The organism is Paenibacillus piscarius, assembly GCF_022234545.1.
GTDB lineage: Bacteria > Bacillota > Bacilli > Paenibacillales > Paenibacillaceae > Paenibacillus_AQ > Paenibacillus_AQ piscarius.
Map to the genome: position 1 here is coordinate 523,933 of NZ_JAIEUI010000001.1, position 115,343 is coordinate 639,275.

General features: G+C 55.1%; 111 protein-coding genes and 1 pseudogene (1 of these 112 running past the window's edge). 92 read left to right on the top strand and 20 right to left on the bottom strand.

The genetic code is table 11. From position 1 onward, the window contains the following. The 24 genes from K1558_RS02350 to K1558_RS02465 all read left to right on the top strand — a co-directional run. Positions 1-842: the 3' portion of a major capsid protein gene (locus tag K1558_RS02350; protein WP_238649755.1), read on the top strand. The gene continues 301 nt to the left of window position 1, outside the view; 842 of the gene's 1,143 nt are visible here — the last part of the coding sequence; its start codon lies off the left edge, out of view; the stop codon is at positions 840-842. 13 nt (positions 843-855) lie between these two features. Continuing rightward, the gene (locus K1558_RS02355; RefSeq protein WP_238649756.1) at positions 856-1,200 is read left to right on the top strand and encodes a hypothetical protein; all 345 of its coding nucleotides are present in this window, start codon (positions 856-858) and stop codon (positions 1,198-1,200) included. Continuing rightward, complete coding sequence (locus K1558_RS02360; RefSeq protein ID WP_238649757.1) at positions 1,187-1,501, top strand: hypothetical protein; 315 nt, start codon at positions 1,187-1,189, stop codon at positions 1,499-1,501. Before K1558_RS02355 ends, K1558_RS02360 begins: the two co-directional genes overlap by 14 nt. Further along, positions 1,498-2,067, top strand: coding sequence for a phage tail protein (locus K1558_RS02365; protein ID WP_238649758.1), 570 nt, complete (start codon positions 1,498-1,500; stop codon positions 2,065-2,067). The genes K1558_RS02360 and K1558_RS02365 overlap by 4 nt, the downstream gene beginning before the upstream one ends. After that, positions 2,064-2,498 (top strand): hypothetical protein, encoded by a 435-nt coding sequence (locus tag K1558_RS02370; RefSeq protein WP_238649759.1) that lies wholly within the window; start codon positions 2,064-2,066, stop codon positions 2,496-2,498. Before K1558_RS02365 ends, K1558_RS02370 begins: the two co-directional genes overlap by 4 nt. Continuing rightward, the gene (locus K1558_RS02375) at positions 2,495-2,848 is read left to right on the top strand and encodes a hypothetical protein (RefSeq protein WP_238649760.1); all 354 of its coding nucleotides are present in this window, start codon (positions 2,495-2,497) and stop codon (positions 2,846-2,848) included. Before K1558_RS02370 ends, K1558_RS02375 begins: the two co-directional genes overlap by 4 nt. Further along, positions 2,838-4,283 (top strand): phage tail sheath family protein, encoded by a 1,446-nt coding sequence (locus K1558_RS02380; protein ID WP_238649761.1) that lies wholly within the window; start codon positions 2,838-2,840, stop codon positions 4,281-4,283. Before K1558_RS02375 ends, K1558_RS02380 begins: the two co-directional genes overlap by 11 nt. Before the next feature lie 12 nt (positions 4,284-4,295). Further along, positions 4,296-4,814, top strand: a complete 519-nt coding sequence (locus K1558_RS02385; RefSeq protein ID WP_238649762.1) for a phage major tail tube protein — start codon at positions 4,296-4,298, stop codon at positions 4,812-4,814. 42 nt (positions 4,815-4,856) lie between these two features. Next, positions 4,857-5,168 carry a phage tail assembly protein gene (locus K1558_RS02390; protein WP_238649763.1) on the top strand — a complete coding sequence of 104 codons (312 nt, stop codon included), beginning with the start codon at positions 4,857-4,859 and terminating at the stop codon, positions 5,166-5,168. Positions 5,169-5,313: 145 nt separating this feature from the next. Beyond that, positions 5,314-8,238, top strand: coding sequence for a phage tail tape measure protein (locus tag K1558_RS02395; RefSeq protein WP_238649764.1), 2,925 nt, complete (start codon positions 5,314-5,316; stop codon positions 8,236-8,238). Further along, the gene (locus K1558_RS02400; protein WP_274528331.1) at positions 8,235-8,441 is read left to right on the top strand and encodes a tail protein X; all 207 of its coding nucleotides are present in this window, start codon (positions 8,235-8,237) and stop codon (positions 8,439-8,441) included. The genes K1558_RS02395 and K1558_RS02400 overlap by 4 nt, the downstream gene beginning before the upstream one ends. 11 nt (positions 8,442-8,452) lie before the next feature. Continuing rightward, the gene (locus tag K1558_RS02405) at positions 8,453-9,472 is read left to right on the top strand and encodes a phage late control D family protein (RefSeq protein WP_238650007.1); all 1,020 of its coding nucleotides are present in this window, start codon (positions 8,453-8,455) and stop codon (positions 9,470-9,472) included. 1 nt (position 9,473) lies between these two features. Next, positions 9,474-9,860, top strand: coding sequence for a phage baseplate assembly protein V (locus tag K1558_RS02410; protein WP_238649765.1), 387 nt, complete (start codon positions 9,474-9,476; stop codon positions 9,858-9,860). A 4-nt stretch (positions 9,861-9,864) separates the two neighbouring features. After that, positions 9,865-10,284, top strand: a complete 420-nt coding sequence (locus K1558_RS02415; RefSeq protein ID WP_238649766.1) for a phage tail protein — start codon at positions 9,865-9,867, stop codon at positions 10,282-10,284. Next, positions 10,281-10,616: a lysozyme gene (locus K1558_RS02420; protein WP_238649767.1), complete on the top strand. Its 336-nt coding sequence runs from the start codon at positions 10,281-10,283 to the stop codon at positions 10,614-10,616. Before K1558_RS02415 ends, K1558_RS02420 begins: the two co-directional genes overlap by 4 nt. Continuing rightward, the gene (locus K1558_RS02425) at positions 10,617-11,744 is read left to right on the top strand and encodes a baseplate assembly protein (RefSeq protein ID WP_238649768.1); all 1,128 of its coding nucleotides are present in this window, start codon (positions 10,617-10,619) and stop codon (positions 11,742-11,744) included. Beyond that, positions 11,737-12,288 (top strand): phage tail protein I, encoded by a 552-nt coding sequence (locus tag K1558_RS02430; protein ID WP_238649769.1) that lies wholly within the window; start codon positions 11,737-11,739, stop codon positions 12,286-12,288. Before K1558_RS02425 ends, K1558_RS02430 begins: the two co-directional genes overlap by 8 nt. A gap of 13 nt (positions 12,289-12,301) precedes the next feature. Further along, positions 12,302-17,353: a phage tail-collar fiber domain-containing protein gene (locus K1558_RS02435; protein ID WP_238649770.1), complete on the top strand. Its 5,052-nt coding sequence runs from the start codon at positions 12,302-12,304 to the stop codon at positions 17,351-17,353. Positions 17,354-17,369: 16 nt separating this feature from the next. Then, positions 17,370-17,933, top strand: a complete 564-nt coding sequence (locus K1558_RS02440; RefSeq protein WP_238649771.1) for a hypothetical protein — start codon at positions 17,370-17,372, stop codon at positions 17,931-17,933. After that, entirely contained in the window at positions 17,926-18,030 is a 105-nt protein-coding gene (locus K1558_RS02445) for a CD1375 family protein (protein ID WP_238649772.1), read from the top strand. The genes K1558_RS02440 and K1558_RS02445 overlap by 8 nt, the downstream gene beginning before the upstream one ends. Positions 18,031-18,127: 97 nt before the next feature. Beyond that, positions 18,128-18,412, top strand: coding sequence for a hypothetical protein (locus tag K1558_RS02450; RefSeq protein ID WP_238649773.1), 285 nt, complete (start codon positions 18,128-18,130; stop codon positions 18,410-18,412). Between the two features lie 15 nt (positions 18,413-18,427). Further along, positions 18,428-18,694 carry a phage holin family protein gene (locus K1558_RS02455; protein ID WP_238649774.1) on the top strand — a complete coding sequence of 89 codons (267 nt, stop codon included), beginning with the start codon at positions 18,428-18,430 and terminating at the stop codon, positions 18,692-18,694. Continuing rightward, complete coding sequence (locus tag K1558_RS02460) at positions 18,694-19,389, top strand: M15 family metallopeptidase (RefSeq protein WP_238649775.1); 696 nt, start codon at positions 18,694-18,696, stop codon at positions 19,387-19,389. The genes K1558_RS02455 and K1558_RS02460 overlap by 1 nt, the downstream gene beginning before the upstream one ends. Before the next feature lie 112 nt (positions 19,390-19,501). After that, positions 19,502-20,038, top strand: coding sequence for a hypothetical protein (locus tag K1558_RS02465; protein WP_238649776.1), 537 nt, complete (start codon positions 19,502-19,504; stop codon positions 20,036-20,038). A 128-nt stretch (positions 20,039-20,166) separates the two neighbouring features. Here the strand turns inward: K1558_RS02465 and K1558_RS02470 are convergent, their stop codons facing one another. From K1558_RS02470 to rpsD, 3 genes are all read right to left on the bottom strand, one after another. Next, positions 20,167-20,550, bottom strand: coding sequence for a type II toxin-antitoxin system HicB family antitoxin (locus K1558_RS02470; protein ID WP_238649777.1), 384 nt, complete (start codon positions 20,548-20,550; stop codon positions 20,167-20,169). Between the two features lie 80 nt (positions 20,551-20,630). Then, on the bottom strand, positions 20,631-20,825 hold the full coding sequence (locus K1558_RS02475; RefSeq protein ID WP_238649778.1) for a type II toxin-antitoxin system HicA family toxin: 195 nt from the start codon (positions 20,823-20,825) through the stop codon (positions 20,631-20,633). A gap of 339 nt (positions 20,826-21,164) precedes the next feature. Beyond that, a complete protein-coding gene (rpsD, locus tag K1558_RS02480; RefSeq protein ID WP_238649779.1) occupies positions 21,165-21,764 on the bottom strand; it encodes a 30S ribosomal protein S4 in 600 nt (199 codons plus the stop codon). 381 nt (positions 21,765-22,145) lie between these two features. On the opposite strand from rpsD, the gene K1558_RS02485 reads away from it, so the two are divergent. The 5 genes from K1558_RS02485 (at position 22,146) to K1558_RS02505 (ending at position 27,198) form a co-directional block, all read left to right on the top strand. Further along, positions 22,146-24,152, top strand: a complete 2,007-nt coding sequence (locus tag K1558_RS02485; protein WP_238649780.1) for a sensor domain-containing diguanylate cyclase — start codon at positions 22,146-22,148, stop codon at positions 24,150-24,152. Between the two features lie 108 nt (positions 24,153-24,260). Beyond that, positions 24,261-25,118: a hypothetical protein gene (locus K1558_RS02490; RefSeq protein ID WP_238649781.1), complete on the top strand. Its 858-nt coding sequence runs from the start codon at positions 24,261-24,263 to the stop codon at positions 25,116-25,118. 106 nt (positions 25,119-25,224) lie between these two features. Continuing rightward, positions 25,225-26,340, top strand: a complete 1,116-nt coding sequence (locus tag K1558_RS02495; RefSeq protein WP_238649782.1) for an aminopeptidase — start codon at positions 25,225-25,227, stop codon at positions 26,338-26,340. 133 nt (positions 26,341-26,473) lie between these two features. Further along, the gene (locus K1558_RS02500; protein ID WP_238649783.1) at positions 26,474-26,716 is read left to right on the top strand and encodes an HPr family phosphocarrier protein; all 243 of its coding nucleotides are present in this window, start codon (positions 26,474-26,476) and stop codon (positions 26,714-26,716) included. Positions 26,717-26,895: 179 nt separating this feature from the next. Next, positions 26,896-27,198: an Fpa/YlaN family protein gene (locus tag K1558_RS02505; RefSeq protein WP_238649784.1), complete on the top strand. Its 303-nt coding sequence runs from the start codon at positions 26,896-26,898 to the stop codon at positions 27,196-27,198. Between the two features lie 86 nt (positions 27,199-27,284). Here the strand turns inward: K1558_RS02505 and cax are convergent, their stop codons facing one another. After that, positions 27,285-28,355: a calcium/proton exchanger gene (gene cax, locus K1558_RS02510; protein WP_238649785.1), complete on the bottom strand. Its 1,071-nt coding sequence runs from the start codon at positions 28,353-28,355 to the stop codon at positions 27,285-27,287. A 155-nt stretch (positions 28,356-28,510) separates the two neighbouring features. On the opposite strand from cax, the gene K1558_RS02515 reads away from it, so the two are divergent. Beyond that, positions 28,511-28,876: an Asp23/Gls24 family envelope stress response protein gene (locus K1558_RS02515; protein WP_238649786.1), complete on the top strand. Its 366-nt coding sequence runs from the start codon at positions 28,511-28,513 to the stop codon at positions 28,874-28,876. An 82-nt stretch (positions 28,877-28,958) separates the two neighbouring features. Here the strand turns inward: K1558_RS02515 and ftsW are convergent, their stop codons facing one another. Further along, positions 28,959-30,206 (bottom strand): putative lipid II flippase FtsW, encoded by a 1,248-nt coding sequence (ftsW, locus tag K1558_RS02520; protein WP_238649787.1) that lies wholly within the window; start codon positions 30,204-30,206, stop codon positions 28,959-28,961. A gap of 5 nt (positions 30,207-30,211) precedes the next feature. Then, positions 30,212-30,559 (bottom strand): YugN family protein, encoded by a 348-nt coding sequence (locus K1558_RS02525; protein ID WP_238649788.1) that lies wholly within the window; start codon positions 30,557-30,559, stop codon positions 30,212-30,214. A gap of 240 nt (positions 30,560-30,799) precedes the next feature. On the opposite strand from K1558_RS02525, the gene K1558_RS02530 reads away from it, so the two are divergent. The 13 genes and pseudogenes from K1558_RS02530 (at position 30,800) to K1558_RS02590 (ending at position 43,757) form a co-directional block, all read left to right on the top strand. Next, positions 30,800-31,981 carry an amidohydrolase gene (locus K1558_RS02530; RefSeq protein WP_420800397.1) on the top strand — a complete coding sequence of 394 codons (1,182 nt, stop codon included), beginning with the start codon at positions 30,800-30,802 and terminating at the stop codon, positions 31,979-31,981. A 77-nt stretch (positions 31,982-32,058) separates the two neighbouring features. Further along, positions 32,059-32,226, top strand: a complete 168-nt coding sequence (locus K1558_RS02535; RefSeq protein ID WP_238649790.1) for a CBS domain-containing protein — start codon at positions 32,059-32,061, stop codon at positions 32,224-32,226. Positions 32,227-32,603: 377 nt separating this feature from the next. After that, the gene (locus tag K1558_RS02540; RefSeq protein WP_238649791.1) at positions 32,604-34,313 is read left to right on the top strand and encodes a DNA repair helicase XPB; all 1,710 of its coding nucleotides are present in this window, start codon (positions 32,604-32,606) and stop codon (positions 34,311-34,313) included. Then, on the top strand, positions 34,304-36,280 hold the full coding sequence (locus K1558_RS02545) for a helicase-associated domain-containing protein (RefSeq protein ID WP_238649792.1): 1,977 nt from the start codon (positions 34,304-34,306) through the stop codon (positions 36,278-36,280). The genes K1558_RS02540 and K1558_RS02545 overlap by 10 nt, the downstream gene beginning before the upstream one ends. Positions 36,281-36,325: 45 nt before the next feature. Continuing rightward, positions 36,326-36,763, top strand: coding sequence for a YlbF/YmcA family competence regulator (locus K1558_RS02550; protein ID WP_238649793.1), 438 nt, complete (start codon positions 36,326-36,328; stop codon positions 36,761-36,763). Between the two features lie 44 nt (positions 36,764-36,807). Then, complete coding sequence (locus K1558_RS02555) at positions 36,808-37,071, top strand: YlbG family protein (RefSeq protein WP_238649794.1); 264 nt, start codon at positions 36,808-36,810, stop codon at positions 37,069-37,071. Positions 37,072-37,161: 90 nt separating this feature from the next. Continuing rightward, positions 37,162-37,659, top strand: a complete 498-nt coding sequence (locus K1558_RS02560; RefSeq protein ID WP_238649795.1) for a MarR family transcriptional regulator — start codon at positions 37,162-37,164, stop codon at positions 37,657-37,659. Positions 37,660-38,109: 450 nt separating this feature from the next. Next, positions 38,110-39,309: pseudogene (locus K1558_RS02565) on the top strand (MFS transporter); the annotation flags it as partial. A 131-nt stretch (positions 39,310-39,440) separates the two neighbouring features. Next, positions 39,441-40,349 carry an EAL domain-containing protein gene (locus K1558_RS02570; RefSeq protein ID WP_238649796.1) on the top strand — a complete coding sequence of 303 codons (909 nt, stop codon included), beginning with the start codon at positions 39,441-39,443 and terminating at the stop codon, positions 40,347-40,349. Then, positions 40,330-41,298, top strand: a complete 969-nt coding sequence (locus K1558_RS02575; protein WP_238649797.1) for a diguanylate cyclase — start codon at positions 40,330-40,332, stop codon at positions 41,296-41,298. Before K1558_RS02570 ends, K1558_RS02575 begins: the two co-directional genes overlap by 20 nt. A 117-nt stretch (positions 41,299-41,415) precedes the next feature. Next, on the top strand, positions 41,416-41,856 hold the full coding sequence (locus tag K1558_RS02580; protein WP_238649798.1) for a hypothetical protein: 441 nt from the start codon (positions 41,416-41,418) through the stop codon (positions 41,854-41,856). A gap of 78 nt (positions 41,857-41,934) precedes the next feature. Beyond that, a complete protein-coding gene (locus K1558_RS02585; protein ID WP_238649799.1) occupies positions 41,935-42,852 on the top strand; it encodes a LysR family transcriptional regulator in 918 nt (305 codons plus the stop codon). After that, positions 42,849-43,757 (top strand): PHP domain-containing protein, encoded by a 909-nt coding sequence (locus K1558_RS02590; protein WP_274528332.1) that lies wholly within the window; start codon positions 42,849-42,851, stop codon positions 43,755-43,757. Before K1558_RS02585 ends, K1558_RS02590 begins: the two co-directional genes overlap by 4 nt. A gap of 473 nt (positions 43,758-44,230) precedes the next feature. Here K1558_RS02590 and K1558_RS02595 read toward each other — a convergent pair whose 3' ends face one another. Continuing rightward, the gene (locus K1558_RS02595) at positions 44,231-46,117 is read right to left on the bottom strand and encodes an Rqc2 family fibronectin-binding protein (RefSeq protein WP_238649800.1); all 1,887 of its coding nucleotides are present in this window, start codon (positions 46,115-46,117) and stop codon (positions 44,231-44,233) included. A gap of 192 nt (positions 46,118-46,309) precedes the next feature. Between K1558_RS02595 and K1558_RS02600 the strand changes: the two genes are divergently transcribed. The 5 genes from K1558_RS02600 to K1558_RS02620 all read left to right on the top strand — a co-directional run bounded on the left by K1558_RS02600 (position 46,310) and on the right by K1558_RS02620 (position 54,253). Next, positions 46,310-49,120, top strand: coding sequence for a calcium-translocating P-type ATPase, SERCA-type (locus tag K1558_RS02600; RefSeq protein WP_238649801.1), 2,811 nt, complete (start codon positions 46,310-46,312; stop codon positions 49,118-49,120). 112 nt (positions 49,121-49,232) lie between these two features. Further along, the gene (gene dapF / locus K1558_RS02605; RefSeq protein WP_238649802.1) at positions 49,233-50,069 is read left to right on the top strand and encodes a diaminopimelate epimerase; all 837 of its coding nucleotides are present in this window, start codon (positions 49,233-49,235) and stop codon (positions 50,067-50,069) included. 196 nt (positions 50,070-50,265) lie between these two features. After that, positions 50,266-51,936 (top strand): spore germination protein, encoded by a 1,671-nt coding sequence (locus K1558_RS02610; protein WP_238649803.1) that lies wholly within the window; start codon positions 50,266-50,268, stop codon positions 51,934-51,936. Continuing rightward, positions 51,926-53,122: a Ger(x)C family spore germination protein gene (locus K1558_RS02615; protein ID WP_238649804.1), complete on the top strand. Its 1,197-nt coding sequence runs from the start codon at positions 51,926-51,928 to the stop codon at positions 53,120-53,122. The genes K1558_RS02610 and K1558_RS02615 overlap by 11 nt, the downstream gene beginning before the upstream one ends. A gap of 30 nt (positions 53,123-53,152) precedes the next feature. Continuing rightward, positions 53,153-54,253, top strand: a complete 1,101-nt coding sequence (locus K1558_RS02620; protein ID WP_238649805.1) for a GerAB/ArcD/ProY family transporter — start codon at positions 53,153-53,155, stop codon at positions 54,251-54,253. Here K1558_RS02620 and K1558_RS02625 read toward each other — a convergent pair. Beyond that, entirely contained in the window at positions 54,226-54,483 is a 258-nt protein-coding gene (locus tag K1558_RS02625; RefSeq protein ID WP_238649806.1) for a hypothetical protein, read from the bottom strand. The genes K1558_RS02620 and K1558_RS02625 overlap by 28 nt on opposite strands. Positions 54,484-54,599: 116 nt before the next feature. Between K1558_RS02625 and K1558_RS02630 the strand changes: the two genes are divergently transcribed. The 16 genes from K1558_RS02630 (at position 54,600) to spoVM (ending at position 71,766) form a co-directional block, all read left to right on the top strand. After that, a complete protein-coding gene (locus K1558_RS02630) occupies positions 54,600-56,477 on the top strand; it encodes a bifunctional homocysteine S-methyltransferase/methylenetetrahydrofolate reductase (RefSeq protein ID WP_238649807.1) in 1,878 nt (625 codons plus the stop codon). A 35-nt stretch (positions 56,478-56,512) separates the two neighbouring features. After that, positions 56,513-57,409 carry a YicC/YloC family endoribonuclease gene (locus tag K1558_RS02635; RefSeq protein ID WP_238649808.1) on the top strand — a complete coding sequence of 299 codons (897 nt, stop codon included), beginning with the start codon at positions 56,513-56,515 and terminating at the stop codon, positions 57,407-57,409. Between the two features lie 51 nt (positions 57,410-57,460). Continuing rightward, positions 57,461-57,721: an extracellular matrix/biofilm regulator RemA gene (gene remA, locus K1558_RS02640; RefSeq protein WP_006209218.1), complete on the top strand. Its 261-nt coding sequence runs from the start codon at positions 57,461-57,463 to the stop codon at positions 57,719-57,721. Positions 57,722-57,739: 18 nt separating this feature from the next. After that, complete coding sequence (gmk, locus tag K1558_RS02645; protein ID WP_238649809.1) at positions 57,740-58,309, top strand: guanylate kinase; 570 nt, start codon at positions 57,740-57,742, stop codon at positions 58,307-58,309. Between the two features lie 54 nt (positions 58,310-58,363). After that, positions 58,364-58,564, top strand: a complete 201-nt coding sequence (gene rpoZ / locus K1558_RS02650) for a DNA-directed RNA polymerase subunit omega (RefSeq protein ID WP_238649810.1) — start codon at positions 58,364-58,366, stop codon at positions 58,562-58,564. 226 nt (positions 58,565-58,790) lie between these two features. Beyond that, on the top strand, positions 58,791-60,023 hold the full coding sequence (gene coaBC, locus K1558_RS02655) for a bifunctional phosphopantothenoylcysteine decarboxylase/phosphopantothenate--cysteine ligase CoaBC (protein ID WP_238649811.1): 1,233 nt from the start codon (positions 58,791-58,793) through the stop codon (positions 60,021-60,023). Further along, complete coding sequence (priA, locus tag K1558_RS02660; protein ID WP_238649812.1) at positions 60,023-62,554, top strand: primosomal protein N'; 2,532 nt, start codon at positions 60,023-60,025, stop codon at positions 62,552-62,554. The genes coaBC and priA overlap by 1 nt, the downstream gene beginning before the upstream one ends. Positions 62,555-62,627: 73 nt before the next feature. Next, complete coding sequence (def, locus tag K1558_RS02665; RefSeq protein WP_238649813.1) at positions 62,628-63,113, top strand: peptide deformylase; 486 nt, start codon at positions 62,628-62,630, stop codon at positions 63,111-63,113. Positions 63,114-63,118: 5 nt separating this feature from the next. Continuing rightward, complete coding sequence (fmt, locus tag K1558_RS02670) at positions 63,119-64,060, top strand: methionyl-tRNA formyltransferase (protein WP_238649814.1); 942 nt, start codon at positions 63,119-63,121, stop codon at positions 64,058-64,060. 131 nt (positions 64,061-64,191) lie between these two features. After that, positions 64,192-65,550 (top strand): 16S rRNA (cytosine(967)-C(5))-methyltransferase RsmB, encoded by a 1,359-nt coding sequence (gene rsmB / locus K1558_RS02675; RefSeq protein WP_238650009.1) that lies wholly within the window; start codon positions 64,192-64,194, stop codon positions 65,548-65,550. A 159-nt stretch (positions 65,551-65,709) separates the two neighbouring features. After that, complete coding sequence (gene rlmN / locus K1558_RS02680) at positions 65,710-66,750, top strand: dual-specificity RNA methyltransferase RlmN (RefSeq protein ID WP_238649815.1); 1,041 nt, start codon at positions 65,710-65,712, stop codon at positions 66,748-66,750. A 6-nt stretch (positions 66,751-66,756) separates the two neighbouring features. Next, positions 66,757-67,533: a Stp1/IreP family PP2C-type Ser/Thr phosphatase gene (locus tag K1558_RS02685; protein ID WP_238649816.1), complete on the top strand. Its 777-nt coding sequence runs from the start codon at positions 66,757-66,759 to the stop codon at positions 67,531-67,533. Next, the gene (gene pknB, locus K1558_RS02690; protein WP_238649817.1) at positions 67,530-69,794 is read left to right on the top strand and encodes a Stk1 family PASTA domain-containing Ser/Thr kinase; all 2,265 of its coding nucleotides are present in this window, start codon (positions 67,530-67,532) and stop codon (positions 69,792-69,794) included. Before K1558_RS02685 ends, pknB begins: the two co-directional genes overlap by 4 nt. Before the next feature lie 127 nt (positions 69,795-69,921). Then, a complete protein-coding gene (gene rsgA / locus K1558_RS02695; RefSeq protein WP_238649818.1) occupies positions 69,922-70,827 on the top strand; it encodes a ribosome small subunit-dependent GTPase A in 906 nt (301 codons plus the stop codon). Between the two features lie 5 nt (positions 70,828-70,832). Beyond that, the gene (rpe, locus tag K1558_RS02700; RefSeq protein WP_238649819.1) at positions 70,833-71,501 is read left to right on the top strand and encodes a ribulose-phosphate 3-epimerase; all 669 of its coding nucleotides are present in this window, start codon (positions 70,833-70,835) and stop codon (positions 71,499-71,501) included. A gap of 184 nt (positions 71,502-71,685) precedes the next feature. Beyond that, the gene (gene spoVM / locus K1558_RS02705; RefSeq protein WP_006675261.1) at positions 71,686-71,766 is read left to right on the top strand and encodes a stage V sporulation protein SpoVM; all 81 of its coding nucleotides are present in this window, start codon (positions 71,686-71,688) and stop codon (positions 71,764-71,766) included. Between the two features lie 74 nt (positions 71,767-71,840). On the opposite strand, the gene rpmB is transcribed toward spoVM, so the two are convergent. Then, on the bottom strand, positions 71,841-72,029 hold the full coding sequence (gene rpmB, locus K1558_RS02710) for a 50S ribosomal protein L28 (RefSeq protein WP_019911441.1): 189 nt from the start codon (positions 72,027-72,029) through the stop codon (positions 71,841-71,843). A gap of 191 nt (positions 72,030-72,220) precedes the next feature. On the opposite strand from rpmB, the gene K1558_RS02715 reads away from it, so the two are divergent. The 4 genes from K1558_RS02715 (at position 72,221) to K1558_RS02730 (ending at position 77,347) form a co-directional block, all read left to right on the top strand. Further along, positions 72,221-74,005 carry a DAK2 domain-containing protein gene (locus K1558_RS02715; RefSeq protein WP_238649820.1) on the top strand — a complete coding sequence of 595 codons (1,785 nt, stop codon included), beginning with the start codon at positions 72,221-72,223 and terminating at the stop codon, positions 74,003-74,005. A gap of 60 nt (positions 74,006-74,065) precedes the next feature. Further along, entirely contained in the window at positions 74,066-74,926 is an 861-nt protein-coding gene (locus tag K1558_RS02720; RefSeq protein WP_238649821.1) for a DegV family protein, read from the top strand. Positions 74,927-74,940: 14 nt separating this feature from the next. After that, complete coding sequence (gene recG / locus K1558_RS02725) at positions 74,941-76,992, top strand: ATP-dependent DNA helicase RecG (protein WP_238649822.1); 2,052 nt, start codon at positions 74,941-74,943, stop codon at positions 76,990-76,992. A 67-nt stretch (positions 76,993-77,059) separates the two neighbouring features. Beyond that, complete coding sequence (locus K1558_RS02730; RefSeq protein ID WP_238649823.1) at positions 77,060-77,347, top strand: stage VI sporulation protein F; 288 nt, start codon at positions 77,060-77,062, stop codon at positions 77,345-77,347. Between the two features lie 97 nt (positions 77,348-77,444). Here the strand turns inward: K1558_RS02730 and K1558_RS02735 are convergent, their stop codons facing one another. Next, positions 77,445-78,317 carry a YitT family protein gene (locus tag K1558_RS02735; RefSeq protein WP_238649824.1) on the bottom strand — a complete coding sequence of 291 codons (873 nt, stop codon included), beginning with the start codon at positions 78,315-78,317 and terminating at the stop codon, positions 77,445-77,447. Between the two features lie 217 nt (positions 78,318-78,534). Between K1558_RS02735 and K1558_RS02740 the strand changes: the two genes are divergently transcribed. Beyond that, positions 78,535-78,930 carry a DUF2500 domain-containing protein gene (locus K1558_RS02740; protein WP_238649825.1) on the top strand — a complete coding sequence of 132 codons (396 nt, stop codon included), beginning with the start codon at positions 78,535-78,537 and terminating at the stop codon, positions 78,928-78,930. A 140-nt stretch (positions 78,931-79,070) separates the two neighbouring features. Here the strand turns inward: K1558_RS02740 and K1558_RS02745 are convergent, their stop codons facing one another. Beyond that, positions 79,071-80,012 carry a C40 family peptidase gene (locus tag K1558_RS02745; RefSeq protein ID WP_238649826.1) on the bottom strand — a complete coding sequence of 314 codons (942 nt, stop codon included), beginning with the start codon at positions 80,010-80,012 and terminating at the stop codon, positions 79,071-79,073. 325 nt (positions 80,013-80,337) lie between these two features. Here K1558_RS02745 and K1558_RS02750 point away from each other — a divergent pair, with 325 nt between their 5' ends. The 7 genes from K1558_RS02750 to K1558_RS02780 all read left to right on the top strand — a co-directional run bounded on the left by K1558_RS02750 (position 80,338) and on the right by K1558_RS02780 (position 88,374). Next, entirely contained in the window at positions 80,338-81,414 is a 1,077-nt protein-coding gene (locus K1558_RS02750; protein WP_238649827.1) for an ABC transporter substrate-binding protein, read from the top strand. Between the two features lie 68 nt (positions 81,415-81,482). Then, the gene (locus K1558_RS02755; protein ID WP_238649828.1) at positions 81,483-82,409 is read left to right on the top strand and encodes an ABC transporter permease; all 927 of its coding nucleotides are present in this window, start codon (positions 81,483-81,485) and stop codon (positions 82,407-82,409) included. Then, on the top strand, positions 82,396-83,190 hold the full coding sequence (locus K1558_RS02760) for an ABC transporter ATP-binding protein (protein WP_238649829.1): 795 nt from the start codon (positions 82,396-82,398) through the stop codon (positions 83,188-83,190). The genes K1558_RS02755 and K1558_RS02760 overlap by 14 nt, the downstream gene beginning before the upstream one ends. A 191-nt stretch (positions 83,191-83,381) precedes the next feature. Beyond that, positions 83,382-84,173 carry an SDR family oxidoreductase gene (locus tag K1558_RS02765; protein WP_238649830.1) on the top strand — a complete coding sequence of 264 codons (792 nt, stop codon included), beginning with the start codon at positions 83,382-83,384 and terminating at the stop codon, positions 84,171-84,173. A 237-nt stretch (positions 84,174-84,410) separates the two neighbouring features. Further along, complete coding sequence (locus K1558_RS02770) at positions 84,411-85,133, top strand: MgtC/SapB family protein (protein ID WP_238650010.1); 723 nt, start codon at positions 84,411-84,413, stop codon at positions 85,131-85,133. Positions 85,134-85,215: 82 nt separating this feature from the next. Beyond that, positions 85,216-86,208: an aldose 1-epimerase gene (locus K1558_RS02775; protein WP_238650011.1), complete on the top strand. Its 993-nt coding sequence runs from the start codon at positions 85,216-85,218 to the stop codon at positions 86,206-86,208. Positions 86,209-86,562: 354 nt separating this feature from the next. After that, a complete protein-coding gene (locus tag K1558_RS02780) occupies positions 86,563-88,374 on the top strand; it encodes an LTA synthase family protein (protein WP_238649831.1) in 1,812 nt (603 codons plus the stop codon). Positions 88,375-88,419: 45 nt separating this feature from the next. On the opposite strand, the gene K1558_RS02785 is transcribed toward K1558_RS02780, so the two are convergent. The 4 genes from K1558_RS02785 to K1558_RS02800 form a co-directional block, all read right to left on the bottom strand. Next, on the bottom strand, positions 88,420-89,415 hold the full coding sequence (locus K1558_RS02785; protein WP_238649832.1) for a hypothetical protein: 996 nt from the start codon (positions 89,413-89,415) through the stop codon (positions 88,420-88,422). Further along, positions 89,412-90,419, bottom strand: coding sequence for a BtrH N-terminal domain-containing protein (locus tag K1558_RS02790; RefSeq protein WP_238649833.1), 1,008 nt, complete (start codon positions 90,417-90,419; stop codon positions 89,412-89,414). The genes K1558_RS02785 and K1558_RS02790 overlap by 4 nt, the downstream gene beginning before the upstream one ends. Continuing rightward, positions 90,416-91,327 carry a helix-turn-helix transcriptional regulator gene (locus K1558_RS02795; RefSeq protein WP_238649834.1) on the bottom strand — a complete coding sequence of 304 codons (912 nt, stop codon included), beginning with the start codon at positions 91,325-91,327 and terminating at the stop codon, positions 90,416-90,418. Before K1558_RS02795 ends, K1558_RS02790 begins: the two co-directional genes overlap by 4 nt. 137 nt (positions 91,328-91,464) lie before the next feature. Next, on the bottom strand, positions 91,465-91,653 hold the full coding sequence (locus tag K1558_RS02800) for a hypothetical protein (protein ID WP_238649835.1): 189 nt from the start codon (positions 91,651-91,653) through the stop codon (positions 91,465-91,467). A 227-nt stretch (positions 91,654-91,880) separates the two neighbouring features. Between K1558_RS02800 and K1558_RS02805 the strand changes: the two genes are divergently transcribed. From K1558_RS02805 to K1558_RS02860, 12 genes are all read left to right on the top strand, one after another. Then, on the top strand, positions 91,881-92,894 hold the full coding sequence (locus tag K1558_RS02805) for a substrate-binding domain-containing protein (protein ID WP_238649836.1): 1,014 nt from the start codon (positions 91,881-91,883) through the stop codon (positions 92,892-92,894). A gap of 33 nt (positions 92,895-92,927) precedes the next feature. After that, positions 92,928-94,805: a cache domain-containing sensor histidine kinase gene (locus K1558_RS02810; protein WP_238649837.1), complete on the top strand. Its 1,878-nt coding sequence runs from the start codon at positions 92,928-92,930 to the stop codon at positions 94,803-94,805. 2 nt (positions 94,806-94,807) lie between these two features. Next, positions 94,808-96,043: a response regulator gene (locus tag K1558_RS02815; protein WP_238649838.1), complete on the top strand. Its 1,236-nt coding sequence runs from the start codon at positions 94,808-94,810 to the stop codon at positions 96,041-96,043. A 526-nt stretch (positions 96,044-96,569) separates the two neighbouring features. Beyond that, the gene (gene chvE / locus K1558_RS02820) at positions 96,570-97,670 is read left to right on the top strand and encodes a multiple monosaccharide ABC transporter substrate-binding protein (RefSeq protein ID WP_274528334.1); all 1,101 of its coding nucleotides are present in this window, start codon (positions 96,570-96,572) and stop codon (positions 97,668-97,670) included. 100 nt (positions 97,671-97,770) lie between these two features. Beyond that, entirely contained in the window at positions 97,771-99,300 is a 1,530-nt protein-coding gene (mmsA, locus tag K1558_RS02825; protein ID WP_238650013.1) for a multiple monosaccharide ABC transporter ATP-binding protein, read from the top strand. Between the two features lie 6 nt (positions 99,301-99,306). After that, positions 99,307-100,470 (top strand): multiple monosaccharide ABC transporter permease, encoded by a 1,164-nt coding sequence (mmsB, locus tag K1558_RS02830; RefSeq protein WP_238649839.1) that lies wholly within the window; start codon positions 99,307-99,309, stop codon positions 100,468-100,470. Positions 100,471-100,896: 426 nt separating this feature from the next. After that, positions 100,897-101,565, top strand: coding sequence for a TraX family protein (locus tag K1558_RS02835; protein WP_238649840.1), 669 nt, complete (start codon positions 100,897-100,899; stop codon positions 101,563-101,565). A 92-nt stretch (positions 101,566-101,657) separates the two neighbouring features. Further along, on the top strand, positions 101,658-103,166 hold the full coding sequence (locus K1558_RS02840; RefSeq protein ID WP_238649841.1) for a copper amine oxidase N-terminal domain-containing protein: 1,509 nt from the start codon (positions 101,658-101,660) through the stop codon (positions 103,164-103,166). A 296-nt stretch (positions 103,167-103,462) separates the two neighbouring features. Further along, positions 103,463-103,822, top strand: coding sequence for a BlaI/MecI/CopY family transcriptional regulator (locus K1558_RS02845; RefSeq protein WP_238649842.1), 360 nt, complete (start codon positions 103,463-103,465; stop codon positions 103,820-103,822). Next, on the top strand, positions 103,822-105,273 hold the full coding sequence (locus tag K1558_RS02850) for a M56 family metallopeptidase (RefSeq protein WP_238650014.1): 1,452 nt from the start codon (positions 103,822-103,824) through the stop codon (positions 105,271-105,273). The genes K1558_RS02845 and K1558_RS02850 overlap by 1 nt, the downstream gene beginning before the upstream one ends. A gap of 116 nt (positions 105,274-105,389) precedes the next feature. Beyond that, a complete protein-coding gene (locus tag K1558_RS02855) occupies positions 105,390-106,607 on the top strand; it encodes a chromate transporter (RefSeq protein ID WP_238649843.1) in 1,218 nt (405 codons plus the stop codon). 181 nt (positions 106,608-106,788) lie between these two features. Continuing rightward, a complete protein-coding gene (locus K1558_RS02860; RefSeq protein ID WP_238649844.1) occupies positions 106,789-107,772 on the top strand; it encodes a phosphotransferase family protein in 984 nt (327 codons plus the stop codon). Positions 107,773-107,839: 67 nt separating this feature from the next. On the opposite strand, the gene K1558_RS02865 is transcribed toward K1558_RS02860, so the two are convergent. Then, complete coding sequence (locus tag K1558_RS02865; RefSeq protein WP_238649845.1) at positions 107,840-109,243, bottom strand: metallophosphoesterase; 1,404 nt, start codon at positions 109,241-109,243, stop codon at positions 107,840-107,842. A gap of 278 nt (positions 109,244-109,521) precedes the next feature. Between K1558_RS02865 and K1558_RS02870 the strand changes: the two genes are divergently transcribed. Further along, positions 109,522-110,121, top strand: coding sequence for a nitroreductase family protein (locus tag K1558_RS02870; protein WP_238649846.1), 600 nt, complete (start codon positions 109,522-109,524; stop codon positions 110,119-110,121). Positions 110,122-110,208: 87 nt separating this feature from the next. Beyond that, positions 110,209-110,403: a DUF2188 domain-containing protein gene (locus K1558_RS02875; protein WP_238650015.1), complete on the top strand. Its 195-nt coding sequence runs from the start codon at positions 110,209-110,211 to the stop codon at positions 110,401-110,403. 90 nt (positions 110,404-110,493) lie between these two features. Here the strand turns inward: K1558_RS02875 and K1558_RS02880 are convergent, their stop codons facing one another. Both K1558_RS02880 and K1558_RS02885 read right to left on the bottom strand, forming a co-directional pair. Beyond that, the gene (locus tag K1558_RS02880; RefSeq protein ID WP_238649847.1) at positions 110,494-111,675 is read right to left on the bottom strand and encodes a foldase protein PrsA; all 1,182 of its coding nucleotides are present in this window, start codon (positions 111,673-111,675) and stop codon (positions 110,494-110,496) included. Between the two features lie 250 nt (positions 111,676-111,925). Further along, positions 111,926-112,309, bottom strand: a complete 384-nt coding sequence (locus K1558_RS02885) for a LytTR family transcriptional regulator DNA-binding domain-containing protein (protein ID WP_238649848.1) — start codon at positions 112,307-112,309, stop codon at positions 111,926-111,928. A 130-nt stretch (positions 112,310-112,439) separates the two neighbouring features. Here K1558_RS02885 and K1558_RS02890 point away from each other — a divergent pair, with 130 nt between their 5' ends. Continuing rightward, complete coding sequence (locus tag K1558_RS02890) at positions 112,440-113,546, top strand: lactonase family protein (RefSeq protein ID WP_238649849.1); 1,107 nt, start codon at positions 112,440-112,442, stop codon at positions 113,544-113,546. A gap of 127 nt (positions 113,547-113,673) precedes the next feature. Here K1558_RS02890 and hfq read toward each other — a convergent pair whose 3' ends face one another. After that, on the bottom strand, positions 113,674-113,895 hold the full coding sequence (hfq, locus tag K1558_RS02895; protein ID WP_238649850.1) for an RNA chaperone Hfq: 222 nt from the start codon (positions 113,893-113,895) through the stop codon (positions 113,674-113,676). A gap of 111 nt (positions 113,896-114,006) precedes the next feature. On the opposite strand from hfq, the gene K1558_RS02900 reads away from it, so the two are divergent. Beyond that, entirely contained in the window at positions 114,007-114,654 is a 648-nt protein-coding gene (locus tag K1558_RS02900; protein WP_238649851.1) for a phosphatase PAP2 family protein, read from the top strand. Between the two features lie 140 nt (positions 114,655-114,794). Here the strand turns inward: K1558_RS02900 and K1558_RS02905 are convergent, their stop codons facing one another. Further along, positions 114,795-115,301 (bottom strand): hypothetical protein, encoded by a 507-nt coding sequence (locus K1558_RS02905; protein WP_238649852.1) that lies wholly within the window; start codon positions 115,299-115,301, stop codon positions 114,795-114,797. Between the last annotated feature and the right edge of the window lie 42 nt (positions 115,302-115,343).

Genomic DNA, 115,343 nt, shown 5'->3' on the forward strand with positions numbered 1-115,343 from the left:
TTTACACGCCTCCATTCATTAACCTCTCTCGTCCATATGATGTGGATTTACTGCAACAACGTACAGTTGGTGAGAGCGTGTTTGGGGGATTGACTCCTGAAGAGCGGGCGCTGATTATGATGCAGAACGATTATAACGAGCTGGAAGATATGGCCGTTCGCCGCGAGGAAATCATGATCGGGCAGTTGATGCAAACCGGAGTTGTAACGGTTTCAGGTTACGTGGATGATACCGCAACTAAGGTGCGGGAAGATACAATTGATTTTGGTTTTGACAACACGATTAATCTAACGGGAACGAGTCGCTGGAATCAATCGACTTCCAAAAAATACTCAGACCTTTCGGATGGCGTCGAAATTGTCCGGCAAGCTGGATGGAATCCAGAGGTGGCTGTATTAGGCCGTGGTGCAGCACGTAACTTGCTGGATGATTCCGTCTTCATGGATAAGTACATGGATCTGAGATATGCTCAGTTCGGTTCATTTAATCCGCAGCTGAACCTTCAAAACGGTAACGGATATGCATACATCGGCCGTTTGACAGAGCTGGGTATTGACTTGTACACGTATTCCGCATGGTATTATGACGAAACGGCTGGTATCCTCAAGCCTTACATTGAGGCGGACAAGGTTGTCATTGGTGCTCGCGACCTGGGCGAAATGCTATATGGCGCAATTACAATCATTCCTGAGGAGTCGATTAACTTTGTCACAGTGGAAGCACCGCGCGTATCCAAAGTGACGGTCAACCGTGACACAGATACCAAATCACTTGTGCTGAAGTCCAGACCATTACCGAAAGCCTTCGATATTGATTCCTGGGCTGTAATTAATACCATCTAAGGAGGCGGACTTATTGAAGTATCAAGTGAATAAAGGGTTTATCAAACATGAAGGGGTCCTGCATCCAAGGGGCTCCTTTTTTGATGCCGATCCTTCAGAAGTAGCACATCTATCCAGTCAAGATATAGCCCTTGTGGATGGCTCCTTTGTAGCGGATCAGATGTTAAATAAGGATCTGCTCAGAAGCGGGTATGAGCTGCAGGAACTACCTACCGTTGAGGATTTCGGCAAGATGAAAGCGGCAAAGCAGAAAGAGTTCTTACTTGAATTGGGAATTGAGCCGGATTCTAACGAAGAGCAGCGTCTGCAACAGTATTCTGATTACTATGATCAGGCGGAAACCGATGAAGACGTTTAAGGAATATCTTGCGTCTGATCGAAACACCTTTCTTAATCCAGAGGAGTATGGCGATTTATTCAAGATCAACGGAACTGTTATGACGGCTGTTCTGGATCAGACGGCGGATACCGAACATCCTTGGGCGGCAGAGGAAGGGGTATCCATGATATCGCACACGCTCTATGTGAGTCTTGCGGAATTCGGTGAAGAACCGAAGCAGGATGAAATGATCTTCATTAATGATCGCCGGTATCGCATAGCTCGGGTGGACGCTAACATGGGCATGCTGTCACTCGGCCTGGAGGCGTACGTCACATGACGGACCTCCGCGCCGAAGCAAGGGGCATCAAAGAGGCCATCCGGCGGCTTGGGAGACTGGAACCGGATGTTCGGAAGTCCTTTTACTCCGCGCTAAACCGGACTTCACAGCGGTTAAAGACTGAATCCGGCCGTAAAGCGCGGGAAACGTACATTGTTAAGTCCAAGGCTGTTACCGATCAGGTTGTTTTAAAGCGCGGCAGTCTCTCCAATCTGAACAGCGAATTGCGCTGGAAGGGCGGAAATATTCCGATTGTTAAGTTTCGGACCAACCCGAAAGCCCTGGGCGGGAAGAAGCCGAGGGTACTTAAGGCTGCTGTAAAGCGGGCGGGAGGCAACAAAGCCATTGATAAGGCGTTTATCGCCCGGATGAGCAGCGGGCACATTGGGATCTTCCGCCGGACCGCCCGCCCGCGCTTGCCTGTAGAGGAAATTTACGGACCGGCTGTGCCGGTCATGCTCAACAATCCCGGAGTCACTGAACACCTGGAGAATGTGGCCGTTGAAGAAATGGATAAGCGGATGGAACACGAATTGAATCGCCGCCTGGGAGGTGGAAGCACATGACGCCTGTCATGCTGATGCTGGCTTTACAAGATTTCTTTCGCGCGGAGCTGGCCGATGACGCGGCAACACGGCCAGCGGTATACTTGGGCGCGGTGCCGAGTAAAACGGCGGAGACACGCAATGACCCGGTGTTTCCGCTGATTATTATCCGCCCCATGGAGGGCGACAGTGACAATGATGAGAGCCGAGCGAAGGTGAAGCTGATCTTTGGCACTCAATCCGAGGACGATTCTGGATTTATTGATGTGCTTAACCTCATGGAGAGGGTGCGTATCCTGCTTATGCGGCAGCGGATCATTGATAAAAAATTCCGAATCGATCCCAATTGGAAGTGGAAGTTTCTTGAGGATCAGCCAGAACCGCAATGGATATGTCAGGCGGAAACGACATGGACTCTTCCGCAAATTAGACAGGAGGCAAAACATTTATGACGCGAAAAAGAGAAGAACGGGATATACAAAATATGATTTTGGCTGATACGGGCGAGGTAAAGGCACCATTGCCGTCCATCGATTCAGAACCCGCAGCCGAAACCCCAAAAGGCCCAAGCATCTACCTGGGACCGAACCTGCCGGGCGGTCGTCTGTTACAGTCAACGGTATTCCGTGGAGGTATCCCTGCGTACTTGCAGCCGATACTCGTTGAGCAGCTGGACGTAACCGCGCTGATTGTACCTGTAGACGAAATGGTGGAAGCTCAGGCGCGTATTACCAAAACCGGAACGCCGGAATATTTGGCGTACCAGTCTTTATTGAAAGGAGTGACGAACGATGTCCATTAAGCACGGCGTTACAATCATCGAACAACCCACCTCTGTATTGGCTCCTACCCAAGCGGACAGCGGCATACCGTTTGTTGTAGGGACAGCGCCTGTACACCTGGCATCCGCGCCGGTACCGGTTAATACTCCAGTGCTGGTGTTTAATTATGCGGAGGCGGTGGCCGCAATGGGTTATAGCGATAATTGGGATGATTACACCTTATCAGAAATGATTTACTCCCACTTTGCCCTGTACGCCAAAGCTCCTATGATCCTGGTCAATGTGCTGGACCCAGCCAATCACAAGACAACGGTCGCCCCTGCGGCGCTGCCGGTCAGTAACCGGGTGGCGACATTGGCAGTTGATGGCGTATTGTTGCCGTCCGTTGTGGTCAAGTCCGCCGATGGTGCGACCACATACAGCAAGGTTACGGACTATACTGCAGCATTTGATGATAACGGCCATGTGATGATCACTACAAAATCAACCGGGGTTATCGGTGCCAGCGTAGCGCAGTTACAGGTTGGATATGACAAACTCAACCCGACCGCTGTTGATGCTGACGACATTATCGGCGGGGTAACAATGGACGGTACTTACACGGGCTTCGAGCTGGTCAACCAGGCGTACCCGCGCTTCGGCATCCTACCTGACCTGCTGCTGGCCCCGGGCTGGTCTCATTATCCGGCGGTTGCCGCCGTGATGAAGGCGAAGGCTGGAAATATCAACGGTAATTTTAAGGCCATAGCGTTAACGGATATTGATCCGGCGCAGCCCTTCACCGATGCCGGGGCATGGAAGTCGGAGAAGAGCTACACCGGGACACTGCAAATAGCCACCTATCCGATGTTAACGCTGGGTGACAAGCGATTTCATTTTTCAACACAGCTCGCGGGCCTGATTGCAACCACGGATGCAGTAAACGGAGGCATTCCCTTTGTATCACCGTCTAATAAGGGCTTGCAGGCGGACGGTACAGCGCTGGCGGACGGTAAGGCTCAGTATTTGGGCATGGATCAGGCCACCTACCTGAACGGCCTGGGCATCATGACAGCTGTCAACCTGGGAACCAGCGGCTGGAGGAGCTGGGGAAACTATACCGGGGCCTTTCCTGGAGTGACGGACCCCAAGGATAGTTTTATCCCGATCCGCCGCATGTTCAACTGGGTGGGCAATAGTCTGATTCTTACTTACATGCAAAAGGTTGACGATCCGATGAATAAGCGGCTGATTGCTGCGGTGACGGATAGCGTGAATATCTGGCTGAATGGTTTGACGGCTTCTGGTGCCTTGCTCGGCGGCCGGGTCGAATTTTTGGAGTCGGAGAATACACAGTCGGACCTCATGTCTGGGAAAATTACTTTTCATGTGTACATTACACCGCCGGGGCCGGCGCAGGAAATCAATTTCCTGATTGAATACGATGCGTCGTATTTGTCGGCACTCTTCGCATAAAGGAGGGGCATTATGCCTAAGAGATCAGAACGCGTTATAGACTATTCGGTGTTTTTGGGTGGGAAAGAATATTTGGGAACGGCTACAGCTGACCTGCCTGAAATTGCATTTTTATCGGAGACAACTAAAGGTGCCGGGATTGCTGGAGAACTTGATGCTCCATCCCCGGGCCAAACCAGTGCCATGACGTTAACGCTGAACTGGAATACAGTGGAGAAAGCTTCATTAAAGCTTTTGGCTCCTATCGTACATGAACTGGACCTCCGGGCTTCAATTCAGAAATTTGATACAGGGACAAATGAATATATGGAGTCCGCCTTGAAGGTTACCGTGCGCGGACGTCCACTCAGCGGCGGATTGGGCGGCTTGGAAGCTGCAACGGCCATGAGTTCCACCACGGCATTTTCAATCAACTACATCAAAGTGCTTATTGATGGCGAGGAAGTGCTGGAAATTGACAAGCTAAATTATATCTACAAGGTGATTGGCGTAGATTACCTGGCTAAGACACGGGAGAATCTCGCGCTGTAAAATAAATTCCCAAGCGTTTGGGATTATGAGGAGGAATGACGAATGTCAGAAGAGATACAGGGTACGGCAGAGGTTTACACCTTTGCCAAACCTGTTCGATATGAAGGGGAAGAGTTCAAGGAAATTACTTTAGACTTTGAACAGCTAACAGGTGAAGATATTCTGACCTGTGACCGGCAATTCCGTGCAGAGAATGGCCGCCAGTCCGGTGAAATGGTCAAGGAAACGAATAAGGCGTATCAAGCCTATGTCGTAGCAAAGGCTGCGGGCGTACATGTGGGGCTGATCCGCGCTCTATCAGCCAAGGACTTCACCCGTCTGACGTTGCAGGCACAAAGTTTTTTGCTGCTGTAGGAGACAGTGAGGGGATTAAGGACCTTGCCGTCTCTTTGTCGATGGTGACCTTTACGCCAATCCCCTACTATTTGTCGCTGCCTTTAGAAGATTTAGGGGATTGGGTACAACGGGTTTCCCGGATTAAGGGAGGAGGGAAATAAACGTGGCTGGTGCAAGTCGAAGCAGGGAATATGATATTGCTTTTAGGCTAAATGGCCTCATGGATTCCTCTTTCCGGCAATCCATGGGTGATGCCGAGCGTCACATCCAGGAGCTGGAGCGGGCGCTCCGGGAAATGAACCGCCGGGGAGATTTAGACGATCTGCGGGACGATGCAGACCGAGCAGATGATTCCATTCGTAATTTAAACGATTCTGCGGGCGGCTTCGGTGATACCTTACGCAATATGGCTGAATACATGGGTGCTTTTGCGCTGATTGAAAGCGCAGGGGCATCCCTTCAGAACATTGTCGGAACTATTGCAGACCAATCGGACGCTATGGCGCAGCTACAGGCGGCTACCGGTGTAACCGCCGAAGAGATGGTTGCTATGAAAGAAAGTTCAGAGAACTTGTACAATGATCGGCTGGGCGAGGATTTTAACGATTTAGGTGCAGCCATAGCAACCGTGCGGCAAGTCTCGCAATCCTCCGGTGAGGAACTGGAGAAAATGACCAAGAATGCGATTGTGTTCCGAGATGTTTTCGGGGAGGACATTACGCAGTCCGTCAAAGCAAGTGATACAATGATGCGAAACTTTAAGGTGACTTCAGAGCAGGCATATAATTTGCTTGCCCAAGGAGCGCAGAAGGGCCTTAACAAATCGGACGAGTTGATTGATACAGCCAATGAATACAGTATTTACTATAAAACGCTCGGGTATAGCGCGAATGAGATGTTCAACCAATTTGCAGCGGGATTAGAAGCAGGAGCCTTTAATCTGGATAAAGTCGGGGACGCAGTGAAAGAATTTGGTATCCGTATTAAGGATGGTAGTTCTGCTACACAGACAGCAATGTCGATTCTGTTCGCCCCTGAAAACATCGAAGTATTCACCCAAAAGTTAACTAAGGGCTCAGAAAAGTCAGCTGAGTATTTGGAACTACTGAAACATGTTTCTAAAGATACTGCTGCCCAATTGGTTAAAGATTTGAAAGCAGGTGGCACTAAATCTGCAAAAGCATTTGAGGCACTGCAGGGTATCATGGGAGGCGGCAACAAAATCCTCTCAGACCTTTCCTCTGGAGCGATTCAAGGGAAGGACGCCATGCAAATGGTAATCGACAAGCTGGGCGAAATCAAGGACCCCATTCAGAAAAGCACGCTTGGAGTCGCGCTGTTCGGCACTCAGTTTGAGGATATGGAATCCGGGGTAATTGCTGCGCTAGGCACCGCCCGGCAGCAGTTTGACATGACGAAGCAGACCATGGAGGAAGTTGCCAAAGTTAAGTATGATACCTTGAGTAAAGACTTTCAGGCCATTGGGCGTCAGCTTATGACCGATTTGGTAATTCCGATAGGGGAAAAATTGATGCCTTTGCTCCAGGGGTTAGCGGATTGGATGGCTGACAATCAAGATTTACTGATGGTTATTGCCTTGGGTGTGCCTGCTGCAGCGCTTGCGAAGAACACGGTTTCCATTGTCAAAAAATTAGGGCTTATTGGATCTGCTGCAAGCGGAGCCGGAGGAGCTGCCAGCGGATTCGGTAAGGTTCTTGGTCTCCTGACGAATCCAATAGGTATTGCTGTTGGAGCTCTCGGTGCACTTACGTTAGGGGTTATGGCATATAAGAAACATCAGGAAAAGGCCAGGGATGAACTGCTGAACATGGGCGAAGCGCTTGAGACAGCCTATTCCGACTTTGACGTACTTGATCATGCCAATAAGCGGACGCAGAATTTAACCCGCGAGTATGACCGGCTCACTGAAAAGATTGGGAACGCCCAAACACCGGCAGATGAATTGACCGAAGCCCGCCGAAAACTGGAACAGGTCGAAAGTGATCTGATTGAAATGAATCCAGATATCATCTCAGCAGAAGATAGAAAAACGGATAGATTTCGCGAACAAATTGATTTGCTAGGCAGAATTAACGAGGCTCAGGCAGAAATGGGCCGCCGGGATCTGGAACATGCTGCTTTAGAGGCTAAGGCAAAGTTTCCTGAGCTGGAGGCTGAGTATATTGATTCAACAGATGATCTAAAGAAGCAAAATGAAGCCTACGAAAAACTTCGGAAATCCTATGCTGATTATGTTGAACTGAATGCTCAATATCAAAATATTGACCTTAATGTAACAGATGGCGACGAGAGGGGAAGGAAATTTGAAGAATTAGCTGCTAAAGCAACTGAGATCACAGGAAAAGTTTATAGTGGGCAAGGTTTTGGTTTAGTCTTCGGTGATGATTTCCGCGAATTAGAAGGATCATTCGAAAAGTACCATGAAAAAATAAAGGCAATAGAGTCAGATATGAAAGAGTCAGAAGCGAGCATGTCAAATTATTATGACATGCAAGTGAAAATGATTGAAAACGACCTTGGAGGCTCTATAGAATCCATGGCCGCTAAATACAAGGATGCATCGGATCAGGAGCAGCTGCGGTTTCGTAAAGCGGCAGAGCTTATTGCTCAGCTCAATGATGAGGTGAACCTGCTGCCTGCTGAGAAGAAGGTCGATTTAGAACTGGTCTGGAAACAAACCGGTCAAGTGCCGGATACAAAGACGGCTGAAGGGAGAAAGCTCAGTCGTATCGCGTTAAAAGATCCAGGGTTTGAAGGCTATGCCGAAGGAGGTATAGCAACTCGGCCGTCTATCTTCGGTGAAGCCGGTCCGGAAATTGCCATTCCGCTGAACAATAAGCCACGTTCGCGTTCTTTGCTGGACATGGCCAATGATTTAATGGGTTACACCAGCACAGAGAACAATCAGGGGAATGTCGTTGTACATTATTCACCGAGCATTACTCTTCCAGGTGCAGATCCATCCATCATGCAGATGGTAAACGAAGCCTTAAGGCGTTCAGAAGATGGTTTGGAACGGCGCCTCAAGGGAATTATGCAGCAACAAAGGCGGGTGAGTCTAAGTTGATAACCTATAATACCTTACAAGGCGATACCTGGGATGGTGTCGCCTTTAAGTTGTATGGTAATGCGCAGCTCATGACGCTACTGATAAATGCCAACCCAATTCATGCTTCTACTGTAGTATTCTCCGGTAATTTGGTGCTTAACGTGCCTGACATGCCTGCTGAAGCCTCCAACACGCTACCGCCATGGCGAAGGGGTGGATAGCCTTGGAGAAGATGCAAGATGCCCGCAGGGCCGTCCTGGTGCTGTCGTATAACGGCAAGGATGTGACAGCCGATATCGCAGAATCATTGACGGCCCTTGTTTATATGGACGCTACCGGACAATTGGACGACCTTAATATTGATTTAGAGGACAGGGACCATAACTGGCAAGGTCCCTGGAGTCCGGCGGAAGGTGACAAGATAAAAGCAGAGATCCGAACCATTAACTGGGACGGTCCCGGTGAAATTAAGAGCTTGCCCTTGGGCAGTTTTGTCGTGGATACATTCGACTCATCAGGCCCGCCGGATGTTGTGTCAATCAAAGCTTTATCTTTGCCAATCAGCTCCGGGGCAAAAATGGAGAAGCGTTCTAAGGCGTGGGAGAAGACGACACTAAAAACAGTGTCGCAGGAAATTGCAAAACGTGCGGGATTGAAATTAATTTATGAAGCAGCTGAAAATCCTTCTTACAGCAGGTTGGAGCAGGCTTTGCAATCGGACTTTGGGTTCCTTCAAGAAACAGCGACTAAGGAAGGCATAGCCATTAAGGTATCCGGCGGAAGTCTGGTTCTCTTCGATGAATTTAAATATGAACAACAGGCCCCCATTGCAACTATAACTCGCGGAAAAGACAATGTTCTCGGTCATAGTTTTAGCTGGAGTGCAGCGAATACCGCTTACCGTTCCTGCACGATCAGTTACACGGACAGTAAGACCAAAAAGGCAATAAGTGCTACCTATACGCCGCCTGGAGCGCCGAAGAACGGCCCTGTACTCAAGATTAATGAGCAGGCGGATTCTCAGGCGGCCGCGCTGCAACTTGCGCGTAAAAGATTACGGGAAAAGAATAAACTTGTTGGCACTGGCAGTTTAAGCCTTATGGGGGATATCCGCATGGCAGCGACATTAACCCTCAATATCAAGGGCTGGGGGCGATTCGATGGTAAATACATTATTGAGTCTGCTAAACACTCCATAGGGGGCAGTGGATATACAACGGATTTGGAAATTCGCAAGGTGCTGGGGTGGTAATATGATCAAGATTGGCGTTGTATCCACGGTGGACCCTGTAACGGCCAGCGTGCGGGTTGCTTTTGTGGACCAGGAGAACATGGTCTCTGCACCGTTGCCGGTGATTGCCGCAGGCGGTTGGGCGCGAGGTGTTGCCCTACCGGAGCCCGGGGAGACAGTATTGTGTGTGTATCTGGATAATGGACAATCTGCCGGGTTTTGCCTTGGAACCTACTATACGGCGGATGAACATCCACCAGGCAGCGATAATCAGCGCGGCACTTGGTTTGAGGATGGCAGTTATGTCTATTATGACCGTGCTGCTAAAACACTACAGATCAAGGCGGCCGGAGGGGTTCGGATTAATGGAAATCTGACCGTGACAGGCACCATCACGAACGGGGGTTAAGGACATGGCAGGTCAAAATTACGTAATGTCCAAGATCGGCAGCCTGGGGCCGGTCGTTTTTGTCGTTGCTGAGGGGGCTATCCGCACCATTGATGAGTTTAACCGGTCCAGCTCCACGCGGTGGGCACAGCATGACATTATTGGCCATAAGCCCAAAAAGGAATATTTAGGGCCAGGCGTGGACTCGGTGACTTTTTCTGTGAGATTTGCCGCCGCCTTTGGGCTCAATCCCCGGAAGGAATTGGACCGGCTGACGGAACTGGATCGCGCCGGTAAGGCGCTGCCGCTCATTATCGGCCGGAAGGGTATCGGGGTGGGCCTATGGGTCATCACAAGTCTATCGCAGGATTGGAACGTCTTGGACAACATGGGTAACATCGTGGATGCTCAGGCGACAATAACGCTGGAGGAATACGTAAAATGAGCACATACACAGTAGACATGACGCAGCCGTCAAAGATCAATTTTGCGCCGACACTGGTGGAGGAGGTCGCCCAGAACATACGGACGATTTTAACAACACCGCTGGGCAGCGCTCCCCTCGCGCGGGGCATTGGACTGGATTACTCAATCGTGGATGAGCCGGAACAAATTGTCCGTGCCCGCCTGTTGGGGGAGATCATGACGGCTGTCGCGGAGCAGGAGCCCCGGGCTGTAATAACAGAGGTATCGTTTCCGGGAGACATCCGGGACGCGCTGACGGGCCGCCTGCTGGCGGTGGTGCGGTACAGTTTGGCAGACGAGGAGGGCGCATAAATGGAATATGTTGATTTGCCGGAGATTCAGTTTACACAAGAAGAGGCTGCGGGCATCGAGCAGAACGTAATAACCGTATATGAGGGCCTTACTGGCCGAACCCTTCAGCCCGCCGATCCGGTGCGGCTGTTTTTGTCTTCACTGGCGGCTATCATCGTACAGCAGAGGGTGCTCATTAATCAGACGGCCAAGGGTAACCTGCTGCGGTTTGCATCCGGGGTGCTCCTGGATCATATGGGTGCATTTCAGGGTTCCGAGCGGCTGGACGCTGCGGCGGCCATTACCACGCTGCAATTTACGCTCTCCATTCCGTTATCTTCGGCCACATCTATTCCGGCGGGGACCCGGGTCGGGGCGCAGGGCGGGGACGGCTCCATCTATTTTGCGACATCGGAGTACTTGGAGATCCCGGCAGGAGCGACAACCGGCACGGTGACAGCAGTCTGCGCCACGCCCGGCCCGTCCGGCAATGGATTTTTGCCGGGACAGGTCAATGTGCTGATGGATCAGCTGCCCTTTGTGCAGGCTGTAACCAACCTGACGGCCAGCAGCGGCGGCGCTGCGGAGGAGTCGGACGCGGCATACCGGGAGCGTATCCGGGCTGCCCCGGAATCCTACAGCACCGCAGGCCCGCAGGGGGCCTATGAGTTTTGGGCAAAGTCCACATCGGCTGCAATCCTGGATGTACACGCCTATTCCCCGGCCGCAGGCAAGGTTACGATTGTGCCCCTGCTGGTCGGCGGGCAGATCCCGGGCCAGGACGTACTGGACGCGGTAGCCGAGACGCTGGAAGACCGCGGCATCCGGCCATTGACGGATCAGGTGACCGTAACCGCGCCGACTCCGGTCTCATATAACACCGCGCTCACCTATTACATTAGCCGGAGCCGGTCGGCGGAGGTGCCCGGCATCCAGGCGGCGGTATCGGCGGCCGTTGCTGCTTATCAGCTCTGGCAGCGGTCCAAGCTGGGGCGGCACATTAACCCTTCGGAGCTGATTGCCCGAGTCATGGCAGCCGGGGCGCTGCGGGTTGTGCCGACTACTCCGGTATACACTGCCCTGACTCCGTTGCAGGTTGCCCAGGATGGAGAGACAACCATCACCTATGGAGGGCTGGCCGATGATTAACCTTCAAACGGTGAGCCTGTTGGACTTGTTGCCGCCATCGATCCGGTCTGATCCGGCCATGGCGGCGGCGGCCGGGGCGCTTGACGGCGAGTTACAGGTAACAACCGGGCTGATAGCAGCCTTGGATATCTTCGGGCGGTCGGCGGAGTGGACGGACGCGGAGACGGACGAACTAGCCTGGCAATACAATCCACCCTATTATGACCCGGACCTGCCTCTGGACCAGAAGCGGCTGCTGGTTAAAAATGCGATACCTTTTCACCGGCACAAGGGGACACCGCAGGCGGTGGAGGACCTGATAGCTATCTTGTTTGGGCGGGGAGCGGTTGAAGAGTGGTGGCAATACGGCGGCGAGCCCTACCATTTCCGCGTGTTGACCAATAACTCCGATGTGACCACAACTCGGGCACAGGAGTTTATTGCTGCGGTGGATGCCGTCAAGCGGCTGTCGACCGTCCTGGACAGCGTGACCATATCTCAAGCAGAGGAGCTGCCGTTATTTTTCGGTGGCTTTTTGCATGTGGGCGAAATAATTACGATTTAAGGAGGGGCCGCAAGTGGCAGTATTCGGAGGCATGACATTAACAAATAAGGGCCTTGTGCTGCAAGGCAAAGCGCAGGCGGGGGCGCAGCTCAACTATACCCGCGTTGCCGTGGGGGATGGATCACTCAGCGGGCAGTCGATCCCGGCACTCAATGGGTTGATATCTCCAAAAAAGAGCCTGCCGATTACCCGTATCAACATCATACCACCCAATAAGGTGACGGTCGGCACGGTGCTACGCAATGCCGATGTGACGGCGGGCTTCTTTTGGCGCGAGGTCGGCGTCTTCGCGCAGGACCCGGACGCCGGGGAAATCCTCTATGCTTACGCCAACGCCGGGGCGACAGCGGACTACATCCCGCCTGGCGGTGGGTCGGACATCATCGAGAAGGCTTTTGACTGTATCGTAGTGGTGGGCACGGCGGCCAATATCACAGCGGTCATTGATGAATCGCTGGTATTTGCGAAGAAGTCCGAGCTGGACGCTCTGGACGCTGCCAAGGTGGATAAGGTATCCGGCAAGGGGCTGTCCGCCAATGATTACACGACTCCCGAGAAGACTAAGCTTGCCAACATTGCGGCAGGAGCGGGCGGGGCCAACACCGCAACGGATACCGTCATTGGCACTCGGACAATCAGCGACAGCACAGCACCATCAGGAGAGAGCGGCACGCTGACTACTCTATTAAGCTGGCTTGCCAACATGATAAAGTCCATCACCGGTAAATCCTCCTGGCGGACGGCTCCGGCTACTACCTTGGAGGCAGCGAAGACCCATGCGGACGATACCACCCGGCATATCACGGCGGCGGAGCGGACTGCCTGGAATGCCAAGGAGACAACCGCCGGAGCGCAAGCCAAGGCTGACGCAGTACAGACCAATCTCACAGCCCATGCGGGCAATACAACGGCGCACATCACGGCCGCAGAGCGCAGCGCCTGGAACGCCAAAGCAGACGCCAGCCAATTAGGCCGAGTAGACCTGACCCAAACCCTGGGTCCGGGTACATCGGTTGTGACGGCAGATCAGAACGGCAGCGAGCTGGATTTGGTGGTGCAGGGGCAGACGTTGGTGAATCCTGTAGTTAACAAGTTAGGGAGTTTTTCGGCTAACGGACAGTATTCAGCCCTCACGAATGAGACCACTATTAAAAAGTATCAAAATGTGGATGCACTACGGGTTACATTTACTGGTCCAACGGCAAGCTCTGCAACTGGGTACCAAAACATGCATGTTGGAAACAGGGTTGATCCTAGTAAGTATTATGTGTTTGCTATTGATATTCAAATTGTCGATGCCCTTTCGGCACGAGTGCTCTTTGAGTACGGTAGCGGCGGAACTCCACCCAACGGTACCCTTCCCGGCAACTCCATTACTACAACGGGACAATGGCAGACTTCATTCGGTAAGGCAAGTCCTGCGGAATTGGCAGGACGCACCAGCTTTCATCTTCATTTTCAAGTGTATGGAGCTGCAAATAGTAACCAGTCAGCTATTGGAACTGGATTCCGCATGTATGAAGTGTCGAAGGCTGAGTATGATCTGGTAGGCACAACGGTGAACGCTACTAATTTTAATGACTACTATCCTTTTGTCGCAGGCAAGCAACACGTACAGGGCGTAGTCATTACAAAGCAAGGGAAAAATGCAGCTAGTGTATCTGTTGTGTCAATGACCAATACAATCGGCGGAGCCAATTATAGCGAAGATAAATCCAATAACTCCATTACTGTGAATTCCGGCACAGGGGCCGGATACAACTATGCGGCAACAAGTAGGATACAGGTTATTCCAAACACCGTGTACACTTTGTCTGCAATTTTGACTAATGTATCAGGACCTGACTTACCTTCCCTTAGTGTAAGAAAAGGTAGTGATAATGGAGTGAGTAATATTACAGGGTTAGGAGGGGTTGGCCCCAAAAGCTTCAGTTTTAATTCGGGTGCCGAAACTGAAGTTATCCTTTTTGCCTATGGATCGGTTGCAACGGCTGCTGTCCAAACAAAGCGTTATGAGAACATACAGCTTGAAATAGGCAGTGTAGCCACTTCATTCATGCCGGCGGAGCCCCAGTCTGTTGTACTCCCGGTCACACTCGGGCAGATCGGGGATGTGCGGGACAGTGTGTACAGCGCGGGGAATGATTGGATGTATGTGGAGCGCGTGAAAAAGGGTATTGCTTTGGATGGTTCCTTACTGTGGAACTGGAATAAAACCTATACAGGGTTCAAAAGACTTGCCGTGGCTTCTTTTGGTGTTGACGGTATAAATGACACCGAAAGGGTTGTTCGCTACGATGGCAAGGCACTAACCCATACAGTTCTTGAGGGGGACAATTGGAATTCAGCGGAGCTGTCTCGTCTTACAAATCTGAGTTTTGCATCACGGACCTTGCTAATTTCGGTATCTAATTCCGACTCTGGCTGGATAGACGCAATTAATCCGTCCGCAAACGCAGCAAAGGCGCTATTCAACGGCTGGAAGGCTGCTGCCAACAACGGCAACGCCTATACATCCTGGGTGTCGATCTTGGACGGAAGCGCCCCGGTAACAAATACCGAAGCTTGGGTTGCCGCCAATAAAGTCCCGGGGTGGACGGCATGGGCTACGCTGGATTACATGCTGGCGCAGGCTGCGGCCCCAGTTCCGGTTCCCAATGCTGAAGGGAGCATTACCATCCACCCGGGTGGTAATCAGATCAGCGTGGAGACGGGCGTAATCCAGCGAGAAAAGGTCGTGCCGAAGCTGGACAGCGGAAATTACTATATCATCTCGCAGAGCAGTGGTAGTTACTGGGGCAAAGCTGTCCTGAGTCGCCCGAGTCAGAAATTCCTCGCCGTATTTAAAGGTGCGGAAAACGATACCCGGAACTGGATATTTACGCCTGATGGACTTGGAGCCATTAATGCCCGGGCTTTGCCAGCTAACTTTGATACATCAGCAGATTACTATGTGACCTTCATCGCTCTGGACAAATACGCTCTCACCGCCAATGTCACCGAGACCGCCGCGACCTGGCGGACGGGCCTGGGTGGCGTGGTCTCCGATGTGGTCCAGAGTGTTGGGGAGCTGCGGCAGGATAATGACCGACAGGACTTCGCGGACGACTATATCGAGGCTAAGGTAGATAATGTGCGGAGGGATCTTGACGGCAAAGCTCCACTTTCCAGTCCAGCGCTGACGGGCATACCCTCAGCACCTACGGCGGCTGTCGGCACAAAAAACCAACAGATAGCTACAACGGAGTTTGTTCTCGGACAAGCGGGATCTTCTGCTCCATCCCAGGACTTTAACAGCGGTCAAGTTGGAACATCAACAAGGTATTCCAGAGAGGATCATAAGCATCCGGCAGTCTACCCAGATGATTACAAGGTCGCAGCTGACCTCCCGTCAACATATCCGACAGGCAACAGTATCTTTTTCACTCCAACGTCCGAATCTAAGGGGTGGCCGAGCACATACGGCACTATTCATACGATTAAGGGGTATGCGGGTGGGGTGTCTGCTATTCAATATTTCTACCCTTACAATGTCGTAGCTCCTGTTAAGTATAGGTTGTCGTATTACCCTACCGATGCATGGACAGGGTGGGTAGAAGTCGAAAATACAGGGCGGAAGAATGTTGCCGGAGGATACGGCGGGCTTGACTCAAATGCCAAACAACCGCGAAATCAGGCGTATAGCCAGTTCACTGGTCAGAGTCAGGGCACAGTATCAGACTTTAAAACTGTTCTAACGCCTGGCGTCTATACAGCAACAAGTACTGCTGCTAATCACCCAGAGACCGGAAATTATGGAGTGCTTGTAAACTACTTGAGTACAGGTGAAGCACATGATAATTCTACAAACTGGCTGTTCCAGACCTTCTATGGGACCAATGGCAAGGTGTACACGCGAAACAAGACAAATGCCGGTCCGTTCTCTGCTTGGGGCAGGGTTTATGATAGCAGATTTACAGGTGCGGGAAGCGGGCTGGATGCCGACCTTCACGCAGGTAAAACCTTGGCCGAAGTGGTCCAGGGTTCTTTGTCGTACCTGGGCACTCTCGCGGGCAGCTCGCCTAACTTCACCGGCTCCGCGAATCCACCAATTGCGGCGCTTGCACCTGGGCAGCGCCTATCCTTTAAGGCGTTATCTTCCACCTCCGGCCCGATTACGCTCAACGTAAACGGCCTGGGGGCCAAGTCCGTCAAAAAGCCAAACGGCAATAACCCGCCGTTGGTGCAGGGCGGGGTGTACACGGTGGTCTATGACGGCCAGGCTTTTATCTTACAGGGTGAAGGGGGTGAGTATGGTACAGCAGGAGCGGCGGACGTTCTGGCGGGTAAAACGCTTGGAACTGAAAGCGGTATAGTTGCTGGGGAAATCCCATTAAGAGGCGGCGAGAATTACCCAGGGTGGAGAGAGGCAACGGTGGGAATACCTTCAGGGGTTGGTCGTTTACACCTCGCCATACCTAAAGGGGCGTACTTGACAGGCACTCAAGATCAAGGTGGGCTAGTTGGTATATATAAGGATGATCCAGGATTTAACCCTGCTTACTTTAGAGCTGACGTTAATATGTTTGGGCTTCAGGGAGCAATGCCTGTTATCACCGATGGTGCTGATCCCGCGCAGGGCGTGGGACTTTGGGGAGACGGAGCACTCGCTGTATATCCGCGCGAAGGGTATCGGAAAGGTGGAGCAGGTGCCGGAGAGATAAAGGTAACCGTTGCGCAACTTGCATCTGTTGGAATAAAGAGATATGCCAGCGGTTCAACAACAGCGTACGGTTCGATGACAACACAGACGGAGAGTCACGGAACACAAAATTTCCCGATTGTAACGGTTTCCGGCATCGCTTTTAGACCTAGATATGTTCGAGTATGGCGACCAACATCCACGTATTCATGGGGTATGCTGTCGGCCGAGATACTTGTATGGTGTAGAGATAATATCTTAATGCCTGTTACATGGACGCTCTACTCTAGTGCTAACGCCGGTATTCACCTTAACGATGATGGGTTTCAACTGACGTATAACACTTCAGCAGGAAATGAATTACTTTGGGAAGCATGGGAATAAAAAGGAGGGTGCTAATATGCAAATCGGCATGAAAATCTACTATGACAAGGCAACTGGAAATGTGATCCACAACACCGGCGAGTACGTGGGCCGGGGCTACGTTGAGACTACTGAAGACCAGGACTTTGCGTCCATCAAGGAACTGGCCCAGCGCGTCCGGGAGACGGTCGGCGTAGTCAAACTGCAATACGGCCAGTACTCCCGCGAGTTTGCGCAGTGCGATGGCTACCGGGTGGACCCGGAGACGGGGGAGCTGGTGTTTACCTACGCGAATGAACCAAACCCATTGGAGGGCCGATTGGAAGCCGTGGAGGCCGGAGCAGCAGACACCGCGCAGCAGCTTGCGGATGCACTGGCCCGGCTCAATGAGACAGAGGCGCAGCTGACAGATACCCAAGTCGCCCTCGCAGAGAGTTATGAGGAGCTGCAGGCGACCAAGGCTGATCTGCAGGTAGCCAAGCAGGAAGCGGTTGACGCACAGGTCGGCCTTGCAGAACTGTATGAGCTGGTGCTTGCCGGGCAGCAGCAGCCAGAAGCACCGAACGCGCCCGCAGAAGGAGGTGAAGAAGACAATGGTTAAGGTATACGCAAACCTGATTAATAAGGGACTCAAGACGCTGGAGCAGGTGCCGGAGATCATCCGGCCGGATGTTGCGGCACTGCTGGAAGCTGAATAGAGTTACGACAGCGCCCATTGAGGCGTTTTTATTTTGCCCCTGGACTTGTATCCGGGGGCTTTTTAACACCATTAGAGATGAGGGGGAGGAGATGGGCATGGATATTGAGTTGACGTCACTCTTGTCAGCGCTTGGGGTTATCAGTGCTGTATCGCTTGGGTGGCTTGGCCGGGCGAGTGTCGCCAAAAAAGAGACCGAGCTGCGGGCGGGCTCCGGTGCTGCAATGCGGGCTGACATGGATTATATCAAGCGCGGGGTGGATGATATCAAATTGGATGTAAGAGCTCAGGGGCAGCGGACAGATGCCCTTGCAGAACGCGTTACCAGAGTGGAGGAGTCGGCGAAGCAGGCGCACAAGCGGCTAGACAAAATTGAAGAATAGGGAGTGCATTGAATTATGGAATGGAATGCTGTATCGAGCTTTATCAAGCCGGAGCTGCTGTTGGTTCTTACTGTTTGCTGGGTGATCGGATATGTCCTTAAACAGACGCCGCGCGTGCCGGACTGGACTATTATTTATATCGTGACGCTGATTGCTATTGTAGTGGTTTGTCTGATAATGGGGCTGTCCCCGGATAGCGTCCTGCAGGGCATCTTGTGCGGCGCGGTTGCTGTATATGGCAATCAGCTGGTCAAGCAGACACGTAAGGGGGCAGGAGAGTAATGGCGCTGACACTGGAACAGGTTAAAGCCAAGTCCGCCACCCGCCTGACGGGGTTGCATCCTGCTGTTAAGGCGGCCACGGAGGCCCTGATAGTTCGCTCGTATGCGTGCGGGGTTCCCATTCTGATAACCCAAGGGCTACGGACGATAGCCGAGCAAAATGCACTTTATGCCCAGGGACGCACCCGGCCGGGGGCCATTGTTACGAATGCGCGCGGCGGGGAGAGTTATCATAATTACGGACTGGCGGTCGATTTTGCGCTGCTGCTCCCTAATGGTTCAAGCGTTTCCTGGGATATGACAAGGGACGGTGACCAGGACGGCACTCCAGATTGGCGAGAGGTCGTACAACAGGCGAAGGCGATTGGCTTCGAATGGGGCGGAGACTGGACGAGTTTCAAGGACTACCCGCATCTGCAGATGAGTTTCGGACTCAAGCTGTCCGACCTTCGGGCCGGAAAAAAGCCGGCGGATGCTGCAGTGAAGACAGTGTATGAACGAATCAAGCCGAAGGAGGAAAATAAGGTGAGTACTGAGGTTAAGGTATCCGTATTAGTAAACGGAAAGAAGGTTGCAGATGGTGTGCTTGATGCTGGTACAACATACACACCTGCCCGGGCGGTGGCGGAAGCGCTGGGAGCCAGTGTTGTATATGATGCTGCTACTAAAACTGTGAAGATCACATCTAGAAAGTAAAATCCCAAGCGTTTGGGAATTTGTAAAGCCCTGTTGGCCGTAATGGTCTACAGGGCTTTTTTCTTTTTCATGCCCATGGTAAACTTTAGGAAAATTATTATGGAGGCTGGACATGCGTAAATGTGTTTTAGTGTTACTCTTTTTGGCTGTACTCACTGCCTGCGGATCTTCAAAGAGCGGAATTAGTACAGATGATTTAGCAATTGTGAAGGTCGATGATGAAAAGGCTATTGTTAGTTATGGCATGAGCAGAGCAAGCGTCGAGAAGGTTACAGGTGAAGCGGAATCAGAAGGGTTCGGAAACATGATGTTTTACAATAACGGTGTCTCAGTTATTTACAGGGATAATTCAGTGGTTGGCATCCTACTTTCCGAGGATTCAAAGGGGAAATACAAGACAGTAGGCGGGGCAGAAATTAATATGAACAAGAACGATTTTAAAAAGATTTATGGTGAAGAAGTTGGAATAGACTCGCCTAACAATCTTGCCTATGCTTATGATTCTGTTAATAAAGAGTATCTTAAAGAACTAAAATATGATTCCGAATATACAAATAAAAAATACCTCATTTCACCTACATTTAATGACAAAGGTGAAGCAGAAAGGATTCTTGTTTCCGATATTAATGCGGCGCTACTTTCTAAGTGAATAATAATTTTCAAAGAACAATATATGTAAAGGCCAGCCATGCACGGCCAGCTCGATGCGGGTTCCCGCGACCAACCTGCTTTAAGCAGGTTGGTTTTGGCGGGTTCCCTTCAGCCATCATCAGGCGGTTATTTTCCACTCAGTTCCTCACGGAGAGCACGCTGTAACACCTGTGAAAAATTCAATCCAGCAACTTCGGCATCTTCGTTTAAATCGCTGGGGATGGTCAGTGTTTTTTTAACATAATTCACCTTTTCGTTCAAAACCGCAGTAGCTACAATGGTCCGTTGGTTGCTTTCAAGTTGTAGATCATTTAAAGGAGTTGGCAACGGAATTTCCTCTTTATCTTCTAAACGGCTTTCAATGGTGAGTTTCAATACTTCATTTGCACGTCTAACGGCTTGCTCCACATTATCGGCCTGGGAGAGAGCTTCTTCCAGATCAGGGAAGGAAATTTCAATGTGTTTATCTGTAAAGTTCAAGACCGCAGGATACGTATAGCTCTTCTTCAATGAATACACCTTCTTTTTTTGATTTTTAAAAATCAATATCATTATATATTTATTTATTAAAAAGAGTAAAAAGGGGGGGGCTAGAATTTCAGCCCCGTCTTTTTCTCTATATCCTTTAGGATATGTATTGCAACATCTTTGACCGGGTGGGTTATGGTAACCTTGCCCTTAATGGTCGGGTGCTTGTATTGGAAGTGATCGCCCACGGAGTGTACTTTGTACCATCCGTTTTCGTTCAGTATCCTTAACACCTCTCTTGAAGAGTAACTCTTCATCCTTTTCCTCACCTCCTAATAATATTATAACACGTATCAGTACGTATTGCAAGATATTATGAAATAGATGGTGCTCAGGAAAATTTGCCTTACCCTAAAATCTCAGCTTGTCATACGGCTTGTGCTTAATCACCAGCACTGGCCTGCTGCGGCTCTTTTCATGATCTAATATACACGTTATTATAGCGTCTACCCACATAATGATTAGCCCCACTTAGCCCCACTTCGGTGCATTATATTGCATTATCCTGCCGTATGTCTCTGAACGAAAAAACCCCGGAAGCCCAGTGTTTTAGGGCTTTCGGGGTTTAATAGAGACTTGTTTGCGATCAACCGTTATTAACGGTTGTAGAACTCGACAATCTGCTTCTCGTCGATATCCTGGGACAGCTCAGCGCGTTCAGGCAAACGGATATATTTGCCTTCGAACGAACCGTCAGCATATTCCAGGTAAGCCGGAAGGTGGTTGCGGTTCTCGAGAGCTTCCTTGATCGAAGTCATGCTGCGGCTTCTTTCGCGGAGTCCGATTACGTCGCCCACGCTTACGCGGTAAGAAGCGATGTCAACCTTTTTGCCGTTAACGGTTACGTGGCCGTGGGATACCAGCTGACGTGCGCCTGCACGGGAGTTGGCGAATCCAAGACGGTAAACCAGGTTGTCCAGGCGGCTCTCAAGCAGGAACATGAAGTTTTCGCCCGCGATACCTTGAAGCTTCTGTGCCTTAGTGAAAAGAGTTTTAAACTGCTTTTCGCCCAGGCCGTACATGTGACGCAGTTTTTGCTTCTCAAGAAGCTGCATTCCGTAGTTACTTACTTTTCTGCGTTGGTTAGCGCCGTGCTGTCCTGGAGGGAAAGGGCGCTTCAGGTCTTTGCCTGTACCGCTGAGGGAAATGCCCAGACGGCGGCTGAGTTTGAACTTAGGTCCGGTGTAACGTGCCATATTATAGTAGACTCCTTGTTAAGAAAATGTAGTGTAGGGCCTATTTGCGCCGCAATTCGTATCCGTGAAAGCGTGTAATGGTTTCACACTGCCGGGGGAGTTCAGCCGCTGCCCTGGCAGTAACGAAATGCGTAGAGGGTGACACAACGTTACGCCCAATGAAGACTTGTTACAGTCTTGTTCAACAATAAATATTATATGAAAATAACAGGTAAAGTCAAGCGCAACTTTCAAGAGTTTTTGTCAAGGTTTGTCGTTAGTTCTTTGGTCCTAAAAAAAATCCCGGTTTTGCGGAAAATATAATGCAATACCTAAAGAAAGGGAGTAAAATATAGCTAATTGGATGTTATCGGAAAAAAAGATGCAAAGGAGGTCCTCTTTATGGCAGAGCAGGGGGCATACGGCGATAAAGATATGGGCGCCCGCGTGCTGTTGCAGATCGCCAGGCCATCCGGCGGTGAGCTTGAAGATCCTGCCGCCTGGCTGAGGGATACGGACATTGTGCCTCACGATTTCCCCTATGCCGGGGGCTTGATCGCTGAGAGCTTCAGAGAATGGCAGGGACAAGCCGTCACCTCCTTCGCGAAGTCCTGGAGCTGGTGTGTGCTTAATTATGAAGGGAATTGGCTGGATTCCGCCTATGAATTCCGGCAGGGGCGCTGGAAGGAGAAGTGGGAGGAGGCGGCAAGGGGCTGCCTGCGGACAAGCAGTATCGAGGCCGTTCAGATTCTGGATGCCGGGGAAGCATTGATGCTGCTCGGGCTGCCTGTAATGACCCGGGGGCACGGGGATATCTTTGCGGTTCTGGGCTGCCTGATGCCTCTGGAGGATTACGATAAGGGCGGGAGGTATACCGCAGAAGCGATGGCGATGCATTTCCAGACCTGCTTCTACCGCAGATTCGAGCATGTGTTTGTTTCGGACCTTGCAGGCATTCAGCTGCATTCCGAGCGGGAGAGCAGCCGCCGTTCACTGCTTTTTCAGATTGTCCAGCGGATGCATGACAATATCGATGTGGATGCTGTGCTCACCGAGGTCATTGACAGCATCGCGGCGATGTATCCCGGGGCAAGGCTGGATCTCTATATGTCACAGGACCACCGCAGCTCCCACCCGCAGGTCAAGCCGCTTCCGCTGCAATGGGCCGGAGAGGATGTCTGTGCCACAGCCTTCAAGGACGGCAGGGTAACTCTTGATCACGGACACGGGGATAACGGGATCGTGGAGGTAGGGCTTCCTCTGGGCGGTAAGCAGGGGGTCTATGGTGTCTTTCATATGGTGATGGACAAGCATTCCTTCCATGAGCTGGATCTGAGCTTTTTGACTATGGTAGCCGATACAGCAGGCACGGCCTTCGAGAATGCGAAGCTGTACGAACGCTCCAACCAGCTCATCCGTGAGCTGCGCATGAGCAATGAGCTGACCCAGCGGCTCAATCAGAGCCTGCGGCTCGGCGATATCTTCCAGTTCGCCTTCGAGGAGCTGCTGGCCATGTTCGAGGCGGATTATTGCTGCATTCTGCATAAGAATGATGAGCGGGGCGGACTGGAGGTCATCGCCTGTAACTATATTCCGCTGCTGGGCAAGCTGCTGGAGGACGGGCAAGGACTGGGCAGCAAGGTTCATACCTCGGGGGAGCCGCTGCTGCTCTCCGATTACAAATACGCTGCAGGCCAAACCTCGGCGCTCATGGATGCAACCGGTTCACGATCCCTGATTGCAACGCCGCTTAACGTGGGCGGGGAGGTCCGCGGAGCGATTATGCTGGCTCACAAGCAGCCTCACTTCTTCTCCTACGACAGCTACCGGCTGCTGCAGGCGATGGCGGGCCATATCGGGCTGGCCGTAGGCAACGCCAGGCTCCATGCAGAGGTGCGGCGGCTGGCCAACCGCGACACGCTGACCGGGCTCTTCGCCCGGCACTATCTGGATGAAGAGATCAAGCAGCGGCAGTCTACAGACTTCTGCGGGACCCTGGTCGTGGTGGATATAGACCAGTTCAAGATGGTCAATGATACCTACGGCCACCAGAAGGGCGACAAAATCCTGAAGCAGGTCAGCGATATTGTGAAGTCCTCCATCCGCCAGGGCGATGTCGCCGCGAGATGGGGCGGTGAAGAGCTTGCAGTCTATCTGCCCCAGCTGGGCGTCCAGCAGGCGGTCTTCGTCGCTGAGCGTATCCGCAAGCGGGTCATGGGAGAGACAGAGCCGCGCGTCACTGTATCCTGCGGGATTGCCGAGTGGAGCTGGACGGATGAGCGGGTTAGTGTCGAGTCTCTGTTCTACCGTGCAGATATGGCCCTCTATGATGCCAAGAATAACGGACGTAATCAAGTTGTCATCGACAACAAGCTGGCGGAGAATTCCGCGAAGAACCCTTGGGCTTAGGCCTTCAGGGTTCTTCAGGCTGTGCGTGTTCATGAACGTATAAGCCCTGTATTCAGGGAGACCCTAGGAAGAATGGAATTCCATTCAATCTGAAAGGGGATGATGTTCATGGGCAAGTGGCTGTGCATCCGCACAGGAAGCCTCGCGGTACTGCTGGTCTGCAGCCTTAGCGGGTGTGCAGTGCTGCAGGACAAGCCGGCAGCAGAGGACTTGAGTCTGGTATTGGCCGGGATGGAAGGCAGCGACGGCGTGTCCTTCAAGGGGGCGGCTGCGCTGCTGGTCGGCGGCAAGACGCTGCCGGACTCTACGCTTTATTATGGAGGGAAGGTGGCGGATCATAAGAAGATCAGCCTGTATTCTCTGCTGCCGGACGGGGCTCCTGCCGCTTCTGCTTCAGAGCCCGGTCCCCGGCAGCTCAAGCAAGGGTCAGCGGGCACACCGGTCTTATTCACACAGATGGTGAAGGAGAAGGGGAAGTGGACGCTGAAGCAGGCTTCTCCGGTAACTGCGGAGAGTAACCCGCTTGAGAATCTGAATCCGCTGCGTCACCTGGAGGAGCTGGAGCAGCGGCAGAAGACTGTAAGCGAAGAAGCCGGCAGTGCCAGGGGAACCCGGGTGCTGCGGATTGAGCTGACAGCGGAGGAGGCGCGCAGCCAGCTTGCTGCGGAGCTGGAGCAGGAGATGCAGGCGATCCGCCCGGCGGCTCCGGGCGGTTCCGGCAGCACGGCCAGCCAGCATACGAAGGCGCTGGAAGCCAAGACCGCCCTGTGGGAACAGAAGCGGGCGGAGCTGCAGCAGCGGCTGGATAGGGCGGCAATCCGGACCGTCTATTATCTCAAGGTTGATCCAAAGCGCAATCTGCCTGAGCGGCTCACCTGGAACCGTACGCTGACCTATCCCGGGAAGTCCGGAACTGATACTGAGGAGACTTATATCACACAGGTCGATTTCTATGATTATCGATAAGCGGCAGGTGCGTGAGCTACGGTCTGCGGTTGGCTTGCGCTCAAGGACAGGCGTGCTACAATAGAACGGTATGTTTATTTTCAGCAAGAGGAAGGAAGAGAGAATAATGAAAGATCCCCGAATTCAGAAGCTTGCGGCGAACCTGGTCGGTTACTCCGTAAATGTGCAGCCCGGTGAGAATGTGCTCGTCGAAATGATCGGCAGTGAGCGCGATCTGATTCAAGCCGTTGTGGAGGAGGTCGGCAAAGCCGGCGGACACGCCTTCGTACAGCTGACTGACCGCACAGTGCTGCGCAGTATGCTTAAATATGCAACTCCTGAGGGAATGAAGACCTGGGCAGACATTGATCTGAACCGGATGAAGCAGATGGACTGCTATATCGGTATCCGTGCCGGCGAGAATGTTAATGATTTGGCGGATGTGCCGGAAGAGAACATGAAGCTCTACAATTCCCTCTACTCCCACCCGGTACATAGCGAGCAGCGCGTCAAGCACACGAAATGGGTAGTCCTGCGCTATCCTAACGCCAGCATGGCCCAGCTTGCCAATACGAGCACCGAAGCTTTTGAGGACTTCTATTTCGCAGTCTGCAACCTCGATTATGCCAAAATGGACAAGGCTCAGGATGCACTGGCTGACCTGATGCGCAGAACGGACAAGGTGCGGATTACCGGGCCGGGAACAGATATCAGCTTCTCCATTAAGGGCATCGGGGCAGAGAAGTGCTCAGGGCAGAAGAACATCCCGGACGGAGAGGTGTACAGCGCGCCTGTGCGTGATTCCGTTAACGGGACGATTAGTTACAACGCTGCTTCGATCTACAACGGCGTGACGTTCGAGAATGTGAAGTTTACCTTCGAGCATGGCCGGATCGTCGAGGCTTCCAGCAATGATACCGTACGGCTGAACGAGATTCTGGACTCCGATGAAGGTGCGCGGCATATCGGCGAGTTCGCCATCGGCTTCAATCCTTATATTCTGCATCCGATGAAGGATATTCTGTTCGATGAGAAAATCGCCGGCAGTCTGCACTTTACACCAGGCCAGGCGTATGACGTGACCGACAACGGCAACCGTTCGTCCATTCACTGGGATCTGGTGCTCATTCAGCGCCCGGATTACGGCGGCGGAGAGATCTATTTCGACGATGTGCTCATCCGCAAGGACGGGATTTTTGTCGTGCCGGAGCTGGAAGGTCTAAACCCTGAGAATTTGAAATAATATAGATGTATGTGCTGTTCAGTCCGTGCAGGCTTGTTTTGAAGAAACACCTTGCGTGGGTAAGCGGATTCAAGGTATCATGGAATTGTTACCAATGAACATTAGTTTATTATCAAGTTGCGGAGGGATTCCTATGTCCAACAATGCGGCAATCGTGGATATTGCACAAACGGCAAGCCAGTTTAATTCATCTATCGTTCTTCAAGCGGACAACAAGTACATTGATGTGAAGAGCATCCTTGGCTTGTTCACTACTCTGGTATCCAGCCAAAGCTATGAGCTGCACGTACATGGCACAGATGCCGAGGAAGCGAAGAAAGCAATGAGCGAAGTATTTGCCAAACACAATTTGAAATTTACTGTGGTTGCAGAGTAATTCATTTTTCCGGGGACGTCCGGCCATAAGGCTGGGCGTCTTTGCTGTGAATACGGCACTTTTTGCAGCAACTTCGGGAATAAGCGAACTGCATTCTTGTATTAGGTCCTAATTTCGACTAATATTAAGAATAATAAGAACAAAGCAGCTGTAACTTTTGGACATGGGGGGGATAATGCATGACTTCATCGGATTTGCAGGAACAGCTTAACCTCAAAGCGATCAATCTTCTACAAGAAGATGCCGATAAAATTCAGAAGCTTATCGAAGTACAGATGGAGAACTTGGCAACCCGTTACTGCCCTCTCTATGAGGAAGTGCTGGATACCCAGATGTACGGCTTCTCCAGGGAGGTCGATTTTGCGGTCAGGGCGGGGCTGGTGCCGGAGCTTACAGGCAAGCAGGTGCTGAGTGAGCTGGAGCGCAATCTGGCGGTATTGTATGAGGCGCTGAACAAGAAGGCTGAGGAGCGGGAGATGTAAGACCCTTCAGGCCAATCATAGAGAACGCACACGAAGACCCTTCGGGTCAGTCATGTGCGTTTTTTTATAAACTCTGTGGGGATGTTTTATACTAAATAGAACGATACACCGAGAATCATGTACACCGCAAGCAGAAGGAGGCCTTCGTACCAGTTAGTGGCCCCGTCCTGGATAATGGACTTGGCGATGAACACCGATACGGCAATGGCTACGATCTCAATGGTGGTGAAGACGATGGACATCGTGTTGCCCATGAAATAGCTGGCGAAGATCAGCACCGGGGCCACGAACAGGGCGATCTGCAGACTGCTTCCTACGGCGATCTCTACAGCCGCACCGATCTTGTTCTTCATGGCCAGCATAATTGCCGCGCTGTGTTCGGCAGCGTTACCGATAATCGCTACCAGGAAAGCGCCGACGAACAGCTCGCTGAAGCCGAAACGTTCTGTAAGGGTCTCCAGTGTACCAACCAGCCATTCACTGACGAATGCGACCATAACGGTGGCAATTACGAGATAGAGGATCGAACGGTTCCGCGACCAGACGGGCGCATGCTCATTCGGCAGCTCTTCGGCATTGTCGTCGGTAACATCGGCCAGATATTTCTTGTGGGTAATCATGGAGAAGACCAGCCAGGCCATATAGGCGGCAATCAGCAGCCCGGCGACCACCAGACTAAGCACATCTGTGTCCTTCTCTGTGATGGAATGGGTGTTGAAGAACATGGCGGGGACGAACAGGGCGATGACCGCAACGATCATCAGGGAGCCGTTCAGACCGGCAAGGGTGGCATTGAAATTCTGAACCTTGAACTTCATCCCCCCGGCAAAAATACTCAGCCCGAGCACAAGCAGCAGGTTACCGATGATCGACCCGGTCAGACTTGCCTTAACCATGTCAAACAGCCCTTCCTTCACCAGGAAGAAGGCGATGATCAGCTCGGCTGCATTCCCGAATGTCGCATTCAGGAAGCCTCCCAGCCGCTGCCCGGCATAGTGGGCTACGCTCTCTGTCGCCCTGCCGAGGAAGCCGGCCACGAAGACGACCGCAATAGCGGACAATATGAACTGAAGGGTATGATCCCAGTCAGCATAATGCCCTATGGCGCTGAGGAGGAAGGTGACGGCCAGCAGCGCAGGCGAGATCCATTTTTTCAAGGTAGGGCACACTCCAGTCTCTATTATGTAGGTTGAATTCATACTCAATATACCCAAATTGTTCCGGGGTGTAAACGGGGCTGCGAGAAAGTCATTTGCTTTTTGGGCTGATTTGGAATTACAATAATTGATAATGAGAGTAGGGGGGATATGGCATGGCAGAACAGCTTCAACTGGAAAAGGGAAATATACGGATTTCGAATGACGTTGTCTCGAAGATTGCCGGCTTGGCCGCGCTGGAGACTCCCGGAATTGCAGCCATGTCTGGCGGTTTGTCAGAGGGCTGGGCGAAGCGCCTGAGCGGCAAGAACGTGCAGAAGGGCGTGACCGTTGAAGTCGGCCAGCTGGAAGCAGCGGTGGATCTGCGCATTATCGTCTTGTATGAGACGCCGATTCATGAAGTGTGCCGGATGCTTCAGCAGAATGTCCGTGAGGCTGTGGAGAGCATGACAGGACTCCACATCGTAGAGGTTAATGTTAAGGTCGAAGGCGTAGCGTTCAAGAACGACGAAATTTCTTAAGTGGCAGGTCTCGAAGCAGCATGACAAAAGGCAGTCCGGATGATTCCGGGCTGCCTTTTGTACGTATTGGGCTATTATGTTATTAACGGGCGCTGCGGTTAGCGCGAACCTGCCGGACGGTGGTTACTGACTTGACCACTTCCTCCTTAGCCGGGCGGTTGGTCTCTCTCGAGATACTGAGCATAATGCCCATGCATAGCATGGTGACCATCAGGGAGGAGCCGCCGTAGCTGATGAAGGGCAGGGTGACCCCGGTCAGCGGAATGGTATTCGTAACCCCGCCGATGTTAATGAACGCCTGAATGGCGATGAGTCCCATAATCCCGATGCCGACCAGGGTGCCGAACGGATCGGTACACCGCAGGGAGATCAGAATGCCTCTCCAGATGAAATACAGGTAGAGCAGCAGGAAGATGGCTGTCCCCGCGAAGCCCAGCTCCTCGCCGATGACAGAAAAGATAAAGTCAGTATACGGATAAGGCAGGTAGTGAAGCTTCTGGATACTTTTGCCGAACCCTGAGCCTTGCGGTCCGCCTTCGCCCAGGGCGATCAGGGATTGCATGATATGATAGCCGGTGCCGGCGGAATCTTTCTCGGGATCGAGGAAGGCTTCAATCCGGCCTTGCCGGTAATCCTGCTTCACCACTGTCTTCTCAGATTGCGGCGACAGGGAGTCGATGGCGGTCTTGGCCCCTATAACGAGCGCCACACCCAGAATCAGAAGGCCGATTGAGCCCATGATATGCTTCATGCTGGCGCCTCCGGCATAAATGATCAATCCGCTGGTAGCAACAAGAATCATACAGGAGCCAAAATCCGGCTGCAGCATAATCAGTCCGGCTACGATGCCGACGATAATCATGACCGGGATATACCCTGTCCGCAAATCGCGCAGGCGCTCGCCTTTTTTAGTGATCAGGGCAGCTAGATACAGAATAATTGAGATCTTGGCCAGCTCGGTAGGCTGAATGCCCAGGGTTCCGATGCTCATCCAGCTCTTCGCGCCGTTAATTCCTTCTGTAGTGGCAACGAACAGCAGCAGGATCAATGTGATTACAAAGATAGGAGCGTACCACTTCTTAAACTTGCTGTAGTGGATATTCATCACAACGAACATGATGAAGCTGCCCAGCACGGCCCAGATAAACTGGCGTTTCACGAAAAAGAATGCATCATTGCTGAACTTCCCGCTGGCCAGTGTCAGGCTGGAGCTGGAGCTGAACACCATCAGCAGCCCGAAGCCGACGAACAGCAAAGTCAGAATAAGAAGCTGAAAATCGGGCGTTCCCCGCTTGGGCAGGCTGGATTTGGCAGCGGGCTTTGCCTTCATGGTACTCAAGCCTCCAGCAGCGCTTTCAAATCATTGATATGCTTGTGCGCCGAATCCAGCACCGGCTGGGGTACCGGGGAGTCATACTCCACGCCATGGGGGAAGGTTGCTTTGCCAAGGTAGACGGCTTCAATCGCAAGCACAGCATCCGCCTTCTCCAGCTTGCCTTCCACCGCGCGGGTGTTGATCCGCAGGAAGTAATCGCTGCCGTTCTGGCGGTCTTCTATTTTGCAGTCGTAAGTAGCGCGGTAGTATTCCCATTGCCACCTGATGAATCCGGCTTTGGTTGCGCTCTCGTCGAGGTATTGAAGGTCGCTCTTCAACCCTTCGAGGCCCGTGTTCTCAAATATCATAGCGCACAACTCCCCTTAATGAAGTATAATGAATCATTTGTAATTAAAATTTGCACTTGTTCTACCTCATGATAGTATGTTTCCCGGGCTTGCGCAAGGTAGAGAGGTGTGATCCATACCCACTTTTTTACGTTTCTGCTACAATGAAAAGAAATATGGCATACTGCAGGCGGGGCCGGGGGGACAACCCCACACCCAGACAATCCGATGCCTGTCTGCCGGAGAAGGGAATGGAGAATGATGGAGAGGTTAGCGGCAGAGGAGCTGCTTCCGGATATGGTGAAATGGCGGCGTCATCTGCACCGCCACCCGGAGCTGTCTTACCAGGAGAAAGAGACTTCCGCTTATGTTGCAGCCAGGCTTACCGAGCTGGGGATCGAGATCAGACGCAGCGGATCGGGCTACGGGCTGACAGGTGTCCTTAAGGGCGGGCAGTCCGGCAGCACGGTGGTCTTGCGTGCGGACATGGATGCACTGGCAATTACAGAGGAGAGCGGCCGGGAGTATGCTTCCGGGAATCCCGGCGTGATGCATGCCTGCGGGCATGACGGGCATACGGCCATGCTGCTGGCCGCCGCTGCGTATTACAGCGCCCGCCGCGGGGAGCTGAGAGGCGAGATCCGCTTCCTGTTCCAGCCGGCGGAGGAGGTCTGCCCCGGCGGTGCAGTGGGAATGATCGCCGAGGGCGTGCTGGAAGGGGCGGATGCCGTCTACGGGCTGCATCTGTGGACACCGATGCCTATAGGGACCGTAGGCAGTGCGCCGGGGCCGCTGATGGCCTCCGCCGATGAGTTCTTCATTGACCTGACCGGCAGGGGCGGACACGGCGGAATGCCGCACCGCACCGTAGACAGTATTGTGGCCGGAGCGGCGCTGGTTACCGCGCTGCAGAGTATCGTCAGCCGCAATGTGGACCCGCTGTGCCCGGCAGTGGTCAGCGTAGGGACGATTCAGGGCGGCTCCGCCCAGAATATCATTGCCGAGCGCTGCCGGATTACCGGAACGGTCCGTGCGTTCGATGAGGAGACGCGTATGCTGATCCGCCGCAGAATTGAAGAGATGGCGGCATCCATAGCGGAAGCACATGGAGCGAAAGCCCACGTAGATTACCTGATGGGGTATCCGCCGCTCGTGAACGATGAAGCGGAATACGGGCGTTTTGCCCGCGTTGCCCCGCAGGCGCTGGGAGAAGGGGCGCAGGTCATCCTAATGGAGAAGATCATGCCGGCGGAGGATTTCTCTTATTATGTGAAGGAGATTCCCGGCTGCTTCATCTTCGTAGGTGCGGGCAATCCTGATAAGAACGCCGTCTATCCCCATCATCACAGCCAGTTTGATTTCGATGAGGATGCGATGCTCTACGGGCTCAAGCTGCTGATTGCGATGGCCGATTCCCGGCTGCATGAAGACAAGTCCTTATAATATCGGTATATAATGGCTGCCTCCAGGAAAAACTATCCTCATAGGGCATGGCGACATGCAGGGCAGGAGGGCTATTCTTGAAGACAGTCAAAGAGGTTATGACCGCACATCCGGTATCGGTTACACTGACCCCAGGCAAGCAGCTGACCGGAGTCGTGTCGCTTGGCGACCTGGCCGTGCAGCGTATCTTTGCGGATGAAGCTGCCGAGGCGCTGAGTGAAATCTCGCAGCGGCCGCTGCATTAATAGTATGATGGCTGGCCCATTTTCCTTATGCTGCCACCCGCAGACTTAGCCCCACATTGTGGGGTTATTTTGTTTTTTAGGAAACTATGATTTTCTTCTATTGTGGATAAGATGAGTATAGATTTGGGGATAAATATTTTTTGAATGATTTGTAGAATGACTTTGATGCTGAAGCTATGCCTAGAACCGAACAGCAATTGGCTGGTACAGCGACATATGGACCAAAGGTATGTGAAAAACAGCATACATGGTGCTCGCAAGCAGGCACACGGACTGAATGTATGTGAAAAACAGCATATATTGCTTCGCCTGAAGGTAATCTTATTCATTCGTTAGGGTGATTTTGTTCTGCTACCCGGAAATAAGGAGGGAACACGATGAACGCTGGAGCTACAGGCTCTTGTATTACCAGAAACGACAGGACGATTCTGCTGGAATGCGCCCACCCCGGTTACGAGGAGGCGCGCGAGGTTCTAAGCGGGTTCGCTGAGCTTGTTAAAAGCCCGCCGGCTTACCATACCTACCGGATCACACCGCTGGCTCTGTGGAATGCTGCAGCCGGAGGGCGGGAAGCGGCGTCCGTGATCGGGGATCTGCGCAGGTTGTCGCGTTGGGGCGTCCCCTCCGGCCTTGAGGAAGAGATAGAGCTGCTGATGTGCCGGTACGGGAGCCTTAAGCTGTATAGGGATGGTGATCCAGAACGGGTTACCTTATCCGCCAATACTGCCGGTCTGCTGGATGAACTGGATGGCTTTCGGGAGCTGAAGGAGCTGGGACTGGTGCGGGCGGGTGAATGCCGCAGCCATTGCCCGCAGGGGAACCGGGGGCTGCTGAAGCAGGAGCTGACGAGACTCGGATATCCTGTTCTTGATTATGCCGGATACCGCGACGGCCAGGAGCTGAAGCTCGGCTGGAAGACAGCAGATGAGCAGGAGGCTCGTGACGGGTTCAAGCTGCGGGATTATCAGAAGGAGGCCGTCTGCAGGTTCCAGGGGACGGCGGGACACGGGGGCAGCGGTGTAGTTGTCCTGCCCTGCGGTGCAGGCAAGACGGTGGTCGGTATGGCGGTCCTGGAGAAGCTGCAGTGCGAGACGCTGATCCTTACCTCCAGCACCACCTCCGTGGAGCAGTGGCGGGAGGAGCTGCTGCAGCGGACCACGCTTGACCCTGTTGAAGTCGGAAGATATACCGGCGAGATCCGCGAGGTGCGGCCAGTCACCGTGGCTACCTATCAGATGCTGACCCACAGGAATGCCAAAGGGGGAGCGTTTGTCCATATGAATCTGTTCAACGAACGGAATTGGGGCTTGATTATCTATGATGAGGTCCATCTGCTTCCGGCTCCTGTATTCCGGGCCACCGCTGACATTCAGGCAACGCGTCGGCTGGGCCTGACCGCAACGCTGGTCCGGGAAGACGGGCGGGAAGGGGATGTCTTCTCGCTGATCGGGCCCAGGTGCTACGAGCTGCCCTGGAAGGTGCTGGAGAGGCAGGGGTGGATTGCTGCCGTGGATTGCATCGAGATGGTGATCCCGATGCCCACGGACCTGCGCCAGCGGTATATTTATGCCGGTGCGAAGGAGCAGTTCCGCCTGGCGGCGGGGAATCCCGTTAAGGCGCTGGCTGCTGCGCGGATTGCTGCTGCTCATCCTGATGCAAGGGTGCTGGTGATCGGCCAGTACCTTGACCAGCTGGAGGCTCTGGCTGCAGAGCTTGCTGCCCCGCTGATTACGGGCCGGACCCCGCAGAAGGAGCGCAGCGCTCTGTATGCCGCCTTCAACGAGGGGCGGCTGCCGCTGCTGATCGTCTCCAAGGTGGCTAATTTCGCTGTCAATCTGCCGGATGCTTCGGTGGCGATTGAGGTCTCCGGAGCCTTCGGCTCCCGCCAGGAGGAGGCGCAGCGGCTGGGCCGGATTCTGCGCCCGAAGCCGGGCGAGAACAAGGCGTATTTCTATACGCTGGTTACAGGCGACAGCCGGGAGCAGGAGTTCGCCCTTCGCCGGCGGATGTTCCTTACTGAGCAAGGCTATGAATACGGAGTCCGGCTGCTGGAGCCGCAGGAAGGAGCTGTTCGGGGATGGGAGTAACGCCAGATGCCGGCTTGCCGAAGCTGACACCGGAGGCCTGTGAAGTGCTGCTGCGGATCTGTGCAAGTTATGCGGCATCGCCATGTCCGGCGGACACTGTGGAACAGCTGCGGCCGGAGAGCCTCTGCCGGATGCAGCAGAAGCTGGCCCTGGAGGAGCTGCTGCTTGCCGGGCAGCTGGAGCTGCGGCAGAAGGTGTGGGGCGAGAAGCTGTATCAGATTCCGCAGGACCAGTACCCTGTAATTCTGCGCAGCTTCTGGTCCGAGTGTCCGCAGGTCCGGGTGGAGGGCCGTGTTCATGTGGAGGCGGCAGCCTGTACCGAATTGGCCGCCGAGCTGTTCCGCGCCTTGCTGTTCACTTCAGAGGAGGGGCTGCCCCTGACCAGTAAAGGAGTTATCCACAAGAAGCAGCTTGCCCGGCTGGCCGGACAGCTGTCGGTGAAGGAAGAGTATTTAAGAGCGGTGCTGCCGCCCTCTTCCCGGCAGGAGAGCTATCCGCTGCCGGTTACTATACTTGTCGACCTGATGCTGGCGCTGGGCCTGATCAGCCGCCACGGCAGCGGATACCGGATTGACCCGGAGAAGCTGGAGCAGTGGCTGCTGCTCAGGCCGCAGGAGATGACGGATCTGCTCTACACGCTGGCCATCCGCCGCTACGGCTTCCCTGCACCTGCTGAGCAGCATTTCAGGCATGTCATCTCAGCTGCTGTCTATCCGGCCGGAGAATGGTTTGCGCTGGCTCCAGTGCTGGAGTGGATGGCAGAGAGCGGGCTTGCTGCGGAGAAGCCGGAGGTGAACATGGTGAAAGAGACGAAGAGGGAGAAGGAAGTAGAGGAAAACGCTTCTGGCCTGGAGCTGTCCGCACTGGCCTGGCTTCGTCTGCTGGCCGGCTTCGGCTGGTGCGAGCTGGGCGTCTCGCCTTCCGGGGAGCCCTGCTTCCGCTGGCGGGCCGGGAAGCCGCAGCTGGCCTTGGAAGGTGCGGCGGGACAGGACTCTGTCCCGGCGGATACGGCACCCGGCTTCATTGTGCAGCCGGATTTCGAGGTGCTGGTTCCGCCGGAGGTCCCTTATGCGGACCGCTGGACCCTGGCCGGCTTCGCGGAGCTGCTGCATAACGAGGATCTCTGGAGCTTCCGGCTGACCCGGGAGAAGCTGGAGGCGGCAGCTGAGCAGGGGGCCGCTCCTGGCGGGCTTATCGACTGGCTGGATGCCCGCGCCGTCGGGGGGATTCCGGAGCAGGTGCTGCTGCCGCTCCGGCAGTGGGCCGGCGGGATCGGGCGGACCCGCTTGGCCGAGGTGCTTCTGCTGTCCTGTGCAGGGGAGCGGGAGGCGGAGGATATCGCCGCCCACCCCCGGCTGCAGGACATCGTTACCCGGATCGGCCCGCTCCATTACACGGTCCGGCCGGAGGCTGCCGGGCAGCTGCGCAAGGAATTGGCCGCAGCCGGCATGACGCCTTCTGTACTGTCCGAAGCGACGGACAGTACAGACAGGCGGCTGTTCCTGACCGGGACGCCGGCATCGCCTCAGGCGTCCCTGCGGTACAGGCTTCCCCAGCCAGCCGCAGATCGCGGGCTGCTTAGCACTGCGCCGCAGCTGGCGCTGCTGCCGCTGGAGCGTGCGGTACAGCCGCAGACGCAGCTGCCGGGCGAAGACGCGGTGCCGCAGATGTGGTTCAGCCAGTGGCGGAAGTATCACAGCACCACGGCGCAAAAAATCATGGAGCAGGCGTTCTCCTGGGGAATCAAGGTTAGTCTCTCCTATGAGGGCCGTCAGGCCGAATTCATTCCCGGACAGATTAGCGGCCGGCCCTGGAGGGTCAGGGGCATTCTGCTGCTTCCGGCGTCCGGGACGGCAGAGGAGAAGGAGCTGACGGCGGAAGACTGGCAGGAAATGAAGCTCATACACCCGTATCAGCACGTAAATTCTTCTTCTGCTGAAGCCGTCCGTTATGGTATGATGAAATAGTCTACCGTCCGGGTAGAACTTTAATGCAGAAGAGAGTTGAAGTTCATGAGCGTAGCGCAAGGGAATGCGGTTGATATGGCCGAAGTGCTGACATACGCCTATGAATTAGGCGATATGATTAATCAATCCGCCGAAGTGTCGGATTACTTATACTGGAAGGGGCAGGTGGATGCTGACCCCGGGATTCAGGCCATGATCAAGCGGCTGCAAGCCAAGAAGGATTTGTTCGAGGAGACGCAGCGGTTCGGCCATTTCCACCCGAATTATCATTCGGCGAAGGATGAGGTTGAGGCTGTGGAACGGGAGCTGGAGCAGTTCGAGGCCGTGGTGCGGTTCAAGCAGGCGGAGAAGACGCTGGATGATATCCTTCATTCCATGTCAGAGACGATTGCGTTCTCGGTATCGGATACCATCAAGGTCCCGAGCAATGACCCGTCCCCCAAGGGCGGATGCGGCAGCGGAGGCAAATGCTCTTGCGGATAAGCTGACCCGTGAAGAGATATAGAGAAAGAGAGGCGGATGAGCTTATGTTTGCGGAACGGACAGGTTATATCGTATGGGTTAGCGACGTCAAGGCGGCACGCAACCTGGAGAAATATGGAACACTGCACTATGTCTCCCGTAAAATGCACTACGCGGTAATGTATGTGAACGCGGATCGCGCGGAGGAAGTCATGAAGACAGTCCGCAGACTCTCCTATGTGCGCAAGATTGAGCGTTCGTACCGCAATGAGCTGAAGACGGAGTACACCAGCAACGGGCAGGACAAGACCCGGTACTATGGTCTGTGAGCTATTTATAGCAGTTACTGGACAGGCGCCGCAAGGCGTCTGTTTTTTTGGAAGTTGCGGCAAGAAGGATAAACGGCAGGGGGATCGGCGATGAACAAAGAGGAACAGGTGCTGGCGGCGTTCAGGGACTTATTCAATAAAAGAAGCTGGCTCAACAAAACCAGAATGGAGTCCGCCCTCAAGGGACATAAGCCGTCGGAGGTACATTGTATAGAGTACATTGGCACTCATACAGACGCTAATGTGACCAGGCTGGCCGACTCGCTCTACATGACGAGAGGAGCAATCAGCAAAATCACTCAGAAGCTCCTGCACAAAGGCTTGATCGAGAGCTACCGGAAGCCGGAGAATCAGAAGGAAATCTATTTCAGGCTCACGGAGGAAGGACAGGACGTCTGGAGCATCCATGACGAACTGCACCGGGAATTCCGCGACCGCGACCGCCCCGTATTCGAGCACGTCACCGATGAGCAGTATGAGGGTATGCTCCGCTTCATGGCGCAGTACAGCAGGCATCTGGATGAAGAGATTAAGCATCAGGGGCTGGCCCGCAAGGGTGGAGCGGAAGCAGAGGGGGAAGATGTGTGAACGCTGCTTACAGGAGGAGCATTAATGCACCTGACGGCGGGAAAAGTAGGATCAGGGCATACCTTTTGACTAATATCAACCGAATCTCACCCGGAAGGGTGTTTTTTTGTGCTTAAAATTATGTTTCCGAGGAATCAAAAATATGATATGATCACATTGTTTCCGAAGAAACATAATTCGATCATCAGGGAGAGTAGTACAATGCCCATATTGACCTCAAAAAAGTCACAGCAGCGTAACCAATCTCAGCCCCCCATCCACTCGCCGCAAACCGACCAATCACCGCAGCATAACCAGACAACGAATTCCGACCAATTATCTCCACACCGTAGCCAGACAGCGCACCCTGTTCCATTCCATGATCCTGACCGGGCTCAGCAACCCAACCAACCGCTTCAATCCAGTGATAACCAGCATCCAAAATCAGCCTCACACCAAGCTGCCCCGCCCAAGCACGCCCTAATCTTCGGCCTCATTGCTGTCTTTCTCTGCGGACTCGGCTTCAGTATTATAGCGCCTGTGGTTCCGTTTCTGGTGCAGCCTTATGTAAGCAGCCCGGGCCAACAGGCTGTCATGGTTACTTTGCTGACTTCAGTCTATGCGGCCTGTGTGTTTGTGGCGGCTCCTGTGCTCGGTGCGCTGAGTGATAAATACGGCCGCCGTCCCCTGCTCTTATTATGCCTGCTGGGTTCTTCCCTCGGGTATTTCGTTTTCGGGCTCGGCGGAGCGCTATGGGTGCTGTTTGCCGGACGGATCATCGAAGGAATTACCGGCGGGAGTATCAGCACGATTTTCGCTTATTTTGCCGATATCCTTCCGCCGGAGCAGCGGACCCGATACTTTGGCTGGATGAGTGCGGTAGTGGGCGCAGGTACAATTATTGGCCCAGCTGCGGGCGGATTGCTGGCCAAGTACGGTTATTCCGTTCCGATGTATGCGGCTGCTCTGGTCACTCTCGTGAATGCCGTATACGGATTCCTGTTCATGCCGGAGAGCCTGGAGAAGCACAAACGGCGGCTGGATGTCACCTGGCTTAAGCTGAATCCCTTCTCGCAGCTTGCCGGCCTGCTGTCGGTGAAGAGCCTGAGCCGTCTGCTGGTCTCGGCCTTCCTGCTGTGGATACCGGGCGGCGCGCTGCAGGGAATTCTATCCCAGTTCACGCTGGATCTCTTCAGCTGGAAGCCCGCTGTAATCGGACTGATGTTCTCGATCATGGGGCTGCAGGACATCCTCTCGCAAGCCTTGATTATGCCCGTGCTGTTACACAGATACTGCGACAAGCAGATCGCTGCAGCGGGCATGGCTGCGGAGACGGCAGGCTACACTCTGTTTGCGCTGTCGGCTTGGCGCTCCTCCCCGCTTCTTTTTATCGCGGGCATGTTCGTCTTCGGCTTCGGGGATTCCATCTTCGGGCCATCCTTCAACGGAATGTTATCCAAATCTGCTGCTTCCGGCGAGCAAGGCCGGGTTCAAGGCGGCAGCCAATCGGTTCAGGCCCTCGCCCGTATGGCCGGTCCGCTGATTGGCGGACAAATCTATGTATCGCTGGGTCCGGCCGCACCGGCTGGAATGGGCATCATCCTGGCGGCTGCAGCCCTCGCTGTTCTGTACCGGATGAGCCGGGCCACAGGCCGCAGCTTGCCGGAATAGTCCGTTCAGGACACACAAATGCCCAGAATAAACGTCTGGACTTCCCCGCAGTTAATACCTGCTTAATACTTCCAATCTATGCTGAAGCGGGAAGCTTCACATTCTTAATGACAGGCATACGGGTGATCACAATGAACAGAGCAGGGAACCTGTCCCGGAGAATCGCGGCTCTGCCGCAATATATCAGGCATATGAGCGGGAGAGTCAGGGACGAAATGCAGGAGCTGGGCAGGCTGTCCATGCTGCTGGATATCATGAATAATGGGCGGCTTGACACCTGCTTTCAGCCGATTCTGGAGCTGCGCAGCGGGAGGACCGTAGGCCATGAGGTGCTGAACCGGCCCCCTCGCTCGCCGCAGTTTCCGAGCACAGAGGAATTTTATGATTTTGCCGGACGGACGCCCCAGATGCTCAGATTCGAGCAGTACTGCCGGAGAATATCTTTATCCCGGTACGTGGAGCGGACGGCGGAGGCAGAGGGGAGCAGTACCAGTCTGGTGTTCGTCAATGTGCATCCCGGCGTGCTGAACGATCCCCGCCACCGGAGCGGAGAATCACTGGCGCTGCTGAAGGAGCTCGGACTGGCCCCGGAGCGGGTTGTGTTCGAGCTGACTGAACGCCAGGCGGTACAGGATTATGTCCAGTTCGAGAAGGTGCTGTCCCATTACCGCGAGCAGGGGTTCCGGATTGCAGTAGATGATGCCGGCTCCGGGTATAACAGCCTGAAGACGCTGGTCTACCTCAAGCCGGAATTCATCAAGCTGGACAAGTCCCTTATCCGGGGGATTCATCACTGCGTGGAGCAGCAGGAGCTGCTGGAGCTGATCCGGGAGTATGCGGAGCGGTCCAGGACAAGTGTGATTGCCGAAGGGATTGAGACTGCGGCGGAGCTGCTTTTTTTACAGGCAGCGGGTGTGGATTGGGGTCAGGGTTATGCGCTGGGGAGACCGGCAGACCGGCCGGTGGAGGGGGAGTTCCCCGCTTGGGCGCGGCAGGCTGCAGTCAGGGGAGGGTACAAGCATGTTTCTTCAGATCGGTGAAATCGCCGGAGCTATCCCGGAGATTTCCGTGCATCATAAGTGCGGGGTGGTGGACCAGATTTTCAAAAGCAATCCCCAGCTCCAGGGCGTTGCCGTGACGGAGAACGGGCAGCCGGTAGCACTGATTATGCGGATCCGCTTTTACCAGCAGATCGGGACTCTGTACGGGTATACGCTCTATATGGGCAGATCCGTAGAGCTGGTGATGGACCGGAATCCGCTGATTGTCGATTATGCCGCACCGATCATAGATGTCAGCAGGCTGGCGATGGCTAGGCAGGATGAGAACCTGTACGACTATGTGATTGTTACGCACGGACAATCATTGTTCGGCGCCGTCAGTGTGCGGGATCTGCTGCTTAATTTTGCCGAAATCCAGGCGGTGGCGGCCAGCTTCCTGAACCCGCTGACAGGGCTGCCGGGCAATCTCAGCATTACCGAGTGGATGGTGAAGACGCTGCTGCAGGAGCAGTTCAGTGTGCTCTACATCGACCTTGACCATTTCAAGGCGTATAACGACACCTATGGCTTCAAGGAAGGCGACCGGATGCTCCAGGCTACGGCAGAGATTCTGAAGCAGGAGGCGGTACGGCTGGGTGGCCTGCTGGGACATATCGGCGGCGATGACTTCATTCTTTTTATCAACGATTACAATTACGGGGAAGGCTGCAGGAGGATCATTGCGGCCTTCGATGCAGCGGTCAAAGAGTTCTATCATGCCGGGCATCTCGCTCAGAGGTATGTGTTAACGGAGAGCCGCTCGGGCGCGTTGGAGGAAATTCCGCTGGTCTCGATCTCCATCGCTGTGGTGACGAACCGAAGCCGCCGCTTCGCATCCGCCGAAGAACTGTCGGCTGAGGCCGCCCGCTTCAAAAAAAGCTGCAAAATGATCCGGGGCAGCACTTACATAGACGACAGCGACCTTCGTGTGCGCCGTACAGGCGGTTAGACTCTCTCTCCACCTATTGCGCTGAGGCCGGAATGCTTGAAAGGCAGCCGTCAATGCGGTAAGATTGACAACAATAAGAGCATAGGCCAAGACCCTTATACGTGGAGTGTGATGACAATGCATGGCAAGGGGATGGAATCGTGGGGGGTGTACGAGCCCTTCCACATCGTGCTGAATAACTACGGAATTGCCGACATTGTCCTTACCAGTCATGCCAAGAGCCGTTACGCGGACCGGATCGCCCAGACGGACAGCGGGAACGGGGAAGTGACCGCATGGCTGTGGCAGGCTTTGAAGCAGAACCGGGTGAGGCCTTACTCCAGCAGCGAATACAACGCCTACCTGGTGGATAATGATACGGTGATTGTGGCCGATTTCACGCCGGTGGAGGGGATTTCTTCGTTCTCCGGGGAGCCGCTGTATGTGATGGTAATTGTCTCTTTTCTCGGCAAAATATCGGTCACTCCGCAGCTGCGTGATCTCAAAAAGTATTATTCCTGGCTGCACCATTCCCGCCGGATCAAGCTGTCGAAGAAGCGCCGGCGCAGGCGCAAGTAAGGGGCTAATGAACAAGGAGGGCATGCGGCTGAGCGCCGCGTGCCCTTTGTCAGATTGTAGCAAAGGAGCAAGCCAGGCATGAATTTTCATCAGCTTCATATTTTCTATACTGTCTCGGAGCGGGGGAGCTTCTCGGCGGCGGCGCAGACGCTGCATATGACCCAGCCTGCGGTGACGATGCAGGTGCAGGCACTGGAGGATTATTTCGGCACCAAGCTGTTCGACCGCTCCGGCAAAAAAATAATGCTCTCCGAGGCCGGGCTCGCACTGATGCCCTTCGCACTGCGCAGCATGCAGCTGGTCCGCGAGACGAATCAGGCGATGTCGGCCTTCACCCATATGCTGGAGGGGCGCCTGCAGCTGGGGGCGAGCCTGACGATCGGGGAATACGTGCTTCCCCGCCTGCTGGGTCCCTTCGGGAAGGAGTATCCGAACATCTCGATCATGATGAAGGTGATGAATACCTCGCAGATCATCGATGAAATCAACCGGCATCAGCTCAATTTCGGGCTGATTGAGGCGCCGGTGTCCCACCCCGATATGGTCGTGGAGCCGGTGATGGGTGATGAGCTGAAGCTGATTGTTCCGGCCGGGCATCCGCTGGCGGATCAGGCGGAGGTGACTCTGGAAGCGGCGCTGGCCTACCCGTTCGTCCTGCGCGAGCGGGGCTCGGGCACGCGGCGGGTGATGGAGGAGCAGCTTGAAGAGAGAGGGCTAGATCCTGCCGCGATGCGGATTGTGATGGAGCTGGGCAGCACCGGAGCAGTGAAATCTGCTGTTGAGGCCGGGCTCGGAATTACAATCATCTCCACTTCCTCGGTCAAGCATGAGGCGGCGCTTGGCCTGCTGAAGATTGTCGATCTGGCGGATGCGTCCTTCAAGCGGCAGTTCTATGCGATTCACCTGAAATCGACGCTGCTGCCGATATCGGCAGTAACCTTCCTGGGCTTCCTGCGAAGTCATAATATACATCTGAAGAACGGGGGGATGGCATGAACGAATTGGACGATAAGAAGAGCAGCAGACTCTCACAGGTTGTGGCTGATTCCGCTGAACTGGCAGGAAAATGTGATCTGCACACGCATACACGGGCTTCAGACGGGATGCTGCCGCCATCCGGTAACGTACAGCTTGCTTCCACGAAGGGGCTGGCTGCCGTGGCGATTACCGACCACGATACGGTCAGCGGCATTGCGGAAGCGCAGGCTGCGGGCCGGAAGTATAGTGTTACAGTTGTTCCAGGAGTGGAGATCAGCACACGTGCTGACGGCAAAGAGATTCATATTCTCGGCTACTATATCGACACCGGGCAGGAGCTGCTGCTGTCCCGGCTGGCCCGGCAGCGGGATACGCGGCTGGCGCGCAATGAAGCGATTCTGGAGAAGCTGCGGGGCCTCGGCATCGGAATTACTCTGGAGCAGGTCCAGGCAGGCCTGGGGCGGGAGCTGAAGCCGGATGAGAGCATCGGCCGTCCGCATATCGCCGATGAGCTGGTCCGGCTGGGTGCGGCATCGGATATGCGCGATGCGTTCGACCGGTATCTGGCGGAAGGGGCAGCGGCCTATGTCTCGCCTCCGCGCATCACGCCGGACGAGGCCTGCCGCTGGATTCACGAAGCGGGCGGCGCGGCGGTCATGGCTCATCCGGGCATATACGATGATGACGCGCTGGTACGCCGCATCTTGGAGCTGGGTTGCCTCGATGGCATCGAGGTCTACCATTCCGACCACGGCCTGGAGGAGCATCAGCGTTATCTGGCCTTAGCTCAGGAATTCGGGCTGGTGGTTACCGGCGGCTCGGACTTCCACGGCGAGCGTCAGGGCGTCGTGTTCCATGGCGATCTGGGCAGCGTGAATGTGCCGGTTGGTGTGCTGGAGCAGCTTAAGGCTGCAAGAGGCTGACCGCATGACACAGGGGCAAAGGGCATAGGATACACAATACAAAAAGCAGACACAAGGCACAAAAAACCTCCGACCCTTAGCGCAGGCGCTACAGGACGGAGGTTTTTTGGTAAGAGCAGTCCTTACTGTTAGTAGAGCGGATGACCAGTGAGAGGAAACCACCACCTGCTATTATGTGACGGTTTTTAGCATACATTTGACCGATTACCTTCACGCGAGGCAATGTGATCGGTTTTTAGCATACATTTGACCGATTACCTTTACGCGAGCGCAATGTGATCGGTTTTTAGCATACATTTGGCCGATTAGCTTTACGCGAGCGCAATGTGATCGGTTTTTAGCATACATTTGGCCGATTAGCTTTACGCGAGCGCAATGTAATCGGTTTTCCGTATACATTTGACCCAAGTAGCCTTATCATGCCCACTCTACTAACTCGTCCGATTAATGTGGTTGCACGTTGTACTGAAGCTTTAACTCCGCAGCACATTTGGCAGCTGCCGGATCCGCTCTTCATCCGGGGTGACGTACAGTGTGCGCTGATGGTCATAGATGACGAAGCCCGGCTTCGCCCCGCTGGGCTTGCGGACATAACGGATCAGGGTGCAGTCCACCGGTACGCTGCTGGATTGCTTGGCCTGGCTGAAGTAGGCAGCCAGCTGGGCGGCTTCCTCCAGGGTAGCGTCACCGAATTCCTCGCTGCGGATGACCACATGTGATCCCGGGATATCTTTGGTATGCAGCCAGGTATCGTTCGGAGAGGCCAGCCGGTTGGTGACATACTCGTTTTGCAAGTTGTTTTTGCCGACATAGATGTCTACACCTTCCGAGGAGGTGAACACCTGGAGGGTTGGCCGGGCCGCTTTCTTCTTCTTCTTGCCCTTCTTACTGCGGTCGCGTAAGTAGCCCTGGCTGACCAGTTCCTCGCGGATCTCCTCGATATCATTCAGCGAGGCGTGGGCGAGCTGCTGGAGCAGCGTCTCCATGTAGACGATCTCCTCATGCGTCTTCTGCATCTGTTCATTAATTACTTTCAGGCTGTTCTTGTATTTGTTATATCGCTTGAAGTAACGCTGTGCGTTGTCTGTCGGGCTTAGCAGCGGATCAAGCGGAATTGTAAGCTCTGCCTGTTCCTCATCATAATAGTTCACTAAGCGGGCTTCCTTGTCTCCCTTGTTCAGAGTGTGCAGGGAGGCGAAGAGCAGCTCGCCCCAGATGCGGAACTGGTCGGCATCTCCGGCCTCCTCCAGATCCCGCTGCAGATTGGCCAGCTTCTTGATGTTCTTGCTGCGCTCGTTGCCGATGAAGCGGATCAGGTCGCTGACCCGCTGCTTGACGGTATCCTTCTCCGCCTTGTCTCCGTAGTAATCCTCCAGACATTCGCTGATCGTGCCGTAATGCTTCATCTTCCCGGCCATCATGCTGAGCGGAACTGCCGAGAAGATCGGCTTGCCCTTGGCGTTCAGTCCGGACACCGGAGCGAAGTCCTGCTTCCGGGCCGGCTCCATCACGGAGTCGAAGGCTTCCCAGAGCTGTTCCGGATTGCCGGTCACATCGCTGTATAACCCGGCTGCTCCCATTAACTCTTTATACCGGTGGATCACTTCACCGGCGATCAGCGGACTGAGGCCGCTGAAGGCATGAACCATCCAGCCGGCAGGGTCGGCGGATGGGGCGGGGCCGCCGGAGCCGTCCGGCTTGGCCGGCTCCAGCGAGGCGAGCAGTGATGCGATCTCGCCTTCGATCATATCCTCCTCCGGTTCCTCCGGGTGCTCTGCGGCCTGGCGGGCCGCCTCTTCCGCCGAAGCCATCAGAGCAATGAATTCGGACCGGCCGATCAGCAGCGGATTCAGCTTGTGCTGCTGGGGCGGCTCGGTATAAGCCGCGCCGGGCATGACCACCCGGTAGCTGCTGATGGACGGGGTGACATGATGAATGCCGTCGATAATCGTACCTGTGGCCAGCTCCGTCAGAATGATATTGCTGTGGCGGCCCATCAGCTCGATGATGATTTTTTTGGCTGAGACATCTCCCAGCTCATCCCGGGTTCTGACCGTGATATGGATAATCCGCTCCAGTCCGACCTGGGTGATGCTCTCGATGGTGCCGCCCTCGCAATGCTTGCGCAGCAGCATACAGAACATCGGCGCTTCCGCCGGATTGATGCTGCTCCGCTCAGTCAGATGCAGCCGGGGATAAGTCGGATTTGCCGACAGCAGCAGCTTGCCGCCGCCGCCCGCACCGCGCAGGGTGAAGATGAGATCATGTGTGGCGGGTTGATATATTTTGCTGATGCGTGCACCGGTGAAGGATTGCAGCTCATGCACAATCGCCCGGGTAACGATGCCGTCTAATGCCATAATTACGTTCTCCTGTCGCCTGAATAATAAAAACCTTCCTCTATGATGCCACACTTTCCCCGGTTCGCGCAAAAGGAGAAGCCCGGATTCGGTGATAATTTGGGACGGCCCTGAATACACTTGGACATGAACAGGTGGAAAAGCTGTGCGCCGCCGGAAGTCAAGAAACGACCGGGAGGGGAAAGATGAATCATGGAACAAAAAAGCTGGCACCGGCTCGGTGCTGAGGAGCTGCAGGAGATGTTCGGCGTCCAGCCGGGAACGGGGCTGAGCGCCGAGGACGCCGCCGCAAGACGCAAAGAGAGCGGGTACAATGAGCTGTCGGAGGGCAAAAGGGTATCCCCCTTTACACTGCTCCTCAATCAGTTCAAGGATTTCATGGTGCTGGTGTTGATGGGGGCCACCCTGGTATCCGGCCTGCTCGGCGAATATCTGGACGCGATCACGATTATCGCGATTATTCTGCTCAACGGGGCGCTGGGCTTCGTGCAGGAATTCCGCGCCGAACGTTCGCTGAGGGCGCTGAAGCAGCTCTCCGCCCCGACGGCCAAGGTGCTGCGTGGCGGGAAGCAGGAGGTGCTCCCGGCCAGAATGCTGGTTCCCGGAGACATCGTGCTGCTGGAGAGCGGGGACCGGATTCCGGCGGATGTCCGCTGGCTGCAGTGCAGCAGCCTGTACGCCGAAGAGTCGGCATTGACCGGGGAATCGCTGCCGGTCTCCAAGCACGCCCAGGCCATCTACGCCGAGGAGATTCCGCTGGGTGACCAGAAGAATATCGGCTTCATGGGCACGATGGTAACCCGGGGCACCGGCCGGGCGGTGGTCATCCGCACCGGGATGGATACCGAGATGGGCAAGATTGCCGATCTGATCCAGAATACGGAGTCCCAGGAGACCCCGCTGCAGCACCGCCTGGAGCAGCTGGGCAAAATCCTGATCTACGTCTCGCTGGGGCTTACTGTTGTCGTTGTCCTCGCTGGAATTCTGCATGGCCAGCCGGCAACCGCAATGTTCCTGGCCGGGGTCAGCCTGGCTGTAGCTGCGATTCCCGAGGGTCTTCCGGCGATTGTAACGATTGCCCTCGCGCTGGGCGTGCAGCGGATGATCAAGCGCAAGGCGATTGTCCGCAAGCTGCCCTCGGTCGAGACGCTGGGCTGTGCTTCGGTGATCTGCTCGGATAAGACGGGGACGCTTACGCAGAACAAAATGACGGTTACCCGGCTGTGGAATGCCGGCCGGACGCTTGAGGTAACAGGGGAGGGCTATGCCCCGGTCGGACAGGTCATGCAGAAGGGCAGACCGGTTGATCTGAAGAATGACCAGAGCCTGCGGCGGATGCTTCAGGTGGGGGCATTGTGCAGCAACGCCGAAATCTATGAGAGCATCACCGACACGCGCGGCAAGAAGAAAGGCAAGGGGGCAGATGCCGATAAGGCAGTGAATCCCCAGTCCGACTGGGAGCTGAAGGGCGATCCGACCGAAGGGGCGCTGGTGGCCTTATCCGCCAAAATGGGCCTCACTGCCCAAACGCTCGCCGTCACTTATACCCGGGAGACCGAGTTCCCCTTCGATTCGGAGCGGAAGCTGATGTCAGTCATCGTTAATCATCCGGGCGGGCGGATGATCTGCACCAAGGGCGCGCCGGATGTGCTGCTGAACAATTGCACCTATATGCTGTGGGAGGGCGGTGTCGTGCCGTGCACGCCGACACTGCGCCAGAAGGTGCTGGAGGCTAATGAAGAGATGGCTTCGGGCGCACTGCGCGTGCTCGGCATGGCCTACCGCGATCTTCGCAGCGGTGAGAGTGCCGCCACTGAGAAGGAGGCCGAGAGCCAGCTGGTGTTCGTAGGGCTGGCCGGCATGATCGACCCGCCGCGCAAGGAAGTGCGCGATGCGATCAGCGTCACCCGCCGCGCGGGCATCAAGACGGTGATGATTACCGGCGACCACGGGACAACCGCCGAGGCGATCGCCCATCAGCTCGGCATTCTGCAGCGCGGCGGCACGGTGCTTACCGGCAGCCAGCTTACGCGGATGGACGATGAGGCGCTCGACAAGGTATCGGACAATGTCTTCGTCTATGCCCGCGTATCGCCTGAGCATAAGCTGCGGATTGTGAAGTCGCTGCAGCGCCACGGCCATGTTGTGGCGATGACCGGCGATGGCGTGAACGATGCACCGGCGATTAAGGCGGCTGATATCGGCATCTCGATGGGAATTACCGGCACAGATGTGACGAAGGAAGCATCGGCCCTGGTTCTCGGGGATGACAACTTCTCAACGATTGTGGCTGCTATCGAGGAAGGCCGGAATATCTATGAGAACATCCGCAAGTTCATCCGCTACCTGCTGGCCTCGAATGTCGGCGAGATTCTGACCATGTTCTTCGCCATGATGCTGGGCCTGCCGCTGCCGCTCGTGCCCATCCAGATCCTGTGGGTCAATCTGGTCACAGACGGCCTGCCTGCCATGGCGCTGGGGGTTGACCAGCCGGAGAAGGATCTGATGGAGCACAAGCCGCGCGGGGCGAAGGAGAATATTTTTGCCCGGCGGCTGGGCTGGAAGATTATCAGCCGCGGGCTGCTGATCGGCCTCTGCACGCTGGCTGCCTTCTGGCTCACGCTGCGGATTGATCCGGGCAGCGCCCAGCAGCTGGTCCGGGCGCAGTCCGTTGCTTTTGCCACACTGGTTATGGCCCAGCTCATTCATGTGTTCGACTGCCGCAGCTCCCGGTCGGTCTTCTACCGGAATCCGTTCCAGAACAGATATCTGGTGCTGGCCGTGCTGTCCTCGGTTCTTCTGATGCTGGCTGTCATGTATGTGCCTGTGCTGCAGCCGGTGTTCAAGACGGTTCCGCTCACCTTCCGCGAATGGTGCCTGGTGCTGGTAATGTCCGGCATCCCGACGTTCCTGATGGGGGCGGGCAGCGTCTGGGGCGGCAAGAAAAACCGCAGCCGCAGCGGCGGGCGCCAGATGATAAAAAGTACAAAGTTTTCAGCATAAAATCAATAGCATCGCGCCGCTTCTATAAGGTATGCTGGTGTCACTGAGAAGCTTGGTTTATGATAAATCAGGCATATGACGAAGCAGATTACTTATAGGAGTGGACCTGACCATGGAATTTACCAAAATGCACGGACTAGGCAATGATTTCATTATCGTATTCGGCGAGGAGGAGCTGCCGGCAAATGCCGCAGAGCTGGCCGTTAAGCTGTGCAACCGGTTCTTCGGTATCGGCGCGGACGGACTGGTATACATCCTTCCTTCTGAGCGCGGCGATTATAGGATGCGCATCATGAATTCCGACGGCTCGGAAGCGGAGCAATGCGGCAATGCGATCCGCTGCGTCTCCAAATATGTATATGAGCACGGGCTGGTGGATTCGGAGGAGATTGTCATCGAGACGATTGGCGCCGGAGAACAGAAGGTATCCCTCAAGGTGCGGGATGGAGTGGTGGAGAGTGTAACGGTGGATATGGGCGAGCCGGTGCTGGCGGGTCTGCAGATTCCTGTTGCGGTTGACGCCGAGCCGGTTCTGGACCAGCCGGTGGAGGTGGACGGAACCTCCTTCCGGTTCACCGCAGTATCCATGGGCAATCCCCATGCCGTTATCTATGTGGATGATGCGGTCTCCTTCGATCTCGCCGCGTGGGGGCCGAAGCTTGAGGTTCATCCGCTCTTCCCGCGCAAAGTGAACGTGGAGTTCGCCACCGTGAAGGACCGCGGCCATGTGGATATGCGCGTCTGGGAGCGCGGCGCCGGGCCTACCCTGGCCTGCGGCACAGGAGCCTGCGCCACACTGGTCTCCTCTGTGCTGAACGGGGTAACGGACCGCTCGGCAGTCATCAGCCTGAAGGGCGGCGATCTGTTCATCGAATGGAGCGAGGCAGACAACCATGTCTATATGACAGGTCCTGCACAGGTAGTATATACCGGCTCGGTGGATATCTGATTCTGGAGGCCAGCCCGGTCATAACCCATACCTATGTTATCCCCTGCACGCATGGTGCAGGGGATTTGTTATGTTCCGGCGCAGTCAATCACCCAACGGAAGTTAGCCCGCCCTGGTTCTTAGGAAGATCAGCCGAATAATGGAAGAGAAGTCCGCGAATAATAAGAGCTTGAATGAACCAGGGGGAGGCGCGGATATGAAGTCACGGTCACACCGCAAGCAGCAGACGGCTGGAGCGGGCTCCGCTGCAGGAGTGCAGCCGGACCAGACACCGCTGGGGCTGGCGGACACAGTATCGCAGAGTCTGGTCAATATCCGGACAGAACTGGCCGGCAGTCCGGATCTCAAGATCCGCAGAGTCCGCATTGGCTCAGAGGCGCGGACCGAAGCGGCCGCTGTCCATTTAAGCGGACTGGCGGACCCCGCGGCTGTGAACGAATTCGTTATGGGATCACTGCTCGGCCACAGCAGTGATCTGTCCCAAGGCATACCGGCGGGAAGCGGGAGAGACGGCCGTGACGCAGACGCCTCCGGTCACGAAGAGCTGCTGCTCCGGCTCATCCTCAGCCGTGCGCTGGAGATCGGGGATGCCGATCTCCAAGAGGATTGGAAGGAGCTGTTGCTGGCTATTCTGTCCGGGGACACAGTGATTCTTCTGGAGGGCAGCAAGGCAGCGATCGTGTGCGGGACCCGCGGCGGCGAACAGCGTGCAGTCAGCGAACCCTCCTCCCAGCTCGTCATCCGGGGACCGAAGGACGGATTCGTCGAGTCGGCGGCCACGAATATCTCACTGATCCGCCGCCGGATCAGGTCTCCGCGGCTGTATCTGGAGGCGATGAAGCTGGGGTCTGAGACACAGACCCACGTGGTGCTGATGTATATGAAAGGAATAGCTGGAGAAGATCTGATCCGGGAGGCCAGAAAGCGGCTTGCCCAGATACAGCTCGATGAGGTGCTGGAATCAGGTTATATTGAAGAATTGATCCAGGATAAGACGTTTACACCTTTTCCGACCATCTACAACACTGAACGGCCTGACGTGGCGGCAGGCAATCTGCTCGAAGGCCGGGTGGTGGTCATTATTGACGGGACTCCGTTTGTACTGATTCTTCCGGCGGTGTTCACGCAGTTCTTCCAGTCTGCCGAGGATTATTCCCAGCGCTTCGATATTGTGATATTGATGCGGCTGGTGCGCTATTTGAGCTTCCTGGTGCTCATACTGGGCCCTTCCGTCTATCTTGCGCTCACTACCTATCATTATGAGATGATACCGACCACCCTGCTGATCAATCTGCTCTCGCAGCGGGAGAATGTGCCGTTTCCGGCCTTTGTGGAGCTGCTGCTGATGGAGACCGCCTTTGAAATTCTGCGGGAAGCCGGGGTGCGGATGCCGCGTGCCATCGGCCAGACCGTCTCGGTTGTCGGGGCGCTTATTCTCGGGACGGCAGTAGTAGAGGCCGGAATCATTACGCCGATTATGGTTATTGTTGTGGCGCTGACCGGGATCGCCAGCTTTGCCATTCCGGCGTATGACATGGCGATTGCCGGACGGATTATCCGGTTTGCTTTTCTGATCCTGGCCAGCCTGTTCGGCTTCTATGGCATCACTCTGGGATTAATCCTGCTGGTTGCCCATATGAACAGCCTGCGCTCCTTCGGGGTCCCTTATCTGTTCCCTATCATTCCGCTGTCCGTCAAAGGGCAAAAGGATACCTTCCTCAGGCTGCCGCTCTGGGTCAGCGGGCCCGACAAGCCCCCCGAGCAATTGCGTAAGGAGCTGCCGGAATATGCGCAGCTTAGCACCGGACATCGGGAGCAGATGGCACCGCTCATCCGCAGGACAGAGGAGGATCAGCATGAAGAATAGAGCTTATTGCCTACTCCTTCTTATGATGCTTCAGACGTTGTTGTCGGGCTGCTGGGACAGCGTGGAGCTGAACCGGCGGGCCATTGTCTCCGGGGTAGCCATCGATAGGGGGGATAGCGAGGCTGAGAAATACAGGCTGTCCTTTCAGGTGATTGTGGCAGAGGAAATATCGGGTGAGAAAAGCCGGGGGATCTCTCCGGTTGCCGTCTACACTGGGACCGGACGCAGCATGTTCGAGGCGCTGGCGAATGCTTCCCGCCAGACGGCGCGCCTCCTGTCGCTGGGACATATAAGGGTACTGGTCATCTCTGAGGCCTTCGCCCGAGAAGGGATTAAGGATGTCCTGGATGTGCTGGAGCGTGAGAGTGATGCCCGGCTGAACAGCATGGTCTTCATCTCCAAGGGGCAGCCTGCACATGAATTGATGTCTACGATGACGGTATTCAGCAAGATCCCTGCCAATGATCTGGTGGAGAAGCTGGAGACGACCTCCAAGCAGTTCGGCTATAACTTCCAGATGGCGGTAGATGATGTCATCCGGGGAATTCAGATCAGGGGCGGCGGCCCGGTAATTAACGGTGTTTTTACGACCGGAGACCGGGAGCAGGCAGAGAGCAACGAGAACCTGAAAGACATTGTGCCCCATTCGGTGCTCAGAGTCTCCGCGCTTGCCGCCTTCAAGGATGATAAGCTGAGGGGCTGGCTTACAGGCGATGCTGCAATGGGCACCGGTCTGCTGCACAACCGGATCAGAGATTTCCCGAGTCTGATCCGGGATCATCAGGGCGGTTATCTGGCCTTCAATGTGTATCAGTCCCAGCTTGCACTGAAGGTCCAGTCCAAGGATGCGGAGCATCCTGTGTTCACTGTGCGGATTACCCAGCAGGCTGCTCTCAAGGAATCTCCTAACACACTCGACCTGACATCGCCTCAGGTGCTGGATGAGCTGTCACAGCAGCTGGCGGAAGAGACCGTCAGGAAGCTGAAGGCGGCCGTAGCCTCCGCCCGGGATATCAAGAGTGATGTTCTCGGCTTCGGCCAGGCGCTGCAGCGGGAGGACCCGCACGGCTGGAAGAAGGTCAGGGAGCATTGGGAGGATGTGTTTGCCCGTTGTACCGTGAAGTATGAGGCCGATGTAGTGATCCGGCATACCGACATGCGCAGCAATTCTTTTCAAATTAACTAGCTTCAGCTGGGTGAGGAGGTTCAATAGCATATGGGTTCAGTCAAAATGGGGCTTGGAGAGTTTTTTTGCCTGACGGTTCTGTTCGAGCTGGGGACGGCGCTGGTGGTGAACCTCGGGATGGGGGCAGGCCGCGATGCCTGGATCTCCATTCTGATTGGCTGCGCGGCAGGACTGGTCATGTTCACGGGATATGCCTATCTGTACCGTAAGCACCCGGGGCTGCCCTTCACAGCCTACACGCGTAAATTGCTCGGCAAATATATCGGGACTCCGGTAGCTTTAAGTTATATTGTGCTCTACCTCAACCTGGCCGGCCGGGATTTGCGTGATGGGAGCTCTATGCTGGCAATGGCTACGATGCATAACACCCCGTTATTTATTCTCAGCACCCTGATGCTGCTCTCGGGGGCTTATGTGCTGCATAAAGGCCTTGAGGTGCTGGGCAGAACCTCCATTGTATTTGCGGTGGTGGTGATGGGAATCGGCCTGTTCGGGACGGTTCTGCTGATCTTCTCGGGGAGCATTAACCTGAACCGGCTCCTGCCTGTCCTTGAGAACGGACTTCAGCCGGTCGTTTCTTCAGTCATTCATCAGAATTACATGTTTCCGTTCGGGGAGATGGTGTGCTTCACTATGCTGATGCCTTACCTCGGAAACGCCAAAAAAGGGCCTTGGATCATCGCTGCAGCCATGCTGTTCTCCGCACTGGTGCTCAGCTTCACGATGGCGCTGAATATTTCGGTGCTGGGCGCTGATATCGTGGAGCGTTCGCCGCTTCCGCTGATGCCGACGATCAGCAAGATCTCGATTTCGGATTTCATTCAGCGGGTCGATATTTTCGTGGTCATGGTGCTGATTATCGGGGTATTCTTCAAAATGTCCGTGTTCTTCGCTGCCGCGCTGATCGGCATCTCCGAGCTGTTCCGCCTGCCCTACCGCAGAATGCTCTATCCGTGCGCGCTGATCATCCTCTTCACCTCCATGCTGGATGCGCGCAGCTTCGTTGAGCATCTGGAAGAGGGGGGCATTCTGCTCTACAGGATCTATCCCTTCGCTATGATCGTTATTCCCGCTCTGCTGATCATTGTTAACACTGTCCGTGATTACTTCTCGGAACCGCGTCCCGGCTGATTTCCGCGTATCCAGTATACGGCATCCGGCACGACCAGACACAGGAGAAGGATCACGGCAGCCAGCTTCTCGGAGGCGGTATAGAGCAGATAATTGATGATATAGCCGATATTGTTCACGCCATAGCCCAGCATCCGGTCCATCAGGTACAGATACAGCAGGGACAGTGCAGACAGCAGTAGAATTACGGCGTATTTACGCAGCAGCAGCCGTCTTGTTTTCTTTTTCATGCCAGCCAGCTCCTTATCGTAGCAGTTCAGACGTAGTATGGATCAATAGCTTACCAATCATCCCGATTTATGTTACATTAGTATGAAACTAATGTGAGTTGGGGGAGGTTCTTGCGGTGAAGCCGGATTTACGCTCTGCATGGGAGAATAACGTATTGGTCGGAGACGGGGCGATGGGAACCCTTTTGTATCAGAAGGGTTTTCCTGTGGGCATCTCCTATGAGGAATTGAATCTGACCTCGCCGGGGGTCATTGAGGAAGTGCACCGGAGCTATATTGATGCAGGTGCTGTGCTGCTGGAGAGTAATACCTATTCGGCAAACTACGATAAGCTGTCTAAGTTCGGGCTGGAGTCCAAGGTAGCGGAGATTAACCGTGCCGGAGTCCGCATTGCCCGCCAGGCCGCCGGAGAGAAGGGCTATGTCGTCGGGGCGATCGGCTCCATCCGTGCCGGCAAGCGGGCCAATCTGTCTGCGGCCGAGCTGAAGCGGTTCTTCTCGCAGCAGATTGCGGCCTTGCTGGAGGAGCAGCCGGACGGGATTATGCTGGAGACCTTCTATGACGTGGAGGAGCTGCATCTGGCCCTGAAGGCAGTGCGCAAGCTCAGCGCGCTGCCGGTGATCTGCCAGCTGGCTGTAGATGATTCGGCGCGCACGCTGGACGGGTTGACGCTACCTGAAGCGTTCCATATCCTGGAGCAGGACGGGGCGGATGTGATCGGCTTCAACTGCAACACCGGACCGAACGGTATCAAGCGTGCGCTGGGTACCCTCCAGGGCAGTCTGGTGCTTCCGGTATCAATCTATCCGAATGCGGGGGTAGCGGATTATGTAGACGGCCAATACCGCTACGGCGCATCGCCGGAATATTTCGGCCAGATGGCGACGGTCTTCGCCGATATGGGCAGCCGGATCATCGGCGGATGCTGCGGCACGACTCCGCGCCATATTGCCGAGATCTCCGCTGCGCTGAAGGGCTATGTAGCTGAACCGCTGCCGGAACCGGCCGCACCGAGAACGGCTGAACGCATCGCTGTCCACGAGCATCTGGCGGATGAAGCAGAGCAGGAAGGCGGCGAGCCTACGCTGGTTGATCTGGTGAAGGAACGGCACACTGTCATTGTGGAGCTGGACCCGCCGCGCGATCTGGACATTGCGAAGTTCATGAAAGGGGCAGAGGCGCTGCGCCGGTCGGGAGCCGATGCGCTGACGCTGGCCGACAATTCGCTCGCCGTGACCCGGATGAGCAACATGGCGCTTGGTCACCTTGTGCAGGCCCGCACTGGCCTGCGGCCGCTCGTGCACATCGCCTGCAGGGACCGCAACCTGATCGGAACCCAGTCTCATCTGATGGGCTTCGATGCGCTGGGGATAGATCATGTGCTGGCCGTAACGGGCGACCCTGCGCGCTTCGGGGACCTGCCCGGTTCAAGCTCAATTTATGACCTGACCTCGTTCGAGATTATACGGATGATCAGACAGCTTAATGACGGTGTCGCTTTCTCCGGCAAGCCGCTTAAGCAGAAGGCGAAGTTCGTCATCGGTGCGGCGTTCAACCCCAATGTGAAGCATCTGAATAAGGCCGTGGAACGGCTGGAGAAGAAGATTGCTTCCGGTGCGGACTATATCATGACCCAGCCGGTCTATGACCCAGAGCTCATTGTCCGTATTGCCGAGGCCACTGCACATCTTGAGATCCCGATCTTCATCGGGATTATGCCGCTGGCCAGCGGGCGTAATGCGGAATACCTTCATAATGAGGTGCCGGGCATTCAGCTGTCGGATGAAGTCCGCAGCCGGATGAAGGACCTCGAAGGGGAAGCCGGACGCGCTGAAGGCGTCCAGATTGCCAAGGAGCTGCTGGATGCGGCCACCGCACATTTTAACGGCATTTATCTGATTACTCCGTTTATGTTCTATGATATGAGCGTCCAGCTGCTGGAGTATATCTGGGCCAAACAGGGGCGCCAATTATCCCCCTTGTTTTGCTTGTAATAATCAATTACAATAGTGTAATGGATGTGATTCCGTTGTCTTATAGTATGACCGGATACGGTCAGTCGGCCCTGCAATTCGGCGGACACAAGATTACGTTCGAAGTCAAATCGGTGAACAACCGTTACTGCGAAGTTGTGCTGCGGATGCCCCGGGAGTGGACGGCTTATGAGGATCTGCTGCGCAGAATGGTTCAGGGCCATATCAAGCGTGGACGGGTAGATGTTATCATTAATAGAGAGCTGGCGGAAGGGTCTGCCGAGACCTATGCGCTGAACCGCAGTGCTGCGAAGGCTTATCTGGAGTCCGCGGAGGCGCTGGTCCGCGAGTATGGTCTCAAGGGGGAGCTCTCCCTGGCGGAGCTGCTCTCTCTTCCCGGTGTTATGGCAGCAAGGGAGGATTCGGCATCAACGGCGGCGGATTCCTGCGAAGAGCTTCCGGAGCTGCTGCAGCAGGGGCTTCAGCTGAGCCTGGACGCATTGCTTGAGATGCGGGCCCGTGAAGGTGCCCATCTGGCAGAAGATCTGCTGCGGCGGCTGGACCGCCTGAAGGAGCTTCATGCCGGGATCAGCGAACTTGCGCCCCAGACCGTCCGGGAATACCGCGAGAAGCTGCGGCAGCGGCTGGACCTGCTGAATGACGGGACCTTCCCTTGGGACGAGCATAAGTTCGGCATGGAGGTTGCTTTGTTTGCAGACCGCTGCAATATCGACGAGGAATTGACCCGGCTGGAGAGCCATTTCGGGCAATGCCGGGCCTTGCTGCTGGGCGGCGGGCCTGCAGGACGCAAGCTGGATTTTCTGATTCAGGAGATGAACCGGGAGACCAACACAATCGGGTCCAAGTGCAATCATCTCGGTGTAGTGAATCTCACAGTGGAGCTGAAGGCAGAGCTTGAGAAGATCCGCGAGCAGGCGGCGAACCTGGAATAACAGAAGCCTTACGCAAGCAATGATGGAACTTATGGGGGGAACAACCGGAACATGGCAATCAAATTAATCAACATCGGCTTTGGGAATATCGTGTCAGCGAACCGCATTATTTCCATTGTCAGCCCGGAATCGGCACCGATCAAGAGAATTATCCAGGAGGCCAGAGACCGGCATATGCTGATCGATGCCACCTACGGGAGGCGGACGCGGGCTGTCATTATAACCGATAGCGATCATGTGATTCTCTCGGCGGTTCAGCCGGAGACGGTCGCTCACCGCCTGTCCAGCAAAGATGACGATAACGACGAATAACAACAAATGGAGTGTACTATGTCAAAAGGATTGCTGATTATCTTATCCGGCCCTTCCGGTGTCGGCAAAGGCACGGTGTGCTCTGCACTGCGGCCGAGGATGCCTGAGCTCGTCTATTCTGTATCGGCCACCACGCGTTCGCCGCGTGAAGGCGAAGAGGACGGCGTTAATTACTTCTTCAAATCCAGAGAGCAGTTCGCTGATATGATTGAAGGCGACAAGCTGCTCGAATACGCAGAGTACGTAGGCAATTATTACGGGACACCGCGTGACTTCGTGGAGAAGACTCTGGAGAGCGGAAGAGATATTATTCTCGAGATTGAGGTTCAGGGCGCGCTCAAGGTCAAAGAGAAATTCCCCGAAGGCATCTTTGTCTTCCTGCTTCCGCCGTCCATGGATGAGCTGAAGGACCGCATCCGCGGACGCGGCACGGAGCATCCCGATGTGATCAGCCACCGTATGTCAGTGGCCGAGGATGAGATCAGTCTGATCCGTCATTACGACTATGCCGTGGTGAACGATGAGATTGATCTGGCCTGTAAGCGAATAGAAAGCATTATTATCGCCGAACATTGTAAGGTGAGATGAGCGGTCTCCTAGAAATGATGATTGACCCAGATTAAAGATGAAGAGGTGTCGTACGTGCTATATCCATCCATTGATGAAATGATGAATAAGGTTGACAGCAAGTATTCTCTAGTGGTAGCTTCGGCCCGCCGGGCCAGAGCACTCCGGGAAGGCGGCAAGACAGATATTCATGCGCCGAAATCGCATAAATATGTTGGTGTTGCGCTGGAAGAGATCTATGAGGACCGTATTCTGGTTACGCGCGGCGAGGAATAGGACGGCGGATGCCGGTTCAAGAATCGTTACTGCCAGATGTTGAAATGGTGCCGTCTCAATAGGCGGCAGAGCCATTTCGGCCCGGCAAGTGCAACTAAATTGATAATGGCCCGTACCGGGCTGTTCCTGACAACCGGAAGGTTGTTATTTTTTTCTCTACAAATCAGGAAAATATTAGAAATACGAAACAAGCGGCTGCAAATGAAGAAGCGGGGGGAGAGCGCAAGTGAAGAGTTTACAAGGGAAGTCGATTATACTCGGTATTACAGGCGGAATTGCGGCATACAAGGCTGCGGCCTTAACGAGCAAGCTAACCCAGCAAGGGGCTAAGGTGCATGTCATAATGACGGCATCGGCCAAGCAATTCATTACGGAGCTGACACTTCAGTCGCTGTCGAAGCAGCGGGTGTACAGTGATACGTTTCAGGAACGTGATCCGTCCTCGATCTCGCATATTGATCTGGCGGATGCCGCCGATCTGGTTCTGGTTGCACCGGCCACCGCTAACATTATCGCCAAAATGGCGCACGGGATTGCGGATGATATGCTGTCGACAACTCTCCTTGCGACTACAGCCCCCGTGATGATTGCTCCGGCTATGAATGTGCATATGTATCAGCATCCGGCGGTGCTCAGTAACTTGGACATCCTCTATAACCGGGGGGTGCAGTTCATTGAGCCGGGCGAAGGGCTGCTGGCCTGCGGGTATGTCGGCAAAGGCCGGCTGGAGGAGCCGGAGGCGATTGTGAAGGTGGTCGAGCATTTTTTTGCGCTGCAGCAGGACCGGAAATCCGGACCGCTAAGCGGCCGCAAAGTGGTAATTACCGCAGGCGGGACGGTGGAGCGTATCGATCCGGTCCGCTACATCTCCAATGACTCCTCGGGCAAAATGGGCTTCGCGCTGGCGCGCGCCGCGCGCGCCATGGGCGCTGAGGTGACGCTGATTGCTGCCCGCACCGATGAAGCGCCGCCCCGCGATACCGGAATTACACTGGTCCGTGTCCAATCGGCACAGGATATGCATGAAGCGGTGATGCAGCGCTGGGAGAATTGCGATATTCTGATCAAGGCAGCTGCAGTTGCAGATTACCGCCCAAGGCAGAGTGCAGAATCGAAGATTAAGAAGAGCGGCGATACTATGACCCTTGAACTTGTGAAGACCACCGATATTCTGGAGAGTCTGGGGCGGGCCAAGACAGGGCAGTTCCTGGTCGGCTTTGCCGCCGAGACCGGAGATGCCGAATTCTATGCCAAGGATAAGCTGGTCCGCAAGAATCTGGATCTGATTGTAGCCAATGATGTTACTGCCACGGGGGCCGGGTTCGGCACGGATACCAATATTGTTAAAGTTTATGATGCGGATGGCCTGGTGCTTGATCTCCCGCTGGCCTCCAAGGATGAGGTGGCACGCCAGGTGCTGCGGCTGGCTGCAGAGCGGGCTGCCGGAGCTTCACTATAATGGATATTGCCAAGGTCATTGTCGATGTTCCTGTGCGCAGCACCGACCGGCCGTTTGATTATATCATCCCGGATGCCCTGAAGCTGTGGACCGAGGTCGGCAGCAGGGTGGCTGTTCCCTTCGGGGGGCGGACGGTTCAGGGGTTCGTGGTCTCCCTGGAATCGGGAGACACCGGCAGCAATAGCAAGCTGAAGCCGATTGTTGAGGTGCTGGATCTGCTGCCGCCGTTGTCGCCGGAGCTGGTGGAGCTGGCAGACTGGATGAGCCAGCGGTATGCCTGCAGACGGATTTCCGCCCTGCAGGCGATGCTTCCGACTGCCCTCAAAGGCAAAGCCGAGCGGCTGATCTCGCTGGGGGATGCGGCGGAATCAGGGCAGCAGTCCGGAGACGAGCTGTTCCCGCTGTTCCTGGAAGAAGGTAATGAAGAACAGGAGATTATCGACTTCGTCAGACGCCACAGCGAGGTGTCGATGAAGCTGCTGACCCGTTCCTTCCCGGATGCGGCTGAGACGATTAAGTTCATGGTGCGGCGCGGGGTATTATCCGAGAGCCAGTCGATTAAGGACAAGCTGGGCAAAAAGAAGCTGAAGGCCGTAGATTTGGCGATAGGCCTCTCGGCAGCGCGCGAGTCGTTGTCCGGCTTCCCGGCACGTTCGGCGCGGCAGAAGGAAGTGCTCTCCTATCTGGTTGAGATGGAGGCCATGCTGCCGATGCCGCTGAAGGATATCCTGTCGATCCTTCAGGTAACGGCGGGTACGGTCAAAGCGCTGGAGGATAAAGGGTATATTGAGATCAGTGAAATCGAAGTGTACCGTGACCCTTACCAGGGACGTGACTTCAAGCCAAGCGCCCCGCTGCCGTTGACGGCGGAGCAGCAAGCCGTCTACGATAGAATCGTAGATGTGATCGAACGGCAGATGCACGAGGTCTTCCTGCTGCACGGGGTAACCGGCAGCGGGAAGACAGAGATCTATCTGCAGTGTATCCAGCGCTGCATTGAACAGGGACGGCAGGCTGTGGTGCTGGTTCCCGAGATTGCACTGACCCCGCAGATGGTCGAGCGGTTCAAGGGCCGGTTCGGCAGCGGGGTGGCAGTAATGCACAGCCGGCTGTCGGTTGGCGAGCGTTACGATGAGTGGCGCAAAATCCGTGAAGGCAAGGCGATGGTAGCGGTCGGGGCGCGATCTGCCGTATTTGCCCCGTTCGCCAATCTGGGCCTGATTATAATGGATGAAGAGCATGAAGGCTCCTACAAGCAGGAGGAGAATCCGAAATATCATGCCCGTGATGTGGCTGTGCGCCGGGCGGAGCAGGGCGGGGCGGCAGTGATTCTAGGCTCGGCTACCCCGTCGCTGGAGAGCTATCATGCCGCGCGCAGCCAGAGCGATATCCACTTCTCGCCGGTTCTGCTGGAGATGCCCAGCCGCGCACTCGGCAATAAGCTGCCGAAGGTGGATGTGGTCGATATGCGCGCGGAGCTTAAGGAAGGCAACCGTTCTATGTTCAGCCGCAGGCTTCATGCCGCTCTGGCGGCCAGGCTGGAGCGCGGGGAACAGACAGTACTTCTGCTGAACCGCCGTGGCTTCTCGACGTTCGTCATGTGCCGGAGCTGCGGCTATGTAGCCGGCTGCCCGGAGTGCGATATCTCGCTGACCTATCACAGCCGCAGCGACAATCTCCGCTGCCACTACTGCGGCCATGCCGAGCCGGCTCCCAAGCTGTGCCCGGAATGCGGGAGCGAGCATATCCGCTTCTTCGGAACCGGCACCCAGCGGGTGGAAGAGGAGCTCGGTAAGCTGTTCCCCGGCATCCGGGTGATCCGTATGGATGTGGACACGACGACAGAGAAGGGGTCTCATGAGAAGCTGCTGAACCAGTTCAGGGACAAGAAGGCAGATGTGCTGCTGGGCACCCAGATGGTCGCCAAGGGGCTGGACTTCCCCGATGTTACTCTGGTTGGCGTCATCACGGCCGACTCTGCGCTAAATCTGCCCGACTTCCGGGCGGCCGAGAAGACCTTCCAGCTGCTTACGCAGGTTGCCGGGCGGGCGGGGCGGCATCAGCTGCCCGGTGAGGTGGTGGTGCAGTCGTACACCCCTGAGCATTATTCGATTATTCATGCCAGCGGGCATGACTACCGCTCTTTCGTCCGCGATGAGCTGAAGCACCGCAAGGAGCTGCATTATCCGCCTTATTGCCGGCTGATTCTGGTCACCCTGTCCCATGAGCAGCTTCCGCTGCTGCTGAAGCTGGCAGAGAATTATGCGCAGGGCATCCAAGGCAAGGCCAGACAATTGCGCTGGTTCGGGAGCCTTGATAAGCTCTCCTCCGATGCGCTGGACCTGCTGGGACCGGTGGCCTCCCCGCTGCCGAGGCTGAAGGGCCGGTACCGGTTCCAGTGTATTATCAAGTGGCGCGGGGCCATTGATGCGATCGGCCTGGCCCGCCGGGTGGCTGAAGAGCTGGAGGATTCGGTCCGTGACAAGGGACTGCAGATCAGCATCGACGTCGATCCGCAGATGTTGATGTAACCGGGCGGCGTGTTACAATCATTGCATACAGACAGATATCAGATATGTACAGAACAAGGATGGTGTTAGTGTAATGGCAATCAGACTGATTGTGAAAGAACCGGATGAAGTGTTGCACAAAAAAGCAAAAACGGTAACGAATATTACCCCCAACGTTCAAAAGCTGCTTGATGATATGGCAGATACGATGTATGACGCAGAAGGCGTGGGCCTTGCCGCCCCGCAGGTGGGCATCCTGAAACGGCTGATCGTCGTGGATGCCGATGAAGAGCATGGGTTGATCAAGCTGATCAACCCGGAGATTGTCAGCATGGAAGGCGAGCAGTTCGGACCCGAAGGCTGTCTGAGCATTCCCGGTCTCAACGGCGACGTCCGCCGGGCCGAGACGGTGACCGTACGCGGCCTGAACCGGGAGGGCGAGGAAGTGACGATTACCGGAAACGGTCTGCTGGCCCGGGCGTTTCAGCATGAGATCGACCACCTGAACGGCGTGCTGTTCACAGATATCGCCGAGAAGGTCTATGAGTATACACCGGAACGCAAAGAACCAGAGGAGTGAAGGAAATGAAAATAGTGTTCATGGGAACACCGGCCTTTGCGGTACCCTGCTTGCGGATGCTGGTGGAAGAGGGTTATGAGATTGCCGCTGTTGTGACCCAGCCGGACCGTCCCCAGGGCCGCAAGAAGACACTGGTGCCTTCTCCGGTGAAGGAGGCGGCGCTGGAACTGGGGCTGCCGGTCCTTCAGCCGGAGCGTCTGCGCCGGCCGGAGGCCGTAGCGGAGCTTGCTGCCTATGAGCCGGATCTGATCGTGACTGCCGCTTACGGGCAGATTCTTCCGAAGAGCGTGCTTGAGCTGCCGCAGAACGGGTGTGTGAACGTTCACGGCTCTCTGCTGCCCAAATACCGGGGCGGTGCCCCGATTCAGCGCTGCATTATGAACGGCGAGCAAGTGACCGGTGTTACACTGATGTATATGGCTGAAGGGCTGGACACCGGGGATATGATCTCCCGGGTTGAAGTGCCGATCGAGGAGGAGGATACCTCGGGTACACTGTTCGTCAAGCTTAGCGCAGCCGGGCGGGATCTGCTTCGGGCAGAAATGCCGCGCCTTGCTGCCGGGCGTGTGGAGGCTGCGGTACAGGATGAGAGCGAAGCTACTTATGCGCCCAATCTGAGCCGTGATGATGAACGGATCGACTGGAGCAGGAATTCACGTGAGATATACAACCAGATTCGCGGCCTTGTCCCGTTCTCGGGTGCCTTCACCCTGTGGAACGGCGAGACCTTTAAGGTCTGGGCTGCAGCGAAGCCGGAGGCTGGTCAAGACGCCGGGGGCGATGCGGCTCCAGGCACGGTGCTGTCTGTGAGTGCAAGCGGCGTAGAGGTCAAGACCGGTGACGCTTCTTTGCATCTGACCACTGTTCAGCCTGCCGGCAAAAAAGCGATGAGTGCAGCTGACTTCAGCCGCGGGACGACGCTTACGCCCGGCACGGTGCTCGGTTGAGCGCGGGCGGCAGCACAGGCGGCAAAAGAGCAAGCCGTCCGCAGTCTCCCGGCAAGCCGGCGTCAGGTAGCGGCAGAGCGCCTTCGGGCGGCGGGCGGCGCGGCAGCGGGTCCGGGAAGCCGGGCGGAAAGCTGCCGGCTCCGGTCTCGGCGCGTGAAGTCGCGCTTGATGTTCTTGTCCGCGTAGAGCAGCAGGGCGCATACAGCAACCTGCTGCTCGGCAGCAGCCTGCAGAAGGCTGAACTTAGCCGGGAGGACACGGGCCTTGCAACAGAGCTGGTCTATGGAACCCTCTCGCGGATGATTACGCTGGACTTTGTACTGGACGGCTTCGTCAGCAAGGGCCTGGCCAAGCTGGAGCCTTGGGTGCGGGGGCTGCTGCGGCTGAGCCTGTACCAGATTATGTATCTGGACCGGATTCCATCCCATGCAGCCGTCAATGAGGCGGTGAATATTGCCAAGCGGAGAGGCCATCAGGGAATCTCCGGGATGGTTAACGGCGTCCTGCGCAGCGTGCTGCGGGCCGGCGAGCTGCCCGTCCTGCCGGAGGGGCTCAGCCGGGAGGAGCGGATCTCCATCCTGCACTCCCATCCGCTGTGGATGGTGCGGCGCTGGTCGGCAGAATATGGCCTCGATACGGCTGAAGCCATGTGTGCGGCGAACAATGAGCCGCCGGCGGTCAGTGTCCGGGTGAATACGACGATGACCAGCCGGTCGTCGCTGGTGGACGAGCTGAGCGCGTCCGGCCTCGATGCCGTGGAATCGGAGCTCAGCCCCTTCGGGGTGGTGATCCGCGGCGGCGGCAATCTGGCACTCTCTTCCTGGTACAGGGACGGCTATCTGTCCGTCCAGGACGAGAGCTCTATGCTCGTGGCCGAGGCTGTGGCTCCAGAGGCGGGCATGAAGGTGCTCGACTGCTGCGCCGCTCCCGGCGGCAAGAGCGCTCATATGGGCGAGTTGATGAAGGATCAGGGACTGATCCTGGCGAATGACCTGCATGAGCATAAGGCGAAGCTGATCGCTGAGCAGGCTTCACGGCTCGGCCTGGAGTGCATTACAACGGCAAGCGGCGATGCGCTGAAGCTGGTAGAGTCTCTTCCCCCGGCATCCTATGACCGTATTCTGCTGGATGCCCCTTGCTCCGGGCTTGGCGTGATCCGCCGCAAGCCGGACCTGAAGTGGCGGAAGCAGCCGGAGGATGTAGCCGGTATAGCAGCGCTGCAGCGCGAGCTGCTGCAGTCGGTCTCCCGGCTGCTGAAGCCGGGAGGAGTGCTGGTCTACAGCACCTGTACGACTGAGCAGGCGGAGAACAGCGAGGTTGTCGCCGGGTTCCTGGAGCGCAACCCGGACTTCGCCCCGGCAAGCTTTCAGTCTCCTGTCTGGGAACGGGTGAAGGGAACCGCACTTGCCATGGGGGAGGGGATTCAGATTCTTCCTCATCATTATGGCAGCGACGGGTTCTATATCGCCCGTCTGGAAAGACTGTCTTAACGGAAATAACGGATAGAGATACCCTTGCACTACGGCTTCCCGCCCGCAGCGTATTCTGTGTGGCGGGCTTTTCTTTTACCGTCTCTGAGATTTGTGTTAAAATAGGAAGAATGAGAAACAATACGCATATAATTTAGGAAAGATCAGGTGCATACAACAATGAAACCTTTAATATATGATTTGACGTTAGAAGAATTGCAGCAATGGGCGAAGGACAATGGAGAGCCGGCATTCCGCGGCGGACAGATCTTCGACTGGCTGTATGTGAAGCGGGTCAATGAGTTCGACGCCATGAGCAATCTCTCCAAGGCGCTCCGCAGCAAGCTTGCCGAGCAGTTCAGCCTGTCGGCGCTCACTGAAATCACGAAGCTGGAGTCCAAAGACGGCACCGTGAAGTTCCTGTTTGGCCTGCATGATGATCATGCAATCGAGACTGTTATTATGAAGCATAATTACGGCAATAGCGTATGCGTAACGACCCAGGTCGGCTGTCGGATTGGCTGTACCTTCTGTGCTTCCACGCTCGGCGGACTGAAGCGGGACCTGACTGCAGGCGAGATTGTGGCCCAGGTGGTCCGCTCCCAGCAGATCCTGGATGCGCGCGGCGAACGTGTCAGCAGCATTGTCATTATGGGGACAGGCGAGCCGTTCGAGAATTATGATGCCACCATGAGATTCCTCCGTCTGATGATCCACGAGAAAGGCCTGAATATCGGCCAGCGCCATATCACTGTATCCACCAGCGGCATCGTGCCGAACATCTACAAGTTTGCGGATGAAGATACGCAGATCAATCTGGCCATCTCTATTCATGCTCCGAATGATACCTTGCGCTCCAAGCTGATGCCGGTGAACCGCCGTTATCCGTTTGACGATGTAATCGAATCTCTTCGTTACTATCAGGCCAAGACCGGTCGCCGGATTACCTTCGAGTACGCTTTGATCGGCGGGGTGAATGACCAGCCGGAGCATGCCAAGGAGCTTGCCGGTGTGCTGAAGACGATGCTATGCCATGTGAATCTGATTCCGGTCAATCATGTGCCTGAGCGCAAGTATGTCCGGACTTCCCGTAATGATATCTTTGAATTTCAGCGTATACTGGCCGATCAGGGCGTGAATGTTACCATCCGCCGTGAGCAGGGCCATGATATTGCGGCCGCATGTGGTCAACTGCGTGCCAAACATATGGAGTTGGGGTGAGGATATTTGATCAGAACTGTTCAAGCCAGCGACATCGGCCGGGTACGCACGGTCAATGAGGACTCAGTCTGGATCGGCGCGACGCGCCACGGTTATACCCTCGGCGTAATCGCCGACGGGATGGGGGGACATCTGGCCGGTGATACCGCGAGCAAGCTTGCGCTGGAGACCGTCAGGGATAGGCTCGACCCGCTCCCGCCGGATCTTCCGGAGGAGGAGCTGAAGGCGGCGCTGAATGCCGCCATTATGGAAGCCAACACCACAGTCTACAGAGAGGCGCAGAGCAATGAGGAGTTTCACAACATGGGAACAACTATTGTCGCAGCGCTGCTGAAGGGGGCGGCGGGCTTCATCGGCCATATCGGGGACAGCAGGGCTTACCTGATTCAGAGTGGCACCGCCAGACAATTAACCGAGGACCATACGCTGGTTCATGAGCTGTTCAAGAGCGGCCAGATCAGTCTGGAGGAAGTAGATCATCATCCGCGCCGCAATGTGCTGAGCAGAGCGCTGGGGACAGATACCGTAGTATCTGCCGATATGGTCCAGGTAACGCTTGGGCCGGGGGAACTTCTCCTGCTCTGCAGCGACGGGCTCAGCAATTATGTCAGCCCGGAGCATCTGGGCAAGGTAGCCGGAATCCATGAAATATCTCTGGAGGAACGGGCAGACCGTTTACTTCAATTGGCATTGCTTGCGGGCGGCAGCGATAATATAAGCGTTGCTATGCTGGAACACCAAGGAGAGGCCGCAGTGCCCGAGACAAAGGAGTGGGATACATGATCGGTCACGAATTGGGCGGCCGTTACCAAATTATTGAACGGATCGGCGGAGGCGGCATGGCGCTCGTCTACAGAGCCCATGATATTCTGTTGAACCGCAATGTTGCTATCAAAGTATTGCGCAACCAGTTTGTGCATGATGAGGAATTCATCCGCCGGTTCCGGCGTGAGGCACAATCTGCCGCATCATTATCACATCCGAATGTAGTCAGCATCTATGATGTGGGCCAGGAAGATGAAGTTCATTATATCGTTATGGAATATATTGAAGGCAAGAACCTGAACGAGATTATCAAAGAGCGGGCCCCGCTGCAGGTGGATGAAGCCGTACGGATTGCGTCGCAGATCTGCGATGCTCTTGATCATGCGCATATGAACCAGATTATTCACCGCGATATTAAACCTCATAACATTCTGATCGGCCGTAACGGACGGGTCAAGGTCACCGACTTCGGGATCGCCCGGGCGGTTACGTCCACGACGATTACCCAAACCGGGTCAGTCGTGGGCTCGGTGCATTACTTCTCGCCGGAACATGCCAAAGGTGTGACTACAGGGGAGAAATCCGACCTGTATTCACTTGGAATTGTACTCTACCAGATGCTTACCGGAGTATTGCCGTTTCTCGGGGAGAGCCCGATTAGTGTCGCTCTGAAGCATCTGCAGGAGGAGTTCGAGGAGCCGCGGCTGCTGAATCCGCTGATTCCGCAGAGCGTGGAGAATGTCATTCTGAAATCGATGCGTAAGAACCCTGACGAACGGTATCAGTCGGCCAAGCAGATGCTTCAGGATCTGGAGACCTGCCTGTTGCCTGAGCGCAGAAGCGAAGCCAAGGCCTTGTTCCAGGATGAGGATGACGAGGACCGGACGCGTATTATTCCGGCGATTAAGCCGCTGCAGCGGGGACTGGGCAGCCGGGCCGGAGGCGGAGAGGAGCGGCTCCGCAGCATGGAGGAGGTTCAGCCGCCTGTGCCCGAGAAGCGCAAGAAAGGCCGTGCGGTGTTATGGATTAGTCTTACCCTGGCCGTCCTGATTGCAATGACAGGGATCGTATGGTATGTCAACTCCAAATTGTCGGTTGATGAAGTAGCGGTGCCGGTCGTGACCGGCAAATCCTTCGAGGAAGCCAAGGCCGAGCTTGAAGCCGTGGGCCTCCTTGCCGAGGAACCGCCGCTGCAGGAATACAAAGAGGGCTTCGCAGAGAACATCGTCTGGAAGCAGAACAAGACCAATACAATGGTTAAGGAAGGTACACATATTATTCTTACCGTCAGCACGGCGAAGATACTGCCCAAGCTGCCTGATGTATCGGGTAAGACCTATGAAGATGCGGTCAAAGAGCTGATGGCCCTGGGTATTGCCCAAGGCAATATCACTCCCGATGAACGGTACAGCGAGGATTTCGACAAGGGCAAGGTCATCAGCTCCGAGCCTGCTGCAAGCAGTGAGTATGACCCTGAGACTGTCACCGTCAAGCTGGCCGTAAGCAAAGGCAAGGAGAGCACCCAAATGCCTGACCTGCTCGGGAAGACTGAGAAGGAGGCTAAGGCTGCACTGGAGAAGGCTGGGTTAGTGCTGGATGCGGTCAAGGAAGAGTCTAGCTTCACCATTGAGAAGGGCAAGGTCACGAAGCAGTGGGCTTATGAGCCAGGGGATCTGGTTCCTCCAGGCGAGAAGATCACCATCTACATTAGCACAGGGTATCCCGATGAGGCGCTGGAATTCACCTTCAATGTTCCTGTAGCACCGGTTGCAGAAGGCAAGAAGAGCAAGATCCGTATTGTCTTTGCGGATGCGCGCAACAATGGTGAGAATCAGGAATGGGGTACACGAACGATCGGCAAAAGCCAGACTCTGTCTGTGAATATGCTGCTGGCGCCGAACAAGGACGGAATGGTCTCCGTCTACCGTGACGGGCAATTCCTTGAGACCTATCCGATCACGTATGTAGATGTCAAGAACGGCACCGTGCAGCAGCCGGAGCCTCCACCTATGGAGACACCGACCCCGGCGCCGACCGTTGCACCGACTGAGACGCCTACTCCGGAGCCTACCGTAGAGCCGGAGATTCTGCCGCCGGACGGCGGAGGTGAAGTTCCGGTGACGGGAGAGACAGACCAGACCGGTTATCTGCCCGCTAACGGGGAGAATGCGAATGTGACGGTTGTTAACAGTAGCCAGGGCAACACTAATAACAAAGGCCTGGGCAAGGGCAAAGAAACCGGGGGCAAGCCTGGCAAGGAGAAACCCGGCAAACCATAACATGAGATAGGCTTCAGATATTCTGTTCCGGTGACATCACCGGCAGGGCTGAGGCGGCGCAAATGACCCGGGGATTCCTCATCTTGGGTCATTTGCGCAAATATCAGGAGAGGAAGGGTCAGCATGTATGCCTGAAGGAATCATAATCAAAGCATTAAGCGGATATTACTATGTGAAGCCGCTTCGAGATGGACAGATCGCAACCGAGGAAGAGGCGGTCCAATGCCGCGGGCGGGGGATTCTGAAGAAGAAGGGGACGGCTCCGCTGGTAGGCGACCGGATCGTCTACGTGCTTACAGAGAACGGGGAAGGTATGGTGGATGAGCTGCTTCCCCGCGAATCTGAGCTTGTCCGCCCGCCTGTGGCGAATGTGAAGCTGGCAGTGCTGCTGTTCTCCGTCCGGGAGCCGGATATGAACCTGAATCTGCTGGACAAGTTCCTGGTTCATATCGAGCATTCCGGTCTCGACACGCTGATCGTACTCACGAAGCAGGATCTTGAAGAGGAGGACGGCCAGACTACGGAGGCTGTCAAAGCCCTGTATGAGCGGATCGGATACGAGGTGATGGTCACCAGCTCCCTGAACGGAACCGGGGCTGAGGAGCTGCGGGAACGGCTGGCCGGCATTATCAGTGTCTTCTCCGGCCAGTCTGGCGTCGGTAAGTCCACCCTGCTCAACCGGCTGGTGCCTGGACTTGAGCTGGAGACGGGCGAGATCAGTCTCCGCCTTGGACGGGGGCGTCACACCACACGTCATGTAGAGCTCATGGATATCGGGGGCGGCGGGTTTGTCGCCGATACGCCGGGCTTCAGCCAGCTGGACTTCCTGGAGCTGGGGGTTGAAGAGCTCTCAACATGCTTCCGCGAGTTCGCCGCTTATGCGGAGAACTGCAAATTCCGCGGCTGCAGCCACCTGCATGAGCCGGGCTGCAAGGTGATTGAGGCCTGGGAAGCCGGGGAGATTGCCGACAGCCGTTACGGGCATTACAAGCTGTTCTTTAATGAAATGAAAGATAAAAAGCGGAGGTACTGAAACTCATGGTGAAAATTGCTCCTTCCATATTGTCAGCGGATTTCGCAGCGCTTGGTGCAGAGGTGGCTGAAGCCGAAGCCAGCGGTGCGGACTGGATTCATGTAGATGTAATGGACGGGCAGTTCGTGCCGAATATTACACTCGGCCCCGTAATTTGTGCAGCGGTGAAACAGCATACCTCGCTGCCGCTCGATGTTCACCTGATGATTGAGCATCCCGAGAATTATATTGCTGCATTTGCAGCTGCAGGCGCTTCAGTCATCACGGTTCATGCGGAAGCTTGCGTTCATCTGCACCGCGTTGTGCACCAGATCAAGGAGCTGGGCCTGATGGCCGGAGTAGCAATCAATCCGGGCACACCGGCTTCGGCGGTGCGTGAGGTTCTGGAGGATGTAGATATGGTACTTGTCATGACCGTGAATCCGGGCTTCGGCGGCCAAGCGTTCATTCCGCGTACGCTGCACAAAATCAGGCAGCTCCGGCAATGGGCAGCGGAGCTCCGTCACCCCGGCTTACTGATAGAAGTGGATGGCGGAATCGCCGAAGCCACTGCACCGCTTGTCGCTGAAGCGGGAGCCGATGTGCTTGTAGCCGGCAATGCAGTCTTTGGGCGCAGTGATCGTGCGGGGGCGATCCGGGCCATCCGTGAAGCGGCAGAAGGTGCAGTCTCTTAATTGCTTGTGCATTCCTGTACCGGGTGGTATAGGCCAAGTTGTGCACGCATAAATATGGTTACATGAGCAGAAATCTCATGTAGCCTTTTTTTGTACCATAAGGGAGGTCTGCAGTCCGTTGGAATACAACAGCATGACAGGATAGTCTCCTACTGCAACGCAAGAATTGATGGGAGGGTGAATCATGAAATTTTACACGTTTAAGCTGCCGAAGTTTTTGGGAGGTTTTGTTAAAGCGATTTTGAACACTTTTCAGAAGAGTTAAGTTCAATCGGATAAGAAAATATGAAAAAAAGCACCTTACGTAGGTAAAGGGTGCTTTTTGTTACAAATATTAAACTAGACGCGTTCAACCTTACCGGCTTTCAGAGCACGGGTGCTGACGTAGACGCGTTTCGGTTTACCGTTCACGAGGATACGGACCTTCTGAACGTTAACTCCCCAAGAGCGACGGTTACGGTTGTTCGCGTGAGATACGTGGTTGCCGCTGCCCGGTTTCTTGCCTGTTACTGTACATTTGCGGGACATAGATTACACCTCCTTGTTACGTACACCTGCATAAAACAATACTTAAATATAATATCACAGCAAAATTTGCTTCGTCAACCGATTCAAAAACATTTATTTCTGAAGACTCTTATAGTACAATATAAATTAGTGCATTATGTCCAGTTAATCTTCGAATTGATTAGGCATGAAGTTAGGAAGGGGAATTCTCATTGAGTAAGCGTTCTATAAACGGGACAGATTTTACCGCAATGGTACTAACCGGTGCGGAACAGCTGCAGCAGCATGCAGAGCACGTAAATTCCTTGAATGTGTTTCCGGTGCCGGATGGAGATACGGGAACGAACATGAATTTGACGATGACCGCAGGCGCGAACGAACTGAAGAAGAATCATACAGCCTCTGTCGGCCAGTGTGCAGGCGTGCTGTCGAAGGGGCTGCTGATGGGCGCGCGGGGGAACTCCGGCGTTATTTTGTCGCAGCTGTTCAGAGGCTTCGGTCGTTATGCCGCCCAATATGAAGAGCTGAACACCCAGCAGTTCGCTGCAGCTCTGCAGACCGGCGTAGATACGGCGTATAAGGCCGTGGTGAAGCCGGTGGAAGGTACGATTCTTACAGTAGCCAAGGAAGCGGCAAGACATGCGGTATATTATGCACGGCGCACCACTGATATTATCGAACTGATGACTGAGGTGCTCGCCAAGGCGAAGGAAGCTTTAGCACACACACCTGAGCTTCTGCCTGTTCTGAAGCAGGTTGGAGTTGTGGATTCCGGGGGCCAGGGTCTGGTCTATATCTATGAAGGCTTCTACCAGCATCTCACCGGCGGAGCATCCGCCGCTCCTGTTCAGCCTGCTGTGCAGGGACAAGCCTCAGCGGCCGCAGCTGCACCATCAGCCGTACTGACCAAACCTGAGAACGTGCTGTCCTCCGTACAGTCTTCTGCGCAATCCCAGCTCTCTACGGAAGACATTGAATTTTTATATGATATGGAATTCTTCATCAACCGCCGGCTTGGCGCAGCCGCGAATTCGGATTTCGATGAGGATGCGTTTCGGAAAGCGTTATCAGTGGGCGGCGATTCGATTATTGTCATCTCGGATGATGAGACGATCAAGGTGCATGTGCACTCGAAGACTCCGGGAGAGGTGCTGAACCTGGCCCTCGTCCACGGAGAGATTACCCAGATTCATATTCTTAACATGCGTGAGCAGCACCGCGATCTGCTGACGGCAGGCATGGATATCGCCCCAATGCCGGATGTCTTCGCGGATATCCCGGAAGAGAAGACGAGTGTGCAGGCACCTGCGGTACCGCCAGCAGATGATCTTGCGCCATACGGCTTCATCGCCGTCTCCTCAGGAGAGGGGATTTCGAACATTTTCCGCAGCTTAGGGGTGGATGCGATCCTGGCCGGCGGCCAGACGATGAACCCGAGCACAGAGGACTTCGTGAATGCGATCGCTTCGATCTCTGCGAAGCATATCTATATTCTCCCGAATAACTCCAACATTGTTCTTGCTGCACAGCAGGCGAAGGAGCTGCTGGAGGGTGAACGTGAGATTACGGTCATTCCGAGCAAGAGCATCCCGCAGGGGATTTCGGCGGCGTTTGCCTTCCAGGAAGAGGAGAGCGTGGAGGCCAATACTAGTAACATGCTGGAGGCCATCGCCCAGGTCAAATCGGGACAGGTTACCACTGCGGTGCGGGATACCGTTATTGAGGCACTGGAGATCAAGTCCGGGCAATATATCGGCATTGAGAGCGCGAAGATTGTGGCGGCTGCCGATGATCTGCTTGAGGCAAGCAAGCAATTGCTGGCTAACATGCTGGTGAACGGCGACGAGATTGTAACCGTTCTGACCGGCGCGGATACCGATGATGAGGTGACGGATGCGCTGGCCGCTTGGCTGGAAGAGGCTTATCCGCAAGTCGAGGTTGAGATGCATGAAGGCGGACAGCCGCTGTATTATTATCTTTTCTCGGTGGAGCCGTAAGCCTTCCTGAGTCGTAAGCCAGAGTGGTTCAGCTATTATTACAGTATGGGGAGGATAATCATGAATCGTACCGTAATCGTTACCGACAGCACCTCCGATATCCCGCCGGCCCTGGCGGAGCAGTACGGCATTGAAGTCGTTCCGCTGACGCTGATGTTCGGCGAAGAGGCCTTCCGGGATAATGTGGATCTGACTCCGGAACAGTTCTATGAGCGTCTTCCCCGCTCGCCGCAGCTGCCGACCACCTCGCAGCCGTCACCTGTCGAATATATGAATGTGTACCGCCGGATCCAGGAGCAGTACCCGGGCAGCCCGATCTTGTCCTTCCATATCTCCTCCGGGCTTAGCGGGACGTATCAGTCAGCTGTTCTGGCCAAATCCATGCTGGAGGAGGACGGGGAAGCCATCACGGTGGTGGACAGCCTGTCCGCCTCTTACGGCTTCGGCTTCATGGTAGTGGAAGCTGCCCGGTTGGCACAGCAGGGACAGGAGCCTGCGGCCATCCTGGAGCAGGTGGAGCGGCTGCGCCAGTCGCGCAAGCTGTATTTTCTCGTGGATACGCTCGAATATCTGCAGAAGGGCGGCCGGATCGGCAAAGCGTCCGCCATTCTCGGTACACTGCTTAACATCAAGCCGATTCTGTCGATCGACGCGGAAGGAATCATCTATGCGGTAGAGAAGGTCCGGGGCCGCAAGAAGGCTGTTGCCCGCATGATTGAGCTGTTCAAGGCGGATCTGCCGGGTGTGAATAACATTAATGTAGCCGTGGGCCATACCGCTGAACCGGCTTCCGGCGAAGAATTCCTGCGGGAATTAGCCGGACATTTCACTCTGAAAGAGAAGGTACTGACCAACGTAGGCCCTGTTGTAGGCAGCCACGTAGGCAACGGGACCTTAGCCGTCTTCATCTGGCCCGCCTAGGTTAGGGGATGAGCATGGTGCTGGCTTTGGAATCCATTGAAGTGAAGCAAATCACTGGCGTGAGCGCTCAAAAGCAAAGCGAGCTTCACGCCTTTGGCATTTATACGGTAAAAGATCTGCTGGAGTACTATCCGTTCCGTTACGAGGATTTCCGGCCGAAAACGCTCGGCGAGGTGAAGCATGGCGATAAGGCTACGATAGTGGCCAAGGTTATCGGCATTCCGGTGCTGCAGCGCTACGGCGGCAAATCACGTATGAGCTGCAAAATGGTGGCTGAGCCGTGGATGTTCACCGCCACCTGGTTCAACCAGCATTATGCGCGTGAGCAGCTGACGGTAGGCCGTGAGGTGGTGCTGACAGGCAAATGGGACCAGAAGCGCAACCAGATCACGGTAACGAACTATGAGTTCCCCGACCGCGGCGGCGGCAAGACGGGAACGCTGCAGCCGGTCTATTCGGTGGGCGGCAAGATTACACAATCGTGGATGCGCAAGATCATCGGCCAGGGGCTGCAGCAGTACGGGGAGATGATCCCCGAGATTCTGCCGCACAGCATTATACGTAAATACGACTTCATGTCCCGCAAAAGGGCCATTGCTACGATCCATCAGCCCGAGGATACGAAGGAAGGCCAGCAGGGCAGACGCAGGATGGTCTATGAGGAGCTGTTCCTGTTCCAATTGAAGGTACAAGCCTTCCGTGTGCTGAACCGGGGCAGAATGGACGGGGTGGTCCATACGGTGGATAACGCGACTGTGCGGCAGTTTGTGCGCAGCCTGCCCTTCGAGCTGACCGATGCCCAGAAGCACGTGGAGCTGGAGATTCTGCAGGATATGCGCTCCGGCTACTGTATGAACCGGCTGCTGCAGGGGGATGTCGGCTCCGGCAAAACCGTGCTTGCGGCCATCGCGCTCTACGCAACGGTCAGATCAGGCTTTCAGGGCGCGCTGATGGTGCCGACCGAGATTCTGGCGGAGCAGCATATGCGCTCGCTCACCCGGATGTTCGAGCCCTTCGGCATCACGGTCGGTCTGTTGACCGGCAGTGTGAACGGCCGCAAGCGCAAGGATCTGCTGGCCTCGCTCCAGCTCGGCCTGCTGGATGTAGTGGTCGGTACCCATGCCCTGATCCAGGAGGATGTGTTCTTCCGCGGCCTGGGACTTGTCGTTACCGATGAGCAGCACCGCTTCGGGGTGAACCAGCGGAGTATTCTGCGGCGCAAGGGGTATAATCCCGATGTGCTGACCATGACGGCCACCCCGATTCCCCGGACGCTGGCGATTACTGTCTTCGGCGATATGGATGTATCTACGCTGTCAGAGCGGCCGAAGGGACGGGTGCCCATTACTACATATTGGGTAAAGCCTGATATGATGGAACGGGTCCTGAACCTGATCAGCCGGGAGATCGATCAGGGACGGCAGGCTTATCTAATCTGCCCGCTGATCGAGGAGTCGGAGAAGCTGGATGTACAGAACGCGATTGATCTGCATGTGCAGATGTCGCAGGCTTTTCCAGGCTACAGGGTAGGTCTGCTTCACGGGCGGATGACGCCGTCGGAGAAGGATGAGGTCATGCGTGATTTCTACCGTAATGAGATACAGTTACTGGTCTCCACGACGGTGGTCGAGGTTGGTGTCGATGTCCCGAATGCTACGCTGATGATCATTATGGATGCGGACCGCTTCGGGCTGTCCCAGCTGCATCAGCTGCGCGGCCGGGTCGGCAGAGGCGAGCATCCTTCCTATTGTGTGCTTATGGCGGATCCGAAGTCCGAGATCGGGCGGGAACGGATGACGGCGATGACGGATACGGATGACGGGTTCGAGGTCTCCCGGCGTGACCTGGAGCTGCGGGGGCCGGGAGATTTCTTCGGGACGAAGCAGAGCGGACTGCCGGAGTTCCGGCTGGCGGATATGACCGCTGATTTCCAGGTATTGGAGATGGCACGTGATGATGCCGCAGAGCTGCTGCGGGATGCTTCATTCTGGACTTCACCGGATTATGCCGCGCTGCGCACGTATTTGCAGCAGGAGCAGATTTTCCAGGGAGATTTAATTGACTGAAATAGGCACATGCCGGTACCAAGCCTCATATACTGTGAATGATTGGATATGACAGGAGGTGCTGTGCTTGGGTTATCAGCAATATGGAATCAGTCCGGCGCTGGTGGAACGTATCAAGACGAAGATGAAGAATCCGGCGGTGAAGGAACGCGTCAAGAATATGATTAAAGACATCTCCAAGCAGGAGCTGCAGGACACAGCGGTTGTCCGCAGGCTGGTGCGTAACGCAGCGGCTGTCATGAATGAGAAGCTGACCTCGGCTCAGGAGGATCAGATTGTGAAATTCGTCATCGCCCAAAAGATTGATCCGAACAACACGTTCCACCTGATCCGCTTATGGGGGATGTTCCGCTGAAATATCGTGTGCTGGTTTTTGGCTGCAAAAAGCGTTCCCGCGTTAATAACGGGAACGCTTTTTGCATTGTGCAGAGCCGTATGAACTGCCATCCGGCTCAGCCCGGCGGCTTATTGTGGAAGAGCGCCCGGATCCGGTTGTTGCGGGCGGCGTTAATCACGATGGTGCTGTCCTTATCGCAGCCATGTACGATGGAAGCCAGCTCCTCCTCCTCCAGTCTGCTAGCCAGGCAGAAGACGGTGCCGGGCTGTCCGTCAGGGCCGGAGGACTGGACGAGCTTGACCTCGCGGTCCAGCGACTGCTGAAGCTTGCGGCGGATCTCCTCCGGCTTGCTGCTGGTAATCCACACGGCCTGTGTGAGCGACAGGTCCCGCAGCGAGAATCGCAGCGCTTCAAAGGCAAGCAGGTAAGCGATGATGCTGTACATCGCCTGATCCCAGCCGAATAAGGAGCCGCCATAGAGCAGAATGGCGACGTTGAACAGCATGATCGGCATCTCGGCTGATTTGGGCGGACCGCCGTTCAGCAGCCGTACGCTCTGCTGCTCACTTCCCGCAGTAAGTCCGCCGAAGCGGACCGAGATCCCCAGGCCGAAGCCAAGGCACAGGCCGCCTGCAATGGCGGCGGGCAGCGGTTCGCTGACGGCAGCAGGGAAATGGTGCAGGGCAAGCGAGCCGGCTGTAAGTCCAATCAGCCCGAGCATCGTATACAGTGCGAAGCGGAGGCTGATCTGTCTGCGCGATATCAGAATAAACGGGAGATTGAACAGAAACAGAAACAGGCCCAGGCGCATTTCAGTGATATGGGAGATCAGGGCGGATAAGCCGGTAATTCCGCCCGGCAGCAGCTTGTGCGGCATCAGGAACAGTTCAAGTCCAACCGCAGCAACGAGGCCTCCGCCTGCAACTGCGAGCAGCCGCAGCGCCTTGGACTGCCGCCGGGGAGCTGCACTTCTATATCGGATTTTCAATAAGATTTCCTCCTTTCAGCAGGAAACCGGTATTTGGGGTGCAGGCAGAAATGCATCTTGTAGTTAAAGCATATCATAGGTTCGGTGCAGGGCCAAATGAATTACGCTATTTTGACGGAGAAAAAAGAGCGAAAAAACGAAACCGGCAGCGCTACACTGCGTATGGTTAAGTAAAATGAACATTTCTTGAACATTTCAGCGGAAAGGAGCGGTAAATATGCATGATATGAGACTAAATAATGGTCTTTTATATCCTTCCAGTGCCCGCAATGAAGGGATCCTGAACTGGACTTTTGTGCTGCAGCTGATTCTCGTGCTGATTGTATGCTTCGTTGCCTATACTATTGTGATGATGGTGAAGACCTGGATTATCAATTACACCAGTCCTGTGGAGTCACGGATCGCAACGGCGGTGACCAAACGGACAGAGGTCTGGGGCGGAAGAGGGTACCTGGCGGGCACACATACGAGTTACTATGTCACCTTTGAATTCAGGGACGGGAGCCGCAGGGAGCTGGAAGTGAAGCCCAAGGCCCATGCGCTGATCGTGGAAGGGGATAAGGGCGAGCTGTCTTATCAGGGCAGCCGCTTCAGAGGATTCGCCTGGCATTAGAATTCTCCTGTTATGTTTGGAGGTTTATCATACGCTGTATACTGCAGAGGTACTGAAGGGGATTTCTGTGACTCCAGAGAATAATGCAAAAAAGATACCGTTAACTAAATTCCACGGTACCTTTTTTGCATTTTATTTTTTTATAGCACACGCTGCATATGCAGAATCACATTGCTCCAGTAGCCGCTGTCCAGGTCGCTGATCTGCACCCCGGGGTCGCCCCAGGTGTGAATGAATTGGCTGCCCCCGATGTAGATGCCCACATGGCCAGGTACGGCGTCGCTCTCGAAGCGTCCGGGTACGGTGAAGAAAATTAGGTCCCCGGGCTCCAGCTCGCTCCGTGAGACCCGTCTGCCCCGATTATCCTGGTCTTTGGCCAGCCGGGGCAGATCGATGCCGAACTTTTCAAAGACATGGCGGGTGAAGGAGGAACAGTCGAAGCGTCTGGTCTCCTCATAGGGGCCTGCGCCGAACTCGTAGGGCACACCAAGAAACTTCTTGGCGTAGGAAACCAATGCGCCGGTGTCCACGTTCGATACACTCTGGATACGCAGCGGCTTCGCGGCTTCCCCGGACCCTGCATTCGGCCCCGAGGTCTCCCTGTCCTTAGGAGCTGAGATATTAATCTCGCCGGTGGTCGGATTCCAGCCCACCTCCGTCTGAAGCAGCTTGGACAGGGAGGTAGGGGTGATGTATATTTGGCCTTCACGCCGGATCGGGACTTCCGGCAGGGTGATCCGCTGGCCGAGCGAGAATACCTGGCTGGAATCCGGCTGCAGCATATACATCACATCGCTGTACCCCAGCTTGGTATATCCGCCGCTTGAGGTGTCATCCTTCATACGGTAACCCAGGGACGCCGCTGCCGGCTTCAATGGAATCCAATACTTACCTTCCTTATCGGTATAGGCACTCTTCTCGTAATAGCTTCCGGCAAAATTGCCGGTGGGTGAAATTGAGTTGACTTTGGGAGTGGTGTCTTTACTGGAGTAGTTGCTGCAGGCCGCCGTCCCGCCGGCTGCGGTAATCAGGATGGCGGCTGTCATGATGAGTTTGCTGAATTGCGGCTTGTTGCTTGGCATAGAGCACGCTCCTTTTCCAACGTTAGATAAAGTGTGCGCAAGGCCGTATTTTTTATGTGCAGCAGGCTTTAGTAATCAATGTCAAGGAAAAGTACAGGCTGCCGGGGGGGATAGGACTCCTTTGTGCGTGAATTGTAAAATATGGAGTGGACATAAATGATTGACGGGAATTCAGGCTACATATAATATATGTTTAATAGATTCGGGGAGCGGAAGCCGGAAGAGGTGCGGGCATTCGCTTTAATGCTTTTCAAGATGAAAGCGATAATGCTGGACCGCTAACTCTGGTTGTCGCGCTGACCCGTACAAGAAGAGGGGTTATCTGATGAAGAGAAATAAGATATGGCTGGGTTTGAGCATGGCGCTGATGCTTGTTGCGGCGGGCTGCGGGAACAATAATGCAGCGGTGGATAATGCGGCAGGCAAGGGGAACGCCCCGGCCAGCACCGCAGAGGCAACGGCAGATACGGGTTCTTCGCAAGACAACAAGTCGTATACCATCGCGATCTCCCAATATGTGGAGCATCCGTCGCTGGATGCTACACGTGAAGGATTCATGGCCGCGCTGAAGGAAGCCGGGATTGTCGAGGGAGAGAACCTGAAGGTCGATCTGGAGAACGCCCAGGCGGACCAGGCCAATAACCTGTCTATTGCTCAGAAGATTGCCGGTGACAAGAATGATCTGGTGCTCGGAATTGCTACACCTTCGGCCCAGGCGCTGGTACAGAATGTGAAGGATACACCGATTCTGTTCGCAGCTGTAACCGACCCGATTGATGCGAAGATTGTAACGGACCTTGAGCATCCCGGCGGCAATGTGTCCGGCGCTTCGGATACGAATCCGGAGTCGATTACCCGGCTGATGCAGTTCATTGCTGGGCAGTTCCCTAAGGTGAAGAAGCTGGGCCTTGTCATTAATGAAGGAGAGCCGAATGCTGTGGTTATGGCCGACATCGCCAAGCAGGAGCTGGACAAGCACGGCATCGAGCTGGTAAAAGCGCCTATCACCAACACTTCAGAGGTGAAGCAGGCTGCGGAATCCCTGGTGGGACGCGTAGATGCGCTGTATATAACGCTGGACAATTCTGTTGTCAGCGGCGTGGACACGATCATCCAGACGGCGAATGACAACAAGCTGCCATTCTTCTCGGCGGACCGCGATACGGTAGAGAAGGGCGCTTTTGCCACTGTGGGCTTCAAATACTATGATCACGGCTACCAGGTGGGCCAAATGGCTGTGGAGGTACTGAAGAACGGTGCCAAGCCAGGCGACATGAAGGTAACCATGCAAGAGAAGCTGGACCTCATCCTGAACCTCAAAGCAGCAGAGGCACAGGGGATTGAAGTTACGGATGCCATGAAGGCTGAAGTGGCTGATCCGGCGAACAATATTATTCAATAACATACAGACATGATAACGGGGCGTATCCAATATGGGCGCCCTTTGCCGCTTGAAGGAGGAAGGCTGCGATGTATAATTCACTGATCGGCGCCCTGGAGATGGGCCTGCTGTACGCTTTTATGGCCCTTGGGGTATATATTACGTTCCGGATTCTCGATTTCCCGGACCTGACTGTGGACGGAAGCTTCACCACCGGAGGGGCTATCGCGGCAGTTATGATAACCCACGGCTATTCCCCGCTGCTGGCCACGCTGTGTGCTCTGCTGGGAGGAATGGCAGCAGGCATGTGTACAGGACTGCTCCACACCAAAGGCAGAATCAACGGCCTGCTCTCCGGGATTCTGATGATGATTGCCCTGTATTCCATTAATCTGCGGATTCTGGTCCGGCCCAATGTGTCCCTGATGGGGGAGGGTACAGTATTCAGCTCTATGAATCCGCTGCTGGTGATGCCATTTGTCGTGCTGATCGTCAAAATCCTGATGGACCTATTCCTGCGCACTGATCTTGGACTGGCCCTGCGGGCCACAGGCGACAATGCGCGGATGATCCGCAGCTTCGGCGTCAACACGGATACGACTACCATTCTGGGTATCAGTCTGGCGAATGGCATGGTGGCGCTGTCCGGGGCGCTGATCGCCCAGTATTCTTCGTTCGCCGATTCATCGATGGGGATCGGGATGATCGTTATCGGACTGGCCTCGGTGATCATCGGGGAAGCGATCTTCGGCGCGGGGAATGTCTTCCGGGCGACGCTTGCGGTCGTGCTCGGCTCGATTATCTACCGGGTCGTTGTCGCCGTAGCGCTGCGGGTGCCTTGGCTGAAGGCGTCTGATCTGAAGCTGATTACCGCGATTATCGTCATTATTGCTCTCGTATTCCCGTCCGTTCAGCGGTTCATGAAGCAGAAGAGTCAGGCCCGTAAACGCACTGCCGAGCTGGCTGAGCTGGCCCGGCGCAGCAAGAAGGGAGGCGCGGCCAATGCTAAAGCTTGATAATGTGTCGAAGCTGTTCAATCCCGGTTCACCGGATGAGAAGGTCGCCTTGCTCGGCATTGATCTGGAGCTGCGCGCCGGCGATTTCGTAACGATTATCGGCAGCAATGGTGCCGGTAAATCGACGCTGATGAATATTATCTCGGGTGTGATGAAGCCGGACCTGGGTGAAGCCCGCATCGAGGGCAGCTCGATCAGCCATCTGGCGGAATATCAGCGGGCCCGCTGGATCGGCCGGGTCTTCCAGGACCCGATGGCCGGAACGGCGCCGCATATGACGATTGAGGAGAATCTGGCCATGGCCTACAAGCGGGGACGGCCCCGCGGATTGTCCTTCGGCGTCAATGCGGCCCGGCGCAAGCTATTCCGGGAACAGCTTAGCCGCCTGGGCATCGGCCTGGAGAACCGGCTGCGGGCCAAGGTCGGGCTGCTCTCCGGGGGCGAACGGCAGGCGCTTAGCCTGCTGATGGCGACCTTCACCCAGCCGCAGATTCTGCTGCTGGATGAGCATACGGCGGCGCTCGACCCATCGCGTGCCGAGCTGATCACCACGCTCACGGAATCCATCGTACGCGAGATGAAGCTGACCACGCTGATGGTCACGCATAATATGGATCAGGCGATCCGGCTGGGCAACCGGCTGATAATGATGGACAAGGGTTCGATCATTCTCGACTTCGATGAGCAGCGCAAGAAGGACCTGACGGTCGAACGCCTGCTGGGTGAATTCGAAGCGATCAGCGGCCATAAGCTGGCCGATGACCGGATGATGCTGGGATAACTTATTAATAGGGCTTGAGGCGCTGCCGGGTTGAGCTGGCTGTACCTCAAGCCTTTTATTTTGCCAGGAATTCATTGTAGGTCAGGAGGAAGCGGGCACAATATAAGGACATGCCGATTCAACAGGCGGGATGCGGGTAAAGTTAAGGAAGAACTGGACTGAACCACACAGACCTTAGGAGGCGACTGCATATGACTGCGAAGAAACTGGAAGGTAAAGTGGCTATCGTTACAGGAGGCGGCTCCGGCATTGGCCGGGCATCGGTACTGGAGTTCGCAAGGAACGGGGCTAAGGTGGCGCTTCTCGACCGGACGGTTGAGAATGCGGAGAAGGTGGCTGAAGAGATCCGCCGGGAAGGCGGCGAAGCCGCTGTATTCGAATGTGATATTGCCGAGCCGCAGCAGGTCGAACGTGCCGTGAAGGAGGTTGTCAAGAAGTACGGTCAGCTGGATATTGTCTTCGCCAATGCCGGCATCAACGGGGCGATGACTCCGATTGAGACGATGGATATCGAGGCTTGGGACCAGACCATTCAGATTAACCTGCGCGGAACCTTCGCCACCGTCAAATATGCCATTCCCCACCTGAAGGAGAACGGCGGCAGCATCCTGATCAACAGCTCCATCAACGGCAACCGGGTATTCTCCAATATCGGCTTCTCCGCTTACAGCACCACGAAGGCGGGGCAGGTTGCTTTCATGAAGATGGCGGCACTGGAGCTGGCCCAGTACAAAATCCGGGTGAATGCAATCTGTCCGGGAGCCATCACTACGAACATCGACGATAACACCTATCCATCCGATGATCTGAAGGAAGTGCAGATTGAGGTAGAGTTCCCGGACGGCGGACAGCCGCTGGAGAAGGGTCCGGGGCGTCCTGATCAGGTAGCCAAGCTGGCGCTGTTCCTGGCTTCGGAGGATTCGGACCATATCAGCGGAACTGAAATCTTCTGTGACGGGGCAGAGTCGCTGCTGCACGGCTGATTCTTCTAGAATCCGTAAATGGTTCATATGATGAATAACGCAAAGTTTTGGCCGAAGCGGACAGTGTTCCTTTGACCGGTTCCGGGCAGTGCAGCCCGGGTTCCGGCCAGCAGGAGCGGCGGTCCGTTTCTTCTTGCCTCAACCCGCGAAATTAGAGTGAAGTTTGCAGTGCTTTTCAGGTATACTGATCTATGTGCCATGGCGGCGAGGAAGGAGGAATCATTCATAGATATGGACATGGACTTGTTACACACCGAAGCTATTGTGAAGCTGCTGGTGGCCATGCTGTTCGGGCTGTTCATCGGGATTGACCGGCAATTGAAGCAGAAGCCGCTGGGAATCCGGACCAGTATGGTCATCAGCATAGCCAGCTGTCTGGTTACGCTCGTCTCGATTCATGCGTATGACAAATTCGGCGGGCCGGAGCATCCCAGCATGGACCCGATGCGTCTGGCAGCGCAGATTGTCAGCGGGATCGGGTTCCTTGGAGCAGGCGTGATTCTGCGCCGGGGCGGAGATGCGATCTCCGGACTGACCTCGGCAGCGCTGATCTGGACAGCTTCCGGCATCGGGATTGCGGTGGGCGCAGGCTTTTATGTAGAGGCGGGGTATGCGGTGGTGCTGCTGATGTTCGCGGTGAATGCCGTGCCGTATCTGATCAAGGCGATCGGACCTGAGGTGCTGAACAAACATGAAATCTCGATTAAGATTATCATGGAACCGAACTATATTCTGACCGATGTGATTCAGAAGATCGAGCAGCGGCATGCCATTGCCGACACGCGTAAAGCGCGCAAGACCGGCCGGACCATCCGGCGGATGAAGATCAAGGATCTCGACGACGGGCGTCAGCTGATTGATATGGTCGTCTCTGCACCGGATAAGGATTATGCGACCGAAATCTATTATGATGTCAAAAAAATTGAGCATGTCATGAGCGTTGAAGTGGAGCAGCTGTAAAAATGGCATGTTGCCATTCGGGCAGATGTGGTACTCTATCTAGGAGAGAGTCATTTTGAACCTATGGAAGGAGATTATTGTAATGGCATCGATTACAGCTTTTGAAGGACACTATGAGGGAGAAGCAGCGGTCTGGCTGAAGGCCGGACGTTATGAGGCAGCTATCCTCCCCGGCATCGGGGGCAACCTGATCTGCTTCCGTGATACTGAGAGCGGTTACCGTTTCCTGCACGAGCCCGGCGCGGAAGAGATGGAAGCGTTCAAAGTCAATCCAGGCATTCACGGCATTCCGGTATTATTCCCGCCTAACCGCTATGAGGATGGAGAATTCCCTTGGGACGGTAAAGTCTATCAGCTGCCGGTCAATGAACCGGCTACCGGGAACCATCTGCACGGCTTCCTACATACAGCTGCCTGGGAAGTAGAAGAATTCGGCAGCGGCACAAGCGAAAGCTTCGTCACCGTAGCCATCAAGGTGGATGAGAACCATCCGTCCTATCAATATCTGCCGTTCAAGTATACCGTCAAGCTGCGCTATACGCTCGGTGAAGCCGGCCTGTCCCAGCAATTGCTGGTTCACAACGATGGTGAGGTACGGATGCCTTGTCTGCTCGCGTTCCATACGGCTGTGAATGCACCGTTTGCACCGGGCAGCACCGCTCAGGATTACCGTGTTAAGCTGACTATCGGGGACCGCTGGGAGCTGAGCGACCGGATGCTGCCGACCGGCAAGTTCCAGGAGCTGACTGCAGATGAGCTGGCGATGAAAGCGGACGGTGTATATCCGTTCTATGCCTCGATGGACAACCATTATACCGCTGCCGCCCAGAATGGCCGCAACCGGATGGAGCTGACCGACAGCAAGGCCGGGGTTACCCTCGTATATGATGTGGGTACTTCCTACAAGCAGTGGATGATCTGGAACAACGGCGCGACCGAGGGCTTCTTCTGCCCTGAGCCGCAGATTAACCTGGTGAATGCGCCAAAGGTTGACCTGCCTGCAGATGAGATCGGATTGTTCGGTCTGGAGCCGGGTGAGTATTGGGAGGAGAGCAGCCGGCTATACGTGAAGTAGGGGATTTGCTCGAATCTGTACAGCCCGCTTAGGGTCAGCTGTGACTGCAGAGAATGTTTGACTTCCGGTCGCTGTTAGGTTTGTATTTCCTGATCTAAGCTGCTATTCGCAGTAGAAATACAAACCTAAAGGCGAACGCTATCGCTCCTACAGTTCAAACTTCTCTTCCGCCACTTCTACCCTAAGTGTATATTACAACTCCACTCTATCCCGCTGGGATGGGAGTAGGAAGAGCAAAGAGAGCAGCGTTGATGCTGCTCTCTTTTTTACGGTATTAGATGCTGAATTTTAAGGCGGTTTTAAGCTAAAAGGCGTATACTACTCCTTTAACAGTTAGTTTAGGAGTGGATTTAGTTGTCGCGATTATTGCCTACCAAGCGTTTATCGTATTTATTGATGGTATTGCTGGTTGTTGGGTTTGGGCTGAATTTCTTCCTGCAGGCGGCTACGTTCCGTATGGAGCTGGCTAAAGCCCTGGAGTGGATTGGCGCCAATCCGTTGCTATACCTGAGTGGAAGCTTGTTCATTTTCTTCATCCTGCTTCTAAGCTCCGTGATTGTGCCGAATGCTTATGCGGGACCGGCGCTGGTCTCCGCCTTGTTCGTGCTGCTTGGCATTGCCAGTGATCAGAAGCTGGCGACACGGGGAGAGCCGCTGTTCCCATGGGACCTGATGGTGCTGAAGAATGCCGAAGGGATGAGTAAGATTACCAGCGGCATAATCTCACCGCTTGCTATTATTGTTGCTGCTCTGCTGGTAGCCGGTCTGGTCTATCTGATCATTAAGCTGCCGAAGAACCGGATCAGCTTCCCGTTGCGTGCTGTTCTGGGCGGAATATCTGTAGGACTTGGCGCATATTTCCTTGTGCTGGTCAGCAGCCAATCTCCGGTGGTGACGGCGATGAATTACCAGAACATCTTCTGGAACCAGAAGGTGAATTATACACAGAACGGATTCGTCTACGCCTTCGCCGGGAATCTGCGGCAGAGCCTGATGGAGAAGCCGGCAGGCTACAGCCGCGAGGCGGTGGAAGCAGTGGCGGCCAAATATAAGGCTGTGCCGGATGAAGCGGCTGCGGCCGGGTCAGGGGAACAGCCTAATATTCTGTTTATAATGAATGAGGCCTTCTTCGACCCCACACGTCTGCCGGGGTACACCCTGAGCGAAGATCCGCTGAAGTTCATTCACGGGGCGGCGGAGCAGACCCCGTCCGGTTATTTGCTGTCCCCTGAATTCGGGGGCAATACAGCCAATGTAGAATTTGAAGCCCTGACGGGGCTGTCGATGTATTTCCTGGGGGATGGAACGATTCCTTATCAGCAGCGGCTGGTCAAAATGTCCTCCCTGCCGTCCATCGTCAGTATTCTGAAATCCAGAGGCTATGAAGCACTGGCGCTGCATCCGTTCGACGAGACCTTTTACAACCGCAACCGTGTCTATCCGATGCTCGGCTTCGACCGCTTCACCAGTGAGAGGGACCTGCCGGATGCTGGCCGCCTGAGCCCGGATGGTTACATCTCGGATAAGGCCGCAGTTGATGAGGCAGTCGGTCAGCTCAAGGCCGCCTCCGGCCCTGCATTCCTGCATCTGGTGACGATGCAGAATCACTTCCCGTTCACCAAAGGGCTGAACGGACCGAATACGATCTCGGTAGAAGGCGCACTGCCGGAACAGAAGGATGAGCTGGAAACCTATATGCAGGATGCCAAGTTGACGGATGAGGCGCTGGCATACCTGCAGCAGGAGTTGTTGACAGTCAAGCGCCCGACCATTGCCGTCTTCTGGGGAGACCACCTGCCTGCATTGTCTGCGGGAATCTATACGGAGGCAGGCTGGGACCAGCAGCCGCGGCTGAAGCATGAAACACAGCTCATGATTCTGGCGAACTTCGACATTGGAAAAGAGCCGCTAGGCAGCCTGAGCCCAGCCTTCCTGGGTCCTGCCGTGTTCAAGCTGTCAGGTCAGAGCCTGCCCGCCTATTATAAGCTGCTGGAACAGGTGCGGGAAGCCATTCCGGGTCTGAGTAAGCAGGTGCTGATCGGGCCGGGTGACAGCGGAATCCTGAAGGAGCTGACTTCGGAGCAGCAGACGCTGCTGGATGATTACCGCCTGATTCAATATGATCTGCTCGAAGGGGAGCAATATGCAGATTCGCTGATGTTCTAATATGCACCTGTGATGGTCTGACCTTACGCTTGAGAGGTCAGGAGGTCAGCGAAGTCCCACATCATGGAAGCGGTTCTCGATCGGCTCACGGAGCAGCAGGCGGATGGACTGGATCGCTGCGGTCTCGATACGCTGTGCTTCCCGCAGGAGCGGAAGCAGGGATTCTTCATCAATGGAACAAGGAGACTCTGGAGCTTGTACAGGTTTTTGGATTAGAGTGCCGGTAATCTCATTATATACAGCAGCCAGAGCTGCATAATGTTCTGCAACGCCCTCAGCTTCTGGCCAATACTGGCTGGCTTCCCTTGCGTAGGCCGCAGCGTCCTGTTTCAACCCCGCATAGAAGAGTAGAGTTTCATAGACTCCGGCAGCATCGTAGGTCTTGCCCGCCAGGGCTTGCAGCATAGCATCATACGCTTTAAGACCGCAGGCATATTGCGCTTCCGGCAGCATCAGATCATGGACCTCTGCCTTGTACACCGCCTGTATGAAGGATTCTCTGATCACCTGAACGATATCCTTGCGGATCTGGCCTTCATAGATCTGGCCGTACCAATACGGAGATTCATTCCTCCCGAACTGATCGTAAGGCAGCTCCCGCTCCGGGGCAGAAGCCTCTTCCTTATAAAAGAACAGCTGCCGCTCATCATCACAGCGGGTAATCACCACGAAACGGTCCTTCCAGCAGACCACACCGGTGCCTTGCTCAAGGGATCTGCGGATTTCAGCAATGGCCTGCTTCTGATAGAGAGGGAAGGTGGGGCTGAAGTTAAAGCCTGCACCCTGGCTGGCGATAATGCCGATCAGATCTGCCGCTACGTAATGTTCAGCCGCCCAGTTATATGCCGTAGCCGAATCCGGGTGAAGCTGTCTGTGCACGGACATGCGGAAGCACAAGGCCGTCATTCCAGCCAGCATGGGCCTCCTCAGCGTGAACCAGCCTTTGGCCGACAGGACCTGGTGCATGGCATGGGCAAAATAAAGCGGCACACGCGGATGCTCCAAAGCGGCCGCAGCGTGCTTGCTATAATGGTCATTCATCGTGCGGTATGCACCCCCCATCTTGGCAGTGTGGACCGCTTAAGGTCCGGGTACTGTCCGGAGATTATTTTAACCCGCCCCATGGCCTGCTCCTCCAGCTCCAATGCCTTCTCCAGAGCAGCACACAGGGGGGCTATCTGTTCCTGGTTCAGTGCCTTGCTGCCATTCTCTTCCCGGATTGCAGCAGCCAGCGGACCGGCCAGCTCCTCCGCCAGCTTGTCATACAAGCGGCTGACCTCCTTAAGCCCCGGCAACACGGACTGAACCTCCCGCAGATAAGCGGAGATCTCGATCCGTGAAGTCTGGTAGGATTCAAGGATATAGACAGCGCCGAAGCTGTCGAATCCGCCCTGCTGAAGCGCACGGGTAAGGAACGTGTAGGCCAAGCGGCCTGAGCCGAGGCTTACGTCAGGAAGTGTCTTGTGGGGAGTCTCCCAATCCTCCAGCGCAAGCCGCAGCGATTCGAGTACAGCATCCTGCAGCGGAATCTCCACCCGCTCTCCGACAAACACACAGTCCCAGAAGGGCGTAAAGTTAAGGCCGAAGTTATCATACAGCACAATTTGCGTCTCGCCGGACCAGCCATCCTGTACATAGAACACCTGGTCGTCCTCATCATAACCATGAATCACACCGAATTCGGGTATCCAGTAGATGCAGGCCAGACCGCGGTCCAGACTCTGCTTGACACCCTCAACAGCGATGCGCTGATACTCCCCGAAGGAATCATGTCTGGTTCTCCCTCCGTCATCCAGCAAGAAGATTCCTAGATTATCGACAGCCCGGCGATGCTCCGTGCCCCACTGCCCGTAAGCTGTAACCGACATGGGAAGGAGCTTCTCATGTACGGTGAATTTGAAGGCCATGCTGCTTAGGCCGGAGAGCATGAATTTTGGACCCTCAAATAACCCGGCGGCAGTCGTTACGGCATAGAGCGCGTCGGTAAAAGATTTGGATTCACGCTTCATCTGAACGTCAAGAATTACGCCTGATCGCTTGCTCACTGTTCATTCTCCTGTTCCTCCAGCCGTTTCAACGTTGCCTCACAGATGCTGCGGAGCCTGTCCTTCAGCCATTTGGGGGCCAGGATAGCAATCCACTCTTCGCGGAGTAAATGTGCGATGAACGCGCTGGGTTCATAAAAATCTACCTCATAGACATCCTCGGCGGCGCGGAGCTTGTAACCGTCCCATGAGCTGTCCTGAGGCACACTGTTCATACGGATTCTCGCCGTGAATGGCTTCAAGGGTCTGGCCGGCTCCACTGGTGCTTTGGGGCCATCCTCTCCAGGGAGGAAGACCCTGCCGGTCAGCGTTAGCTGGCGGATGCCGGACAGGCTGTAATATTCACTCCGTCCGTCTCCCTCCACAGCAGCCACCAGATAATCATCCTCTACCCGCCGGCTCAGCTGCAAGGGACAGAGATACAGCTCCTGCGGTGTGTCCTGGCCGTGCCGGTAGAGAACGTGGAGCACCCTGCGGGCCCGGATCGCCTGCTCCAGCATCTCCATGACCTGCAGGCGGTGGGGATTCACTTCAAAGACTGGCAGCTTCAGCTCCCGGTCTGCAAGAGGCTGTTCGGTGAACCGCTCCAGCAGACCTCCGACCTTGCGGATCGACTGGGCGTTCTCATAATCATAATGGCTGTAACGGTAAGCCAAGTATTTCAGCACCCGCTGTTCCTCGTCGGTGATGTAGAGATGGGGGAGTACGAAGCTGTTATCCTCATAGATATAACCGCGCTGCTTCGCCACATACCGGAGCGGAGCCCGCAGCGATTCCGCCAGGTATTCAATATCCCGCTGGGCTTGGCGCCGGGAAATCTCGAACTGCTCGGCCAGCTTGCTGCTGTTCGGGTACGCCAGCTGGCGGATCTGCTGGTCAAACCACTGAATCCGGTGAATATGGCTCATGCTGCTTCCGCTCCTTTCTGTCAGCCTCCAGTATACCGGCTGATGACTTTTAAGGCCAGAGTGACCGCCCGCAAAAGAGACAAGGATGCTCCTGCATCCACGCGTGAAGCATGAAGCAGGGGCATCCTTGCGTCATTTTACCGGGTTGCTGCGTCCACTCTAACCTGCGCAGCCTTGTCGCAACGCTTACAGACCTTCAGGGCGGTGCCGTCGGATTTTATTTTGGTATAGAGCAGCTTGATTCGGGTGGAACCGCAGACCGGGCAGGTGCCGCGTCCACGGGATGGAAGGGTCCAGAGTACCCGTCCGCGTTTGGTTTTTGGCATGCTTGTAATCCTCATTTCAAGTGATTTGTTAGTACTTGTCCAGTATATAGGAGCTGATACGACATAAAATGTCGCAGCAGATGATGATCCTGAGGCGAAGGCTACAACCCGGACCGGGTTCAAAGGCTAATTGACGAAAAGGTATCCCTGAGATTAGACTAGACTGGGTGTTGTGGAAGAAGCTGGGTAAGGCTGTAGAATTTCATGTTTTGAAAGGGGTTACAAGGATGAAAAAACTCTGGCTGGTCTATGTGTTGCTGATTGGTATTTTTGTGATCTATGTGTTGAATTACAAACAGCAGAGTGAATCGGCAGACCCGTGGGAGACCGCCGGACTCCGCGGGAATATCGAAGACAAATATGTGATGGTCACGTTCCAGCTTGGCATTGACTATTGGAAAAGCGTGCTGAAGGGCTTCGAGGATGCAGCCGAGGAGCTTAATGTCTCTGTCGAGTATCATGGCTCGACCCAGCATAATGCAAGCGAGCAGATGACCGTGCTGGAGCAGACCATCGCCAAGAAGCCGGCGGGCATTGCGATTTCGGCTGTGAATTCCAAGCTGCTCACCGCAACGATCAACAAGGCGGTGGAGAGCGGAATACCGGTGGTGCTGTTTGATTCGGGAGCGCCGGACAGCAAGGCGTATTCGTTCCTGGGGACGGATAATTATAAGGCGGGAATCCAGGCGGCGCACAAAATGGCTGAGCTGACCGGCGGCACAGGGGAGGTCGCCATTATTACTACACCGGATCAGCATAATCACCAGGAGCGGACAGATGGCTTCACTGATACGATCCGCAGTCAATATCCGCAGATGAAGCTGGTGGCTGTTAAGGACGGACGGGGAGATCAGGTGGCGTCCAGAGAAGCCGCCGAGCAGCTGCTGGATGGCTATCCGCAGCTTGCCGGAATTTTCGCAACAGAGTCCAACGGCGGTATCGGGGTGGCGGAGGCTGTTGATGCTGTGCGCAGGGGCGGTCAGGCCCCGCAGATTATCAGCTTCGACACAGACAAAGGCACGCTTGATCTGGTGAAGCAGGGCAAGATTGCCGCTACCATGGCTCAGGGAACCTGGAATATGGGCTACTGGTCGTTGACCGAGCTGTTCCATCTGCACCGTGATCTGGCCGCGGACCCTGAGGCCTATGCCAATAACAAGCCCCTGCCTGTCCCCGATTCGGTAGATACCGGAATTGATGTGGTCACACGGCAGAACGTGGAGAATTATTATGCCAAATAGCAGCTTGCGAATGCCGCAGAGGGGGAACCAGTGATGCGCAGGGTCAGCGGGAACATGGAGAAGCTGAAGCTCAATAATATGCCGATCCGCTATAAGCTGATTATTCACTTTTTGCTGATCAGCATTCTGCCTGCCATCGGGCTGGGCCTCCTGATCGGCTGGACAGTGGACCGGATCGTGGAGGAGCAGAGCAACGAGAATACGATGCAGCTTATCCGCAAGGTGAATACGGCCATTGAGAGCGATGTGGAGAATCTGCAGAAGATTACCTACCTGATTTCCTTCGATACGGGGGTACAGGCGTTTTTGAAGGGCGGGGGCAATACTGTACAGCCGGGTCCGGCAGCGGGCAATGGTGAATCGGCAGAGTACAATATCCGCAAGTTCCTGCAGGGCTTCACGACACTCAGCTCCGAGATCGCCGGGATTATGCTGGTTAACCGTGAAGGGGAGTTCATCAGCAATGAGATGTATGCCCGCTCCGGCGCCCGGCTTACCGAAGAATCCTGGTACAAGCAAGCTGTGGAGAATAAAGGCATCTTCCTGATTGTCGGCCATCCTTACGGCCGGGCGGTCAGGTCTCATGCCGATTACAAGGAGAGCGAGGTAGTGTCTGCGGTAAGAGCCATTGTGAATCCCGAGACACAGGTTGTACAGGGCGTGGTGCTGGTGGACCTGAAGCTGCGGGTAATTGCAGAGACAGCCCGGGATGTTACGCTCGGCAAAACCGGTTATCTCACCGTAGTAGATAACAATGGCGAGCTGATCTATGCCCCTCAGCATCCTCTGCTGCGCAAGATTCCGGCGGGCTTGTTCACCGAGCCTTCCGGAATCACCTCGGAGACGGTGGACGGCCGGCGGCTGCAGCTCATCTACCGGACTTCGCCCTTCACCGGCTGGACCACGATGGGGGTGTTCCCGATGGATGAGTCTGCTTATGGCGTGAGGGAGATTACGTTCAATGTTGTCACCTTCGTGTTCGTGGTCTGTATGCTGGGCATGACGGCATCGTTCTATCTGGCGCATTCCATCTCCCGTCCGATCGGACAACTGGCCTCGTTTATGAGCAAGGCACAATCCGGCGATTTGACTATCCGCTACTGGGGGAACCGCTCCGATGAGATCGGACTGCTCGGCCGCAGCTTCAATACGATGCTGGCCCAGATCGGGCGGCTGCTATCGCTGACAGAGCTGCAGGCGCGGCAGAAGCGGGAGGCCGAGCTGCGCAGCCTGCAGGCGCATATCAAGCCGCATTTTCTCTACAATACGCTGGATACCATCCACTGGATGGCCCGCAGCAAGGGCGCGGAGGATATTGCCGAGGTCGTGCAGTCCCTCTCGAAGCTGTTCCGGCTTGGACTGAGCAAGGGCAGCGATATCATTACACTATTCGATGAGCTGGAGCATATCCGCAGCTATCTGAAAATTCAGCATGTGCGCTACAGCAGCAAGCTAACCTATTCGATTGAAGTGGAGCCTCAGCTCCAGGAGCTGTACGTGCTGAAGCTGCTGCTGCAGCCGATGGTGGAGAATGCTATCTATCACGGGATTAAGGAGCGGCGCGGTCCTGGACACCTCGTCATACAGGTCACAGAACGGGGAAATATACTCTACCTTACGGTAACCGATGATGGCGCGGGAATTCCCGCAGACCGGCTCCGGGAGCTAAAACAGCGGCTGGCAGCGGTGGGGACACATGAACCGGAGCCTGCCGAGCCGGAGACTCTGGTGCAGAGCGCTTCAGGAAGCGGATATGGCATCTTGAACGTGCAGGAGCGGATCAGACTGACCTATGGAGAGCCCTACGGCCTTGAGATTGAGAGTGAACCCGGCAAAGGAACTGTAGTCACGGTCCGTCACCCGGTAGTCCGGGACAATATGCCGGTTAAGTATGCGGGAAGAGGAGGATAATTGTGCTGGAGAAATGGAGAGTATTGATTGCTGATGATGAGGGGATTATCCGTGAGGGCATCCGGCAATGCGTGGACTGGGAGAGCCTTAGCATGGAGGTGGCCGCTGAAGCTGAAGACGGGGAGGAGGCGCTGGAGCTGGCGGTTGCGCAGGCTGTCCATATCGCGCTGGTCGATCTCAATATGCCGATTATGCATGGCATGGAGCTGATGAAGCGGCTGAGGGAGAAGCTGCCCGGCTGCAAAATCATTGTCATCACCGGCCACGATGAATTCGTCTATGCCCAGGAATCCATCCGCCTGCAGGTGAATGATTACATCCTTAAACCGGCGGAGCCCAAGCAGCTGATGCAGGTGCTGCGGGGTGTCCGCGAGGCGCTGGAGTCGGAGCAGCGGCAGAACCTGCAACTGGAGCAATCTTCACGGCATCTGCAAAAGAATTTCCCGCTGCTGCGCGAGCGCTTCTGCCAGGAGTGGCTGGACGGGAACCTGAGCGGGGCGGAGATCCGGGAGCAGCTGCTGTTCCTGCAGCTCCCGGCCCGGCGGCCGGACCTGCTAGGCATCATCCGCTGGAGATGGGAAGGGAGCCATCCGCGTATGAAGGAAACGGAACGGCAGCTCTTCCTGTTCGCCATCGAGAACATTGCTGCAGAGCTGCTGGAGCCGTATTCCCGGGTGATTTTCCGAGACACGGCCGGCCTGATTGTCATCCTCCTGTGGGACGCTGAGGGGGAGCGGGCGCTGGCCGGAGTAGAGGAGGCGGTGCGCAGCACGCTAAAGATCGCAGTCGAAGCCGGACTGCGCCATGTGGAGGGTGATCTTACAGAGCTGCCTGCCGCCTACCGCAGCTGCCGGGTGGCACTGGCCAAGGAGCAGCCGCTGTCCCCGCTTGTCCGCCGGGCGAAGCAGCATATCCAGGAGCACTATAGCGAGTGCGGGCTTACGCTGGAGGGGACAGCCAGCCTGCTCCAGGCTTCTCCGGTCTACCTGAGCCGCCTGTTCAAGCAGGAGCTGGGCGAGTCCTTCGGCTCCTTCCTGACACAGACCCGCATCCGGCGGGCCGCACAGCTATTGCACGCTACGAACCTGAGCATCAGCGAGGTCGCAGAGCAGTCGGGATATGAGACGCAGCATTATTTCAGCGCAGCCTTCAAGAAGCATACCGGCGTCTCGCCGCTGCAGTTCCGTAAGGGTGTTATGCCTGGGGCAGACGGTGGTAGCAAGGAAGGTGGACAATAGGGAAATATCACTATAGCTAGGGAGGCGGGTTTACCAGTCAATCAAAGGTAAATCCGCCGAGAACTGTTTGTGAAGCGCCTGTGGCCAATCGGCTGCAGGTGTTTTTAATGGCTAATAAGCCACATGAGCAAATGTAATCGAAAAACCGACCACATTCGGTAGCCGAGTGGGCAAATGTGGAAATGTAATCGAAAAACCGACCACATTCGGCTGTCACGTGGGTAAATGAGCAAATGTAATCGAAAAACCGACCACATTCGGTAGCCGCGTGGGCAAATGAGCAAATGTAATCGAAAAACCGATTACATCCGGCCCCCACAAGCGGAATGGGGGCATGGGCGTGTATGGGGGTCATGAGCTAAATGTGCACTTTGCGCAGGATGCCCCTTCCGCCGCACATAAGTTATATTTTCACAAAAACAGTAGACTGAGTGTAAATACACCCTGCGCCTTCTGCTGCTATACTCGGTTTGTCACACGGGAATACCCGTGGAGCCAACAGTAGGATACAGGGGGTTGTGCAGGAATGAAACGCTATTCAGTAATCTTGTCGCTTCTGCTAACAATGGTAATTATTTTGTCTGCATGTGGTGGTGACGGGAACGGGAATGCTTCCGGGGGCAGCGGGGATGGGGGCAAGGGTAAGGTTGGGCTTGCGATGCCGACGAAATCGTCGGAGCGCTGGGTGAATGACGGCAACAACATGAAGAAGGAATTCGAGAAGCTGGGGTACACGACGGATCTGCAATATGCCGAGGATGTCGTCGAGAACCAGGTCTCCCAGATCGAGAACATGATCACCAAAGGCGCGAAAGCAATTGTTATCGCTTCCATCGACGGAGAGGCGCTAACGGATGTACTGCAAAAGGCCCATGACGCGAATGTCAAGGTAATTGCCTACGACCGTCTGATCAAAAAAAGTGAATACGTAGATTACTACGCAACCTTCGACAATTTCAAGGTGGGTGTGCTGCAGGGCTCGTACATTGAGGAGAAGCTTGGCCTGAAGGACGGCAAAGGGCCGTTCAACATCGAGCTGTTCGGGGGCTCGCCGGATGACAACAACGCCTACTTCTTCTTCGACGGGGCGATGTCCATCCTGAAGAAATATATCGAATCCGGCAAGCTGGTCGTCCGCAGCAATCAGATGACAATGGACCAGGTAGCAACTCTGCGCTGGGACGGTGCGGCGGCTCAGGCGCGGATGGATAATCTGCTGAGCGCGAATTATGCAGGTGAGCATCTCGATGCGGTTCTGTCTCCGTACGACGGGATCAGCATTGGCATTCTCTCCTCATTGAAGGGCGTAGGCTACGGTTCCGGCGACAAGCCGCTTCCGGTCGTGACCGGGCAGGATGCCGAGCTGGCCTCCGTGAAATCGATCCTGGCCGGAGAGCAGACGCAGACGGTATTCAAGGATACCCGCGAGCTGGCCAAGAAGGCAGTGCAGATGACGGAGAGCGTGCTGAACGGAACGGAAGCCGAAGTCAATGACACCACTACCTACGACAACGGGGTCAAAATCGTCCCGTCCTACCTGCTGGAGCCGGTGTCTGTGGACGCAAGTAACGTGGATAAGGTGCTGGTAGAGGGCGGCTACTATACCAAGGAGCAGCTTGGACAATAGCATCCGGGCAGCGGGATGGCGGCAATCCGGCGGCAGTTCTGAATCAGGGCTGCCGCCGGAACAGCCGCTGCACAGTCACAAGGAAAGCTGGGTGGGAGATATGAGCGAATTTATTTTGGAGATGAGAGGCATTACGAAGACCTTCCCCGGGGTTAAAGCGCTCTCGGATGTCCATCTGAAGGTGAAGGCGGGCGAGATTCACGCTCTCTGCGGGGAGAACGGGGCGGGCAAATCCACGCTGATGAAGGTGCTGAGCGGTGTGTATCCGCATGGAACGTATGAAGGAGATATCCTGTACCAGGGGCAGGTCTGCCAGTTCAAGGATATCAAGGACAGCGAGGGCCTGGGAATTGTCATTATTCATCAGGAGCTGGCCCTGATTCCGTATCTGTCGATTTCGGAGAACATCTTCCTCGGCAATGAGCAGGCGAAGCGCGGGGTGATCAACTGGCACGAGACGACGGTGAAGACCAAGGAGCTGCTGGCTACCGTCGGCCTCAAGGAGTCGCCGTTTACCGGAGTATCTTCCATCGGTGTCGGCAAGCAGCAGCTGGTAGAGATTGCGAAGGCGCTCTCGAAGGAGGTGAAGCTGCTGATTCTCGACGAGCCGACGGCGGCGCTGAATGAGAATGACAGCGAGAACCTGCTGGATCTGATCCTGGAGCTGAAGCGGCGGGGAATATCTTCAATTATCATTTCCCACAAATTGAACGAAATCGAGAAGATAGCGGATTCAGTTACGATTCTGCGGGACGGACAGACGATCAAGACCCTGGATATGAAGCAGGATGCGGTAACGGAGGATGTCATTATCAAAGGTATGGTCGGGCGGGATCTGACGAACCGCTACCCGGAGCGTACACCGGAGCTGGGCGATACGATCTTCGAGATCCGGGACTGGGAGGTGTACCATCCCACGCAGGCGGACCGCAAAATGCTGGACGGGATCAACCTCCACATCCGGCGCGGCGAGGTCGTCGGGATTGCCGGGCTGATGGGTGCGGGGCGCACGGAGCTGGCGATGAGTGTATTCGGCAAATCATACGGCCGGCGGATCAGCGGGCAGACGTTCATGCACGGCAAGGAGGTGCACCTGAACAACATCACCCAGGCGATAGAGCATGGACTGGCCTACGTCACCGAGGACCGCAAGCATTACGGACTGATCCTGATCGACGATATCAAGCGGAACATCTCGCTGAGCAGCCTGAACAAGCTGTCCCGCCGGGGGGTTATCAATGAGAACGAAGAAGTGCTGGTCGCGGAGGAATACCGCAGGAAGCTGAATATTAAGACCCCCAGCATCCTGCAAAAGACAGTCAACCTCAGCGGCGGCAACCAGCAGAAGGTAGTGCTCAGCAAATGGATCTACGCCGGGCCGGATGTACTGATCCTGGATGAGCCTACGCGCGGAATTGACGTCGGGGCCAAATATGAAATCTACTCGATAATCAACAATCTGGCGGCACAGGGCAAGGGCGTGCTGGTGATCTCCTCCGAGCTGCCGGAGATTATCGGGATGTGCGACCGGATCTACACCATGTGCGAGGGGCGGATCAGCGGGGAAGTGGAGCGGAAGGATGCGTCGCAGGAGCTACTAATGAAATTTATGACACGAAGCAGGGGGTAACACCGCATGGAAGCCATTAGTGAATTGTTCAAAAAAAATATCCGCCAATACGGCATGATCATTGCCCTGATCTTTATCTCTGTATTCTTTCAGATTCTGACGGACGGCATTCTGCTGAAGCCGCTGAACGTCACCAACCTGATCCTGCAGAACAGCTATATTCTGGTACTGGCGATCGGGATGGTGCTGGTCATCATCACCGGGCATATCGACCTGTCGGTCGGCTCGGTGGCCGCCTTCATCGGCGCGCTGTCGGCGATCATGATGGTCGATATGGAGATGAATCCGGTACTGGCGGTAGTAATCTCGCTGCTGATGGGCGCGCTGGTCGGAGCCTGGCAGGGCTTCTGGGTCGCTTATATCAAAATCCCGGCGTTCATCGTCACCCTGGCGGGGATGCTGCTGTTCCGCGGCCTGACGATGATCGTTCTGAACGGGCAGTCCATTGCCCCGTTTCCGAAGTCTTTTCAGAAGATCAGCTCCGGCTTCATTCCCGATATTGCCAGCGGCGGCTCAATGAACCTGCTTACGCTAATTATCGGTGTTGTGCTGTCGCTGCTGGTGATCTATCAGGAAATCCGCAGCCGCCGGATTACGGTGAAATACGGCTTTGACCAGTCTCCGGTCTGGATGTCGGTAGCCAAGGCGGCCGCGCTCGTAATTGTCATTAACCTGTTCACTTATGTGCTGGCCCAATATAACGGGATTCCGAACATTCTGGTGATCCTGCTGGTGCTGATCGTGATCTACTCCTTCGTGATGAACCATATGACGATGGGGCGGCATATCTACGCACTGGGCGGCAATGAGAAGGCAGCAAGCCTCTCCGGCGTCAAAACCAAACGTGTGACCTTCTGGGTATTCGTCAACATGGGGGTACTGGCGGCCTTGTCCGGTCTGGTCTTCGCAGCACGCCTGAACTCGGCGACGCCCAAGGCCGGCACCAACTTCGAGCTGGATGCCATCGCCGCCTGCTTCATCGGCGGAGCCTCGGCCTCCGGGGGCATCGGGACCGTGGTCGGCGCCATCATCGGCGGGCTCGTCATGGGGGTCATGAACAACGGGATGTCGCTCGTCGGTCTCGGTGTTGACTGGCAGCAGGGCATTAAGGGGCTGGTGCTGCTGCTGGCGGTGGGCTTTGATATCTATAACAAGTCGAAGACGGCGTGAATGGATTTATTTGAGAGCCGGACCGGGACTGCGCAAGCAGGAGCGGCTCCGGCTTTTTGGCCCGCAAAGCACCTGAGTCATCACCTACGCTAAAGCCCCGCTTTGTGGGGTTATTTGGCGTGCCTGCCTTCGGGCGACTTGCAGCATCCGGCCCGGATATGGATAATAGCATCTAAGGTGCTTTATATTTTATGCGATATAGATTGAACAAAAATATGAGTTAAAAGGAAAGTGGCGGAGGGGAATTTTGGAACTGTAGGAGCGGAAGCGTCCGCCTTTGTATACGGATTACAACCGCAAATAGCGGATTAAATCAGGAAATCTGTATACAACAGCGGCCGGAAGTCCAAAACTTCTCTGGAGTCACAGCTAATCCCAAAACATAAAAACTATTAGTTCAATTCGTAAATTAACAGGAGGAGACAGATGCAGATTATTGCCATGCTGACGATGCTGATTGACCATGTCGGCCTGATTTTTTATCCGGGTGAGCTGGCCTGGAGATATGTGGGGAGAATTGCCTTCCCGATCTACTGCTACGCGCTGGTGCAAGGGCATATCCATACGTCCTCCCGGCCCCGCTATCTGCGGCGGCTGCTGGTGATTGCGGTGCTGGCCCAGATCCCGTACAATCTGGCGATTGATCCGGGCGGCTGGAATGTGGTATTCACGCTGCTGTTCTCTGCGCTTGTCCTCACGGTGCTGGATCTGCTGCCCAAGCTCTGGATGGGCCTTCCGGTCGTGGTGGCGGCTGTGCTCCTGACGGATGCGCTGCCGCTGGATTACAACGCCTACGGGCTGCTGCTGGTGCTGATCTTCCGGTATACCCGTTCCTACTGGCTGGTGCTGGCGCATATGGCGCTGAATGTATTCTATCTCTTCTATTATAATTGGCTGGTGCAGCTGGCCAGTATTCTGCCGACGATTCTGATCGCGCTGACACCTGGCTTCTGGGTCCTGCTGGAGAAGAGACGCCTGCCGCGCTGGGTCTGGTGGAGCTTTTATCCGGCACATTTAGCAATTCTTGCTCTGGTAAAGTTTCTCATGTTCGAAGATTGGGTATTTATAGATTGGCGGAGTTTATTCAGCGTGTAAGGTGTTAATGATTTCCTGCGCTGTATTTACAAATCCCCTCTCCTTTGAGATGATGGATACGTTGCCAAATTATGAGCTAGAGGAGACATGCTATGAAGAAAATGAAAGCAAGAACCAAATGGCTGGTGCCGATTATCGCCCTGCTGCTGATTCTGTCCGGCTGCCAGACCGTCGGCGGTTTCGATGTCAATAAGGCGTTGCTTGGGGATATCGATGTGAAATCATCGGAATCCAGCACTACGATGACCCTAAGCGCTGTACCGGCAGCAGGCATCAGTGCAGAAGACCAGGAAGTTGTCGATCTTATTAATTCTTTATCCCTTACACTGGGTCATGTGAAGATGCAGGATAACGCGACTCTCTCAGCAACAGGAGTTGTCGGTTATAAGGAACTGAAGATTCCGTTCTCCCTCTACATGGACCAGAAGAACATGGTCTTTACTGCGGAAGGCGCGAAGCAGCCGTTCTATATCCCGCTTGAGAGCAATGAAATGCTGCTTGGCCTGGAAGTTGCTGACCCTGCCAAGACCATGGAATTCTCCAAGCTGGTCTCCCAGTTTGTGATCAAGAATCTTCCGAATCCGGGTGCGATCAATGTATCGTCCGTATCGGAAGCGGTATATGGCCAGCAGACCAGCTTGACGAAGCTACATACGGAGATTACCGGCGAAGAGTTCCCGGTATTGCTGAAGAGCTTCCTGAGAGCGGTGTCCAAGGATACCGAAGGCTTCACTGCCCTGATCGGCGGGTTCTACGATTATATGTACCCGCTGCTGAAGGACAGAGCGGAAGACCTGAGCAGCATTGGCCTGGGTGATATTCCGCTGGAAGACAAGGAAGGGGTAGTTACCGTAGTGCATGATGCGGCCAAGCTGGCTGTGGATGCCCTGCTGCTCGTCTATGACAAGCAGCTCGAGAACCTCTACGAATCCACACCTGAACTCAAGACTGTGCTGGGCAAGGATACGAAGCTGAGTGTGGATATCTTCGTGGACAGCGGCTTCCATGTCCGCAAGCAGAACATGGAACTGAACGTTGCCCTCCCAGCCGGCAGTGACATGCCGCTGCAGAGCATTAATATGAAGCTGGCATCGGAGACCTGGAATGTGAACGGTTCTGTAACCGCAGATCCGATCTCTACAACAGGAGCTATCGATGTCACCAATCCGGAGATGACTCCGGGTGAGACCCTGAGAAGCTTCGAATCAGGTTCAGCGTTGCATAAGATGCTGAAGGATGAGATGAAGATCACTTCCAAGAGCCTGATGATTGCACCGGATGATGATTATTATTATCCGATCGTGGAAGATGGCACCACCTACGTGCCGCTGCGTTATGTGGCTGAGGACATGGATGCCAAGGTTGAATGGGATGCCCCTAACCGTGCCATCAAGGTAACCGATGATGTATACGGCGATCAGCTTGTATTCAAAATCGGTTCAGCCCAGGCAGTGATTGCCGGGAAGACTGTGAAGCTGCCTAAGGCGGTATTCGTGGATGAATACGGTGACGCCTATGTACCGCTGCGCGTACTGGCCCAAGGCCTGCACGCCACGGTGGAAGTCGATGATGACGGTTATATCTGGATCGACCGTCCTTAAGCACTAAGCACTTTAGGAAGACCGGAGCCCCTGAGCGTTCAGGCGGCTCCGGTCTTTTTGTAAATATAAGGATTTATATGTTCCACACGATACATTATCCTTCTATTTCCCGCCGAAACGGAACCGTCCTTTATAGGGGACGGCAAAGCCGTTTCCACTTCCGTAAGTGGCCGAAAAAACGCTGTAAGTTTCTGGGCTTGACTTTATAGGTCTATTGCAATAGACTTACGGATATAAGTTCAGGTCTATTGCAATAAACTTATCGCTCATAGAGTGTAGAAGGCGGGATGAACAAAATGGAGAACTATAAATTATTCGATGCTGAATACAAATTTGCTTGCCTGGTGTGGGATCATGAGCCTATCAATTCGACTGAGCTGGTGAAGCTTAGCCACTCCGCTCTGGGCTGGAAGAAGTCCACGACCTATACCGTGTTAAGAAAGCTGTGCGAGCGCGGCGTTCTCAGGAATGAGGGGGCGGTCGTTACGGCGGTTATTCCGAAGGAGGAGGCCCAGCGATATGAGAGCCAGACGGTGGTGGAGCGGACCTTCGGCGGGTCATTGCCGCAGTTTCTCACGGCGTTCCTTGGAGACAAGAAGTTATCGGCGAAGGAGGCGGCGGAGCTGAAGAGGATTATTGAGGAGGCTGCCGAGTGATGATAACAAACCTCTGGATCACCATACTGAACATGAGCATTACTGCGAGTTATGTGGCAGTTATGGTGCTGCTGGCCAGAATGCTGCTTAGAGGCGCGCCCAAGCTGTTCTCTTATCTTCTCTGGTCAGCTGTAATCATCAGGCTGCTGCTTCCTGTCAGCTTCACCTCAAGCTTCAGTATTCTTCGGCTGGTGCAGCCGGAAGGCCATACAGGTAACGGGGCAATGGAATTCGTCCCGGGGAATATCGGACTTCTGCTACAGCCTGCGGTGGACATGGGGATCGGCAGTTCAGACAGCCTGATCCATAACCTTCTTCCCGCTGCGGTGCCGGCAGCGAGTGTCAACAAGATGCAGCTTCTGCTGTGGGCGGGGAGTACCGTCTGGCTGACCGGGGTGATTGCCTTGCTGCTGTACAGCGTTGTCTCTTACTTGCGTATTGTGCGAAGAGTCCGTACAGCCACTCTGGTGAGCGGAAACATTTATGAGAGCGACCGGATTGTCTCACCGTTCGTGTGCGGGTTCGTGAAGCCGAGGATCTATATTCCTACCGGAATGAGCGCGCAGGAGCTGCCCTACATTCTGCTGCACGAGCAGACCCATATCCGCAGACGGGATTATCTGATCAAGCCGCTTATGTTCCTCCTGGTCATTATCCACTGGTTCAACCCGCTGATGTGGCTGTCCTACCGGCTGATGGGCAAGGATATGGAGATGTCCTGTGATGAAGCGGTGATCAGGAAGCTGGGTCCGCAGATCCGAAGCAGCTACTCCGGCTCCCTGCTGGCCTTGGCTGTGCACAGAAACGGCCTTGCTGCCGGCAGCCTGCTGGCTTTTGGGGAGAGCAGCGTGAAGGCCAGAATTAAGCATATCCTTGCCTATCGCCAGCCGTCCTCTGCAAGAGTAGCAGGCTCCATCGTGGTGCTGGTCCTTATCATTGTAGGATGTACGGCCAATCCCCAGCCGCTGCAGCCTGCGAAGACCTACTCGGGTTATGCGGTGAAGCAGCTTCTGGAGAGCCGAACCTTGTATATAGGCAATATCAGCAAGGTGTCTGCACTGGTTGGTGCAATGCCACTGCCAGAAGGCCTGGAAGGGGCAGGCATTGAGCTGGCCACCAGCTCGCGTCCTTACGGATTAACAGTCAACTATCGCATGAATGACAAGGCAAGCATGTGGAATGAGGAGCTAGAGGCGCTAACCCGGGAGTCGCTGCTCAGCAATTCGGTGCTGCTCTTCAGCCTGATTGATAACGTGGATATCATTAATTACAATTTAGCCGATAACGGGATCACGTACAGCTTCACCTTTACAAGGGAAGAGGCGGATGGACTCGCGGGAGAAGATGTCCGGCACTATGCGGCAGATGAAGCGGGGCTGCGCAAGCTGATTGAGCAGCTGGCCGGCGTGAACCATGATGGCCAGCCGGCTGAATCCGGTAAACAGCTCTGATGTGATATTTTACACGCTGCGCGAATTCAGTTAATATAGTTCTCCATCACACAGAGTATACTGGTGGGACGTGAGCCTGAAGCGGCTTACAGTCTAGGTGTAAGGGAGCAAAGGCAATGCAGACGGAACCGCAGGCGGTGCCCCGGAAGGAACGGAAGGGCAGCAAGGCCGGTGCCTTGCTGGAAGTGCTATTCGTATCGGCTAAGCTGGGTCTGACCTCATTCGGCGGCCCCATTGCCCATCTGGGCTACTTCCACAATGAGTATATCCGCCGCCGGCGGTGGATGGATGAACGGAGCTACGCCGATCTGGTTGCGCTGTGCCAGTTCCTCCCCGGTCCGGCCAGCAGCCAGGTGGGCATTGGTATCGGTACCCTGCGGGCAGGACTGTTAGGGGGCATTGTAGCCTGGCTGGGCTTTACTTTGCCCTCGGTCCTGGCACTGGTCGCCTTTGCGTTCCTGCTGCAAGGTACGGATATTAGCCAGGCGGGCTGGATTCATGGCCTGAAAATTGTGGCTGTAGCCATTGTAGCCCAGGCCATTCTGGGCATGGGCCAGAAGCTGACCCCTGACCGGAGCCGGGTGACCGTGGCGGTGACCGCAGCCTCCGTCACTCTGCTGTGGCATACTCCTTACAGTCAGGTGCTAACCATCGCCGCAGCCGGGATCGCAGGAGTATGGTTATACCGCTCACAGCAGCTGGAGGAGACAGCTATGCTTGACATCCCGGTCCGCCGGTCTGTTGCAGTTGCCTGTTTAGCTCTGTTTGGCGGATTGCTGGCCGTACTGCCGCTCCTTAGGGGATCGGCGGAGGCTGGGGAACTCGCCATGTTTGACAGCTTTTACCGTTCCGGTGCGCTGGTCTTCGGGGGCGGGCATGTGGTGCTTCCGCTGCTGGAACAAGAAGTGGTGCCCCCGGGCTGGGTTAACCGGGCCGACTTCCTGGCCGGATATGGCGCTGCGCAGGCTGTTCCCGGTCCGCTGTTCACCTTTGCCGGTTATCTTGGAGCGATGACAGCAGGTGTATCGGGGGCGATTGTCGCTACACTCGCTATATTTCTGCCGGCCTTCCTGCTGGTTACGGGTGCGCTGCCGTTCTGGAACCGGTTAAGGCAGAGTCCGAAGGTCCAGGGGGCATTAATGGGGATCAATGCTGCTGTTGTGGGAATTCTGCTGGCGGCATGGTATGACCCGCTGTGGACGACCGCAATCCTGGCACCGGCAGACTTCGCTCTCGCAGCGATTCTGTTCACCATGCTGGTGTTCTGGAAGCTGCCGCCTTGGATAGTGGTTATAGCCGGTGCAGCGGGCGGAGTGGTGATAGATGTGTTGTAAACAAAAAAAGGCTATCCCGGCAAGTCATTCATGACTGCTGAAATAGCCTTTTTGTATGCGGATTTTTTTCAAGACCTAATTCAACATAATAACAGAGCGCAAAGAAACAGTCTATATTTTTTTCGGGAAATAGAATACAGTGGGGTAGCCGGCAATACAAGAAGAAGCGGAGTGTTGTTCCTTGAAAAATCATTGTCATCTGGAGGCTGCGGACCTGCAGGAATATGCGAAACAGGTCTTCGGCAACAGTTATTCTGTCACCAAGGTCAGCAAGATGGAGGGGGGAGCCCAGAAGGTGGTCTACAAGCTGGATTGCACCGGCGGATTCTCCTGCATTCTGTATGTGTGGGATCTTGCGATGAATTATTTCCGGGAAGAAATCGTTACAGACCAGGTCCATGCCCAATCCTACGGCAGCGAATATTTTGAGTTGAACAACAGGTACTTAATTGAACATTCCATCCGGACACCACTCCTTTATGATATGAACAGAAGCAGGGATCAGTATGATTTCGATTATGCGCTGGTGGAGTATATTCCAGGAAAAGCAGCCGAAGCTTACTTTGAACATCCTGACCCCAGGGTGAAGGAACATATTTTTCAGCAGATCGGGGAGCTGATTCGGACAATGCACAGGGGCGAGAGCGGAACCTACGGCAAACCGGGTCAGGGTCTGGCAGCCTCCAGCCAACGGCCTTGCCATCTGAACCAGCTGAACAATGGAATCGCCCAGCTGTCTTATGCGGCAGAGCATCATGAAGTGATACGCAAGAACCAAGGGAAGCTGCTCGATAAACTGTATGAGCTGGAGTCCCGGATAACACCCAGAAGGCGTTATGGATTTATCCATGGAGAGCTTGGTCCCAATCATATTATGGTTACAGAGGAGCAGCTTGAGCCTTGCCTGATTGATATTGAAGGCTCTGAATTCTATGATATTGAGTATGAACACAGCTTCCTGGAGCTGCGGTTTGGCGGATTCTACCGTTATCTGAAGAATGACCGGCTGGATGAAAACCGGCTGCGGTTCTATAAGTTCCACCATCATCTGTCCTTAATCTCAGGCGGGCTGAAATTACTCCAGCGGGGCTTTCCCGACCAGCAGCTCGCTAGAGCCATTCTTGACTGTCATACTGAATATGCGCTGCAATATATAGAAGGTTGAGTATAAAAGACAAGCCTCACTCCATACTCTGGAACTGAGGCTTGCTCATCTGTTGCGTCTGTTGCGTCTATTGCGTCGTCAACACCATCTTAAGCGATACATTGCTCTGCCCGGAATGCTCGGTCATACTGCGGATATACCCCGACATGAAGCCGCCCTCCATACGTTCCCAGAGCTTAAAGCCTGGCATTGCGCGAATCTCATCAAGCGAATCAGCAGCGGTACCGGCGAAGTATTTCAGATTGAGGCTAGACATCGTCTCAGCCATCGATTGCTTCTCTGCTTCAGTAAAAGGACTGTCCTGCAGTCTGCTCATAGCCTTCTCGTAAGAGTTCACGGCGAAGGTCTCTTCAGCATATCTTTTGAAATTCAGCAGGTTAGGATCACTCTTGCCGCTCACCCTGGCCCAGCCCTCCACATCCACCGCAGCCGTGTTGTAGGTGACGGTTCTGGAACGGGGATCGAAGGTCATGCTGCCGTACTGGTGCGGATTCACCGCCATAGCACTTGTGGCAATATCGTATACAGGCGCAGCCGGATCGGCAGTCCCTTCGGGGTCACGGCGGATATCTTGCATATGAATATGCCCCGATAATACAAGATTCAAGCCTTCCTGGCGAAAAGCCTTCAGCGTCTGCTGGCTGTTATTGAGCTTGAAGCCCGATACGGCCATCGAGGTATGACTCAGCAGATTGTGATGCATCACGGTGATGATTGAGGCATGTTCCTTGGCGGCCAGCTTCACATTCTCATTAATCCATGTCAAGGTCGACGGCAGGAGCCGCCCGTCGGTCTGCGGGAAATTATATTCCTCGTTATGCGCATACTGGGCACTGTCGATCATCAGCAGCCAGAGACCGGGTGCGGCCTTCACAACATAGCTAAGGCTGTCTGTATCGCGCGCGAGCGCTTCGTTATAGCCGAAATCCTCATATAGACGCAGGAAATCCTCAGCATTAATATGCGGTGCGACCAATTGCTTGTCCCCGCCGAACGACCGTGCCCAGGGATTATTGATATCGTGATTGCCCGGAACGACATAGACACGGGTCCCGGCCGCCTCCATCCGGTGCAGCTTGGCGGTCAGCTCCTTGTGGCTGGCAGCTTCTCCGTTATTGGTAAGGTCGCCGCTGAGGATCAGGAAATCCGGCTTTTTCTGCCCGGCTTCATAGACTAGAGCTTCGGTCAGTTCGTCGCTGTAGGGGAGCATTTTGCCGTCACCGCTTCTGACATAGCTCTGGAATGCCTGGCCGCCATCCTCCAGAGATTTAGCCAGATAATGCGTATCGGTAGCGACCCAGAAGGAGACAGGCTGTGAAGCATCGGTTACGGGTGCCGCTGCCGCAGGAGCCGCAGCTGAATGGGGGGAAGGAGTGTCCTTGCAGCCGCTCATCAGGAGGGCGGAGGACAAGAGCAGGAATAAGCCGAGTTTCAACTTGTATGTAGAGCCGTGATTCCACGAAGAGTGCATGAGGCCACCCGCTTTCTGTATTTTGGCTGAATCATTGTAGCGTATTTCGTGCCTCGCTGTATATACGAAAAGTTAGCAGGCTGTTTCTAAACAGCTTCTTTAGGCTATAGAAAATAGTGGAAGGCGTATAATTTCTGCCAAACCTGCGACACTAAGAGCGGATAGACACTTGAAAATCAGGATACAGGAAAAACTTGTGAATCTGCCTTGCTTTCACGCAGGAAAAGTGCTAAAATTTAAAAAAGTAAGTAACTTAACTTAATGGAGGTAGTTATTTTATGTCTAAGACTTTTTTTGAAGCAGTAAAAGGCAGACGTTCCGTCTATGCCATCAGTAAAGAATCCCCGATCTCCGACGAACAAATTCAAAAGATCGTTGAAGAGGCCGTTTTACATAGCCCTACTTCCTTCAATTCCCAGAGCTCCAGAGCAGTAGTGCTGCTGGGTGAGAACCATGATAAGCTGTGGGACATCACTGCAGAGACGCTACGCAAAATCGTTCCGACTGAACAATTTGAAGGGACTGCGCAGAAGCTGTCTTCCTTCAAAGCAGGTTACGGCTCCGTGCTCTTCTTCGAAGATCAGGCCGTAGTGAAGCAGCTGCAGGAGAACTTTGCGCTGTATGCTGATAACTTCCCGATCTGGGCGAACCAATCCTCCGGGATTCTGCAGTATGTGGTGTGGACAGCCTTCGCTGAACAAGGGGTTGGCGCTTCGCTGCAGCACTATAACCCGCTGATCGACGATGAAGTGAAATCCACCTTCGGCATTCCGGCAGAGTGGAAGCTGATTGCCCAGATGCCGTTCGGCGGTGTGGTAACCCCTCCAGGTGAGAAGGAATTCCAGCCGATTGAAGAACGTGTGAAGGTTATCAAGTAAGTAAACTGCATACAGACAGGTTTAGAACCTCCCTGATCCGGCTAAATATGATTATAGTCATATCGCCAGATCAAGGAGGTTTTTATGATGCCATGGGATAAGGATAACTACCCGGATTCACTGAAGAACTTCACTGCGCCGGTGCGGAACAAGGCGGTGGAGATTGCCAATGCGCTGCTTGAGGATGGCTACGAGGAGGGCAGGGCGATTGCGATTGCCACCGCTCAGGCCAAGGAGTGGGGCGAGAACCACGACAAGCAGATCCGCCTGAAAAATCATTAGAACCGAAGCCCGCGCCCTGTCATGCCGGATATACAACAAGAGGACAGGCGGTTACCCGCCTGTCCTCTTGCATTACATTCAAACTTACCGTTATTTCGCAGCTTCAGTTGGTGCTGCTGAAGCTTCAGGAGCTTCGCTTTCAGCCGGAGGTGTAGAGGCATCCGGCTCGTCGGTCAGCGTATTGGTGATCTTGGAGTTCTTGTTCAGATCAGCCAGCCAGCTGGAAGACATCTGTTGTACCTTTTGCGCGGTCAGTGTCTTCTTGATTTCGTCTTTCTTCTCGGCCAGCGTATATTCATGCGCTTCCTTACGGTCGGTTACTTTGATCACGTGGTAGCCGTAATCTGACTTCACCGCACCGCTGGTTTCGCCAACCTTCAGCTTGAAGGCAGCATCCGCGAATTCAGGAACCATGTCGCCTTTTTTGAAGAAGTCCAGGTCGCCGCCCTTCTCCTTGGAGCCGGTATCTGCAGATTTCTCTTTGGCCAGTGCCGCGAAGTCTGCGCCTTCCTTAAGCTGCTTCACAATGGCATCGGCTTCTTCCTTCGTCTTCACCAGGATGTGGGAAGCGCGAACCTCTTCCTCCTGGTTGAAGGTAGCCTTGTTCTCATCGAAGTATTTGCTGATTTCATCATCCGTAACGGTTACCTTCGGTTCAACCAGCTTGCGGATCTTAACCTGCAGCGGCATCTGCTTCTTCAGATCATCGATGGTCATTGAGCTCTGCTGCAGAGCGTTATTCAGTGCATCCTCGCCGCCGAACTGTTTCGTCAGATCCTCAATTTCCTGGTTGATGTCTGCATCGGTAACCGTGATGTTAGCCTTCTTCGCCTCCTGATCCACCAGTGTGGTCGTAATCAGGTTCTCCAGAGTGGTCTTCCCGCCGGCTTCAACCAATTTATCATACAGCTGGGCTTTGGTGATGTCTGTTCCATTCACGGAAGCAACCGCTGTCTTGCTGTCATCTTTGCTGAAAGGCTGTACAATAAGCACTACAACCAGAGCTGCTGCGAGCACGAGTGAAGCAACCATCCAGCCCTTGCCGCCGGTTGCGGGAGGAGCAGGAGGAGGAGTGCTGCCGCCGCCTACCTTATTCATTACGGGAACGCTTTCTTGTACCCGCGGAGCTTCAGACCGGTTCGGATCTTCACTGGCAGCTTGTACAGTTTCCTGCGGGATCAAGGCTTCTTCAGGGGATGCTGTGGAAGATTCACCTTCCGGTGTATTGCTGTTTTCAAGGTGTTCATTTTCATTGAAATCTTTTTTGTCCATTATAATTAATGACTCCCTTCAATATAGGTGATGCCTGTCTTTCTACAACTTTACCAGAAAACAGGATTTCAAACCTTAAGAAAGTATAAAAAAGCACCAATACTTTTTAAGATTCCGTTAATAAACAGCAAAAACCGGAACGGTCATGGATGCTCCATGCGCGCTCCGGCTTAATGTGAGACTGTAATCCAATACGATGGCTGTAAGCTATTCACCCTGGTGCAGCAAGGTCTTGCGCCAGTAATCCGGCTTAAGAGCTGAGACCTCTGAGCAGATGGCGGATGCTCTCCTGCTTGCGTCTGGGGACGCGCACGGACTTGGCATACAAGCCCATTTCGCCGAAATAGATGCAGTCATCTTCAATGGAGCTGATCTTGTTCAGATTGACATAACAGCTCCCGTAGACATGATAATAGCTGCTGTTTGAGAGTAAGCGGTTGAGTTGCTCGGCAGTCATTCTCTTTTTAATATTGTAGTTTCTGCCGTGAAAAATGACCAGGTCGTGACCTCCGACCTTAAAGAACAGAATGTCTGTCTCCACCTCGAAGTCCTCATATACATTTCTGGCTTCCAGCAGGCTGCTCATTCCTGTTCCCCCTTTATCCATAATTAACAGATATGTTAGCGCTTTCATTATAGCATACTCCAGAGCGTTTGAGAAGTCTTATTTTTGAAATGTTTTTTGTCATTTTTTCCGTTGCATTTGTCATCTCCCACGAAAAAATGTAAATTATAAAGATTAGAACTTGAAGGAGGAATGCCAGATGACGAAACAAACTAAGCTGCTGCTGTTCACTGGCTCTTACGCTACAGCGGAAGACAGCGGTGTTCAGGTGTTTGCATTTGACGGAGAAGCCGGAGGGACGCTTGAGCGGCTGGACACCGCCGAAGGCCTGACGAACCCGACCTTCGTGAATGTGGACCCTTCCGGGCTGAAGCTGTATGCCATTGGCGAGAAGCGCAGTGAAGGGGGCGGCAAGGAGGGGGAAATCATTACCTTCGCCATAGATCCCAAGACAGGCACGTTGACGGAGCTGGCACGGATCGCAACCATGCCGGCGGCAGGTGCCGGGCAGACTACTACCTGCAATATTAACAGAGATGCGGACAGCAGCTATCTCATTGTATGCAGCTATCACGGCGGATCGGTCGGAGTCCTCAGGCTGGATGCTGCCGGGCTGCCGGAGAAGCTGACCGATACTGCCCAGCATACCGGCCGCGGGGCGCTTCCCGGACAGGACCGGCCGCATCCGCACTCGGCGATCTTCAGCCCTGATGAGCGCTTCCTGTTCGTATGCGATCTGGGGCTGGATCTGATCCGCAGCTACCGCTTGGACAAGGAAGCGGGAACACTGGAGGCGCTTCAGGATACCCGGCTGCACGATGGAGCAGGCCCGCGCCATTTTGTGTTCCATCCCAACGGCAAATCTGCTTACGTCATCAATGAATTGGACAGCACCGTGACCTCTTTCCTGTATGATGCTGAAGCGTCCACGCTGCAGACTTCCTGCACTGTATCCACTCTGCCTGACGGACAGGCTGCTGAAGGCAACAGCTGCGCAGAGATCCAGTTCTCGAAGGACGGCAAATATCTGTATGGCTCCAACCGCGGTCATGACAGCATCGTGGTGTATGCAGTGGATGCGCAGACGGCCGGACTGACGCTGGTGGAGCATGTGTCTACCCGAGGCGGACATCCGCGCCACTTCACGATCACGCCTGACGGCGCCTATCTGATCGTGGCGAACCGGGACGGCAATAATCTGGTCGTCTTCTCTCTGGACCCTGCCAGCGGCCGTCTGGCCTTCACCGGACATACGGCTGAGCTGACGAAGCCTGTATGTGTGATGCCTGCCGTGTTCCCTGTATAAGATTGGGGTACGATCCTAAGTTCTGGAAACGGTCAAAAGGAACACCGGAGCAGCTTTCCGGTGTTCCTTTTGACTTCGGGGAGGGTTAAATGGCAATAGTGGGAGTAAGGCAGCCGTATTAGACGGCCTACTTGAGTGAGACGGGCTTCAGCGGCACTACAGTTGAGACTGCGGATTTGAAGAGCACGTTCTGCCTGCCGTCCCCCTGGCCCTGCAAGGTAATTGTATAAGCATCATAAGAGGTCACCAGTCCCTGCATTTTGACTCCGTTCGTTGTGAAAATAGTCACGGGCATCTTGGTTGTGATGCACTGGTTCAACAAACGTTCCTGCAATTTTAGACTTTCCACTTGGGCAGCACTCCATCTGTATATAATATAATTTCTCCAGGCCATTATAACACGGGACAGTCCTTCCCAGGAAATCTGTTACAGGCTTGATCAATAGACAAGGGGGCAGTTATGCTATATTATCGTTACTGGTCCAGAGGCTTCCGGCGGTTTGTCTGGTTTGCGCTGGCCTTCATCCTGATTGCTATGCTCGTTATGCTGGGCGGCGCTGCCGGCTTCGACCGTGCCGTAATCGGATTCGTGCAGTCCATGGAATCCCCGCCGCTGACAGCGCTTGCCAAGGGCTTATCCCTGGTCGGCTCCTCTATGCTTGCGGTCGGAATCTCGCTCGTGACCATGCTCATCCTGTTCTTCGCGCTGAAGCATCGCATGGAGCTTGTACTGTTCCTGTGTGTCGGCCTTGGCTCCCAGCTGCTGAACACGCTGCTGAAGCAATGGTTCCACCGGGAGCGTCCCAGCATTCACAGGCTGATCGAGCAGGCCGGATACAGCTTCCCCAGCGGGCACTCCATGGCCGCCTTCTCATTATACGGAGTGATTGCGTATCTCCTGTGGCGGCATATGCGCAGCGGAAGCGAGAGGGTCCTGCTGATCCTGTTCACGGTGCTGATGACGGGGGGAATCGGCTGGAGCCGGATCTACCTGGGGGTGCATTATCCAAGCGATGTCATCGGGGGGTATGCGGCAAGCGGTGCCTGGCTGATGCTGTCCGCGGCTTGCTTCGAGGCCTACAACAACCGCAAGGCGCGCAAGGAATAGAGCCCGCAACCCTAAGAGTAGAGTCTATACAGCACGAAGGATGCCCGCAAGTGATAAGCCGGGCATCCTTCGTATGCTGTGCATTGTTGCCGGGGAAGCAGCGGGCTGGCCCGCTGCCCTCACGGATGAATCCGGCCCGTTTACGGGGCCTTCGTTGCAGCCGGGGAAGGGGACGGCTTCACCTGGTGCAGCTGGGCGGTGCGGTTCAGGCTGCGCTTAATCAGCACCGGCAGGCCAGGCTTCAGCTTGGCGGCGTCCTCCGGCTTCAGCTTCCCCTCCCTGACGAATTCATCCAGCTTGAGACTGGCGGCTTCGCTCAGCTTCTGGACGTACTGCTCTTCGCTCCAGCCCTTCTTCTCCTTGGCCAGCCCGGCGAGTGTCTTGCCGGAGGCCAAGCTTCGGATCAGCTCAGAGCGGTCCATGCCCAGGAGACCTGCGGTCTCGTTCACGATGAAATGCGCGCCGGCTCTGAAGTTCCGCTCCCCGTGATGGTGGTGGGGATGACCATGCTCCGGACCGGCGTGGACGGAATCTCTCGGTGCGCCTGGAGTGGCCCGGGGCGGCTGCTCGGCCCAGGCTGAGACTGGAGCCGCCGCAAGCATTATGGCTGCGGCCCAGACGGTTATTGTTCTTGTTCTTTGGCTCAAATGGGATCACCTCTTCTTCACGTTTGGACGGCCTGAAATTCG

What these genes read in the sequence shown, in the direction of transcription:
- K1558_RS02360 (WP_238649757.1), top strand. Translation starts at nt 1,187, where the DNA reads ATGAAGACGTTTAAGGAATATCTTGCGTCTGATCGAAACACCTTTCTT.
- K1558_RS02365 (WP_238649758.1), top strand. Translation starts at nt 1,498, where the DNA reads ATGACGGACCTCCGCGCCGAAGCAAGGGGCATCAAAGAGGCCATCCGG.
- K1558_RS02370 (WP_238649759.1), top strand. Translation starts at nt 2,064, where the DNA reads ATGACGCCTGTCATGCTGATGCTGGCTTTACAAGATTTCTTTCGCGCG.
- K1558_RS02375 (WP_238649760.1), top strand. Translation starts at nt 2,495, where the DNA reads ATGACGCGAAAAAGAGAAGAACGGGATATACAAAATATGATTTTGGCT.
- K1558_RS02380 (WP_238649761.1), top strand. Translation starts at nt 2,838, where the DNA reads ATGTCCATTAAGCACGGCGTTACAATCATCGAACAACCCACCTCTGTA.
- K1558_RS02385 (WP_238649762.1), top strand. Translation starts at nt 4,296, where the DNA reads ATGCCTAAGAGATCAGAACGCGTTATAGACTATTCGGTGTTTTTGGGT.
- K1558_RS02390 (WP_238649763.1), top strand. Translation starts at nt 4,857, where the DNA reads ATGTCAGAAGAGATACAGGGTACGGCAGAGGTTTACACCTTTGCCAAA.
- K1558_RS02405 (WP_238650007.1), top strand. Translation starts at nt 8,453, where the DNA reads ATGCAAGATGCCCGCAGGGCCGTCCTGGTGCTGTCGTATAACGGCAAG.
- K1558_RS02410 (WP_238649765.1), top strand. Translation starts at nt 9,474, where the DNA reads ATGATCAAGATTGGCGTTGTATCCACGGTGGACCCTGTAACGGCCAGC.
- K1558_RS02415 (WP_238649766.1), top strand. Translation starts at nt 9,865, where the DNA reads ATGGCAGGTCAAAATTACGTAATGTCCAAGATCGGCAGCCTGGGGCCG.
- K1558_RS02420 (WP_238649767.1), top strand. Translation starts at nt 10,281, where the DNA reads ATGAGCACATACACAGTAGACATGACGCAGCCGTCAAAGATCAATTTT.
- K1558_RS02425 (WP_238649768.1), top strand. Translation starts at nt 10,617, where the DNA reads ATGGAATATGTTGATTTGCCGGAGATTCAGTTTACACAAGAAGAGGCT.
- K1558_RS02430 (WP_238649769.1), top strand. Translation starts at nt 11,737, where the DNA reads ATGATTAACCTTCAAACGGTGAGCCTGTTGGACTTGTTGCCGCCATCG.
- K1558_RS02440 (WP_238649771.1), top strand. Translation starts at nt 17,370, where the DNA reads ATGCAAATCGGCATGAAAATCTACTATGACAAGGCAACTGGAAATGTG.
- K1558_RS02445 (WP_238649772.1), top strand. Translation starts at nt 17,926, where the DNA reads ATGGTTAAGGTATACGCAAACCTGATTAATAAGGGACTCAAGACGCTG.
- K1558_RS02450 (WP_238649773.1), top strand. Translation starts at nt 18,128, where the DNA reads ATGGATATTGAGTTGACGTCACTCTTGTCAGCGCTTGGGGTTATCAGT.
- K1558_RS02455 (WP_238649774.1), top strand. Translation starts at nt 18,428, where the DNA reads ATGGAATGGAATGCTGTATCGAGCTTTATCAAGCCGGAGCTGCTGTTG.
- K1558_RS02460 (WP_238649775.1), top strand. Translation starts at nt 18,694, where the DNA reads ATGGCGCTGACACTGGAACAGGTTAAAGCCAAGTCCGCCACCCGCCTG.
- K1558_RS02465 (WP_238649776.1), top strand. Translation starts at nt 19,502, where the DNA reads ATGCGTAAATGTGTTTTAGTGTTACTCTTTTTGGCTGTACTCACTGCC.
- K1558_RS02475 (WP_238649778.1), bottom strand. Translation starts at nt 20,825, where the DNA reads ATGAAGAGTTACTCTTCAAGAGAGGTGTTAAGGATACTGAACGAAAAC.
- rpsD (WP_238649779.1), bottom strand. Translation starts at nt 21,764, where the DNA reads ATGGCACGTTACACCGGACCTAAGTTCAAACTCAGCCGCCGTCTGGGC.
- K1558_RS02485 (WP_238649780.1), top strand. Translation starts at nt 22,146, where the DNA reads ATGGCAGAGCAGGGGGCATACGGCGATAAAGATATGGGCGCCCGCGTG.
- K1558_RS02490 (WP_238649781.1), top strand. Translation starts at nt 24,261, where the DNA reads ATGGGCAAGTGGCTGTGCATCCGCACAGGAAGCCTCGCGGTACTGCTG.
- K1558_RS02495 (WP_238649782.1), top strand. Translation starts at nt 25,225, where the DNA reads ATGAAAGATCCCCGAATTCAGAAGCTTGCGGCGAACCTGGTCGGTTAC.
- K1558_RS02500 (WP_238649783.1), top strand. Translation starts at nt 26,474, where the DNA reads ATGTCCAACAATGCGGCAATCGTGGATATTGCACAAACGGCAAGCCAG.
- K1558_RS02505 (WP_238649784.1), top strand. Translation starts at nt 26,896, where the DNA reads ATGACTTCATCGGATTTGCAGGAACAGCTTAACCTCAAAGCGATCAAT.
- K1558_RS02515 (WP_238649786.1), top strand. Translation starts at nt 28,511, where the DNA reads ATGGCAGAACAGCTTCAACTGGAAAAGGGAAATATACGGATTTCGAAT.
- ftsW (WP_238649787.1), bottom strand. Translation starts at nt 30,206, where the DNA reads ATGAAGGCAAAGCCCGCTGCCAAATCCAGCCTGCCCAAGCGGGGAACG.
- K1558_RS02525 (WP_238649788.1), bottom strand. Translation starts at nt 30,559, where the DNA reads ATGATATTTGAGAACACGGGCCTCGAAGGGTTGAAGAGCGACCTTCAA.
- K1558_RS02530 (WP_420800397.1), top strand. Translation starts at nt 30,800, where the DNA reads ATGGAGAGGTTAGCGGCAGAGGAGCTGCTTCCGGATATGGTGAAATGG.
- K1558_RS02540 (WP_238649791.1), top strand. Translation starts at nt 32,604, where the DNA reads ATGAACGCTGGAGCTACAGGCTCTTGTATTACCAGAAACGACAGGACG.
- K1558_RS02545 (WP_238649792.1), top strand. Translation starts at nt 34,304, where the DNA reads ATGGGAGTAACGCCAGATGCCGGCTTGCCGAAGCTGACACCGGAGGCC.
- K1558_RS02550 (WP_238649793.1), top strand. Translation starts at nt 36,326, where the DNA reads ATGAGCGTAGCGCAAGGGAATGCGGTTGATATGGCCGAAGTGCTGACA.
- K1558_RS02555 (WP_238649794.1), top strand. Translation starts at nt 36,808, where the DNA reads ATGTTTGCGGAACGGACAGGTTATATCGTATGGGTTAGCGACGTCAAG.
- K1558_RS02560 (WP_238649795.1), top strand. Translation starts at nt 37,162, where the DNA reads ATGAACAAAGAGGAACAGGTGCTGGCGGCGTTCAGGGACTTATTCAAT.
- K1558_RS02570 (WP_238649796.1), top strand. Translation starts at nt 39,441, where the DNA reads ATGAACAGAGCAGGGAACCTGTCCCGGAGAATCGCGGCTCTGCCGCAA.
- K1558_RS02575 (WP_238649797.1), top strand. Translation starts at nt 40,330, where the DNA reads ATGTTTCTTCAGATCGGTGAAATCGCCGGAGCTATCCCGGAGATTTCC.
- K1558_RS02580 (WP_238649798.1), top strand. Translation starts at nt 41,416, where the DNA reads ATGCATGGCAAGGGGATGGAATCGTGGGGGGTGTACGAGCCCTTCCAC.
- K1558_RS02585 (WP_238649799.1), top strand. Translation starts at nt 41,935, where the DNA reads ATGAATTTTCATCAGCTTCATATTTTCTATACTGTCTCGGAGCGGGGG.
- K1558_RS02590 (WP_274528332.1), top strand. Translation starts at nt 42,849, where the DNA reads ATGAACGAATTGGACGATAAGAAGAGCAGCAGACTCTCACAGGTTGTG.
- K1558_RS02595 (WP_238649800.1), bottom strand. Translation starts at nt 46,117, where the DNA reads ATGGCATTAGACGGCATCGTTACCCGGGCGATTGTGCATGAGCTGCAA.
- K1558_RS02600 (WP_238649801.1), top strand. Translation starts at nt 46,310, where the DNA reads ATGGAACAAAAAAGCTGGCACCGGCTCGGTGCTGAGGAGCTGCAGGAG.
- dapF (WP_238649802.1), top strand. Translation starts at nt 49,233, where the DNA reads ATGGAATTTACCAAAATGCACGGACTAGGCAATGATTTCATTATCGTA.
- K1558_RS02610 (WP_238649803.1), top strand. Translation starts at nt 50,266, where the DNA reads ATGAAGTCACGGTCACACCGCAAGCAGCAGACGGCTGGAGCGGGCTCC.
- K1558_RS02615 (WP_238649804.1), top strand. Translation starts at nt 51,926, where the DNA reads ATGAAGAATAGAGCTTATTGCCTACTCCTTCTTATGATGCTTCAGACG.
- K1558_RS02620 (WP_238649805.1), top strand. Translation starts at nt 53,153, where the DNA reads ATGGGTTCAGTCAAAATGGGGCTTGGAGAGTTTTTTTGCCTGACGGTT.
- K1558_RS02625 (WP_238649806.1), bottom strand. Translation starts at nt 54,483, where the DNA reads ATGAAAAAGAAAACAAGACGGCTGCTGCTGCGTAAATACGCCGTAATT.
- remA (WP_006209218.1), top strand. Translation starts at nt 57,461, where the DNA reads ATGGCAATCAAATTAATCAACATCGGCTTTGGGAATATCGTGTCAGCG.
- gmk (WP_238649809.1), top strand. Translation starts at nt 57,740, where the DNA reads ATGTCAAAAGGATTGCTGATTATCTTATCCGGCCCTTCCGGTGTCGGC.
- priA (WP_238649812.1), top strand. Translation starts at nt 60,023, where the DNA reads ATGGATATTGCCAAGGTCATTGTCGATGTTCCTGTGCGCAGCACCGAC.
- def (WP_238649813.1), top strand. Translation starts at nt 62,628, where the DNA reads ATGGCAATCAGACTGATTGTGAAAGAACCGGATGAAGTGTTGCACAAA.
- fmt (WP_238649814.1), top strand. Translation starts at nt 63,119, where the DNA reads ATGAAAATAGTGTTCATGGGAACACCGGCCTTTGCGGTACCCTGCTTG.
- rlmN (WP_238649815.1), top strand. Translation starts at nt 65,710, where the DNA reads ATGAAACCTTTAATATATGATTTGACGTTAGAAGAATTGCAGCAATGG.
- pknB (WP_238649817.1), top strand. Translation starts at nt 67,530, where the DNA reads ATGATCGGTCACGAATTGGGCGGCCGTTACCAAATTATTGAACGGATC.
- rsgA (WP_238649818.1), top strand. Translation starts at nt 69,922, where the DNA reads ATGCCTGAAGGAATCATAATCAAAGCATTAAGCGGATATTACTATGTG.
- rpe (WP_238649819.1), top strand. Translation starts at nt 70,833, where the DNA reads ATGGTGAAAATTGCTCCTTCCATATTGTCAGCGGATTTCGCAGCGCTT.
- spoVM (WP_006675261.1), top strand. Translation starts at nt 71,686, where the DNA reads ATGAAATTTTACACGTTTAAGCTGCCGAAGTTTTTGGGAGGTTTTGTT.
- rpmB (WP_019911441.1), bottom strand. Translation starts at nt 72,029, where the DNA reads ATGTCCCGCAAATGTACAGTAACAGGCAAGAAACCGGGCAGCGGCAAC.
- K1558_RS02720 (WP_238649821.1), top strand. Translation starts at nt 74,066, where the DNA reads ATGAATCGTACCGTAATCGTTACCGACAGCACCTCCGATATCCCGCCG.
- recG (WP_238649822.1), top strand. Translation starts at nt 74,941, where the DNA reads ATGGTGCTGGCTTTGGAATCCATTGAAGTGAAGCAAATCACTGGCGTG.
- K1558_RS02740 (WP_238649825.1), top strand. Translation starts at nt 78,535, where the DNA reads ATGCATGATATGAGACTAAATAATGGTCTTTTATATCCTTCCAGTGCC.
- K1558_RS02745 (WP_238649826.1), bottom strand. Translation starts at nt 80,012, where the DNA reads ATGCCAAGCAACAAGCCGCAATTCAGCAAACTCATCATGACAGCCGCC.
- K1558_RS02750 (WP_238649827.1), top strand. Translation starts at nt 80,338, where the DNA reads ATGAAGAGAAATAAGATATGGCTGGGTTTGAGCATGGCGCTGATGCTT.
- K1558_RS02755 (WP_238649828.1), top strand. Translation starts at nt 81,483, where the DNA reads ATGTATAATTCACTGATCGGCGCCCTGGAGATGGGCCTGCTGTACGCT.
- K1558_RS02760 (WP_238649829.1), top strand. Translation starts at nt 82,396, where the DNA reads ATGCTAAAGCTTGATAATGTGTCGAAGCTGTTCAATCCCGGTTCACCG.
- K1558_RS02765 (WP_238649830.1), top strand. Translation starts at nt 83,382, where the DNA reads ATGACTGCGAAGAAACTGGAAGGTAAAGTGGCTATCGTTACAGGAGGC.
- K1558_RS02770 (WP_238650010.1), top strand. Translation starts at nt 84,411, where the DNA reads ATGGACTTGTTACACACCGAAGCTATTGTGAAGCTGCTGGTGGCCATG.
- K1558_RS02775 (WP_238650011.1), top strand. Translation starts at nt 85,216, where the DNA reads ATGGCATCGATTACAGCTTTTGAAGGACACTATGAGGGAGAAGCAGCG.
- K1558_RS02785 (WP_238649832.1), bottom strand. Translation starts at nt 89,415, where the DNA reads ATGAATGACCATTATAGCAAGCACGCTGCGGCCGCTTTGGAGCATCCG.
- K1558_RS02795 (WP_238649834.1), bottom strand. Translation starts at nt 91,327, where the DNA reads ATGAGCCATATTCACCGGATTCAGTGGTTTGACCAGCAGATCCGCCAG.
- K1558_RS02800 (WP_238649835.1), bottom strand. Translation starts at nt 91,653, where the DNA reads ATGCCAAAAACCAAACGCGGACGGGTACTCTGGACCCTTCCATCCCGT.
- K1558_RS02805 (WP_238649836.1), top strand. Translation starts at nt 91,881, where the DNA reads ATGAAAAAACTCTGGCTGGTCTATGTGTTGCTGATTGGTATTTTTGTG.
- K1558_RS02810 (WP_238649837.1), top strand. Translation starts at nt 92,928, where the DNA reads ATGCGCAGGGTCAGCGGGAACATGGAGAAGCTGAAGCTCAATAATATG.
- chvE (WP_274528334.1), top strand. Translation starts at nt 96,570, where the DNA reads ATGAAACGCTATTCAGTAATCTTGTCGCTTCTGCTAACAATGGTAATT.
- mmsA (WP_238650013.1), top strand. Translation starts at nt 97,771, where the DNA reads ATGAGCGAATTTATTTTGGAGATGAGAGGCATTACGAAGACCTTCCCC.
- mmsB (WP_238649839.1), top strand. Translation starts at nt 99,307, where the DNA reads ATGGAAGCCATTAGTGAATTGTTCAAAAAAAATATCCGCCAATACGGC.
- K1558_RS02835 (WP_238649840.1), top strand. Translation starts at nt 100,897, where the DNA reads ATGCAGATTATTGCCATGCTGACGATGCTGATTGACCATGTCGGCCTG.
- K1558_RS02840 (WP_238649841.1), top strand. Translation starts at nt 101,658, where the DNA reads ATGAAGAAAATGAAAGCAAGAACCAAATGGCTGGTGCCGATTATCGCC.
- K1558_RS02845 (WP_238649842.1), top strand. Translation starts at nt 103,463, where the DNA reads ATGGAGAACTATAAATTATTCGATGCTGAATACAAATTTGCTTGCCTG.
- K1558_RS02850 (WP_238650014.1), top strand. Translation starts at nt 103,822, where the DNA reads ATGATAACAAACCTCTGGATCACCATACTGAACATGAGCATTACTGCG.
- K1558_RS02855 (WP_238649843.1), top strand. Translation starts at nt 105,390, where the DNA reads ATGCAGACGGAACCGCAGGCGGTGCCCCGGAAGGAACGGAAGGGCAGC.
- K1558_RS02865 (WP_238649845.1), bottom strand. Translation starts at nt 109,243, where the DNA reads ATGCACTCTTCGTGGAATCACGGCTCTACATACAAGTTGAAACTCGGC.
- K1558_RS02870 (WP_238649846.1), top strand. Translation starts at nt 109,522, where the DNA reads ATGTCTAAGACTTTTTTTGAAGCAGTAAAAGGCAGACGTTCCGTCTAT.
- K1558_RS02875 (WP_238650015.1), top strand. Translation starts at nt 110,209, where the DNA reads ATGCCATGGGATAAGGATAACTACCCGGATTCACTGAAGAACTTCACT.
- K1558_RS02880 (WP_238649847.1), bottom strand. Translation starts at nt 111,675, where the DNA reads ATGGACAAAAAAGATTTCAATGAAAATGAACACCTTGAAAACAGCAAT.
- K1558_RS02885 (WP_238649848.1), bottom strand. Translation starts at nt 112,309, where the DNA reads ATGAAAGCGCTAACATATCTGTTAATTATGGATAAAGGGGGAACAGGA.
- K1558_RS02890 (WP_238649849.1), top strand. Translation starts at nt 112,440, where the DNA reads ATGACGAAACAAACTAAGCTGCTGCTGTTCACTGGCTCTTACGCTACA.
- K1558_RS02900 (WP_238649851.1), top strand. Translation starts at nt 114,007, where the DNA reads ATGCTATATTATCGTTACTGGTCCAGAGGCTTCCGGCGGTTTGTCTGG.